The following is a 115,343-nucleotide window of genomic DNA, read 5'->3' on the forward strand; positions in this document are numbered from 1 at the left end:
TCAATAGCCCAGAAAGCAGTCAGAGGTCCGGAATCTTTCCTGGCGGGAGTTTGACTGGCTGATGTCCGGGATTGATATTGACCAGCCAAAAGCCCTCAAAGCAGAATAAAAAGCTCGTGGATCCTGGCAGAAATCCTGCATAGAAAAATCCGGAAATCCCTTGTAAATTCGGCATTTTTCAGGCGTTGTTTTCCTTTAGTAAAGTAAGCGCAAAATATTGCTACGTTACTCATGAATTACGCTTGCACCAAAATGATAGATGCAAGCGTTTTACTCTATTTTAGTTTTGACAGTTCGTTTTCGCAGTCTCGCTCCATGGGGCAAGCTGTTCCAACTGTTCATCTGACATTTTATCGTCTGGCCGCTGTGATAAGAGATATGTCAGATATTTATAGGTATTCAGATCATTCGCTTTTGCCATCTCGACCATTGTATACACAATAGCACTGGAGGCAGCTCCTTTCGGACTGGCACTGAACAGCCAGTTCTTCCGGCCGACAGTGAATGGCCTGATTGCATTCTCGCTAAGATTATTGGACAAACTGCAATGACCGTCTTCCAGATAAGTCATCAGGGTGTCTTTCCGATTTTGGGCATAGTTTACCGCTTTCGCCAAACGGGTTCCTTTGTTTGGGCGCTGTTGATCCAGCCAATTCCAGAATGCCTCCAGTATTGGCTTCTCCTTTTCAAGACGAAATTGTTTTCTCTGCTCCGCAGTGTGATTTTTTGCTTTTGAGTACCGCTCACAATCAAACAGCTTGGAACAGAACTGTACTCCCTGCACTGCCGGAAGGCTGTAATCATACTCTTTCCCTTTCGGTATGGCATCTGTGAAGTAACGTCTCACATGTGCCCAGCAAGAGCAGCGTTTGATGTCCGGCAGATTATTATAACCCTGGTATCCATCCGTCTCCAGATATCCGCTGAACCCCTGTAGGAAAGATGCTGCATGGAACTTTGCCCTTGTCTCTGTGTAATGGTAGAGCAGGATCGGCGGAAGTCCATCTTCTCCACTGCGGAAGAGCCACATCCAGGAATCCGTTTCAGGATTACGCTCCGGCTCATTCAGTACCTGAACCTGGGTTTCATCTGCCATCAGATATTTACGCATCCGTAACTGACGGTGAAAATAATCATAAACATGACGGAGATAATTCTCGGCACAGTAAATGATCCAGTTAGCAAGCGTAGCCCGGCTTAATGGGACACCCAGTTGCTTCCAGTCCTCTTCCTGCCTGTTTAACGGCAGACCATTCTGGTACTTCTGGTGCATTGCCCATCCGACAACGGATTCCGATGCATAACTTTCCGGGATCAATGCTTCCTGAACAGGGGCTTTGACAAATGTCTGATCATCCGGATGTTCCTCTGATATGGCACACTCCGGGCATTTATAGGTTTCACGATAGATATTTACTACTTTTCCCTTGGCAGGGGTAAAACGAAATTCATGGCGGACGAATTCTTTCCCAATACATTCCATCTGCGTTCCGCAGGTTGGACAGTTTCGCTCCTCCTCTGGAAGAGAAAGGATCTCGTCGCAGGAAGGAACATTTTTAAAGAGATCAGCATGTGTCCGTCTTGCTTTTCTCTTATGTTCCGGAACAGTGATGTCATCAGGAAGTTCCTGTTCCCATGTCGGATCTGCTTCCTGCCCGGCTTCATCAAAAAGATTCAACCGGCCATCGATATCTTTCCGTTTTTCACTGGAAGTACCAAAAAGTTTCTTCGTGAGATATTCAATCTGCTGACGAAGGTTTTCTTTTTCCAGCCGGTCTGCTTCCAATGTTTTTTTGTAAAGACTGGATCCGTTCTGTCTGTGTGGAAATCGTCTTATTCAGTTGGTTGATCATGTCCTTGTACGCAAGGATTTTTGAATCTTTTGAATTGCCAGCCATATGTTTTCTGCTCCTTTTTCACTGCTCTTATTATACCATAAAAAGCAATGAAAAAGAAGCAGAAAACCCAGCATTTACAAGGAATTTCAGACATGATACAGGGTGAGAAGCCCCTCCGTTTCTGTTGGTTGGCATAGATGTTTTACGCGATCATTCCGTAGGTTTGAATGCCTTGGGTTGTTCGATTTCAAGCCCGGACATGAGCCAGTCGAATTGCTGCCAGGTCAATTGTTTTACTTCCAGCTGATTTCTGGGCCAGCGAAACCTGCCCTGAACTTCCATACGTTTATACAGCAGCACAAATCCGTCAGATTCCCAGAGCAAAGCTTTGATCCTGTCACAACGTTTTCCACAGAAAAGATACAGGGCACTTCGCCTTGGATCCATATGGAGTTGATCCTCTACAATAGCACACAGCCCGTCAATGGATTTCCGCATATCCGTTCTGCCTGTTACGATATAGATTTCATCGGCGGCTGTGATATCCCCTAACATTCCAGCTCCTTCACAATTCGAAGCGTTTGAGCCAGAAGCTGAGGATCTGTTCCATTTGGTATTGTTAGATGAAAGCTGCCTACAGACAGCTTCATTGACTCTGCTACGGAAAAGTTATTCCTTTCCGTAGCTGCCGGAATTACATTTAATGGCTGTTCATAAGGAATCGGGTCAGTATCATGAAACTCCACTCTGACAACTTCCTGGCTTTCTGGTGCGCGATAGGTGCGTCCAGTTGACGCCGGCAAATCCACACAACCTTTCTGACGCAGTCTTTTTACCCAGTTGTAAAAAGTTCCTGGCTTGATATCATGTTCCACACACCATTGATGATCTGTCAATCCACTTTGACGGCATTCCATGATGAGACGGTATTGTTCTTCGGCAGGTATTCTTTTGCTTTTCATGAGCACACCTCCATAACTTGAATAGAGTAAAATACTCGCACCTATCATTTCTAGCAAGAAAAGATGAAGTAAAATGCTTGCATTCTCTATTGATTATTATGGGATATTTTTTAGGGCAACACAATCCGTCGAATTATTTTGCACTTACAAACTTTCAGGTAGCTTTCCTGGTTCAGTGCATATGTAAATGCTTCCCGTATTTTACCGTTCTTTGGAATCTTAGGTTCATTCTGTTTCAGGTACGCAAAGAAAGCATCCACCAGTGGTTTTACCACAAGCTGACGCTGCATGAGCCTGTCTTCCGTAGAAAAATCAGACAGTTTTCCCTCTTCCCGGTAAATGGCCTGTATCTGTTTCATGATCAGATGCAGGATTGATTCCTTTCGGTGTGCTTTGGGTATCACTTCCAGTGCATCGTTAAACCTGCGCCTGCAGTGAACCCAGCAGCCTGCAATCTTCAGATTTTCACGCTCCTTTTCCAATGTATGATATACCTGGTACCCATCCGTAACACAGATCCCGGTGTAATCCCTCAGGAATTCCCGGGGATGGGATGCATTACGCGTTTTCTGGTATTCATAAAGGATGATCTGACGATCCCGGTACATAAAGCCGGACCGGTACACCCACATGTAACTCTGGCTGCCGGCAGGACGCCCGTCCTTATTTACAAGTACAGGAGTCTCATCTGCCTGTATCACATGATAATCATACAGAAGTTTATGCAGATAATCATACATGGTTCCCAGATATTCTTCCCCAAGACGGATCATCCAGTTCGCCATGTTCTGTCTGGTAATGGCAAGCCCGTACCTTTCGAATTCTTTTTCAAGACGGTAGAGAGGTACCGCATTTACATACTTACCATTTATGACTGCCGCAGCAAGGGACGGGGATACAAGGCTTCCATGAAGCAGATTTCTGGGATGGGGTGCCTTTATCATGTGTTCATCCAGTTTACTGGAATAAACGCCGATATGATGTTCCTCTATCACGACACTGGCCGGAATGAACTGATAACATCGGGAAATGGCATCCGGAAGCTGTTTCCATCCGTTTTCACCAAACTCAGCCGTCAGTTCTTCCTCTTTCAGATAGTGATCAATACGTTTTACTGTCAGCCCTGCTATATCAGCCGCTTTTTTCCCTGGCTGTTTTTTCTTTTTGGGTGCTTTCAATTCCAGGTCATCAGGTTCCGGTGCATCCAGGTCGCAGACTGCCTCTGCTTCATTAAAGAATACGATAGTCCCGTCTACTTCCATGAAACGTATCTGTTCAGAATCCGCCATTTTTTCGCTGGATCTGCCAAAACGGTTCTTCTGGAAAAGGACCATCTGTTCCATCATCAGCTGCATCCTGTCATTTAAGGCCTGCGTTTGCCTGGACAATTCTTCCATCTGTCCCTGCATCCCAAGAAAAAGCTCTATCAGCAGATCCTTATCAAACTTATTCAGTTGTTCTTTTGTGTACTTGATCGTCATAACCGGAACTCCTGTCTTTATACTGATTCCGATTATAACAGAATTTTTGTATTTCCGCCAATCCTTCAGATATGGGCTTTCGTCATAATGACGGTGGATAATACATCTGGAAAGCCGTTGTTTTACAGCTTTTCAGATGTATTATCCACAACAGTTTTTCTATCCACACGATAACAAATGGAATGAGAAAAGACTGTTTGTGGATAACCTTTTTCATCCGGTTGATACACATCATTTTTACAGTTTTGGTACTTTTTTATTTTCGGCATTTTGCACAGGCTACATAATGCGGGGTGTCTCTTTCAGCTCAGAGATCGGATGGCGTGCAACGATCTCCAGTCCCTGCATCAGCATACGGTACTGGTCGTCTGTGATCGCCATTGCCTCATCTGCCGAGCGGGGCCACCGGAATGCACCATTATCGAGTCTCTTGTACATAAGGAGAAAACCATCACCTTCCCAGAGCAGTGCTTTGATCCGGTCACATCTTCTTCCACAGAAAAGAAACAGTGTATTTTTGTCGTAAGGATCAAGCTTAAACTGAAAGCGTACGATCGTTGCCAGTCCATCGATCCCACGACGGAGATCCGTAAATCCCATCGCCAGATACACCTTTTTAAACCCGGAAGCATCTGCATCATTCAGCATGGGTAAAAGCCTTTATGAGATGGCAGAGCATTTCCGGTGAAGTACCGGAAAATATCTCAGCTGACAGTCCCCTGGTATTTTTAATACGGATCATTGGCAGAGTTCCTGCCGAAATGCATGTACCGGATTCTTTTGGAGTATCTGTTTTCTTTGGATCTGGTGCAGGTGCGGGCAGTTCCACAAAAGCAGTGGTTTCTGTGTCCTGCATCTGATCCAGGCATATCTGCCTGACACGCCGGAGACGGTAATAATAGTTGGCTTTTGTAAGATTATTTTGGGTACACCAGGTTTCAACATCCATCCCTTTGGGACGGTTCTGACAATTCCGGATCTGTTCTGCCCATTGTCTGATCCTCACCTGCTGAGCTACAAGGCTGGTTTGCGTAGCCATAATATTCCTCCTCTGAATCATAGTCAGTTAAAAAAGTTAAGTACTAAACTTTTTTGACTATGTTATTTTGTTGAGTATGATTATGGCATAACTTGAAGTGAATAAAAAGGTACTCAGGTTCTACCGTTTACGCATAAATGCTGGATTTCCGAGCTCCATTTTTTTATTCAAACTCGCAAAGTTTGGTTTGATTCTAGTTGTTTTAGCACAGTTATCTATACTGTTTCGTATCGATAATATACATCTTTTCCACTCACTATTATTCGTTTCACACATTTTTAGTACCAATCCAGTACCATTGCTATATTGTCATTATTGTGTGTAGTTCTGGTGGCTTTCAGGTTTGTTTTATACTACTACAAAATGAAATTACATCATTTTAATTAACATATACAAAAATACTCAAGCCTTATTTTCCATTCAGCTTCAAATTTTCTGTAATTTATTATTTTTTTATAATTTACGGTAGGCTTAATATTCAAAATATTATATATGTACGCTTATTCCTCTATCTTTACAATCATATTCAAAGAAAATGGGCATACTTTTATATAAATTATAAACTTTTAATTCTTCACCTGATTGAACGTCAACTAAACCATATGCATTTTTTCTTTTTTTAGCATAATCAATTAATCTCTCAAATTTTCCTTTTCCAATTGTATCTGCAAGAATAAATTTCAAATTTTTAATATCAATTATCCATGCATCAAAATCTGGACATATATGTTCAATATTAGTTTCAATCCCCAAATATTCTTCATACATAACTATTATCTGTAAACATTCATCAACTTTGGAATTTCTCAAGTCTAATACTACATTATTTTTCTTATTTGAGCAATCATAAAATACAGCTGTACCACTCATAACCTTCTGCTTCACTTCTAAACTCTGGGCATATGCTTTTCTAATACATTCCTCACACTTTAATTTTACATTATCAATACTATCATCTAATTCGGGTTTAGGCAACAAATTAGATTTTGCTTCAAAGGATAAAATTTTATTTTGATAAAAAACAACAAAATCTTTTTCTGCATATTGGCGTCCTGTTCTCTTTAAATACACATTTGCATAAACATTATTTTGTCCAAAATATTCTTTTAACAATTCAAAAATCGTATTTTCATGCATCAAACTTTTTATTGTTTTTCCATAATCTATTTTTTTTGAAATATTAGCACTTCTCCATACTATGTCATACATTTTGTACATCCAATAATAATTTCTAGGAAAGAATAGAAATTTCGAAGTTATGAACATAAAACGTTTATCCTTAGACTCAGCAAGTATATCTATTAAATCAGTTTCTTTCTTTTCATTATCTTCTAAATCAAATGCATAATTTTTCATAAAAGTTTTAAAGTTAATTTTCTTTTTACAACATATTTTCTTTACAGTTCTTAGCGGATAAAGAATATATATATTTTCAGAATTAATTATTCTTCTTATATCCTTATCAAATAATAAATTTAGCGAAAGTTTCTCTTTTCTTAAGTTACTTTCAAATTCCTGTAAATATAGCATTAAATCGAGTGATTCTTTAAAATTATTATCATCTAACACTTCCTCACATAAATTAATATTAGATTTAAAAAATTCCAAAAAATCTCTTATCTCTATAGCCGGATAATCAAAGTAGTATGATTTGAAATAATTCATATAAAATTGATTTTCATTATCAAGCATAAAATCTTTTTTGTTTTTATACGGATAATAATAATATACATATTCTAGTTCTGCTATTATTCCAACCAGTTCGTCAATGACACTTTTATAATCATATATAGAGTCTTTTCCTTTTTCTGATATATTTTTGTAATAATACTCTGGCAATGATAATAGAATTTTCAATGAAACATGCTTATCTCTTTGATATTCGGAATAATTTTCTTCCTTACAATTGATATTATAATTGTGAAATATAATAGTCCTATTTATCAAAGCCAGCACATCTTCTGTAGTATATTTATAAAACATTTTTTTCAATTTTAATTCTATTTTATATAAAAGTTCATCATATTTTGTATTATGTATCGCATCTTCTATTTCTTCAATCAATTTTATTTCGTTCATATATTTTCTTCAACTATTCACTCAGAACCATTAGCTTAGCCAATGATCTTAATTTTATGCAGTCTCATCAAGTGGCAAATCTCATAAGACTTTATAGAGATAATTTCATTACAGCCTCTATGTTAAAGTCTTTTTATCCTAAACTACATTTGTCACTTTTTAATTTTATAATACATTAAAACCAGTTATCATTAATTTATTACGCAATTTGTCTTCAAAGCCCTCAATATCTTTTTTATTAATCATAATAACTAAGTTTCTTTTCGCACGAGAACATCCTACATAAAACAATCTATATGCACATAGTGGTCCATATACCGTCCCTTCCTTTAAGCATTCTTTTACGTTAGTAACATTCTTCTTTCCAAAATACTTATCCATTTTAACTTTAAGCAACTGAATGTAATATGGATTTGTTTCATTTTTTTTTGTAAATGCTTGAAGTTCCTCATCTATTATACTAGCAACGGATATATATGTATCAGCTTTTAATTGTGAACACTTCATACCAATTTTATTCTCAATCTGATTAAGCATCTGGCTATAAATATAATAAAAGGCATCGAATTCTGATAATGTAATATCAATATTGCTCCACATTTCAAAAAATTTTGACATATGCACTACTGGATTAGATCTACTATTATCTGCAACAAACACAACTGTATCATGGCTTTCGCCTTTTACCCCATGCTGAGTTGATATCTTAGGATCTGACATATAGTCCGCTAACACTTTCACTTCTTGAACTTTTACATTTTTCACCAATTGATAATCATTTTCTTCAACAACAGCAGAATAAAATTCCTCTCTAATATACTTTTTTTCAACACATAATGATAGGAAATCATCCACTGTTGTTGATAATTCATTATATAATGCTACAATGTCATCTAACTTATCTTTTACAAGATGCTTATCAATATGCTTTCTGATACTAAATTTTTCGCAATTAAAATATGTACCGGCTTTACGAATTATCCTAAACACTTCACCATAAAATTCTTTCGTAAAATAATCAACTATTATATTTACCGTAAACAAAAAGCTCAATAATGCATCATTTTCTCTAATTTCTTCCTTAGTCAAAACATCAACAGCATTATATTTCTTCCCAAAACTATACTTTTCCATTCCAGAATATGCATCATACAATTCTCCAACTCCTATATTATAAAATCTTGACTTATTCGACAAATACAATATTAATGAATCCTTATACTGCTCCATTAATTCAGATACATTTTTTTCTATATCAGTTACAATTCTAACTTCAGGCAAGAAATCCATATTTTCATCTTTATTTTTCTCATATGCTGTCTGCTTATAACATTCATCATTATAAATTTTATTTAAAATACTTACTATTTTAGGAGTCGTACGATAGTTCACCGAAAGATTTATCGATTTGTTGAAAATATTAAAATAAGTTTCAAATTCTCCATTATAATTACGATAAATTTGCTGCATCTTATCCCCTAACAAATACAATTTACTCTTCTTTCCTATCATAGAAGAATAAAATATTTGCAATACATCAGTTGCAGTATCTTGATATTCATCAATAAATATCACCTGATATTTATCAGAAATTTTTTTCTTTATTACTGGAAATCTTTCAACGGCCAATCTTGTAAAAGAAATTAAATCATCATGCCCTAAAGCTCCCCTATACAGAGCATTAAATGGTGCTTGATTATATGAAATCATAGTAATATTAGAACGCACAATTTCAGGTGTCAAACCACCATATTTTTCTATATATCTCATATTACTTTCCGCCCAATTGCCATTCTGTGAAATATTTTCTATACGTTCCACAATCTGATTTTTATATACTTCCCAATATAATTCCAAAATTGATTCATGTGAAAAAAAACTCCCGATAAAATCATTAATAAAACTATGTATCGTTCCAAAATACACCCTATTACTATCTACATCTTTTCCAAGTTCTTCTGCCGCACGATTTGTATAAGTAATGCATAAAACATTATCATTTGGATTTTGCAAAAGGTATTTCCTAACATTCTTCCTTATCCAAGTTGTTTTTCCACTTCCTGCAGGCGCATTTACTAAAAAGAGATTCTCAACTATTGCATCAGCCATAACAACCCTCCATCTATATATTCTGGCATAATATTTTCTACATATCCATTCATAATAACAGAATACATAAAATCTGTCTTATTTCCTGAAGTTGATGCCAAAATGTCCCTAATAGAAACCATATCTTCATCAGAAATTTTTTTGTCATTCTTTTTGTTTGGAATTGAAAAATCTAATTTCGAATCATTTCTCTTCTGGACCCACTCGCTTTTTTTATATAAATCCGTAACACTCATCGAAAAATATTTATTAAGCATAGCTTCTTCTAGTGTCCTCGCATATCCATCATGGTCGGTTTGAAAACATATATATATTAAATTATCCATTATATTTTCTTTTGTATTTTTCCATGCGTAAAGATTTTTTACCAAAGCATTATCAGTTGGATGATTTAAAGAATAAAAATGCTTTATGGTAGCATTAGTTATTGTAGAATCTTCTATATCTGCAACTGTTAATTTTTCTTTTTCGTAATCTATATCTGTAATTATTAATGATTTTATGCCTAATAGCCTAATTAACTTCTCGTAGTTTTTAGCATATGCCCCTCCAACCTGAATAAATGCAACATATTGTTGACTTAATTTTTTATATTTTTCTAATGTCATAGCCTTACGAATAAATAATCTCTCTGTATCTCCTTCATAAAAAATAGCTTTATCAGCAAAAACTATTTCTGAATATCCTATCTCAAAAAACCAATCAAAAAAATTCGCCAATTCCTTATCGGATAGATTTTCTGACTTTTTCAAATCCTTTAATAATGTAGAAAGGTCGTATAATTTGCTTTTAAAATTTCCTGCATGCCTTATAACCCTTAAATGAGAAAGCCCGACAGTACGAACCATTTCATTGGAATGAGTTGTAATTAACCCTTGTAATTTTGTATGATAATAATCCATCAGATACTTAATAAATACTTGTTGCATTTGAGGATGCATATGAGATTCAGGTTCTTCCAAAAAAAACATATTTACTTTTAACGGATCAACTCCTTTTTCATATTCTTTCAATTGCAGGTGAATATATATCATATTACTATATCCCAGTCCCTGCGATGATTCTCCAAGATAATAACCATCCACATTATAGGTAGCTGTTGTTATCCGTTGCAATAATTCACTTATATCATCTTCTGTAACCTGCATATCCAACATTAGTTCTCCAGATTTGCCCCCATTAGTCTGTTCTAATGCATTTATTGTATCTTTAAGAGATTTTAACGAAGTATCCCGGACGGTCTTATCTATCTTCTTTTCCTGAATTGGCTTAAGTAATTCGTCAGGAAGTCTTTCAACTAATTCATTCCACCCATCATCTAGCTTTACCATCCTAATCATTTGCTTACTAAGCATATGTGAATGATCTAATTCATCATCATCTAAAGGCCTACTAGCTTTGATAAAACAAAAATGAAACAATTTTCTAAATTCCTTTATATCGTCAAATCTACATTTATTTTTAAATTCCTTATCGCAAAAATATCCGAAAGTCACCATTGATTTGACATAAATACTTACTATCAACTGTTTCAAATATCTCTCTTTAACCTCTATATTGTTCTCCAGATTTTTATCTGAAGAACTCAATACTTTAATTTTATCCTCTTCTATTTCATCAAATCGCCGTTTTAACTTATCATAATTTTCCGTTATTGCTCTGAGAAATTTTGAACGTGTTACTTCATAATCAAACAAAAAATAAAAATCATGCACTTCTTCATCAAGATCCATAATATAATCAGCAAACATTTTTATATCATCTATATCTGGATCATACGAAACATGAATCTTTACACATGTTGTATTCATTAAATGTGATGGAACTGTATCATCTTCCGGAATAATTAAATTGACAAGTTCTGCATCTATTGTATCAACGCTTTTACCACTTTTAAAGAAATCAGCAAATACAGGATATCCCCAATCAATCCATTCTTGCATATTTTTAGCTGGAATATCCGATACACTATAGTCATTTTTTTCATCAACAAAAACACTCCTAATCAAATTGATAAGCGAAGTTTTACCACTATTATTAGCCCCGGCAAGAATAGTTATTCCTTGATCAAACGCCAATTCCGCTGTATCAAACTGTCTATAATTTTCAATTATTATATTCTCAAGTTTCATCTGTCCACCTCTTTTTCGGTCATTTAACATTACAATTAAATCAAACCTCTACTCTTCAAATTCTATATTATCAAAAATTGTCTCTTCCACAACCTTCACACACTCATCTGTATGTTTCTTTATATCTTCACCCCAGAACCGGATTACAGTCCAGCCCTCAAAGTCCAATTTCTTATTTATCTCATCATCCCGCTCTTTATTGCGGGATATCTTGTTAATCCAGTACTTACTATTGTTACTCTTTTCAAGTCTCTTTTTTAAAGTATCCCAATCTTTTCCATGAAAAAATTCTCCATCACAAAAAATAGCTATCTTATACTTTGTCAGCACGATATCTGGACTTCCCGGAAGTTTTTTATAATTCTTGCGATACCGATATCCTTTGTTCCATAAAGCCTTTCTTAATATAACTTCTATTTTGGTATCCTTCCCATGAATATTTTTCATATTTTTATGCCGCTGCTCTTTTGTTAAATCATCTGCCACAAAATCACCTCAACAATCTGTTTTCCCCAACTTTTCCAGTTCTTTTCTCCTTTGCTTCTTGTCTAGCATTTATACTTATAACTGCTCGCTATAAATACACATCTTTAACAAGCTCCATTATTTTATCTGTCAGCATATCAAGCGACTTTCCATTCGCCATAGGTTTAATATCTGATTTACTTTCAATGCATTTTTTAAGTACTACTTTAAGCACTTTTTCATCCCTCAGCTCCGCTTCTGATAAATCTTTTATAATTTCTTCTATCTCAATAGAGGCATCCGCAATCTGACTGCAACGATTATAAGAATCTCCCATATCCTCTGCCACCATACTTTCATGGTCTTCTTTTTCATATGGATTAAATCCATAAAAAGCATTACTTGCAACGGGGCATATAGCATCATATATAATTTTTGCACCCAATTCTCTTTTTATCTGTTTGGGATATATAAGCCTGCCTCTATCTGATTTCATTTCAAGTTTCTTTTCAGCTAATTTACTAGCAGTCGTGATTCTCGTAAGATATGCCATCATCCTATTTGCAAAGTTTTGACTATCTACTTCATGTCGTCCAATTACTGGAATATATTTGTCCATCTCATTTTCATTTACTATATGATCTGCCAAATATAAAGAATACATTTCTGATGCACAAAGCTTTACAACTGCTACATTCTCTAATTTTTTGTCTCCGATTTGATGCAACATATCCATCTGCACCCATCCATATTCCTTATCTCCAGATTCATCAGGACAAAAAAACATATTCTGCACATATTTGTATCCTTGCTTTGCTATAAAATCATCGTACGCAAGCTGATATAAATATTGCTTTGTAACATCCGCCACCCTAGGCTGTCCTATAACTTTGTATTCTGACGAATTCTTGTAAAAATTAATGTTATAATACTTTGCATCATATATGCCAAAACAATATTCTCCACTATCACCACACTCATAAATACTAATCAGATCTGGTCTTAGTGTATCTGATTTCCCATCACTAATATTATCTGAAGTCTTATGCCATACTGGTCTGTCAATTATTTCTATTAAAGTACTATCTTTACTTTCTTTATAATCATCACAGACTCCAAGTGGCAGCTCTGATAATTTTACATTTAAAACATTTCCAAAATTCTGTGCACATACTTTTTCCCATACTAAGTTAAAGCTGTTTGTACCATATATGCTAAAACTATCAATGTTATTAAAGCTTGCTTTTTGTGCTACATACGCATACATTGCCTTCAACACTAGTTGTTTTCTTGTGTTGTACTGCACATTAAGTTCATTTTGTATCCTATATAAAATATAATCTTCATCACCTAAATCTTCCAGTTGTTCTTCCGACAGCTCTACTGTCACAATATTAAATAACTCTGGCAGATCCGATTCTTCAAGTTCCTTTGAAAATTTAGTCAATACACATGCATGTAAGCGTCTTATAAAATCATATTCATCTGAAGTCCGCTTTTTTGTCTGTAATTCAGTATAATATGGCCTGTTATTTGATATATATGAAAATGTTTCATTGATTGTTCTGTCCCACAGTATTTCTCCTGTACCATTAGTCTCAACAATCTCAACGTCATTAGCATATATTCCATTATCATAATAATCCTGCAGCAAATACAGCATTACTGCCAATAAGTTAAACGATCCTCCATCATCACTTTCATTATACAGTTTTATTACCTGCTCTTTTGAATTATATTTTTCCAAAACACGCATAATCTGCTTCATCTGTGCTATTGGACTACCACAAGAATTAATATATTTAGGATAACACTTTAATACCCGTCCATATACAACAATTACTCCAACAAATGAAAACACATAATATAATTCCCGCTCTCCACTTTCGATATCTGTTACTCTGATATCTTCCTCAACTAAGTCAGAGAGCATACTTTGCCTATCACTTTTTTTTACATTTTTAACAATTCCATACTCTTTTAACTTTCTTATAATCTGCACTGTTTCATCAGCAGTGCATTCAAATATTTTTCTAAGTTCATCTTGAGTATACCGCTTCTGCTCTTTGACATATTTAGAAATCATCCAGTAACATTCCCTTCTCATTCTAATTCACTCAAATATTCTTTCTTGATTTTGTCTCGGATTTCTTTACAGAAAATATCTATGCCTCTTTTATCAAATTCCTCGCAAATCGTTGAATATTGGTTTCTTATATCCTCATCACAGCCTCCAAACAACATATGCCTTCTCTGCTTTGCTGCATCTTCAAATAAGTACATAATAATTTTACTCTTAAAAGTTTCTCTAAACGCATCTTCATTCTCTAAAATGCTTTTAGATACAAAAAATGGTCCCATAAGCTTGTCTTCATTTATCTTATAATCTCTAGAAGCAAGTGTTGTATTTATAGCCTTCCTAAGCTCATTCCAGTCAACTCTGTATGGCACCTGTGCTTTATCACACACTAAATATGTATCTTTAATCTTTTCTTCCTTATGGTTAATACCTATATATTCAAAGTTCCATCTTCTTTTAAATGCTGTATCCATTGGAAATACGCCCTGATCAGCACTATTCATAGTTGACCAGATATACATATTATCTGGTATCTTTATTTCATCATACTGCTCTGGCCTTCCACCAAGTTCTTTTGCCAAATATGCCTTTATATCTTCAGAAGGTTTAACTGGATATTGGCTTGCATTTCTATCGTCGCGATCTAAAAGCTGAAATACCTCTCCAAATACAGCGGCAACATTTGATCTATTAATTTCCTCTATGAGAAGCAGAAATGGTTTTACATCTTCCTTATTCTCCGACTGTCCATTTTCTATTGCTTTTACATATGTCCTCATAAATGGTCCAGGAACATACTCATATGATATTCCATTTTTTGTAGGTACTGGCTTATATGTTCCAACAAAATTAGCATATAAATAATCTGGATGGAATGTAACTCTTTCGTACTCTCCACCTTCTGAAATGAGATCCTTCTGCTCATCATTCAACTTAAAACTTTTTCCTGTTCCTGGTGCTCCAAATACAATTCTATTGTGTGCATATACAGCCCCTGTATCCTTATTTTTCCGTGAACACCCTGTATAATAATCAGGTTCAATATATGGCTTAGATTCCATTTCTTCCTCCTCAGAGCCTTCATTCTCTATGCTCATTTCTTCCTGAATAGAATTTACTGCATCCTCTTTGCTTTCTCCAAATTTTACAGATGTTGGTATCATTACAGTAACTGCTCCAAGCACCCTGTCCATAAACTCTCTGTCAAAAATTTCTTTAAATTTTTCAAGCATTTTTGGGAATTCATCAAGTACTGCACGTATAACAGCAACAGCCTTTATCATATCCAAAGTACTTAATGCCTGTGACGGATCTCTTGATAACTCTGGTCCTATATATGGAGCATCATATGCGTCTCTATAACTTAAAAAATCTTCTCTTTTAAATGGCTTATCAAAAACGCAGTCAACTTCTATATCAAACTTAAAGTACTTTTCTTTACCATTATATCCAAAATCATATGGCTCTTTAATAACATGTGCTACTCCTATAAACCCTGGGACCCAATCCACTTCTGCTTTTCCTGTATCCCCTCCTAATGTAACAAATACAGTTTTTCCTATATTCAATTCCTCTTTCAGCGTATAAACCCCATCCACTGTTATATATTTATTACCATTTAGAATGTTATGTACTGTTTCTGTGAAACCACATTTCATAGATACAAATGTTGGTTCCTCATACTCATATCTATGAATAATCTCCACTACAGCTTTTTCCAATTGATCTGCAGAAGTATCCTTATATAAATCAAATACTTCCTGATATGCTATACCTCGTCTTTTTAAATCTCTACTCTCTCCCCAGCCTTTTCTTCCATTACCAGTAAAATAAGAATCAAAAGTATCCTTTGCATACCTATATGTTGATTTTTTTATTCCGAATCTCTTTTCTAACACTTCCCAATCATGCATCCGCTGCTTATACCTTACATCTGTTTTGGGAAGCATAGCATAATACATGCAGACTAACGCCTGTTTTTGTGAATCATTTAAAATATCAATATTGACCTTCTGCTCCATATTGTTTACTCCTTAATGCCAGAATTAGTATTCCAAAGTATATATGCCATCTTCATACCTTTTAAACAAAACTTTTATTTTACCATATTGTTCTAACATCTGTTTTGTAATATATGTACCATCCGGCACTCCAAGTTTATGCCTTATCCATTCTCCTATTATCGCATTACTTTCTGGAGTTTCTAATGCCTTTCCCTTTGCTTGTGCCTGTCTCATATAAAAAGCATCATATTCCTTTGTTACAACCTTAAACACTGGATACTTTCCATCAGCATTTACATCTGGGAAAAATCCATCTTTATGATCTGCCACATTATATGGAATATACGCCTGGTTTCTATTTCTCTTATAGCCATTTTTACGTATTCCCCAATTTACGCCAGAACCATATCCAGTATCGCTACCATCAGCTTTCAGTAAAGAAACTTCTAATGTATCTACCGGCTCAATAGTCTGATAATTCTCCCAAGATAAATTTTCCAAATTAGTATCCGCAACATCATCTTCCACATTTTTCTTGCTAGAAAATGAAACCTTATCTTTTATCTGCCCATCAAAGCAATTTATCGTATCAGGTAATAGACTGTTGAAATAATGGTTTGCCTCTTTAGGATTACATACATCCATACATTCTCTTCTTGCAAAAAATGCATTCATGGTATAATTAGCTGAACCATTAAAAGCTTCTATTGCCTTTCGCCCCCTGCACCATACATACACCTTCGAATGTACCTGTTTACCTTCCACAATATAATTGCATGATATCTGAGGCATTCCAGATACACTATTCAATCTTTTTATCAATGAACATATCTTGTCATGTTTCTTTTGTGTCAGACCCGTACCTTTTGTCATTCCAAGTATAATGTCCACCTTTATTCCAGACACATATTCTTTATTCCTGCCATCAAATAGTTTTATCAAGTGACTTGATATTCTCTCAACATCGGTAAATGCTGTAACAATTTTCAAATGATTACATGCTTCACCATCTTTTCTGGCTGGTGTAAATAATATTTCTTCTTCAAAATTATCAGTATACATACCTTACTCCTTTATACTTGGTTCTACACTTTCGTAGTCAATTCCCGCAAATGTTCTTAAAATAGCTTCAAAGATGATTTTAGCTCCTTTTGCAGGTACCGCCATACCGATTTGTTTTCTAACAGACTCTTTAGACCCCTCAAAAATATAATTATCCGGAAATGTCTGTAATCTTGCTCTCTCTCTATTAGTCAATGCTCTTGGCTCCGAATAATGATACATATGCGTTCCACCACCGCCTGAACCAGTTACTGTATATGCTGGTTTATCTGGATCTAACCTCTTATAAATTTGACTTATCTTTGCCCCTTTCACTTTAAGCTGCAATTCTTCTGGCAAATCCGCAGTAAACGCATTTTCTCCTGGTTTAATATATTTCAATCGCTTTACAACTATTTCAGATTGCTTTGTTAACTCGTTATTATAAGCTTCTTTTTCGATTGGAGGATTCTCTATTGCATTCTTACAAGTAACATCAACATTTTTATATGGTTTTGGACTAGGTATTTTAAATTCATATGGCAGATCCTCTCTAATACCAACAATTATTACCCTATGTCTTGCCTGCGGCACCCCATATTCCTCAAATTTATATAAATTAGGATATATTCTATATCCAGCATTCTTCAAATCTTCCTGTATCTTCTGAAATGCCTTTCCATCATTAGCACTCTTTAATCCGCCAACATTTTCTGCCAAAAACCACAACGGCTTATATTTCTTTAATACCTTTACTCCATATGTGTATAACGGACCATATACACCATCAAATCCCTTTTGCTCACCTACAACAGAAAAATCATTGCATGGGAATCCAAAAGCCAATGCATCTATATCTCCAAGACTGTCAATATCAAGTTTTCTTACATCACCACAAATAACACTATCGCCATCATCTGGGCAGATATTTCTCGTATATGTATTACATGTGTCTTTATCATAATCATTTGCCCATTTATGAATAATCTTATAATCTGAATCTTCAATCTTCGCTGTCGTTGCTCCCAGTGCCAATCCGCCAGGACCACAAAATAATTCTCCAAGTTTAAATTCTTTTACAATATTCTCCATCAAACTTTATCTCCATTTGCTAATATAAATTCTCTGTTAAATTCAACACCCAATACATCTGCAATATTATCTAAATCTTCTACTGTAAAACTTTCTCTTTTCATTTTCGAATTAAAACTTTGTGGCGATTTTCCCAGCCGCCTTGCCAATTCAGCTTCACTTACACCACATCTCACACACAATACTTTTATTTGTTCTGATATTGTCATGCACCAATCCTCCTGCTTATTATCTATTTTTATATTATAAACATATTTTTTGATGATGTCAAAATAATTTTTAAGCATATATTGTTTATAAATTGCTAGTAAATTAAAATCAAAAACTACTCTCACTAACTTTTCACAAGCAGAAAGCTATTTTAATTTTAACCTTTATTTATTAAATCTTTTTCAACATACATAGGGATTACCATATCTAGTAAATGCTCTTCTTTGGTTAATTCCTTAATAACTTCAAAATATATTTTCTGAAGTTCATATTCAGAAAGTTTAACCATTTGTTCTATATGACATTTTTGAGCATAATCTTTATCTTGTGCATCGTTCAATATCCTAATTGCCTCTAACAATTCTTCTGTAGGTTCTACACTATTTTCCTCAAAATCATCTATTCTCCCATATTTATCATCTGATATACATTGATAATCCATACACTTAACAGCCAAATCAAATAAATCTTTTCTCATTTTTGCAGAAACTATATCCATATATTTTATCGGATGCTTCAATCTGTAGACATTTTCTGCATATTCTCTGACCTCTTTAATAAAAACAGGAAAACTACTTGCTGTTAAAATATAGCGAAATGCTGATTTATATTCACTGTACATACTGTTTGCATCAATGCCCATATTTTCACCAGAAGTTATTCCTTTTATAGCTTTTACGATTCCTTCCTCCAGCCCTAAAAACTCACAAACTTTTTCCATTTCAAACGATTCATAATCTGTTTCACCAATAAGATAACCTACTGATACCCCAAAAAAATCTGCCAAATTTGACATTGTTTCATATGAAGGAAACCCTATAGTTTTTCCATTTTCAATTTTACTTCCTACACGTAGCCATCTGCTTATATTTGCCTGAGTTCCGCCTCCGTATTTTTCCTTATATTCTTTTAAGAAGCTTTTTTGAGTATAATTCTTTTCTTTCATCAATTTATGCAGGCGATTGCACCAGCATTGTGCCTTATTATGCTCTATATTATTCATAATATATTTTATCCTCCTAATTTTATTATTTACATCATTTATATATCATCATTGGTATTTACATTTATAAAGATAAATCTTAAAATATGTCTTGTCAATTCAAAGATTTTTAATCAGGAGGCATCACATGAATGAAAATAATTATATCCAAACAATAGGCGAAAACAGCACCCTACAAGACAGCATCATTGAAAATATGTATCTAAAAGCATTTGCATCCATCTTTGATGCAGAAAATACATCTAAAGAAAAATACATAACGAAAACTATGCTAATTAAATCATCCAATGACATGAGCACCCAGGAAAAGCTAACATCATTGGATAAGAATTACAAATGTCGTAATTATGAACGCTGGCAAAATTTACTATATTTTACCATCATATCATTTAGCGTATTAGGAGTAGCAGTTGCCAGTCCCATTGCTATGAAAAATGTTCGTAAACTTTTCACAACATAATTCAAAATTTGTATTATGTTTCCATTTTACCATATATTATATAGTCATTTGCTAAAACAATACTTTTCTACATGATGTTGAAAAGTGCAAAGTTTAATTCTACCATCCATTTATACAGTTGAATTCTCTTCTGCACAAGTGGAGTTTACTCTTTCATATCATAAATGGTATGCTCATGTTGGCCTTCTGACAGCAGTAGAAGGAGAACTAGTGTGAAAGAAAGTAGAGGACAGCCCAAAAGTGGCTCACTGAAACAAGCTACCTGTAAAGGTAACTTTTAGAAAGTAATATGTAGTAATCAAAAATCAAGAAGCTATTGGTTCGGTTGGAGGCAATAAACCTTCACGAATTAGCAGTTTCTGAGCTTGTTTGATTGCCTTTTGCTTCTGCTTTTCCAGTAAAGCTTCAGGCATATCGATTTTGTAAAGATCGCAGGGATTCCAAGTTTCTCCAGTTGTTAACATCTGGAAGATTGCAGTGAGAATCATTCTTGCGATTGCAATGATAGCTCGTTTCTTACCACGACGTTTTACAAGAGATTCGTATTTCTTTTTGTAGTAAGGGGATTTGTCAGATTTCACGGCTACATGGGCACATTGTACTATAACATTGCAAAATATTCCTTCATTTCTTCCGCAAGGAACTTCGGCAACTTGATCGTCCTGTTGCTCTTAGGTGTTTTCGGAGTTATAATAACATCCTGCCCCTGCAGCCGCTGATACGATTTATTTATTCTAACTGTGTTCTTTTCAAAGTCAAAATCTTCCATTGTAAGAGCAAGCAGTTCACCTAATCTCATTCCCATCCAGTACAGTATTTCAAATGAATAAAATGAAACCGGCTTGTCAATTACCGCTTCTGAAAACTTCTTATATTCTTCAGTTGTCCAGAAAAGCATTTCCTTCTTTTCTTCTCTTCCCATATTTCCAGCCTGTCTTGCCGGATTTGATTTCAGATTTTAAAACCTGCGCGCATGATTGAATATCACACTTAAAATGTTGTGCATTGTCTTCTTGTAAGTCTGGGAATAACTCTTCCCATTCTCGTAACGGAATGCTACCATCTCATTCTGCCACTTGCGTACATCTCCCGGTGTAATCTCATTCATCTTAAGATTCTTAAAATATGGAAGTATCTTTGTATCCACAATGTGTTCTTTTGTAAGCCATGTGTTGAGTTTGACATAATTTTTCACATCCTCTGTATACAACTTCCAGAACTCTCCAAATGTCATATCCAGATTATTCTCCTGCCGTATTTTGTAATTACGCTCATAATCCAACGCTTCCCTTTTTGTTACAAATCCTCTCTTCTTTATCTGTTTATTTTCCCCAGTCCAGTCCTTACAATAGAATTTGACGAACCAGGTGCCTGTCTTACTGTCTTTATAAGCTGGCATATTCATCATCTCCTTCTTTCCATATGCAGAAGCAGATGTCTAAAACCATATAACTTTTGCACCTGCCTCTGTCTCAATTTTCTTACCTGTTGCTTATCCTGCATCACTCATACCATAAATGCGTTCTTCAAAATATTTTCTGCTTACTTTTCCACGGATAACAATGTAACCCTTCTTTTCAAGTTCACTGTTGATCTGTCTCATAAGCTTGTATGCTGCTGATCTTGAAATTCCAAGAATCTGCATCACATCTCCTACTTCTAAAAACTTTTCGGTCATGCCTTTCACCACCTTTCCTTTAAATATTTGTTTTGGCGTTTCTCCATACCAGTTCTGCTGATGTCACAACCAGCCTCCTTACCTAAGATAATCTCCTGTAATACCGCCCGCTCCTGCTCGAGGTACTCGGTCCGCTTGGGGGAGTGTCTACATTCGCTCGATTCCTATGAATGTCATGGCAAATGCCTGTTAGATTTCTGATACCGCTCATTCAGTTGTTTTTCAATACTATATTGATAGATAATTGAATTGATATTATTCTATACCGTATGGTATTGAATTGTCAAGATGTTTTTCTAATGTTCTCGTATAGAAAAACTTCCATTTTCATTTTTTCCGTGTTATACTGTCTTTAACAGTCCATCAGGGACAGATAAACGGAGGTAACTACACTATGACAATTGGTGAAAGAATAAAGAAAATACGGGTATTCCGTAAAATGACAATGGACGAGTTGGGCGGTGCACTTGGATTTGAGGGCAAAAATATGTCTGTCCGCATATCCCAGTATGAAACCGGTGCCCGCATTCCCGGTGAAGATATGATTCTAAAACTTGCTGATGCTTTGCACTGCAACTACAAGGCAATCTCTAATTACAGCCTTGGTGCTGCTGAAGATATCATTGAAACACTTTTCTGGCTTGAAGAAAGTGCCTCATCACTTCCTGCCCGTGGAAAAGGTACAAGATTCCCAGAGTACACAGATCCCGGCAACCTGATTCATCTTACTGCAATGGCTCCGGCAAAACCTTCCGAGGTTGCCAGACCAACTTACAACGAAGATGATTATGAAAGTGCAGGCTCACCTGTCGCATTAACTTTTGAATATGGATTGGTAAATGATTTCCTTTCGGAATGGTGTGAAATGAAAACGAAATTAAATAATGGAGAGATTTCTCCTAATGAATATTTTGAGTGGAAAATAACATGGCCTCAGGCATAAGGAGTTAAAATGAATAAGATTGCAATAAACACATTTGATGTTCGATTATCCTATCTTACTGAAAAAGAAATAGAACAATGGAATTCTCTAAACCAGCTTGCACGAACTCTTTGGTTTGAAAATACAATTAGCGGTCCAGATCTTGAATATTCTCGATTTTCTGTCGAAATATTCAAATTATATCCACATTACTGCACTTGGTCTCATGTGCCTCGTCAAAATGGTGGTTATGTTCTTCAAAACAATAGTCCAGATTCCACATTAACAATCAATGCTGATTTAATGAATGGTTGGTGGAATATTTTTAAAAGATTGACAAATGGAAAACTTACTAGCACAACTCGTTCAGCAAATACCTTTCAACTATACAAAGATTATTACCAACTACCCGATTCGGAGATTGCAAATACATTATCCAAAAACTTTGGGCATAATCAAGGAGTTTGGGATACTTTTTTGAAATATCTAAATCATGTTTACACTATAGGTAATCTTTCTCCTTCTGGTGCAAATCCCGGTGGCGGTTTAGATTTATGGGCGAATAAATTATCAAAATTAAAGCAACAATGGTTTGATCAAAACTCAGAAAATCGACAAGAAATATATAATAACCATAATTCCAATAATACTGTGCTAGCAAAATGGTCATCTCTTTTATGGCAATCATATAATTCATCAGATAATATTCAAAACTGGAAGTCATTTATAGATGACCATTTTCTCAACGAATATGTTGACTCAGATTACAAATTACCACCATTATATTTTGATTTATCTAATGATGATTCAATCATATCATTATTAGATAAACTAACTGAAATAATTACTAAACGAGGAACCGCTATTAGTAATAAGGCAAATAAGTCTATTTCTTTTGATTCTATTGAACACTATTCTATTATTTTTGAATAAAATCGTTTAGTACCAAAATAGTACCACAAGGCAAAAAACAAGCTCGCAAATGCCCATTTTACTAGGCTTTGCGAGCTTTTGAAAATTATTCAAACTCTACAAAGACTAACGCTTTTTGTTTAGGAATTATTCTCTGTAATGTTTCTCGTTCTTTTGATTATTTGATATATCCATATTATCCTGCCTATACGAGCTAATGTTATCATTTTGTTATCGGCATTGATAACACCTACTCGATAACTGTGGATAATAACTATATGTAGCATGTCAAATTATAAGCTATTTTGCTTAGAGATTCAACACAAAACTGAAATTTTACTTTTCCTTATATTCATCTGGTATTGCTATTTGAAATGTTTCACACAACAGCATCACATCATGCACATCATTTTTATCGTGTTCATATCCCAAATGAAGCATTACCTGACTCAATGGTTCAATACAAGAAACAGTTATATCTCCAACTTTTCCAATACCGGAAAAAGTTTTTGATGGAAATATATCTCCCTCATAAACAATTCCGTCATCTGTAAATTCAAAACAATGTAAATCAATGATTCTTTGTTTATCATCTTTCCAGACAGTATGACCATCCGTTGTATAATCAGTATTTACTTCCTCAAATCCATGCTGCTTAATCACATAAATATAATCATGATAATGTTTCAGTTCAACAAACAAATCAATATCATTGTGTATTCTTGATTCTCTTTTAAGAAGTGCATCAACACCCCATCCGCCATCTAAATATACTTTAATTTCGTTTTGCAAAGCATATTTTATAATTTCACATGCATCTTCTGTACGTACCATAATCTATCCTCCAAATTCAAATCTTTGTATGCTTTCCAACTCACTAAAAGCCTGAAATTTGTCAGTCTTTCATCCTTTTTGTTATCAATCACCAATTAGCTGTAATCCATTAGGATTTAGCTGATATATTTTATCGCACACCTCTTCAATATACTTTCTATCGTGAGAAATGCTAATGACAGCCCCCGGAAATTCTCGGAGCATTTTTCTTATTACCGGACCGGACAATGGTGAAAAATTTCTTGTCGGTTCATCCAGAATAAGAACATTTGCACCACTTAAGCTCATCCTCAAGAGAAGCACTTTCGCCTTTTGTCCGCCTGATAACTCCCGAATCGGATGCTCCATTTCATCTGGTGTGTATTTAAGTGAACCAAGGTATGTTCTAATTCTTGTACGCTCTTCTTTATCTCCTGTTTTATCAAGGTAATCAACCGGTGTAACATCCAAATCCAGCAGGTCTTCATAAGTTTGAGGCATATATTCTGCTTTAATGTCATTCCGATTTAGGAGTTCTTCCGCTATCTTTTTTAGAAGAGTCGTTTTTCCTGCCCCGTTGGCTCCTATCATACAGATTTTTTCTGAACCTTTTATTTTTAAATGAATTCCTTCTGCTAAAATTCTTTTGCCATCCGGAGTCACAAGCTTTGAAAGTTCATATTCTATGACCGTTTTTCCTGCGGGAATGTGTGAGTTTTCATCCCCTAATTTGACAAAGATTGCTTCTTCCTGTTCCGGCATCTGAGTCATATTTTCATCTTCTTTTTCAAATCTTCGTTCCATTGCCTTAACCGTATGCATTTTGTCCTTTAAGTTTTTGGCAACAGACGGTGCTTGTCTGGTACAACTTCTTAATGCACCTTGTACACTCTGCATAACTCTTTGATATTTTTCATCGCGAATCTTTTTCTCCCTACGGTCACTCAGTGCCCGCTGTTTTTGGATTTCAAATTTATGAAGCCGTTCTTCCACATAGCGTCTATAGGGAAGCTTTGCCACGGTATATCTCGCCTTTGTTTTTCGTATAATCTGCTCGATATGTATCACCATGTTGGCAGTACGCTCTATCAGCGTTTCATCGTGTGAAATAAAAAGCACAATGTGCTTCCAGTCATTTATGATTTTTTCCAGTAATGTAAGCGTCGCAATGTCGATGTCATTGGAAGGTTCGTCCAACAACAGCACAGAAACATCGCGAATGAAAAGCCTCATAAGTTGTGTCTTGACTTTTTCGCCTCCTGAAAGACTACCCATTGTCTGGTTACTGTAGAAAAAATCATTTTTCATTCCAAATTTTCCCGCAATAACAGACAATTCTTTAGGCGTTTTCTCCCAGAATATTTCCTCTTCAGAAAAATATTCGTATATTGTTTTTTCCTTATCTTCATCGAGCATCTCCTGCGGAAGATAACCAAGACGTTCGTGTCCCATTATCCTTTCCCCATCTGCTTCTATATAGTTTTCTACAAGCGACGGATTGTATATCCACTTCATTAATGTCGATTTCCCATTTCCCTCTTCTCCAATAATAACTGCCTTATCTCCATCATTTAGCACAAGGTTGAAATCATTAAGAATTATTCTCAGGTCTTTTTTATGTGTTAAATTTAATTTTTTTATCTGCAACATTAAAGTTTCTCCTTTTCGAAGTCTGAGCCAATTATTATTTTGAACACACAAAAACGAGTCTTTTTTGCATACGCAAAAATAGACTCGCTAAATAGCCCCTTATTTCTTTTCCAAAAGGAAAACAAAGGAAATGCCTCTTGCGATAATCCAACTTAAGCGTACACAAAACAAACCTATTCTCTACAGGCTCAATAACTATATGTGTCTTACTTAAATCAAATTATCTATTAATCATTTCCTCACCTTACACAAAATGTGCCTTTCTTTCTTCTAATGGCAATACTATCATACTGTATTTTTTGTGTCAATACATTTCACCTTATGGAAGTGCAAATTAAAATTTTCACTTCCTAATTATACATCCAACCATTACGAAATTCAATCTTTCACAACCTCTTTACAACCACAACCACAGCACTCCAGCAAACGCAGGAGCACCATACCGTAAAACGCTTATGTGTAAATCAACTCCGTTCCTACAACTTCCCTCACACAAGCCTGAATATTATTCATTCTTCCAATCCATTCGTAGGGATTATCTTTCTTTAATTGTTCCGTCACATCTTGTCTGTCGGCATATTCCTTTACCAGTCGAAGAAACATATCCTCTGCTTGCTTATCGACTTCTGCAAGATAACTATGCAGCTTTCCGCTTGTCAGCAGGTTCATATATAACACTTTATAGTGTTCCTTTAAATGCCTTGCATGTCGTTTCCCCCATAAACCAATCGGCTCTATTTCTTCTTCGGCTGGTACTGTGATGTTCGGCAATAAATAATCACCCACCTGTCTATAAGTTCCGCCCATTTCTTCAAAAATTGTCTTTGTCATTTTCCTTTTCCTCCTGTGATTTTTGTCTATCGTGATCGTGTATTATCACGCTTGCGACCTTTAACTGTTCTTGCCTGCTCCAACAAATCATCTATCTGTTTGCGACCAAAAACCTTACGGAGCAGGCTGTAATCTTTATTTTCTGCTTTTAGGATTTTGTTTTCTTCGGTCAATCTTTCATTGACTTTCTCCAAACGCTGATTGGTGCGGTATAACTGTGCATTCGCTGTATTCAGCCTATGATAGTTGTCCCACCCCTCAAAGCAGCGGGCAAGCACCGTTTTGACAAGTTGCTTCAATTTCCTTACAACCGGCTCTGCCATTTTGGTTTTATATGCCTTTGCAGTCATAAATTTCTCTGGTTCTGGCAACTGATATTTCGGTGCAGTATCAAGCTCTATTTCAAGATTTGACAGCTCGTCTTTTGCCTTATCATAGTTCAATACTCGTTCCGACAACACATCAAATTCAATCTGTTTCTGCTCGATTTTCGCACCTAATGCCGCCACTTCTTTTTCTCTTTCCTGCTTTTTATAATCCAAAACAGAAAGATGTTTTTCGTGTGTGCCTAAATGTTCCCACTCAATCCCATAACGTTCCATCACCGCCGCAAGCTGTTCTTTTTCGGACTGTATCCATTGCGACCACTCCGTATCGCCACGACTGCCGCCCTTAAAACCTTGCGTTGCAAGAGCCTGCTTTAGTGACACTCTTGTATCAAGTCCACGCTTGCTGCCTGTGGTAAAAGGTACAAAATCTATGTGCAGATGTGGTGTAGCTTCATCCATATGCAGATGAGCCGAGAACACCCGAAGCTGTGGATTTCGCTCCTGAAAACCCTGATAGTATTCATCTAAAATCTGCTTTGCCAGTTCTCCGTTTTCCGTATCGGCGTTCATATTTCCCTTACCGCCCACCTGTAAAATGATTTCGTGGAACGGTTTTTCCTGCTTGGAACTTCGGATTTTTTCATAATAATCTTTTATCTTTCGGTCTGACCTTATCTGCTTGGCATTGTATCTTTCCAATGCTTCATCAAACAATTCGTGATAAACTGTCTTTATATTTTCATTGCAGTAGTCGATATTGAGATGAGTACGAGTTCCGTCTACATTTTCTGCTCGGAACTTTCGGCTATTGTGATTGACCGAGCCTTTACCGACCATTGCACTTATCGTTCTCTGCATTTTTTCATCTCCCATCTGTAAATTTCAACATTCTCAGGTTTTGTTACTTTTGTCAAAAGTAACGCAAAAGCACTTTTGACGGGTACACCCATCAAAAATGCGACCTGTAAACAGGTTTTGCGTTCTCCGAAGGCTCTCCGAGGGGTGAGCGTGTGCCGGTGGCACACACGCCTGCGAACCGACCGAGCCAGCAGGCGAGACCAAAGAGCCGCCTTTGAAAAGGCACTCTCTGCACACTCCCCTAAACTTTATCCGGTGTCAAAGTGTGACGATGGTGACAATGTTTTTCACAGCGTGCTGCTCTCAAAAACATTGACACCTTTGACACCGTTTGTCACGCCGTCTGCTCGGTTTCTTTCCAAAGTGAAACCTTTCTTCCGTCGTGTGTGCGGCTGTTCTGATAACGGATACCGTAATCACGAAACAGCCTGCTTGCGTTGATACTGAGCCTTAAAGAAAGTACATTCGGCTTTATATCCACCGCAAGCCTTTCGCAAAGTTCCGAAGCAGTTCCTTCCCATCTGTCACTTTCCGAAAAGAGCGTATCCGCTATCTTCTCAAGCAGAGGTTCGGGCGGTTCTTTCCACATCTCCGTTTCCGATTTTGCAAAGTTCCACACCAATCGCTCGCTGTCCCTTACAAGATGGATTTTCATATCCTGCTGGTCTCTGCCAGCAACATCAAGTGTGGCATTGTTGGAAGTACGCTTGTCCTTACTGAGAACAAATGCACCGTCTGCCGCACCCATCAGACCATTCGTGCCTGAAATCATATCGAATATATCTTCCGATTTTTGTTTGCGTGTATGATGAACAATAAGCATTGAAACCTTGTAACTGTCTGCCAACGCTTTCAGCCTTGCCACAACATCATAATCACTTGCGTAGCTGTAATCTGCTCCGCCTGCTTCACGCACACGCTTTAAGGTGTCTATGATAATCAAGCCTGTGTCTGGGTGTTCCCTCATAAACCCTCTTATCTGTTCTTCCAGTCCGCCATTGACCGTTTTACATTCCGTTGCGAAATACAGATTGCCTGTCTCCTTTGCACCGAACATCTGAAACAATCGCTTCTGCAAACGTGGGTAATCATCTTCAAGGGCAAAATAAAGCACCGTTGCCTTACGCACCTTATACTCCCAAAGCGGTGTGCCTGTGCTGATATGATAGGCAAGCTGTGCCATCATAAAGCTCTTTCCCACTTTCGGGGAACCTACGAAAAGGTAAGTTCCCCTTTGGAGCAGACCGTCGATAAGTGGTGTCTGAACCTCAAACACCGTATCATACAGCGTTGTCATTGATACTGTTTTCAGATAGGAAGGGTCTAACTGTCTGAGTATTTCCCTTTGCATTTCTTCAAAAGATTGCTCGTACCCCTTGAAATCCGTATCCTGATTGACTATACTATTGTCAGTACATTTGGAAAGTGACTGTTCCGCATCTGTTGCCGCAGATACATTTGGAATAGTCATTTCTTTTTTATTCTCCATTCGCATCCTCTCCTTTCAAACCGCCGAGAATAATGGAAATCAGTTCTATTACACTCAGCAGTTCATCATCCACACCTTTTCCTGCTTCAATCCTTTTCAGTTCCGCAAGGACTGTGGCAAATTCCGTTTTCAACGCCTTATACACTCTCGGATTGCCCTGTACCACCACATCCTGATTTAAGCAACGGCGGTAACAATACTCCTGTTTTGGCAATCCTGATAGAGCTACAGCTCTGTTAATGAGTTCGTTTTCTTCGGGCGATACTCGAAACCCTACTGTGATATTCCTCCAACGATTTTTGTTATCTCTGTTCTTAGCTGACATTTTCAAAATCTCCTTTCCCTAAATCATCTAATTTTTCTGCCATCTCAATCTGCTTTGACGGAAAGAGGTGTGCGTACTGATAAGTAATATCAATACTTTCGTGACCAACTCGGTCAGCAATCGCCACCGCAGAAAAGCCCATATCAATCAAGAGTGAAATGTGGCTGTGACGGAGATCGTGAATGCGGATACGCTTCACGCCTGCCGCCTTTGCCCCTCTGTCCATCTCGTGATGAAGATAGCTTTTCGTCACCGTAAAGATACGGTCTTTCTTCTTCAATCCGTAAAGCATACCGAGATATTCTTTCATTTCCTCACACAGAAACTTCGGCATTTTAATCGTGCGGTTGCTCTTTTTCGTTTTCGGAGAAGTAATCACATCCTGCCCTTTCAAACGCTGATAGGATTTATTGATTGTGACTGTTTCCTTATCAAAGTTGAAATCTGCCGGAGTCAAAGCTAACAGCTCGCCCTCTCGGATACCGCACCAGTAAAGCATTTCAAACGCATAAAAGGAAACAGGCTTGTCCATCATCTCAAAAGAGAATTTCTTGTATTCTTCCTTTGTCCAGAACAGCATTTCCTTGTGTTCCTCACGTCCCATATTTCCCACCTTTGCCGCAGGATTGGAACGCAGTTCATAGTAGCGGACAGCGTGATTGAAAATGGCGGACAACTGATTGTGCAGCGTTTTCAGATACGTCTGTGAATAAGGCTTTTTCTTCTCATCACGATAGGCAAGCATTTCATTCTGCCAAGTAATAATCTCCTTTGTGGAAATCTCGCTGATTTTCAGTTTCCCGAAATACGGAAGTATCTTTGTGCGTATGATATGCTCTTTGGTAAGCCACGTGTTTTCCTTCAAACGGTTCTTCACATCATTGATATAAAGCTCCGTAAAGGCTTCAAAACTCATATCAAGGTCTGAAGAAGTCTGCAATTTGAACATTCTTTCCCATTCCTGTGCTTCTCGTTTGGTAGCAAAGCCACGCTTGCATTTCTGCTTGCGTTCCCCTTTCCAGTTCACATACCTTGCCATCACATACCAAGTACCGTTATCTTCATTCTTAAATACCGGCATTTACATTTCCCCCTTTCCTGCTCCGTAGAGCCTTTCGTAAAAATACTGGCGATTTACACGCCCTGCAATCGTAATAAAGCCCTTTGCTTTCAATTCCTCATTTAATTGTCTGATGAGTTTATATGCATAAGGTTTTGATACGTTTAGTTCCTGAGCCACATCTTCGGCTCGGATAAATCTGTTTTCCATATCCTTTTTCTTCCTTTCTTAAAATAATTTTTTGCTTGCCGCTTTCTCCGTGTTAAAGTTCCAACAGGCACTCCTGCTTGTCGGCAGGCGCTGTGCTGTCCCAATGCACCGCAGTACATCAGGCGCTCGCTCGTATAGGGGTTCCCGAAAAGTCGGAGACTTTTGGGGAAGAGGAGGAGCAGTGCAGCGAATGAGCTTTTGTGCTTGCACACAAGCGAACGATACGGAACTTGCTCCGACGAGGTCTTGGCGGTTTGGCTTTTCGGACGGTCATTCAGTTGTCGCATTAAGCATATTTGTTTAATTCGTAATTTATTTTACTAAACATATTTGCTATTGTCAAGTGGTTGCAAAGAAAATATTAAACATTTTTGTTTCGGTTTTTCTTGACTTCCACTAAACATTTCTGCTATACTTATTTCACTAAATATAAAAGGAGCGTATCATTATGGCTATCAGCGAAAGAATACATTTTTTCAGACTAATGCGTGGTATGACACAAAAGTATCTCGGTACAGCAATCGGTTTTCCAGAAAAGAGTGCTGATGTGCGTTTGGCACAGTACGAAACTGGTACACGCAAACCGAAAGCAGACCTTACAAATGCATTGGCACAGGTGCTTGATGTTTCTCCACAGGCTCTTGATGTTCCTGACATAGACAGCTATATCGGTCTTATGCACACTCTGTTTACCCTTGAAGATATTTACGGTCTTACTGTCAGTGAAGCAGACGGAGAGGTATGCTTAAAGGTCAACAAGGACAAAGGCAGAGAAGCATATGAACTCCTCAAAATGCTGTATGCTTGGAAAGAACAGGCAGACAAGCTATCTTCCGAAGAAATCAACAGAGAAGAATACGATAACTGGCGTTACCATTATCCAGAGTTCGACACCACACAGCGTTGGGCAAAAGTTCCATCACAGGAATTAAGTGACGCTCTCGTGGAAGCATTCAAAGACCACTTGAAAGATAAATAAGCACCTACAGGACCTGCCACTGGCAGCTCCCTACAGATGCTTTGGCAACGACAAAAAAGCCCTTAACTATGGTTATTAACCACAGCTAAGGGCTTAGTTTATAATATGGAATTTGTTCAGAGCCAAGCTCCGAACTTTAGTCTGCAAGCCACCTGTTAATTGTTCCGTTACCCATAAACCACTGGATAACAAGAATAATGGCACTTGCTATGACTGTTATCAATTTGTTATCAAAAGACTAATCGAAATCGCTGAAACCCGCATAAACACTGGCTTTTTTAAGCAACTCGATTTATTCAAACTCGATCGTTGCCGGTGGTTTTCCGGTGCAGTCGTACATGACTCGGTTGATGTGTTTTACTTCGTTTACAATTCTGCTCGTTGTTTTTCCGATGACATCCCACGGAATTTCTGCGCTTTCGGCTGTCATGAAATCGGTGGTGGTGACGGCGCGGAGGGCGATGGCGTAATCGTAGGTTCTTTCATCTCCCATGACTCCGACGGAGCGCATGTTGGTCAAGGCTGCGAAGTACTGGCCGATTTCGTGGGCGATTCCGGCTTTGTCGATTTCTTCGCGCCAGATCGCGTCGGCGTCCTGTACCATTTTGACTTTCTCGGCGGTTACTTCGCCGATGATACGGATGCCAAGTCCCGGGCCCGGGAATGGCTGACGGAATACGAGGTATTCCGGGATGCCGAGCTCAAGGCCGGCTTTTCTTACTTCGTCTTTGAAGAGGTTGCGCAGCGGCTCGATGATTTCTTTGAAATCTACGTAGTCCGGCAGTCCTCCGACGTTATGATGGGATTTGATGACGGTGGATTCTCCGCCGACGCCGCTCTCTACAACGTCTGGGTAGATGGTTCCCTGTACCAGGAAGTCTACAGCACCAATTTTCTTTGCTTCTTCTTCGAAGACGCGGATGAACTCTTCGCCGATGATTTTACGTTTTCTCTCCGGCTCTTCTACGCCTTTTAATTTTGCATAGAAACGCTCCTGTGCGTTAACGCGGATGAAATTCAGGTCGTATGGGCCGTCCGGTCCGAAGACTGCTTCTACTTCATCGCCCTCGTTTTTACGCAGCAGGCCGTGATCTACGAATACGCAGGTCAGCTGGTTTCCGACTGCTTTGGAAAGCATAACAGCTGCTACGGAGGAATCGACTCCGCCGGACAGTGCGCAGAGGACTTTTCCGTCGCCTACTTTTTCGCGGATAGCTTTGATGGATTCTTCTACGAAGGAGTCCATGTGCCAGTCGCCGGCGCAGCGGCAGACATTGTATACAAAGTTGGAAAGCATTTTCTTTCCTTCTTTGGTGTGCAGAACTTCTGGATGAAACTGGGTTGCATAGAGGTTTTTCTCTACGTTTGCAACGGCTGCTACCGGACAGTCATCCGTATGGGCGATGATTTCGAATCCCGGAGCTGCTTTGGAGATGTAGTCGTTGTGGCTCATCCAGCAGATGGTTTTTTCGGATACGTTCTCAAACAGTGCGGAACTGGTATCTACAGTTACCTCAATTTTTCCATATTCTCTGACCGGTGCTACTTCTACTTTTCCGCCGAGCAGATGCATCATCAGCTGTGATCCGTAGCAGATGCCGAGGATCGGGATTCCAAGTTCAAAAATTTCTTTTGTATAAGTCGGGGAATCCGGCAGATATGCGCTGTTCGGGCCGCCGGTGAAGATAATACCTTTCGGCTGAATTTCTTTGATCTTTTCGATGTCTGTTTTGTAAGAATAAATCTCACAGTAAACGTTGCACTCACGTACACGTCTTGCAATTAACTGATTGTACTGACCGCCAAAATCAAGTACGATAACCGTTTCTCTTTTCAAGAACGTTCCCTCCTGTTTTTTCTTCTGTGCATGATGAACTACATGCGTTTTTTGGGTTTGATGCTAATTATAGTAAAGAAACCGTAAAATTTCAACCCCCGAAGTACAGGAATCGTGTTCTTTTCGCTGTACTTCGGAGGTTTTTCTTTTTTTTCGGGTCCTTATTCTCCGATGGTGATGGTGTAGCCTGCCTGGAAGGTTTCCCCGGCTTTCAGGTGCTGTTCGCCGTATTTGTCTTTTAATTCGCCGTCAAAGCCGACGTTGTCGCAGCGGCCGATCCATGGCTCGAGGCACACGAACGGGGCATCTGCTTTTGGCTTGGACCATACGCCGACGCTCGGGAAGCCTTTGCAGGTGAGAGTGACGTACGGTTTTCCATCCACTTCTACGCCGACGCGCTCGACCTGGGTATTGTCGAAGATCAGGGCGTCCTCGTCGAAAAGGGTTCTGGTGTACGGGATTCTGCCGTCCTGAAGTTTCAGTTTTCTCGGATGTGCGGCATCGACGCCTGCTGTTTCCGGGTCGATCAGGACGTATTCGAGTTCGGTCTCGGTGTGGTTTTCCAGGCCTTTGTTGAAGACGATGTCATACTGTTCCGGAATCATGAATGCAGGATGTCCGCCGACGGAGAAGTACATGTCATCATCACCGGTGTTTTCTACGTTCCAGGTTATGGTCAGGGTTCTGCCGGAGAGTTCCTGGGTTACGGTGAAGGCAAAATCGAACGGGTAGACTTTTTGGGTTTCTTCGGTCGATACCAGGCGGTGTACGGTTTTGTTTTCGGTGTTTTCGATGCACTCGAATTCGTTGTCGCGGGCGAAGCCATGCTGACCCATCGGGTATTTGACTCCTTTATGGGTGTAGAAGCCACCGTTTACTTTTCCGACGAACGGGAACAGGACCGGTGCGTGGCGGTTCCAGAAGGCCGGATCGCCGATCCAGACTGCCTCACGGTCTGCCGCTTTGTCATAGATGCTGCTAAGTTCTGCGCCGTGATCGCTGATCTGCACGCGCAGGTTTTCGTTTTCCATGGTTCTCATGTTTTGATATCCCCCTGTGTTATTTTTTATGGTTTATTCTGGATAGACGAGACGGGAATCATCAATTCCGTACAGGACTTCATCCAGGTATTTTTTGCCGAGGTAGTTGGCCATGGAGAGGTTCATGTCCAGGTAGTTTCCGCAGTCTTTCGGAGATGCGCCCGGAACTTCGCCTTTAAAATCGCGGATGAATTCATACATTTCGGTGACGAGCGGGACGATGTCTCTGGAGGTGTAGTCTCCTGCCAGCAGCAGGTAGAAACCGGTGCGGCAGCCCATTGGACCGAAGTATACGGTTTTGTCTTTCCACTGCTCATGGTTACGGAGGAAGGTGGCTCCGAGGTGCTCGATGGTGTGGACTTCAGCGGTGTTCATGACGGGCTCATCGTTTGGGGAGGTCATTCTCAGGTCGAAGGTGGTGATGATGCTGTCACCCACATGATCTTTTCTTGAAACGTAGACGCCTGGTTTAAGTTTGATATGGTCGATCGTAAAGCTTGCAATTTTTTCCATGACTGGTATTTTCCTTTCTTTCTGTCCTTTAATAGCTGCGGAGTTCATCATCGGTATCCGCAGTGTTTTCGATGGATTTGATGATGAGATCATAACTATAGGCATCGCTTACTTTTACAGTGACGCGGTCGCCGACTTTATGACCCAGAATGGCTTTTCCTAATGGCGAGTCGATACTGACGTATCCTTTGAGAGAATTACCACGAACGGTGGTGACAAGTTTGTAGGTTTCTGTCTCATCATCTTCTTCGATGTAAACCTGGACGGTATTGTTGATGCCGACTTCGTCGTCCTTTGAGGTATCTGAAATAACGTGAGCGGTTTTGATCATTTTTTCCAGATAGCGGATGCGGCTTTCGTTGCGGTTTTTGTCCTGTTTGGCAGCTTTGTATTCAAAGTTTTCGCTGAGATCGCCCTGGGCACGGGCTTCTTTTACAGCCTCGAGTTCTTTTGGACGGACAACCAGTTTGCGGTAGTCGATTTCTTCCTGCATTTTTTTAATATCGTTTTCGGTCAGTTTATCATACATGATTTTTCTACCTCTTTTCTTGTGAGGTTATTTTAGCACAGAATACGGTAAATTGGAAGTAGGAAGACAGCCACGGTAGAATCACTTTCTTACGCACCGGAACAGCAAATGTTCCGGTGCTGAATGAACTATAACGGTTCACTCAGCCGTGTTGCTTGGTTTTGAAGGCGGAATTCCTTTGTTGTCGCTGTTATTTGGCATTTTTCCACCTTCGGGATCGCTCATCGTTTTAACAGACCGGGTTCCGGCGGTGGTGATGATGTCCGTGAGGGTGATCTCTTCGTTGTCGGTACCGGCAGCCAGAGTATACGTTGCGCCCAGTTTCATTTCTGGGCAGGTCAAAACGATGCTGGCGTAGGCTTTTTCGGGTGTGACCGTGAAGAGGGCACTTCCATCGCTGTCTGTCAGTGTGATGGCAGTGTCAGCGGACTGGGTTTCCGTACAGTAATAGGTGATAACGGGCTGGGTGGAAGCTTCGTCGAAGCTTTCCGTCATGCCGGCACTGCCGATAGCAGCTAAGGTTCCGCCGGTCACAATTGCACTTCCGTCGTAATCGAGGGCACTGTCACCATCGCTGGTCGGCCCGTACACGATCGTGGTTCCGCCGGTCACGAGAAGACCGCCGTTGGAATCAAGACCATCACCATCGGCAGATACGGTCAGGGTTCCGCCGGTAATTTTAATGTAAAGCTCAGAGTTTCCCCCGCCGCCAGGGCCTCCCTGCATCATCTGTGGAGCATCGCCGTCAGAAGGAGCATCCCCCGGATCGAAGTCCTGCGGCGCATTTCCGCCAGACGGAGCGTTCTCCGGATCGAAGTCCTGCGATGGCTGCATATCGCTGCCGTTTTCTGTATCAGGCGGCATTTGCGGAGGTTCCTTTCCGTCTGCCGCACCGGATATGCTGCTATCATCACCGGAGTTTACGGCAGCACTGCTATCGTTGTTTGCGCTTGCGGCATTGCTGTCATCGTCACCGGAACCGGCAGCATTGGCGCCATCGTCGCTGGCGTTTATGGTAATGTCACCGCCGTTGACCACGACACGTTTTCCTTCCAGGCCTTCGTTGCTTTTTTCAACAAGGATCGTTCCGCCATGAATGACGGTGTCGAGATCCGCATGGAAACCGTCATCACCGGAGTTTACGGTGATGGTTCCGTCATCGACAACAATGCTGCCGGTTGCATGGAAGCCGTCCTGTTCCGCCTCGATCGTAAAAATTCCACCGGCAATATAGATATTTCCAAGCTCTGCGTCATCCGTATTCTTCGCTTTGACCGCACTGTTTGCAGCATCAATGTCAAAGCTTCCGTTCAGAATTTTAATCTGATCTTTGGCTGTGATCCCGTTGTCCGCAGCGGCGATTTTGTAGGTTCCGCCGGTAATCACAAGGTCATCTTTGGATACAATCCCGTGCTTGTAGTCTGCCTCGATGGTCAGACTTCCTGTCCCGTTGCAGACAAGATTTGATTTGGAGAAGATAACGCCGTCTACCGTGTTGTCGTCAATCTGAGTGTACTCGTTTCCACCGCCAAGCGTGTTGCTGCTGTTTTCAGCAAGCGTGATGAAAACTTTGTCCGCTTCGCGAACGTAGATGGCAGCATTCGTCTCACAGTTGATATGGACTCCATCGAGTACGATCTGAACCTTGTCGGAATCGGATGCGTCTACGATAATCTGGCCATCCTCAAGTGTTCCGCTTACGATGTAAACGCCTTCTTCCGTGATGGTAATTGTGCTGCCATCTGCTTTGACTCCGCTGCCGGAGACGGTAGCTGTCGTCTTATTAAGTGTAATTTTTACGGCTTCCGACGCTTTGTAGCTTCCGCTCTTCTCACGGTCTGTGAATTCGGTGTCGATAGTGGATTCGGTCAGTTCCAGGTCAAAATTAATATCGGAAGCACTTTCCATTGCATTTTCCGAATCTGTGCTCTCTGATGTGGTATCCGCGTTGTCGGCAGATGTTTCGCCGGTTGACTCTGTACGGGCAGATTCGGCATTTACAGAGCTGGAAGATGTCACTGCTGTGCCGCATCCGCCGAAGGCCAGCGATGATGCAAGAAGCAGGCTGACGACTGCGCCGGTCTCTTTTTTTCTGTTTTTTTTCTTTCTGTTTCGATTCATTATAATTCCTCCCTTCCGGTCTGCGCACGACTGCACAGGATTTCAAGGTTTCCGTTTCTGCGGCGGAGCTGGTCAATCATGTTTTTCTCTTCGCCTTCCTCGCGGAATACGATGCGATACTCCAGCTTGAAAAGACTTCCCATATTCGTGGTTTTTACCTGTACAAGCTCGCAACGGGTCAGATACCTGGCAAAGATATCGTCAAAAACACTGGTATAATCAAGGGACTCCGGTTCCAAGATTTCCATTGACGAGCATGATCACCATCTGTACGATCACAGGCATCAGAACAAGTGTGACAGCAAAGCTTTTGGTGCATTCGCTTTTGTACCTGTAAACAGCAGCGATCAACAGTCCCAGAATCAGAGACACTGCTGTGCAGGCAAGGAACTGACCAAAGGTGAAGGCGGCGGTTGTTTCTGTAAAAACAGAACTGAATATTGTGTTAAGCATAGCAAATTCCTCCCAGAATTTTTTTATTTTCTTGTCTATTCAGAGCCCCATCTCGATTCCGCTTACGCTACATCGCGATGTTGCTTCTCGCCATATGAAGTTCCAGAAAAACCGCTCATTCATGCAAGCATGATTCGCGATTTTTCTTCTATTTTGCATGGCTCTGAATAGTTACATTTTCTTTTTTTGTGAAGCAGATTATGTTTGAAAAAGGCTTTTCGCAAGCTGTGAGTCCACCCACTGCTTCTTGCTTTTCGCAATGGCCGCAGAGGACTTACCTGATTCAGCTAACGGAATGCTGTTTTTGATACGGTTTGCCGGATATCTGTGAATGGTATGAAAGCTTTTTCTTCTTTTTCTTCTGATGCTTTCTGATTTTCAATCTGATAGGCAAAGCCGTATTTAGAAAATGATGCCGGATAGATTGCAAGATCATCCAGAATTTTGCTGAACCATAGGGGCACAGCACCTGGTGATTTCACCTCCATGAGATACCAGCCTGGTTCTAAAAGCCTGGTTCCTTCCGTTGGACCGTCAAGACACAGATTGTCGGTACGCCATCGGATATTGGTGTCGAAGGTAACACGAAAGTTCCTGTCTTCCGTGCCGAAGCAGGCGATGCGGTCGTAGGCGATGTACATAGCGGGAGCAAGCCCCCGGTAGTAGTTGCGAAACCAGGTGATTTCGTGGAGAATCTGGCTGTCGAAGCCCGGTTCTGATTTTCCCGCAAGATAGGGAACCGCTTCTGATAATATCATGCGCTCGCGGCGTTTGTAGACGATTCCTTCATATTTTTTCTTTAGTTCTACGTATATGGGGCTGGTCTCTTTGGCCGGACCATAACTGCGGAGTCGCAGTTTTTCTTTGTAGACGGGTTTTTCCAGCGAACGGCGGATGAGCTGGTGATCCGGGGTATCGTAATAGAGGCTGCAGATGGTATCAAGGCCGTATTCATCCATCTGCAGATGACCCGGAAGGCTCTTGCGAAGCTTGCGAGCCATGATCGGGGAAAGCATGTATTTTGTTTCATACCGTTGGAAGGTCATGGGAATCTGTTGGCTTTGCATCATAATCGATTGATCCTTTCGTTTGATTTACTTCCGGAAATGTTTTTTACATTTTTAAGTATAATGAGGAAACTTTAAAGGAACCTTAAAGAATGGACGGAAAATGTGAAAGGTTTGTGAAAAGACGGACCTCTGTAATCCGGATCGCTTTTTGAATACCATATAAAAAAAGAAAGAGCCCTTTTCCGGACAAATTCGTTGGAAGCGGATTTGTTCGGAACGGACTCTTGCAGCCGATATGCAACGTCATGAAACATATAAAATAGGAAAAGCGTCAAAAATCATCTTGGCCAGCGCTCTTTTCTGGACATGAGTGGCGCGAATGGTACATGAGGATGCGTCTGGTACCAGTAAGCTGTGGTAGCGACATCATCCTGACGTTCAAAGAGGCCTCCGTGACTGACACCAATCTGCTGCAAGGTTACCTTAAGATCCTTCTCAAAAAGGATGGGATCAAGAAGATGCCAGCGGTAGAAGCTGCGCTGTGGCATCTGATCATCATTGTGGTAATCATTATGAAGGAAGGTATCGTGGGTAGAGTAGTAAGGATATCCAAGATACGGAGTGCAGTACTGATTTTCAACGGTTTGGCCATTTTGCTGTGTTGCAAAGCTCCAGGCACCACCGAAGTAATCTTCTGTTCCGGTTCCGCAGATGGTTGGATAATCCTTGTCTCCATCGATGTAGAATTTCATCTCACCTTCTCCGTACCAGTAGCGTTCGAGGCTGGTAAGTGCAAGATACGTTCCAACGTACTGGCCTTTCCCTTTGATGTTGTCGAGGACAACGTAGTCTTTTGCCTTTTCCGTTATGCGCTGACGACGCCACTGGGCATGGAAATAGGCAGCATCCTCCGGAACCGTTGTCAGGCAATAGTCGATCTGATAAAAGAAGGCCGGAATCGGCTCATCACACTGATTTTCAATGGTAATACGGGCGTTTTTACGGAACGGCATCGGGAAATAGCTGTTGAAACCACGGGTCGGATTGACAGCAATCGGGACTGAGTTTACCTGGTAGGAAACACCGAAGCCGCAGCAGAAGAAATCGCCAAGCGGGCATTCCACGGATGGATCTTCTTCGTCATCCCAGTACATGCGCAGAACAAGATCCCGCAGAACATAACGGTTACGTTCACTGGTACGGTCTGTGACGGTGATCCAGATGTGCTGAATGATGCCTTCTCCCTGGATCTCACCAAGTGTTACGGTCTCTCCTGCTTCTATTTTCGGGATACACGGGGAACCTTTTCTGGACGGACCAAGATCGCTGGATGCCATGCCGCCTTTTCCTTTTTCTCCATTCCGGTTTTCCCAGTTGATGGAACGGGACTGTCCGTTTTTCAGCCGGAAAATATTCTGTAAACCACAATCAAACATCATATATTCCTCCTTTTGTTTTCTTTTGTTTTCTGTTGTTTTTTCTCTCTTGGAAGCTTTTGATTTCTGCTTTTTTGTGTGTCTGCCTTTCCTGCCCTGCCGTCATTTTTCTGTTTTTCCGGAATTTTGTTTCTTTCATCCTTTTGCCGGAAAGACTGCTTTAAAACAGATGCCATCTCGTGTCCGCTCTGCGGTGATTTTTCCCTTATGTGCCTTTACAATTGCAGCTGCCACGGAAAGGCCGATTCCATAGCCGCCGCTTTCCCTGGCCCGCGACGCATCCGCACGGTAGAAGCGGTCAAAGAGGCGGTTGAGATCACCTTCCGGCAGGGTATCGCAGGTATTCTGCACCGAAAATTCTGCTTTTTTGCCGTTTTTTCGCCAGAAAATGTGGATTTTTCCACCCTCCGGAGTGTATTTAACGGCGTTATCCACAAGAAGAGAAACGAGCTGGTGAATTCTTGCGGCATCCCCTTCCATATGGACTTCTTCTGCAATATCGCTCTGCAACGCGATCTGTTTCGTAACCGCAGAGGCTTCAATGGACGTTACGGCATCCATGATGGTTTCTGACGCATTCCATGTTTTCAGCTCCAGTTCTCCGCCACCTTCCTCCATTTTGCAAGCGTCAGAAGCTGTGTTACAAGACTGTTCAGACGCTCAATCTGGTGATGAATGCTCTCCGTCCACTCGCTTAAGACCTCCAGCCCGCTTTTTCCCGGCATCATAATATCCAGGATCATGCCGTCATAGTTTCCGCCCTCTGCCCAGTCCGCAGCATCAATTCCATTATAAACAACATCTACAGAATAATGGTTATGTGTAAACACTGCTTCCAGCGCGTGCGCCATCTCTTTTTCATCTTCTGCCAGCAGCAGTCTCATATCGGTTCTCCTTATTTTGGTAATTTTCAGGATTCTCCGCCGGCGGCGGGTCGCTTCAGCGACATAATTCCCCCTCCGCCGCAGCGCGATCCTGCCCGGAGGGCTTTTTGAATTTACAGAAAAATTCAAAAACATCCGGCCGGCACTTTTGCATGGGTGCTCGCAGCCGGATGTTCGGTTTGCATTCATTTTCTTTTTTTCTCTGCCCGTCTCCGCAGCAGCTCTTTTGCGCCTGCGTACAACAGAAAATATACCGTCAGAATCATGACAACTACAATCCTGTTATCTTTCAGGCTGAAAAAAGAGGTCACATTGACTGCCGCCAGAAACAGCAGCAGTGACACACTGAGATCAATTTTTTCTTTTCTGTCGGCCAGCACCATTCCTGCGGCCGCCAGAACCAGAAGAACGGCAATTCTTGCAATCAGATTTGCCATTTTGACGCCTCCTTACTGTTTCCGGAAAGTAATTTCCCCGGTTTTATCATCCATACCATCGACGATGGCAAGAGATTCCAGATGAATGCCGCGGTCACGCAGCAGTTTTCCTCCGATCTGGAACCCTTTTTCGATGACAACGCCTGCTCCTACGAGCTCTGCACCGGAATCCTGTACCAGGGTTGCCAGTCCTTCCAGCGCTTTTCCGTTTGCCAGGAAATCATCGATCAGGAGAACTTTGTCTCCTTTTCCCAGAAATTCTTTGGAAACAATGATATCATAAACTCTTCCATGGGTGAAAGATTCTACTTTTGTGGTATAAACATCTCCGGCGATATTTTTGGTCTGTGTTTTCTTTGCAAACACAACCGGAACATTAAAAATTTCAGCCACAACACAGGCAATTCCGATTCCAGATGCCTCGATGGTCAGGATTTTCGTGATCTCCTCTCCCGCAAAACGACGCTGAAACTCTTTTCCGATTTCCCGGAACAGATTGACGTCCATCTGATGATTTAAAAAGCTGTCCACCTTCAGGACATTTCCCTCGCGTACTTTTCCGTCTTTGCGGATTCTGTCTTCCAATAACTGCATTTTTTTGAAGCCTCCCGAATTTTTATTATACCCATTGTACTTACTTCTCACTGGAAATGCAAGTCCAAATCCATCAAATTTCGCACTGTCTCAAATTTTATTCATGGCAGCCGCCGGTGTCTCTGCATCAGAGATCCTCTTTCCGGTCCAGATCCTTTAATTCCCACGCGGCTTCGACCCGGAACGGAATTACCGATTCCCAGTGCCGTTTCAGCACCTTTTTTCCGCCGCGGTCGCCGGAAAGTTCTTTTAGTTCTGAAAAATAAGGTTTTGAGAACCACGCCGGATTGCCGCTCTCGCCGCCGCAGAAAACGCAGCCAAGTGGAGCCTTCTGCATCTCCATGGATTCCAGAAAGCGCTCCGCCGTCTCTTCCTTCAGGTACGGCTGATCCGCCACAAAACACGCACAGGCATCGGCATTTTGCTTCTCCGCCGCCTCGATTCCCGCGCGGATTGTATAGGAAATTCCTTTTTCGCTGTCCGGCGAAAACACCGTCTGCAGACGCCCGGCTTTTACCAGCGGCGCAAGCTCCTCCAGAATCCTTTCATACTGCGTCACAACCAGCAGTTCCCAGTTCTCATGCCTTCCGGCAATTTGGGCCAGCCGGTCCAGCAGATGGCGGTACACCGCCTTTCCATCCAGCGGATAGAGCAGCTTATTTTCCCCGAACCGTCTGCTGTTCCCGGCTGCCAGATAAAGTATCGTTACTCGCATTCTTTTTCCGCAATTCCCATTGCAATCTGCTCGCTCGTGATCGGCAGTTCGCGGAACCACAGACCCGTCGCATTGTAGATTGCATGTGCCAGCGCCGGAGCCGGTGTGTTGATGACGATCTCGCCGATCGATTTTGCACCGAACGGACCGGTCGGCTCGTAGCTGCTCCGAAACTCGACGCGCAGCCTGCCCATATCGAGGCGGGTCGGCACTTTATACTGCATAAACGAATTATTGATCATCTGACCCTTGTCCGTGTACTGGATATTTTCAAACAGCGTCATGCCGATGCCCTGCACCAGACCGCCCTCGACCTGTACGCGCGCAAGGTTCGGGTTGATGACGGTTCCGCAGTCGACAACGGCGGCATAATCGAGAATCTTGACCTCGCCGGTCTCTTTATCCAGCTCGATCTCGACCGCACCAGCCATATAAGGCGGCGGCGATACCGGAGAGCAGTTGCTTTCCGTCGCTTCCAGCGCGATGCCGTTATTGCACATGGCCGCTGTTGCGATTTCTTCCATCGTCATGCTGCTTCCGCTCTTTTCATGCACGACGCCGGTACCGGTAAATTCTGTCTCATCTTTCGGCACGTTCATCCGCTCTGCCGCCAGGGCACAGATTCGTTTCCGAAGCGTCATGCAGGCTTTTTCCACCGCTTTTCCGGTAATATACGTCGTACTCGATGCATAGGAACCGGAGTCATACGGGGACGTATCAGTATCTGCGCCGACAACGGTAATGTCATCCACATCACACTCCAGACACTCTGCCGCCATCTGGGACAGAATCGTATCGCAGCCGGTTCCCATATCGGCCGCTGCGATCAGCATCGTATAGCCGCCGTCGTCGTTGACTTTGATCGTTGCCGATCCGACATCGAGATTGGAAATACAGGAGCCCTGCATCGCCATCGCAATGCCGACGCTGCGCACCTTTCCATTTCCCATATCACGGCACGGATATTTCTCATCCCAGCCGATCATCTCTTTCGCACGCTCCACGCACTGGTCAAGCGCACAGCTGTTTGCCGTTTCGCCATAGTAAGCCGGCATGAACTGTCCCTCACGGACCATATTCTGCTCCCGGATCCGGATCGGATCGATGCCAAGACGCGCTGCCATCTCACTGACAGCAGATTCTACGGCAAAGATACCCTGCGTCGCACCGTATCCGCGGTAAGCACCGGCTGACATTACGTTGGAATACACAACATCATACGCAAACCGGTAAGCCTCAAGAGATCCATACATCGGAATCGATTTGTGGCCGGAAAGGCCGACCGTTGTCGGTCCATGCTCGCCGTATGCACCCGTGTTGGAAAGTGTATACAGATCGATCGCACGGATTCTTCCGTCCTTCATCGCACCGAGGCGGATCGTTACTTCCATCTCATGGCGCGGTGTGGATGCTGTCTGGGACTCTTCTCTCGTAAAGATCATTTTCGACGGTTTTCCGGTTTTCCAGGTTACAAACGCCGGGAAAATTTCGGCAACCACCGTCTGCTTCGCTCCGAATCCGCCGCCGATTCTCGGCTTGGAAACACGGATCTTCGATTTCGGAATGCCGAGTGCATTGGACAGAATGCGGCGCGCATGGTAAACGATCTGGGTCGAGCTCAGCACATTCAGCCGTCCGTAGGTATCCATAAAGCAGTATGTCCGGAACGTCTCCATCATCGCCTGCTGGGCTGCGCGTACATGATACGTATGCTCTACGACCTCATCGCACTCTGCGAGCACGGCTTCCACATCTCCGTTGTGATCTTCCGCACTTGCACAGAGATTTCTCTGATTGTCCGCACCGACCGGACAGAGCGATTTCCAGCTTTCCTCCGGATGCACCAGCAGTTCATTATCCTTGGACTGATGAAAATCCAGAATGGCCGGAAGCACTTCGTACTCTACTTTCAGGAGCTTCCGCGCACGGTCCACGCATTTTTCATCTTTTCCGGCAATAATCGCCACCGGATCTCCCACGTAGCGCACATGCTGATCGAGGATCAGACGGTCATACGGGCTTGGTTCCGGGTAGGTCTGTCCTGCCATTGTAAAACGCTGTTTCGGCACATCCTCCCAGGTATAAATCGCCTCAATGCCCGGAACACGCTCTGCTGCCGTCTTTTTCACGGATTTTACGATTGCATTGGCATGCGGACTCCGCAGTACCTTGACAATCAGACAATCCTTCGGCGCCAGATCATCTACATAAACCGGCTTTCCGGTTACCAGCGCGAGGGCATCCTTTTTGATCACCGGCTTATTCACACTGCAGAGCTGATCGGTTCTTCCCGACCAGTCCGGTTCATAGATATGATTTTCTCTGCTCATGACGCACCTCCCTGCTGCTTTTTCCAGGCAAGGAAATTCAAAATTCCCCGAAGCTGTCCTTCATATCCGGAACAGCGGCAGAGATTTCCCGCCAGATATTCTTTAATTTCTTCCTCACTCGGATCCGGATTTTCCCGGAACAGCGCAATCGCATTCATAATCATCCCCGGATTGCAGAACCCGCACTGCTCGGCGCCCTGTCCGGCAATAAAGGAACCAAATTCTTCTGCTTCCTCCTGCAGGCCTTCCAGCGTATCCACCTTACATCCATTCGCCCGCGCCGCAAGCACCGAACACGACAGCACCGGTTTTCCCTCCAGAAAAACCGTACACAGCCCGCAGTTCGACGTCTCACAGCCGCGCTTCACACTGTAGCATCCCTGGCTTCTCACAAAATCGATCAGGAGCATGTCTGCATCAATTTCCGCTTCCGTCTTCTTTCCATTTAAGATCATCGAAATCTTCATCACTGCTCCTCCTTCTTCTGAATTTCTTCCATACATCTGCGCAGCAGCACCCGTCCCAGATGATGACGATACTCTGCACTTCCGCGCATATTACTGCCATACGTAAACTGATCAGAAATCTCCGAAGCCGCCGCCTTCAGCTCCTCCGCAGATGCCTTTCCAGCCGCCAGCTTTTCCGCCAGCTCCGCCGGAAGCTCTACACGTGCCGCCTTCGCCGGTCTTGCCCCAAGCACCGCACATCCTTTTCCGTCTTCCACCCGCACCGCACACGTCAGCACCGGGAAATCCGTTCTGGAATTTCGATGACTCTGATAAACCGTAACACCCTCATGCTTCTTCACAATCAGCCTTACCAGCACATCCCTGTCTCTCTTTGAACAGGCAAACTCCGCCAGCGGCATCCGTCCCGCATGAACCAGCTCCACCTCCGTATCCAGCGCCAGAAACAGCGTCAGCACATCCGAAAATCCAAATCTGCCGAAAATACTGCCTCCCACCGTAGCCAGATTCCGGAACTGCACCCCGACAATACTCCGCACACTCTCCCGTGCCGCACCGTCGGTATAAGCATTCAGCCCCTCATGCTCCTCCATCTGCCGCAGCGTTACCATACATCCAATCGAAAACTCCTCCTCGGACTCTTCAATCTGATCCAGTCCCAGCCCGGACAAATCAATCGCCGTCTGCACCTGCCTCTGCCCCATCTTCGTCCAGAGCATCCCACCCAGGATACAGGCGCTTCTCTTCTGATTCAGCTCATACGCCTCCTCCAGCGACCCCACCCGGACATAATCCTTAATCTTAATCATACTTACCCTATATCCTCCATTTTTACTCAATATAGAAGCCCATATATTTAATATTATACCCGACCTGCTCCCCCCTTTCAACTTTTTTCTATTTTTTTCAAAAAAACCCTTGCATTTTCCCTCCACATCCAGTATAATCATTCAATGTCGGAAGTCATTCTGACACAAAACAAAATACATGGACGGATTCCCGAGTGGCCAAAGGGGACAGACTGTAAATCTGCTGCAAATTGCTTCGATGGTTCGAATCCATCTCCGTCCATATGCCGCAGTGGCGGAACTGGCAGACGCCCGGGACTTAAAATCCCGTGGGTAGTGATACCCGTACCGGTTCGATCCCGGTTTGCGGCACGATTAAGAGCTCTGATTCATACGAATCGGAGCTCTTTTTCCATTTCTATTTTTCAATCTCCCGTCCCCACTACCAGCCTCGCATCTATGCAGTACCACTCCCGATAACGGCAGCAAATCCATCTCCAGTATGCCCGCCGGTGCCTCGATTTCTTTCTCCTCCGAAGAAAATCCCACCGCATCCGTCGCAAACACCTGCGTCAGCTTCGCCACCGAACTCCGGTTAATCCCGGTAAGCCACACCGGAATCTCCACATGCACCCTCTCATTCCGGTTATTAATTATCACAATCACCTGCTCCTCCTGATTAAACCGTCCATAAGAAAGCACATTATAATCATGGTACAAAAATTTCAGCGATCCCATCGCCAGCACCGGAAATCTCCGATGCACCGCAATCATTTCTTTATAGAATCGGATCAGCTCCTGATCCTCCTGTCCCCAGGGATACGTCCTCCGGTTATCCGGATCCGTAAACCCAACCTGGCCGGCCTCATCCCCATAATACAGCGTCGGCGCCCCCGGCCACGTCATCTGAATCACAACCGCCTCGCGCAGCACCGCCTTATTCGTATTCTCCGCAGCCGCATACGGCCCAACATTCGCCACACGCCCCACACGATGATTCGTTCTCGTGAGGAACCGTGAATGATCATGATTATCCAGCTCATTCATCGCCGTATACAGCGAAGGCGCATAAAACGCCGGCATATGATACGTCATCGCCCCGATAAAACTCTCACTGTTTCCGAGAAGCCCCTGGTTAAACTCATCACTGTGCTTCTCCATACCCGTGAGGAACCAGGAAACCGGCTCCATAAACGCATCATAGTTCATCACCGTATCCCACTCGTCGCCCTGCAGCCAGCTCATCGCATCGCCGTAGTGCTCCGCCAGAATAATCGCCTCCGGATTCGCCTCCTTCACAACGCGCCGGAACTTCTTCCAGAACTTGTGGTTAAACTCCGGGCTGTGTCCTAAGTCAGCGGCCACATCCAGCCGCCAGCCGTCCGCATTAAACGGCGGAGAAACCCACTTCGCGCCGATGCGCATAATATCCTCCATCAGCTTCTCCGAACCCTCGTAGTTCAGCTTCGGCAGCGTATCATGGCCCCACCAGCCGTCATAAAACTCATTGTACGGCCAGTTATGCTCATTATAAAACTTAAAAAACGTGTGATACGGACTGTCCTGCGCCACATACGCGCCCGGCTCATAGCCCTTTCCGGCCTCGTAAATCCGCTCGCGGTCCAGCCACTTGTTAAACGAACCACAGTGGTTGAAAACGCCGTCCAGAATCACCTTCATGCCGCGCTTGTGCGCCTCCTCCACCAGGTGGATAAACAGTTCATTGCTCGCCTCCAGGTTCGCCCTGTTCGTCACACGGTCAATATACCGCGTTGCCCGCGTATTGTCCTTGTCGCCCGGCCAGAGCAGATCGCCTTCGTCGGAGACAATCTTTCCGAAATGCGGATCAATATAGTCATAATCCTGAATATCATACTTATGGTTCGACGGCGAAACAAACACCGGATTCAGATAAATGACCTGCACACCGAGATCCTGCAGATAATCCATCTTGTCAATGACGCCCTGCAGATCGCCGCCGTAGAAATTGCGGACATCCATCTGCTCCGGGAAGCGGTTCCAGTCATCCACCTTGTTGACCTGCTCACCGATGTAGCTGTACTCTCCCGTCAGCACATCGTTGGACGGATCTCCGTTGCAGAAGCGGTCCACAAAAATCTGATACATGACAGCGCCCTTCGCCCAGTCCGGCGTATGGAAGCCCGGGATAATGCCGAAAGAGTACATCTCCTGCAGCTCTCTTGTGACACCGAGCTTGTTGTAATAACAGACCACGCGGCCTGCCTGAATCTCAAAAAAATAGCGGATCGGCTCATTTCCGACCGGAATCTCGATCTCGTAATAATCAAAACCGTTCCGGACCAAACCGACCTGCATCTGTGCACGGGTGGAACCGCTGATGAAATAAACCGCATCTACATTATTTTTCAGGGTACGGAACCGGATCTTCACCGTGTCGCCCGGGTTCGGCTCAAACGGAATCTGATACTGCGGGGATTCATCGCTGTAGAGCGCATGCTTGTTGAACATCGCCCGCATCTGTGACATATACTGCTGCATTCTTGTTTTATCCATGAACTAACGCCTCTGTCTTTCTCAATCATTCATTCCTTATATTTTACCCCACACTGCCATGTAATACAACCTTTTTCTGAACACATGTAACGATTGTGTTTATTGGATTTTTATATAGTAAAAGAGCCAGCGGGGTACGCTGGCTCTTTTGGAGAAGGTATTTCTCTTATGGGGTGTAGCAAAAACTATATAATGTATTGGGGGGTTTTTACAGTTATTATAGTACCATACGTCCCTCGAAAAGTCTGCACAAATCGCGATTTTTTTTCATTTGATTCTTATTCAAAATAACGATGAATTTTTCCGGCGTTTCGGATTTTCTGTTTTAATTTGCACAAACGCCCGTAAAATCGCAGAAAAAAACCTGCAAAAAATTTTTTTTGTTTTCTGCAGGTTTTCTATTGCAAATAAAAAGATATCAGATTTCTCCAGAAACTTCCGGTGCTGTTCCTGTCATCTGTGCTTCCTGCTCAAAAATGGCTTCGAATTCAGCACGGCTCAGCTTCTCTTTTTCCATCAGCTGCTTTGCACACTCATGCAGCACATAGGAATGCTCCAGAATAATCTGTTTCGCCTGATCGTGGCATTTCTCGATCATCTGGCGGACTTCCTCGTCGATGGCTGCGGCTACATTCTCGCTGTAGCTCTTCGTATGGCCCCAGTCACGACCGATAAATACCTCGTCCGAGTCGGAATCGTATGCAACAAGACCGAGGTTCTCAGACATACCGTACTTCGTAATCATGGAACGGGCGGTTGCCGTCGCCTGTTTGATATCCTGGGACGCACCCGTTGTGATATCGTCGAAGATCAGCTCCTCTGCCACACGGCCGCCGAGGCATACGGTGATGTACTGCATCATTTTGCCTCTCGTCTGGAACATATCGTCATTCTCCGGCTGCGGCATCGTGTAGCCCGCTGCGCCAGGACCTGTCGGGATAATGGAGATCGTATAGACCGCCTCCATATCCGGCAGCATATGGAACAGGATCGCATGGCCTGTCTCATGGTATGCGGTGATCCGTTTTTCTTTATCCGAAATGACTTTACTGCGCTTCTCCGCACCGATGCCCACTTTGATGAAAGCAGACTTGATATCGGCCTGGCGCACAAATCTTCTGCGGTCCTTTGCCGCCATGATTGCTGCCTCGTTCAGCAGGTTCTCCAGCTCTGCGCCGGTGAAGCCTGCGGTCGTCTGCGCGATCTGTTTCAGATCCACATCCTCGGCCAGCGGTTTGTTCTTTGCATGGACTTTCAGGATTTCCTCACGGCCCATGACATCCGGCGGTCCTACAACCACGCGGCGGTCAAAACGGCCCGGACGGAGAATCGCCGGATCCAGGATATCGACACGGTTCGTCGCTGCCATCACGATGATGCCCTCATTGACGCCGAAACCATCCATCTCAACGAGAAGCTGGTTTAATGTCTGCTCTCTCTCATCGTGGCCGCCGCCCATGCCGGTGCCTCTTCGTCTTGCCACGGCGTCGATCTCATCGATGAAGATGATGCACGGCGCATGTTTTTTTCCTTCCTCAAACAGGTCGCGGACACGGGAAGCGCCGACGCCGACGAACATTTCCACGAAATCGGATCCGGAAATGCTGAAGAACGGCACGCCTGCCTCTCCTGCAACAGCTTTCGCCAGAAGGGTTTTACCGGTTCCAGGAGGGCCCACAAGAAGAACTCCTTTCGGGATTCTCGCACCGACCTGTGTATATTTCTCCGGTGCTTTCAGGAAATCGACCACCTCAACAAGGTCTTCTTTTTCCTCTTTTAAGCCCGCAACATCGCGGAACAGGACTTTTTTGTCTTTGTCGGTGGACATATGGGCGTTGCTTTTTCCAAAATTCATCATTTTGTTTCCGCCGCCTCCACCGCCGCCCATGGAGCGGTTCATCATCGACATGCCGAAAAGAAGGATCATACCGAGCAGCAGGGCCGGCAGGACAGACGTCATGAAAATGCTGTCTCTCTGGACATTCTGTACGGTGTACGTTACATCAGCATCCTCCAGAAGGCTGATAGCTGCGTTTACGTCGGTCACATTGACCGTATAACTGTCACCGCCCTGCTCCCGTACCACAACGGAGCCGGTCGGCACTTCTTTGTTCTGGACAATCTGCGCGGATGTCACTTTGCCGTCTTTTACGGCGGTTTCAAATTTCTGCTGACTTGGGCTGCTGCCTGCGCTGATTTTTCCGGTGATATAGAACATGGCAAGCACGATAATCACCATAAACGCCGCGTAGAGTCCAAATCCACTGCGCTGTCTGTTCATATTTTCTTTTTACTCCTCGTCTTCGTGAAACTCCACTACTCCGATGTATGGAAGATTCCGATATTTCTGTGCGTAATCCAGACCGTAGCCTACGACGAACTCGTCCGGGATATCAAAGCAGGTATAATCTACTTTGACATCGCGCACTCTGCGCTCCGGCTTGTCGAGCAGAGTACACAGGTGTACGGATTTCGGATTTCTCTTTTTCAGGATGTCGATCAGATAGTAAAGCGTTCTTCCGGAATCGATGATATCCTCCACAATCAGAACGTCTTTTCCTTCCAGCGGCTGATCCAGGTCTTTTACAATACGGACAACTCCGCTGGACTTGGTGTCATCGCCGTAACTTGATACGGACATAAAGTCAAGGCTTACCGGCACTGTGATGCGTTTTGCCAGCTCGCACATAAAGAATACGCCGCCTTTTAAAACGCAGATCAGGTGCACTTCCTTTCCTGCGTAATCGCGGTTGATCTGGTCTGCTACTTCTTTAATTCGTCTGTCTACTTCTTCTTCGCTTAATAATACTCTGATTGTCTCTTTCATCTGTTTTCCTCCTTACCAACGCCAATCTGTATCTGCAGAACTGCTTTCGTGTCTTCCCCGACACGGCCGCTCTCTCCTCTGCGATACCCCACGACCCACCAGATCTCCGGTCCGTCGGCGAGCAGCAGAATGGAATCCCGCTCCTCTTTCGGTATCTTGGCATCAATCATATAATCTTTTAGTTTCTTTTTCCCGCCTTTTGCGGTTACTCTCAGATAATCTCCGCTTCTTCTCGTGCGGAGGACAAGACCGTCTTTTATTTTATCACAGTCAAAGCATTTCGTATACTTTTTTTCTTCAATTCTTTCGGGAAAAACCGATGTTTTTTTCACAATCGTGACTGGATTTTCTGCAAATGCGAGACTTTTTTCCTCTTCCCACCCGGCCGGAACCGGAATTGGAACTTCTTCGCCGCTTTTCCTTTTCCGTTCTTCTTTTAAATGCACTCCCTGCTTTTCCAGGCGGAGCGTCTCGTATCCGCGCACGGCGGTGATTCCATACGGCAGGCAGACACTTTTTCCGACCTGCTTTTCAAAAAGTTCCCGCACAGATTCCAGATGCTCCCTGGTAAGATCCTTCCGTTTTCCCGCCAGCTGTTCCAGAACGCGCCGGATCACGTAGCGCTGCAGAAGAGGCGCTTCGCTGCTCACCGCATCACGCAGCACAACCGCATTTTTCTCTGCGGATGCATACCGCTCCATCAGCTGATCCGTCTGCTGCTCCAGATATTCCTCCGTTTCCAGCAGGTCCAGCGATGTCTGTGCCATATGCGCGGCGGCACGCGGATTGACCTCTTCGGTCAGATACGGCAGCACATGGTGGCGGATTCCGTTCCTCGTGTAAGCATCCTCTGCATTCGTGCTGTCCTCACACCAGGAACACTTCCGGCTTTCCAGTTCCTGCCGGATCTCTTTTCGTCCGACGCAGAGAAGCGGACGGATCACATTCCCCCGCACGGGGCGTAAGGAGGCAAGTCCGGCCAGCGACGTTCCCCGTGCCAGGTGATGCAGCATCGTCTCCGCAACGTCATCCTGGTGATGGGCGAGCGCAATTTTCACTGCCCCCTGCTCCTTTGCGCACGCTGCAAAAACTTCCTGCCGCGCCGCGCGTCCCGCCTCCTCCGTCGAGAGATGCTTTTCTTTTGCGATCTTCTCCACGGGACAGGAATAGAGATAGAACGGAACATCATATTCCCGGCACAGATTTTCTGCAAATGCCGCATCCCGCCCGGCTTCCGCGCCGCGCAGGTTATGGTTGACGTGGACAGCCAGCAGCGAAAAGCCAAGCGGCTCCTGCAGTTCCCGCAGCAGATGAAACAGGCAGACGGAATCCGCGCCGCCGGAGAGGCCGAGCAGCACGCGTTCGCCTGCCGTTACCATATGATACTGTTCCATAAAGGCTCTTACTTTCTCTCGCATCCTTCGTTTTTACTCCTATTTTTTCCAGATTCTGGCGACCAGAACCGTCATATCATCCCGTGCGCGGCAGCCGCCGAGGCGCAGCACGCGTTCCAAAAGCTCCCGGGCAAATTCCCGCGGCTCGCTGTTTTTCACTTCGAGAAGAAGCTGCTTCATCTGCTCCGTCCTGTCCCCGGGCAGCGCGTCCAGCACTCCGTCCGTCATCATCACAAGGTAATCACCGTCGTACAGCTTTTTCGTTGTGGTATCAAAATCCGTCTGGGAAACGAGACCTGCGGCAAGACTGGTCGACTCCACAACCTCCACCCACGTATCCCGCCTAAGGAACGTCGGCGATGCACCTCCTTTCAAAAAGCTGCAGACGCCTGTGTAGAGATTAATCGAAGCAACATCAAACGTGGAAAACATCCCTTCCTTTGGCTGCAGCAGAAGCATCGAATTGATCATCCGTGCCGCCATGATCCGCGGGAATCCGGCGCGCAGGAACTGTTCAAACAGCTCCACCACCGTCTCGCTCTCCCTGTTTGCCTCGATCCCAGAACCCATGCCGTCCGACAGGCAGAGGACAAACTGGCCGTTTTCGCAGAGCACACTGTAATTGTCCCCGGAGATACTCTCCTGCTCCTTGGTGATGCGTCCCACACCGTAGAGAACCTGGAATTTCACATCCTCCTGAAACAGCACCGTCTGGTATTCTCCGCTTAAGACCTGTGCCCCGTCGCGTACCGCAACCATCGGGATTCCGCACAGGGAACCGATCAGTTCCGCCGTCTGGCGAAGCGTGATCCGGCAGTGACGGCCCGCTTTGACCGTCATATAGATCTGTAAATGCTCTTTCGGCCGCTCCTGGAGCCAGATTTTCTGGACGAAAGCCCCTTTTTTCTTCATCTGGCGGCAGATTTTTTCCGAGAGCTCGTCCGGCAGACTGTTGAGGCTGTACAGATCACACGCGGCACGGTCCATAATCCCGGCGACTTCACTTAACTGTTCTGCCACCACGCGGCGGCTCTCCGCCACACGCCCCGACCAGAGCGCCGTCTGGCGTTCCTGCTGGTAGCGGTTCCAGAACAGTTCCAGAAAGCGGGAGCCGTTCAGGCAGGAGGCGTTCCATTCGCCTTTTGCACGGCTGATCTCGTCCTCATCCCCGTCGGCGATTGTCTGAAGAAGTTCCTGGCACCGCTCGCGCGTCAGGTTTCCGTACTGCTCCCAGCACCACGACGCCTTCGCACAGCGGCTACAGACTTCCTGCTGTTCTTTTTCCAGAATCTTGTCCACCCGGCCCGTCTCCGGCATCACACTTTTTGACGGCATCTGGTAAAAGCTCTCTGCCAGAACGCGGAACGAATCGGCGTAGTGCTCCATCTGCAGTTTCTGCGGATGATTGTCATAGACGGCCGCTTCCCGGCGGCTTCTTCTGGCTTCCAAAAAAATTTTAGCCATGTCCCCTGCTGACAGCAATGCGCCGATCAGGAACATGGCAATGATCCACTCCGGCATGTTCCGCTCCTCCTCTCTTTGTTCTGGACTTCAAAGGGGACTGCGAAATCATGCCCTTTCTTTATCTGTTTTGTTTATTTCGACTGGGATTCTTTAAATAAAATCTCATTATCCTTTACCATGCCAAGTTTTTCTCTTGCCGTTTTTTCTATGTACTCATCGGTCTGCATGTATTCTTTCAAGGCGGTAATATCATCGGTGCGCTGCTTCTCCTCTTCAATCTGGCTGTCCAGACCGGAAAGACGGGATGCATTTGCATTGACCTTCTGCTGAAGGCTGATTCCCTTTACGGTAAGGACTGCAACCAGGCAACACAGGACTACGGTAATTGAGAACTCTGTTGTACGGCTCTTCTTTCTGACTTTTTTCTTTCGGCCAGAATTCTTTTCTTTCATTCTTTTCTTTACCCTTGCTTTCTATTTTCCAACCGTCTGCAGCCAAACTATCTGTTGTTTTTCGTCCGCAGACTTGTTTCTTTTGTTCTTACATGTGTAGTTACATCTTACCGTTCTTCCCATGAAATTTCAACCTTTTTCTCCGTTTTTTCATACTTTTTACCAGCCATTTTCCTGGAAAAGCGAGGATTCGCCCTGCTTTTTTGATTCCCTTTGCCAGAAGTTCCGGAAGAAAGCGTCCAAACGATGCGTGGTACAACGCAGCGCCCCCAAGGATGCCGCCAAACAGATACCCGCGGAGAATGCCGCTGTTCTCTCCGTAAATCCGTACAAACAGATACAGCGCTGCCGCAATCCAGTAGCAGAGGTCCTCTGCTGATACCGCTGCATGGCTGTGGCGGATCAGTTTCCGCGCTGTCCTGATCAGATCGTACCAGAACCCCAGGACTGCCCCCTGCCAGATGGAACAGGCGAGCAGAATCAGCTCCCGGGTGACATACGCACTCATTTTTACCGGAACAGCCGCGCAAGCGCAGACCCCTTCTTCTGCAGCGGCCCATGTTCCGTATAGACCAGGCTGTCAATGCTGCCTTCGATATCCGCCTCTCCCTTTTCCAGCTCCAGGCGGCCCACATGCAGCTCTTTTCCGCGGATGGTAAGAACACCGCAGACGGTCACGAGCAGAACTTCGTTCTCATCAAAGCTTTTCACATCCTGCACGCCGCCAAGAGAAAGTGTTTTCCGCTGTTCCAGTAAAAGGCGGTGCGCCTGTTCGTTCATCTCTCCCATGCAAAAAACCTCCATACAATGGTCTATACACCCATTATATGAAGGTTTTCTCTTTTTATTCGCTGCACATGAATCCTGCCGCACTTCTTATAAGTAGCGGTAAAGCTCCTGTGCTTCTTCTTTTTTCACGGTTTCCTGCACATTCAGCACTTCTACCCTGACGGATTTACTTCCGAACTGAATTTCCAGTACATCTCCTGCCTTGACCTGTGCGGATGCTTTTGCCGGTCTGTCGTTGACGAGGACACGGCCTGCATCACAGGCTTCATTGGCTACGGTACGCCGCTTGATCAGTCTTGATACTTTTAAAAATTTATCTAAGCGCATAGATTTTTACTTAGTTCATCATGTCCTTTAAAGCTTTTCCTGCTTTGAATTTCGGAGTTTTGGAAGCTTTGATTTCCATGGTCTCGCCAGTCTGCGGATTTCTTCCTTCTCTTGCTGCTCTTTCGGATACTTCGAAGGTACCAAAGCCTACCAGCTGAACTTTCTCACCTTTCTTTAATTCTTCAGATACTACATCGATAAATGCTTTTAAAGCAGCCTCTGCATCTTTTTTGGATAAATTTGTCTGCTCAGCCATAGCTGCAACTAATTCTGTTTTGTTCATGAGTTTTACTCCTCCTGTATCTTACATTTGTTTTTTACATGGTACGCGGGCCCGCTGATACACACGACCTGCCCTGCCGGCTGTTTTTCTTCCGGATGATCAGTCTGTTACGTTGACCGGCTTTTTCGCGTAGCTGTATATATTTATATACTAATGCGTCTCTCTTGTCAAGAAAAAAGTCCCCCATACCAGCGGTTTTATGGCGATTTCTGCCCAAAACAGACTCTTTTCCACCGCACGGTTAAAAGAAGGATCCCTTAACAAACCGCAGCCAGTCTGCCTGCTGCGCATTGAGTGTTTTTAGTTTCTCCGTATTCCGCCCGGATATCCACGATTTTCTGCTTCCGTAGTAGCGGTTTGCCAGTTTCCAGTATTTCCACGGATAGGAAAGATAGAGGCGGAGTGTCTCGATTTCCCCCTCATCGAGCGGCCGTCTGGCGCTGTAGGCGTTTAAAATCCGTTCTGCCGCGCGCTCGCTCCAGCCGTGTTTTTCCAGAATTTTCCGCATAAAATAGCCAAGATCTGCCACCTGGAGATCGAAGTTCCACTTGTCGAAATTGACCGCCGTTTCGCCTCTGCCGTTTTCCAGCAGAATATTGTGCTGGCTGAATTCCCCGTGGCAGACGGCGCCTTCTTCGTCCGCCCGCTGCCGCAGTTTTTCATAGGAAGAAGCTTTCATTTCCGCGGCCGCCCGCTCTCCCTGTTCCAGATACGGACCGGCGCTTGCCAACAGCAGTTTTTCGAACTCATTTTTCTTCTTTTTTGTCTGCAAATACTTTCGGATCTTTCGAATTTCCACATTGTGGCGGATGCACTCCTCCACGATGGATTCCCTCCGGTATTCCATTTTCACCGGCAGATGAGCTGCCGTATGTAGCCGCGCCAGCGCGTCCGAGGCGCGGATAAGATCCTCACTGTTTCCCGTCTCACATTCCCGGCCCGGGTACCAGTTCCGCACAATGTACGTTCCTCCGTCGTCCCCGCGCGTTGCAAGCGCTCCCTCTTCGTTCCGCAGAATCTGATCGCACCGCAGGAGCCCCGACTCCGTGATGCGGCACTGTAGAAGATACCGCTGCTCCAGTTTTTCCGCCGCCGTCCCGAACTCGCTGATCAGCTTATCCCCCTGTTCGGTGTGGCACAATAAAGCGCCCCGCACCCGCATTGTGCCGGAAGCCGTAAGACCGTAATGGGACAGCACACTCAATCCATAATCATACAAGAGCCTGACTCCTTTCCCTGTTGTGATCGTTTTTGGGGTCACGATTCAATGTATGCGTATCCGCCCTGTGCCATGCATACTGGTTTCTGTTTTTTCTTTCATCCCAAAAGCAATGTTGAAAGTGTTTTCTTTTTCTCTTATTTTATTGTTTTTAATTTCACCGCATGGTAAAATATTCCAAACTTGACAGGATGAAAAACACCTGTTATGGGGTTCTCTAAAATCATTTTATTTTAAGGAGGGTTTTTATGATTTTCTTACCACAGCCATCTTCCCTTTCCTACGGAGAGGGCACCTTTACAATTCACTATGACAGCCGCATTTTTCTCGATTCCGAGAGCCCGGCTGAGCTTTTTTCTGCCGCACAGCTTCTGCAGCAGGAGATTGAGACACAGACGGGATTCCGTCCTGCCATCTGCCGCCGTCATCAGCCGGTGGGATCACACCTGATCTATCTGACTGCCTCTCCGGAATTATCCCGTGAGGCTTATACCCTCGCTGTCACACCGGAAAACATCACGATCTGCGGATCTCTGGAAAGCGGCGTTCTCTACGGCGTGCAGACACTCCGTCAGATGATCCGCCAGGCAGGTGCTGTTCTTCCAACCGTCCTGATCTCCGACAAACCGGCCATGGAAAACCGCGGCTTCTACCACGATGCGACCCGCGGACGTGTTCCGACGCTTTCCTATCTGAAACAGCTTGCCGACACCTTGAGCTTCTATAAAATCAATCAGCTTCAGCTCTACATCGAGCACAGCTATCTCTTCGACGATCTGACCGAGATGTGGCGCGACGATACGCCGCTCACTGCAGAGGACATCCTCGAGCTGGACCGCTACTGCAAGGGACTTGGCATTGATCTCGTTCCGTCGCTTGCAAGCTTCGGCCATCTGTACAAGCTGCTCTGCACGAAATCGTATGCACATCTGTGCGAACTGGAAGGCTCTGCTTCGGCTCCGTTCTCCTTCTATGACCGCCAGGCGCACCATACGCTCGATATCACAAACCCGGAGAGCCTCTCCCTTGCCAAACACATTCTTTCCGAATATATGCAGCTCTTCTCCTCGAAGTATTTCAATCTCTGCGCGGATGAAACGTTTGACCTTGGAAAAGGGGCTTCCCGCGCACTCGCCGAGGAAAAGGGAACCACCGTCATCTACACCGAGTTTGTGACAGAGCTTGCCAACTATATCACTGAATCCGGCCGCACGCCGATGTTCTGGAGTGATGTCATCAGCCAGGAGCCGGAAGTTTATCATCTCCTGCCGAAGAACCTGATCTGCCTCCACTGGGATTATGCGTCAAATGTTTCATCGGAGCGTCTGACCCGCCTTGCCAATTCCGGTGCCGAGCATCTGTATGTGTGCCCGGGCGTACAGGGATGGAACCAGCTCATCAACAAGTATCATGAGGCGTATGAAAACATTTCCAGAATGGCGCGCTACGGCCACGAATGCCATGCGATGGGACTTCTGAACACTGACTGGGGCGATTACGGCCACATCAATCACCCGGACTTCTCCCGCATCGGCATGATCTACGGCGCGGCGTTCTCCTGGAATGCAGACATTCTGCCGGAGGAGGAAATCAACCGCCAGATTTCCGTGCTGGAATTTGGTGATGCTTCCGGAAAACTCGTTTCCGTGCTCGATCTTCTCTGCCATCAGGATGCGTATCCGTGGCGCACTGCCGTTATGGTACAGGAAGCACTCGAACTGCATCAGGACAAAGAAGAGGCTGCCGAACTGCTCCGCTCCTGCGCGGAAGGCGATGCGGATGCAGCAAATGCTTCAATCGACGCGCTCTGCGCCGTTCTGTACGAGAAAGCCGGCACCGTCCGCCCGGAGAACCGTCCGATGATCTATGCGTACCTGCTCGCCGCAGACGGCCTGAAAGTGCTGAACCGCCTGCTGCCGTTCCTGCGCGCTTCCCTTCTTTCCGAGGGTACTCTGCCGGAGAAAGAAGACTGTTTTGCACTCGCCGGAGATCTCGAACGGTGGCTGCACAGCTATAAAGAGCTGTGGCGCACCGTCTCCAAGGAGAGCGAACTGTACCGCATTGCCCATGTGTTCTGCTGGTATGCGGATCTGCTGCGTGATCTGAACGCATAAAACCAGCAAAAAACAAAAGAGAGCCGGGGACGGATTGTTCTGTCCCCGGCTCTCTTTTGTTTGCCGTTTTGGCTTTACAGCAGTGTTTTTACGTACTCTGTCAGGTATTCTTTTGTATTCTTCGCCGGATCTTTCATCACTTCTTCCAGCGCCGCGTTCAGGCATTCGCCGATTTTCGGGCCTTTTGGGACACCGAGTTCCATCAGATCTTTGCCGGAAACGGCCAGCATTTTCAACGTAAAGCAGTCGCCGTTATCGAGAATTTCTCTGACGCACTCCCTTACCTTTCCGATCCGTTCCAGGGTTTTCTCCCGCTGGTACAGGCTTTTGGCCATCGTATCGGCTTCCTGCACGATCATCAGTTTTTCGAACAGCTCCGGGCCGAGTTTGTTCAGAATACGGCGGATCACCGGTTTCTCCGGAGCCATGCGGCAGTCATGCCAGCGGATCAATGCTGCGACCTGGCGGATGGTTTCGTTGTCGAATTTCAGACGGCGCAGAATCGCTTTCGCCATTTTCTCCCCCGCCGGTGCGTGGCCTTTAAAATGATCGATGCCGGCCTCATCCGTTGTGCGGCACGCCGGTTTTGCAATGTCGTGGAGCAGCATCGTCCAGCGCAGAATCGGATCTGCCGGAACGTGCTGCAGAGCGGCAATCGTGTGCTCACCAACATTATAACAGTGGTGCGGATTGTTCTGCGGCGTTTTCATCAGTTCATCAAACTCCGGCAGCACAATTTTTGTAATACCCGCCTCATAGACGGCCTCCATGTACTCCGGCCGCTTCGAGATCAGCAGTTTATTCAGTTCCACACGGATCCGCTCGGCGCTGATTTTTTCAAGCGTCGGCGCGAGTGCTATGATGGCATCCAGTGTTGCCGGATCGAGTTTGAAGCCGAGCTGTGCGGAAAAGCGGAGGGCACGCAGGATCCGCAGTGCATCCTCACTGAACCGCTCGGTCGGATTTCCGACACAGCGGATGACTTTGCGCTGTAAATCCCTGATTCCATCGAACAGATCCACAAGCCCCTCTTCGTTGTTGTATGCCATCGCATTGATCGTAAAATCACGGCGGCGCAGATCCTCGGCGAGGCTGGAGGTAAAGACCACTTCTTTCGGATGGCGGCCGTCCTCATACTCTCCGTCGATGCGGTACGTCGTGACCTCGTGCGCGCCGCTTCCGGCCAGAACTGTTACCGTTCCGTGCTCCAGTCCCGTATCCACGGTGCGGTCAAAAATTTCTTTTACCTGCTGTGGGGAAGCAGAGGTTGTAATATCCCAGTCGTCCGGCTCCCGCGCAAGAATCGTATCGCGCACACAGCCTCCGACCGCGTACGCCTCGAAGCCTTTCGCATGTAGGGAATCGATTACCATATTTACGCTTGGCGGCATTTTTATCTTCAAATTTGTTATCTCCTTTTTCTAAATCTGCTTTTCCAGTATAGCAGTTTCCTTTTTTTCCCGCAAGTGTGGTTGCGGTTGTATTTTGGGGATTGCATGTGTATAATAGAGGTTAATAAAATTCGAAAGGGGATTTACATTTTTATGAAACTGGATCGTTACCGAAAATATGTCCGGACCGGCGTTACTGCCTTTCTGGTACTTGCAGCGTCCATGATTTTTTACTACCTGCTCTTCCACCAGACTTCTGTGCGGACCGCCTTTCACAATGTCCTCGACATTCTCTCCCCCCTGATTGCAGCCCTGATTCTCGCCTATGTGATCAGCCCGATCATTAACTTCATAGAACAGCGGATCATCGCCAGACTCTTTGCCCGGCACGGAAAAACACAGTCGGTACGCTGCAAAAAGCTTGTGCGGGCGCTTTTGATTCTTCTGACGTACGTCGCCATGCTTTTCGCGCTGTACGGACTCATTGCGACCCTGATCCCGGAGCTGTTCTCAAGTATCACAAACATTGTCTCCAACTTCTCCAACTACGCAAACAACATTCAGGATTTTGCCACAAAAGTGCTGGCGAATTACCCGGAGATGCAGCAGACGGCAGACCAGTACATCTCCATGTTCTCCGCAAAGCTTTCCAACTGGCTGACCAATGACCTGATGCCGATGCTCCGTACGTTCCTTCTGAACCTCTCCGGACAGCTCGTCAACATGGTTACGTTTTTCAAAAATATTCTGCTTGGCGCGATCGTTGCGATCTACATGCTGTACAACAAGGAAAGCTACATTGCCAAGCTGAAAAAAGCAGTCTACGCGCTGCTCGGTCTGGATCACGGAAATGCCGTGATCCGCGACTGCCAGTATGTGAACCAGGAATTCAGCGGATTCCTCGTTGGAAAAGTCATCGATTCGATCATCATCGGTGCCATCTGCTATCTTGTGACGAGCCTGATCGGCACCCCGTACGCACTGCTGGTCAGCGTAATCATCGGTGTGACGAATATCATTCCGTTTTTCGGCCCGTTCCTCGGCGCCGTTCCGTGTCTTCTGCTGATCCTTCTGATCGACCCTCTGCAGGCACTGTATTTCCTGATTTTCGTCGTTCTCCTGCAGCAGTTTGACGGAAACTTCTTAGGACCGAAAATCCTCGGCGAGACGACCGGCGTGTCCAGCTTCCTTATCATCATCTCGATTCTGATCGGCGGCGGCTTCTGGGGTGTCTTTGGCATGATCATCGCCGTTCCGGTCTGTGCCATTATCTGCACGGTCTGCCGCAACTTCGCCAACCGTCGTCTTGAAAAACATCACCTGCCGGATGACGATGCGTTTTACTTCCACATGGACCACATTGATCCGGAAACGAGACAGGCGATCCCATATCAGAAAAAGAAGATCGACGAGGCCGAAGTCTTCCACTTCCCGGGCTACCGGCTGCGCAAAGCGCTGACAAAGCTGGCCACGGAAGAGTCTCCGGTTGATGCGCCGTATACACCGGCAAAGCCTTCGACCGAAGAGAAAAACTCAGATTCTTCCGATTCCGATCAAAAATAAATCGTATCTTACAAAAATGCCTTCTGTGCAGACTGTTTCCATTCTGCACAGAAGGCATTTTTTTATTTTTGCTTTTTATTTCTCGATTACAACCGTGCTGAGTGTCTCTGCTGGAAGATCGACACGCATGATATGTCCGTTGACACGCAGGAAGCAGCCGGAATCCTCTTTTGTGCGGTTCAGCAGGATCACAACGTAGCTTCCGTCTGGATTGACTGCGGCCGTTACATCCAGGTTTGCTCCGTATTTGCTCCAGCCGATGCGTTTTGCACCCGGAGCAATATATTTGGAAATATGGCCGATATAGTGGTACATGATCGGTTTGCGGTAATGGAAATCATCATCCACAATCAGACCTGAGGTGAATCCCATCGGTACGTGGCGCGGGCCGCCGTCTTTGTCTACGAGGAAGTTCCAGTCGATCCAGCGGTTCATGCCGGCGTTCAGGTTTCCGATCATATCGTGTGCATAATCTGCGGCGTCAAGGTAATCGACGTACTCTGGTGTCTGGAAGTTCACCGGTCCGAAACCACCGCCGCCAAAACCTATTCTGCCCGGCATGTGAAGGGCACAGCACTCGGAAAGCATGAAGGTTTTGTCCGGGTATTTCTGTTTCATCAGCTCAACAGCCTCGAAGTGGTCGCCGGAATACCAATGGAATGCGATACCGGCTACCATGTCCATGGTCTCCTCGTCAAGGACGGTCAGAACGTGCTCGATCATACGCTCTTTGTTGTGATCCCAGATGAAGATGCCGATCTTGTCCGTCAGGCCTGCTTTTTTCATCTCCGGATACAGATAATCTTTCAGGTAGGTTTTGGACTCTTCCGGTGTCCATACGCAGCTGTCCCAGGTGGTAGCCGCTACGGTCTCGTTCTGCAGGCTCAGCATCGTCACCGGGATTCCCTCATCGAGGTATGCCTGCAGATATTTTACGACGTATTTTGCCCAGCTTCCGTAATACTCCGGTTTCAGGCTGCCGCCGTGGTTTCTCTGCGGAATCTCTTCCGGAACCGGCATTCCCATTGCACCGTAAACAGCAGCATCATTCTTTGCGATCTTCGGTGCAGTTTTCCACTGATACGGCGGAGACCACGGGCTCATCAAAACACTGATCGGCTCTGCGGAGATTTCGATGGCTTTTTTCAGCATCGGAAGGACATATTTGCGGTCGCGGTCGATCGAGAAGGTTGCCAGATCCGGGTCTGCGATCGGGTCTGCGACTGCCTGATACTCCTCAAGGGAATAGTCACAGCTGTCGATCGGCACGCGGACAAATCTTGCATGAAGGCCGTCCGGTCCGAAAATATCCTGTAATGCCTGATTCTGTGTTTCCTCATCCATACGGGACAGCAGGTATGCGCTGCTCTCGGTCATGGCGCCGCCGAAGCCCTCGATGGTCTGGAACGCAAAGTCCGGATACAGGTTGATGACGTTCGACTCAATCATTTTTACGCTCTTGGACTCGTCTTCCGGTGCCAGCGCTTTTTCCCAGGTTTTTGCTTCCCCTTTTACATGGTACGTTGTAATCTGTTTTGCTTTCATTTTCCACACTCCATTTTTCACATGTTTTGCGGCATTTACTGAAAATCCGCTGTTTCATGCTTCCACTATACCATGCTCTCTTCTTCTTGTTTAGTGCCTTTTTCGGCAGAAAATTAGGGCATTTCCGCTTTTCTGATTCTTACCCACTGGCCCATCGGGCGGTCTCCTTTTTCCTTTTCATACCGCTTCTGCATTTCCTTCATGCTGCAGCCGTACCGCTCCTTAAACAGACGCGACACCGACTTGTAGTTTTCGCAGCCGTGTTTCGGCAGAAGTTCCATGATCCGCGCCTCGGGATGCTGCAGGTCGCGGCAGATCCGGTCGAGCCGGATTTCATACAGATACTGGTAGACCGTCAGACCGAGGTACCGTTTCAGAAGCTTCGACAGATAATTCGGCGTATAACCAAAGTGCTCCGCGACCTGCGCCACCGTCAGCTTTTTGGCGTAATGCTCCTCAATATACCGCATGACCTCGCGGATCTGCTGTACGGCCTTCTGATTCTGCGGAATGTGTTCTTTTCCGATCCGCACCGCATAGTCCACCAGTAAGCGGTACAGTGCTTCAAGAAGAAGGCTGTCGAATTTTAACTGATACCCTTCTTTCTGCGCACCGTACACCTCGTCCATCTCCCGGAGAACTGCTTTGAATTCTGCGAGTTTTTGTTTTTCCGCCTCACTGGCCGGTCTTTCATCCACAACAAAGTAAAGCTGATCGTAACGCTCCATGTACTGCAGCAGCATCTCGTACGGAACCTGCAGGACGATGGCCTGATTCGGATAGGCTGTCACGGCGTGGATCGTGCCGGAGTTGATGACGAGAAGTTCATCTGCCCCGATCTGCCGCTCGCCGCCGTCACCGAAACGCACTTTCAGACGGCCTTCCAGAAGATAAATGATCTCCAGATCGTTGTGCCAGTGCGGCGGGTTGCTGTAGCCGCCATCGTCGATGCTGTGGAAAAAGCGGATGCCGATATCCCCGTTTGCCGTAATCCATTCGAAATTGCTCTCCATGGTGCCCTCCCGTTTCTTGTCTTTTCGTGTATACAGACGAAGCGCGTCTGAACTTTCTGTTCGTTCAGGCGCGCTCCTTCTATTATCTTTTCTGCTACAGGGACATGGTAATTTCCCGCCCTGTGCGGTGGTATTTCTGAAAAGTGACTCCGGACGCCTTCATCATCCGTTTCGATGCGATCACGGACGGGGTGTCCGCGTACTTGTCGCAGTCGTAGATCACCGTTTTGATTCCCGCCTGGATAATCGCCTTGCAGCACTCGTTGCATGGGAACAATGTCACATACAGCTTTGCTCCCTCGAGGCTTCCGCCGCGGTAATTCAGGATGGCGTTCAGTTCACTGTGCGTTGTGTAAAGATACTTGTTTTCCAGCGGATTTTCACTTGTCTTTCCCCACGGGAACTCGTCGTCCGAGCAGCCTCTCGGGAAACCGTTGTATCCCATGGACAGAATCTTGTTGTCCTCGCTCACAATGCAGGCTCCCACCTGTGTGTGCGGATCCTTCGAGCGCATACCGGCAAGCTGGGCAACTGCCATGAAATATTCATCCCAGGAAATATAATCCTCTCGTTTATCGCTCATACCCATTTCCCCTGTGTTTTCTTAACGTACTTTGCTTCCGCTCTTATTTCGTACCGAAGATACGGTCTCCGGCATCGCCGAGGCCTGGTACAATGTAGCCGTGCTCGTTCAGATGGTCATCCAGTGCTCCGACGAAAACATCGACATCCGGGTGAACCTCATGCATTTTCTCGATTCCTTCCGGAGATGCGATGATGCACATGAAGTGGATCTTCTTTGCGCCTTTTTCTTTCAGCATGGTGATGGCTGCCGTTGCAGAACCGCCGGTTGCCAGCATCGGGTCGGTTACAAATACTTCACGGCTTGCGATGTCTGACGGAAGTTTGCAGTAATACTCAACCGGTGCCAGGGTTTCCGGATCACGGTACAGACCGATGTGTCCGATTTTTGCTGCCGGAATCATAGCCAGCATACCTTCTACCATACCAAGACCGGCACGGAGGATCGGCACAACTGCCATTTTCTTTCCTTCGAGCTCTTTTACGGTTGTTTTGCAGATCGGGGTTTCAATTTCAACGTCTGTGAGCGGCAGCTCTCTGGTTGCCTCGTAGCACATCAACATTGCAATCTCGCTGATCATCTCGCGGAACTCCTTGGAGCTTGTGTCTTTCTTTCTGATAATACCGATTTTGTGCTGGATCAGCGGGTGATCCATGATGACTGTTCTTGCCATTTTCCCTTCTCCTTTGTTTTGTTCAAAATTTATTCATTTTCGCCTTCATGCTCAATCAAGTGAATACGGCGTTCGTGACGCTCTTCTCCGGAAAATGGAGTGTTCAGGAAGGTTTCTACGATTTTGATTGCAAGGCCAGGGCCTACAACACGTCCTCCCATCGCCAGTACGTTGGCATCGTTGTGCAGGCGGGTTGCCTCTGCGCAGAAGCAGTCGGTGCAGAGTGCTGCACGGATTCCTTCCATTTTGTTTGCCGTGATAGAAATGCCGATTCCGGTTCCGCAGATCAGGATTCCCTTATCACACGTTCCGTTCTGGATCGCATGGCCTACTTTTCTGGCGTAAACCGGATAATCAACTGCCTCGTTGCTGTAGCATCCGAAGTCCTGATATTCCAGTCCCTGTTTGTCCAGATATGCTTTTACCTCCTGCATCAGCTCATATCCGCCGTGGTCGCATCCTAAAGCTATCATTGTTCTTCCTCCTCTTTCAGCCGCGCAAGAACACCTTCAATCAGGAATTCCAGCGCTTCATAACATTTTCCGTATTCGGTAAGCGGTTCCCCGTAAAGGGCGGGGATGTCTCCTGCCAGCCGCAGAAATCCGGCGATCGTCTGCAGATGGGGCGCATCCGGGAAGTCCTCACGGATCTTTTCCCTCTGACTGTCCTCCATCACAAGAAGCAGCGTGTCGTCGTTGATGTCCTCCGCGGTAAGCGGTGTGGTGGTGTGGTCTTTGGCCGAAAGCCCGTTGCGCGCAAGCACTGCCTCTACCTTCTGGTTGACCGGCTGCGGAAACAGAACGACAAGCCCGCGGGAACCAATTTCCATCGGCCACGGAAGCTCTTTGCTCTGCAGAATCGCCTTCGCCATCGGTGCGCGCGCGGTATCGTCCGCGTCCACAAATAAAATCCTGCTGTAATGTTTCACTGTTATACCTCTGCTACTTTGTGGCCTGCGGCTTTTAACAGGCGGTTCATGATCGCCTGCCCCATACGCGGGGTGTCGAAAGCCTCGGAATAAATCACTTCCACGCCGTCCTCATCGAAGTCGCGCAGAATCGCAAACAGGTGATGCGCGATCGTCTCATCTTCGGCGCGCAGCCCGATGCTCTTGATATCTCCTGTGGTGTACTGCTCCCGCGTCTCATCGGTGCAGATTACGCCCACTTTCTTTCCTGCCTTTTCCTGTTCTGCGGCAAGGCGGTTGATTTCCGGAATCACCCGTTCCATCTCGCCCTGGATAATCGTAAGGTCTGCCTTCGGCGCATAATGTTTGTAGCGCATGCCCGGTGCCTTCGGACGCACATGGCTGTCCTCCGCAAGGATTCCCGGATCGACACGCACGGTTCCAAGCACTTTTTCCAGCATCTCTTTGTTGTAATAGCCCGGGCGGAGAATCGTCGGAATCTCCTCTGTAAAATCGACGATGGTGGATTCGAGGCCGATCTCGGCGTCTCCTCCGTCGATGATACAGTCAATTTTGTCCCCAAGGTCCTCGATCACATGCTCGGCTTTCGTCGGGCTCGGCCGGCCTGATGTATTGGCGCTCGGCGCTGCGATGAAGCCGCCTCCGGCTAAGATCAGTGCGTTTGCCACTTTGTTGCTCGGGTAGCGCACGGCTACGGAGGTAAGGCCTCCCGTCGTCTCGAGCGGAACGGCATTTGTTTTCTCAAAAATCATCGTCAGCGGTCCCGGCCAGCATGCAGCTGCCAGTTTGCGTGCACTCTCCGGCACGTTTGCCGCTACGGTTTCGAGGTCCTCCATTCTTCCGATGTGGACGATCAGCGGGTTGTCCGACGGACGGCCCTTTGCCGCATAAATTTTCTCGGAAGCTTTGGCATCCAGCGCATTTCCGCCAAGACCATATACGGTCTCGGTCGGGAATGCCGCCAGACCGCCGTTTTTCAGAATCTCTCCTGCTTTTTCGATCGCGCTCTGATCTATGTTATCTTCTGTCATCCTGGCAATCCATGCCCTCATATGTTTCTTCCTTCTTTCCATCTGTTCCAGCGCACAGTGTTTCCATCTGCGCACACTGTTTTGATTATACCATTTTCCGGCGCAGTTGAAAACCCTTGATTTAAAGAAGCTCTTTTAACTGAGCCGTGCGGTACGCCTCGATCAGTTCCTTTAATTCACGGATGCGCTGCCGGATCTGCCGTCCCTGATCCGTATCGCCGACTAACTGGCGCTTCATGTTGTACCGCACCGCCACCTGGCGGGAGACAATATCCTTCTCCTCCTGGATTGCTTTTTCCGTCGATTCAAACGGCTCGTGCGCGGTGAGGCTGAGGCCGTATGAGTTGTAAATCAGCGTGTAACCCGCGATGCCGGTTTCTTTGTGGTACGCCCTGCAGAAGCCGCCGTCGATGATCAGCACCTTGCCGCCGCATTTGACCGGGCTTTCACCGGCACTCTGGTGTACCGGGACGTGGCCGTTGATAATATGTACATTTTCACCGGCAAGCCCGAACTCCTGTAAGATCCGGTCCGCCGTCTCCTCTTTCTCGATCAGGCGGTAATACGCGTTTTTCACCTCGGTCCAGGTCTCTTTTTCTGCGAGGAAATACCGCTCAAACGTCGTCATCTTGTCGCGGCCGTACAGCGGGGAATTCGGCGCGGTCCACAGATACCACAGCGTATTGCGGCCCTGCTCCCGTTTTTTCGGATCGCGGCTTACAAATGCGCGGCGCACGTTGTGCTCGAGGATATCGTACAGTGCTTTTCCCTTGTATTTCTTTCCGTCGACCTGCACCTCTTTTAAGGTGCCGTCCTCATTCATCGGCATGCAGCCGTGGTACAGCAGATTTCCATTGTAGACGCGGTAGAGGCTTCCTTTTTTGAGCAGGAAATCGACGTGCGCCTGCAGTTTTTCGCTGTTTCGGAAGGCGAAGATCAGCTTATCGAGCACTTCTGCCTCTTTTTCTGTCAGCTCGTCCGGATGCGCCGGGTCGATCGTCGGAAAGCTCTTGTCGCGCAGAGCATACGTTTTCTCCCCCATCGTCACCGTTCCGTTCTGGTAATCGATCTTTTCCAGCAGACGGCGGTTTTCCATGCCGTACTCCGGGTTCTCACGGATCAGACGGTTCTCGAGCTTTAACTGCATTACGGTGATGGCCTTGTGCATGCGGCGCTCCAGCATCTGCTGGGAATTTCCGCTGTCCTCGCCGCCTTTTGCGGCAAAGCATTCGCACGGATCATCGCCGTACGTCTCGAGAGCAAAGGTGGCAAGCGGAAGCATATTGATGCCGTAGCCGTCCTCCAGCACATCGAGATTGCCGTAGTGGAGGCAGATGCGGATCGTGCTGGCCACGCACGCCGGCTGGCCGGTCGCAGCGCCCATCCAGAGCACATCGTGGTTGCCCCACTGGATATCGAGGGAATGGTAATTCATCAGGCAGTCCATGATTTTATACGGCTCCGGACCGCGGTCAAAGATGTCGCCGATGATGTGGAGATGATCAACAACGAGCCGCTGAATCAGCTCTGCCACGGCAATGATGAAGTTCTCGGCGCTTCCGATTTCGAGGATAGTCTGGATGATCGCCTCGTAGTATGCTTCTTTGTCGAGCACCTCCGGCTTTTCGGTGATCAGCTCCTCGATGATATAGCCATAATCCGCCGGCAGGGCTTTCCGCACTTTGGCACGGGTGTATTTGGAAGAAACGATTTTGCAGACGTCGATCAGGCGGTACAGCATGACCTTGTACCAGTCATCGATGTCCTCCTGCTGCTTTTTCTCCATCTCCAGGCGCTCTCTCGGGTAATAGATAAGGGTTGCAAGCGCACGTTTTTCCGAAATGCCGAGCGTGTGGCCGAAGACATCGTCAATCTTCTTTCGCACGGCACCGGAACCGTTGCGGAGTACATGAGAAAAGGCTTCGTATTCGCCATGAATATCCGAAAGGAAATGCTCCGTGCCTTTGGGAAGGTTGATAACGGACTGCAGATTGATGATTTCGGTCGCTGCTTTTTCGATGGTCGGGTACAATTCTGCGAGATATTCCAGATAATTTTTTTCGTTTTCCATGAGGACCTCCTGCCTGGGTTGTTTTTTCTTATTTTATAACGAACTCCCCTTCGACACAACCCTTTTTCTTCTTTCGATACATCGGGTGCGTCCCCTCGTGGAAAATATAATAGCTCACATAATCTGTGAGAAAAATTCCCACTGCCGAGAGCAGATACCAGATCCCGAAAAACCACGGGCAGATCAGCCCATCGCAGAAGGAAAACGGCAGCGCACTGTAGTCCCACATACGGTAATGCAGCACCTGCAGGGAAAACATTCCCGAATACAGTTCAATGGCCGTAATCAGGACGGCGGATACCATCATCTGAAACGCCAGCGGAAAGCGGCGCAGCCCGGCGTCTTCCAGCATTCCGATTCCTGCAAGGGACAGTCCTCCGGCAATACCCATCAGGCGGAAGCTGTAACCCCGGTAGGTGACTTCGATGGCAATATAAATGCAGTAGCCCAAAAGAAAAAACAGCAGATACTTCTTCGCTTTCATTCGTTTTTCTCCCATTCTAATTGAGAATCTTTTCTCTTATTCCCAGTATCTCTGTCTTTTCTCTTTTTATCCGCTTGCATTTTTTCTTTTCCATGTTACAATACTTTCATGTTTCGAAAGAAGTTTCGAATAGAAAGGACAGAAAAAAGAATGGCATTTAACCCACTGAAGTTAATGGAATTAAAAAATCTGAGAGACCGTTTCGCCCAAAACCACCCGAAGTTCGTAAAATTCATGGGCGATCTCGCATCCTCGCAGATCGAGGAGGGAACGATTCTCGAAGTCACGGTGAAAAAACCGGACGGCCGAACGATGGTTTCCAATATCAAGGTGACTGCTTCGGATCTTGAAATGCTGCAGGCAATCAAACAGATGTAACATATTTTTCGTGGCAAAAAGCCGCTTTCGACGAGCGGCAGGCTTTTGGACACACGATATTCCTCGAGATACTGCGTCACCGTCTTTCCCGTCATTTTCCGGAAGCGGCGGCAGCAGACCTCGCGGGACAGATGCACTTGCTCACCAAGCTTTTCGAGCGAAATCACGGATTCTTACCATTACTCCGATGCATTCCTGACGATCGAAGCGCCGTTCTACTTCCTGCTCGGCCTTCTCGCCGTCTACCGCACCTCGATTCAGAGTATGCAGAACGGACGCGCACCGTTTGCCGCATGCATGGTCGAGCTTGTGATGCGTCTTGCTGCTACCGTCTGGCTGTCACGCTTCTTAGGCTACACTGCCGTCTGCATCGCAAGCCCGCTTGCCTGGTTCGGTGCAATTGCACTGCTAATTCCAGTCTACTATCGGATGATGATGAAGCCTGTAAAAACAGTGTAATCAAAATTGGTCCACCGGATATTGATATGCCTGGCAACGCAAAACCCGGAATCCTTTCGCTCCTCTTCTGAGGTCTTGAAAAGATTCCGGGTTTTTTATTTTGCTGTTTTCTCTTCCCAGATTGTCTCCAGATTTTTTCCATCAATCCAGATACAGCGGTACACCCGCTTCATCTGCTCATCCAGTTCCGCTTCCCGGTCCGTCTTTACAATCACATGGCCGATCCGGTCAGTTCCATCTGCCATGGCAGAAACTTCATGCCCCTCCGGATAATCCAGGACAAGCTCCAGCCCTTCCTGACGCAGACGTTCGACCTGATCCCGGTCGATTTGTGTGATGGTTCCGCTTACCGGACTCAGCAGCAGTTTTGCCATGCACGGGCAGCTTTCCGTCTGCTGAAAATCCGTTTCTTCCCCGAGGGCGCTTTTGATCATCTGCTCATAAAAATCAAATCCGTAATACGTTGAAATCAGTTCCGGAATGCAGGTTGCTCCGGTTCTTCCGCCCATTTCAATGATCCAGACCTTCTCTCCGTCCACAAAGACATCCGCATTGACGGAGCACTGATCGGCACCGGATGCGGTGACGGCCAGCTGCATCTGGCGGGCAATTTCTTCCCGCAGTGCCCCGCTGCATCCATACGGAAATGCGTGGCCGACCGGAACGGTCGTGTGTGCACCGCGGTATACAAATTTCGTGTGCGGTGCCAGAAAGACCAGTTTGTGGTTCTGCACAAATCCATCCACGCCGATCTCCGTTCCGCGGAGGAATTTTTCAACCAGCACATAATCTCTTGCCGAACCGTTTCTCGCATTTTCATACGCTTCTTCGATCTGTCCGGAATGCTCCACCACGGTAATTCCGCGGCTTCCTGAACTGTCCACCCGTTTTACGACAACCGGGTATCCAAGCTGTTCTGCGGCTTTTTGTGCCTCCTCTGCACTTCTTACCCGCATCCCGTCTGCCGCGGAAACGCCGCCCTGCCGGAATGCGTCTTTCATCTTTGCCTTATCGGTCAGAATTTCCGCCGCCTCATACGGAATGCCGGACAGATGCATCTTTTCACAGACATAGCCGATTGTGCTGACGGCCACATCGGTTCCCGATGTACAGATTCCGTCGATCTGTTCTTTTTCCGCCGCCGCAAGAATCGCTTCTTTATCCCGCGTATTCAGTTCATAAATTTTATCTGCAAGTGCAAACCCCGGATAATCGCCGGGAATACTCACTACGATCGTGTAAAGACCCATTCTGCGTGCAGTCCGGATCAGCGGCACCTGGTAAATACCGGCACCTAAAATCATGATTTTTTTCACTTTTTTTCTTCCTCATCAGATACGTTAATGGTTTCCCGCACAATATACTGCGGCGTGCGGTTCAGAATCAGAATCATCTTTCCGAGGTATTCTCCGATGATGCCGAGCACCATCAGAATCAATCCGGAAAAAACAACGATGGCGCAGATCGTCGAAGACCAGCCAACCATCACGGTCGGATTGATGAGCTTTCGGATGGCAATCATGATGGCTGCCAGAAAACCGCCGGCTGCAGAAACTCCGCCGAGAACGGACGATATGCGAAGCGGAATTACAGAATAGTTCCAGTAGGCAAGCCACAATTTGATCAGTTTCTTTAACGTATAGTTGGAAGTTCCCACTGCACGTTTGAAATGCTCCACCTCTACATTTCCGATTTTGTGTGTCGTGCGGTAGAAAATGCCGTCAATATAGGGATTGAAGCTGTCGTATTTTACCACCTCGTCCTTGATCTGGCGGGTAATCATCCAGAAATTGCTGGAAACGATGTCTTTTGGCCGTCCGAGAAGAATCCGGGAGGAAACTTCGTTCAGTTTGCTGGTGACATTTTTCAGGAACGAATTTTTTCGTTTCGGATAGCAGCCGTAAACCAGATCGTATCCTTCTTCCATCTTGTGGATCAGTTTGCTGATCTGGGACGGATGTGTCTGCATGTCATCGTCCATGCCGAGAATAAAGTCTCCTTCGGTGTAGTGGAGTGCTGCCATCAGCGCATTGTGCTGACCGAAATTGCGCAGCAGGTTGATGCCCTTGACATTCTGATACTGCTCACCGAGCTTCTTGATCTCCCCATACGTATTGTCTTTCGGGGAACCGTCGTTCACCAGGACAAATTCGCAGTCATATCCGTCCATTTTCTTGAATTCTTCCATCACCATCTCTACAACTTTCCGGATCGTTGCCTCGGAATTGTAGCATGGGATGACTATTGAAATCAGTTTCATTTTTTTCCTCCATCGGTATCGTTCAGAATGCAGTCATAGAACAGCGGCGTGCCTCCGGTATGGATAAAAAGCACATCGCAGTCCTGTAACTGATGTTCTTCTATGTACTGCTTCATTCCCCAGAATGCCTTTCCGGTGTACGTCGGATCCAGCGGAAGGCCGTTCCGGCAGAACTCTTCCCGGATCACCTGTAAAATCCGCTCATCGTACTGGCCGTATCCGCCCTGGCGGTATCCCATTTCCAGATGAAGTTCACTCTCCCATCCTTCCGGCAGCACGAGATGATTCTTCGCAAAATAATCGGAAATGCCGCTCTCCATAATGCGGGTGGCGCGGTCGTACTCGCGGGATGAAATCGAAAGGCCGATGATCTGCTCCGTTCCCTGCTCGAGCAGTTTTCCGCTTACCAGGCCGCACTGGGTCGAGCCGGTTCCGGATGCCGCAAAGATATGAGAAAAAGAAATGTTCTGTTCTTTCTCCCACGCAAGAATCTCGCGGTAGCCGTCCACGTAGGCCTGTACCGGTGTGCCTTCATTGCCCGTTCCGAATTTATCCCCGAAAATATAATATGGGTGATATCCCTCTTCTGTCAAACGGTTCATCGTCTGCTCGACGGTCTGTGCAATCTCTGTTTTTCTGCACGGAATGACTTCGGCTCCGAGCCATTTCATCAGACGGCTGTTGTTGGTTTCGATCGGTTGTTCCTCGTTTTCTTCGGAAGAACAGATCATATAGCATGGAATTTTCTCGGCACAGCACAGATTGGCCAGCACGCGGCAGAGGTTGGATCTGCTGTTTCCGTAGATGATCATGCAGTCTTTGTTTTTCTCCTGCATATCCTGGAAAAAAGCACGTCCGATGCGGACTTTGTTTCCGCCTAAGGAAAACGGAAGAAGATCCTCCCGCTTGCAGTACAGGCGGACGCCTCTGTCGTTTGGAAATTCCAGTTTCTGAATTGGTGTCTGTATCATTGTTTCTCCTCTTTTATTCTTGTTTCAACTCACAGTCGGTATTTTCACGGAGTCTGACATGCCGAAAATAGTTCGACTGTGACTTGCCTCATGTCAGTGGAGGATACCGATTTTTCTCCGCCCGCCACTGCCGTTATGTTTCTTTTAATAATTCATCCCACCGCTTTAGAAGCTGGGGACTTCTTGTCTACTGGTGTTAAATTCCGGCATGTACCGGAAGCTTTTCCCTATTATAGACTATTTTTCTCTGCGTGGCAAGCCATGCCGGAAACAGGAAAAGTCCGCCGGTTTTTGTTTTCACATCTGCCGACGGGCTTTGGGGATTTTTTACGTATTCTGTTTTTTCGTCCGGGATCTGTTCAGGCTTCCTGCGGTGCGGCAAGATTGGCCACAATCTGCGCCACCTGGGCTATCTCCGGGATTTTTGTGTACTCGGCGCAGCTGTGTACCTGATTCATCGAGGTTGCGATGACAAGCCCTTCGATGCCGTGCTGTGCAAAGACGTTGTTGTCGCTGCCGCCGAAAGTTTTTTCGAATGCAGCGGTCAGGCCTTCTTCTGCAACGGCGCTCTCGTAATGCCTTGCGGCATCGCTTGTCAGCGGCGTCTCATACGCATGGATATTCAGTTTTTCTTCCCAGACCAGCTTCGCACCAATCTTCCCTGCTTCCTGCTGGAAGATTCTGTGATATGTTTCCAGAAGCTCCATGGCCGTCTCGTGGTTCAGGCTTCGAATTTCGCCTTCGATCACGCAGCTTTCCGAAACGATGTTGGTACCGGAGCCGCCGCCGATTTTTCCGATGTTGGCAGTGGTGCTTTCATCCACGTGGCCCTGCGGAAGCTGTGCGATTGCGCGGGCGGCCGCCTGGATGCTGTTGATGCCGTCCTCCGGGTGGAAACCGGCGTGGGCGGCTTTTCCCTGGATTTTCACCGCGAAGGAAACGAGTGTCGGTGCCGCGTAGGCGGCTGCACCGATCGCGCCGCTTAAATCCAGAACGTATGCTTCTTTTGCCTGCACCTGGCTGTAGTCGAAGGCATTTGCGCCTTTGCAGTACAGCTCCTCACCAGTCGAGATCAGAATTTCGATCGGGCGGTGCGGTGTTTTGGTCTCGATGAGGTGGCGGACAGCTTCATAGATGGCTGTCACACCGGCGAGGTCGTCGGCGCCAAGAACTGTCGTGCCGTCGCTCGTTACGGTTCCATCCTCATGGGAGACGGCTTTTTTTCCTTTTGCAGGCTCAACAGTGTCCATGTGGGCCGCAAAGAGAACCGGGGCTCCTGCAAGGCTGCCCGGAATGCGCGCGAACAGATTGCCCGCATTGGAGCCGGTCTGCTCCTGCGTATGATCTTCTGTAAGCGTAACCCCGATTTCGGCGAATTTTATTTTTAAGGTGTCCGCCATCTCGCGCTCCTCTAAGGACGGCGAATCGATAGATACCAGCTCCGCAAAAAAATCAGCAATTCTTTTCTCATCTATCATAATCTTTTCTCCTACTCTTTGGCTGTGTCCGCAATTTAAATAACATACTCAGGCTGCGCCATAATATGCATCTTGCTGAAGAACTCCCGTGTTCTCTGATTCTGCGGATGCTCGAATACTTCTTTCGGTGTTCCGTCTTCTACTACGTGTCCTTTATCAAGGAAGATCACACGGTTCGACACATGGCGGATAAAGTTCATCTCATGGGAAACCAGAAGCATTGTATATCCCTGTGCCGCAACTTTTTTAATAACATCCAGAACCTCTCCAACCAGCTCTGGGTCAAGGGCTGAGGTCGGCTCGTCCAGCAGCAGAATCTGCGGTTTCATGGCGAGGGCTCTTGCGAGCGCCACCCTCTGCTGCTGTCCGCCGGACATATGTTTCGGATAATGGTTTGCCCATTTCTCCATGCCGACCAGTTTCAGTTCTTCTAATGCAATGGCTCTGGCCTCGTCTTTTTTCATCTTCTTGACAACAATCAGGCCTTCCATCACATTTTCCAGTGCGGTTTTCTTCTCAAACAGATTGAACCGCTGGAACACCATTCCTGTGTTCTGTCTTAAATACAGAAGCTCTTTCGGTTTCCGCTCGGAAAGGCCGATCACCTTGTCCCCGATCGTCACCGTTCCCTTCTCCGGTGTCTCAAGGCGGTTGACGCAGCGCAGAAGCGTTGATTTTCCGGTTCCGGAAGGACCGATGATTCCCACAACATCGCCCTGTCTGATCTCGAGGCTGATGTCGTCGAGCACCACATTGTCGTTATATTTTTTTGATAAATGATCAATTTTTATCATTTTTCTTACCCTCCCCGTTTGCGGACGCCAGCTCTACCTGGTCCGGAATCCGGATTTTATTTTCAATTACGCGGATAATCTGCTCGATCACCAGCGTTACCAGCCAGTAAATGATGGCCAGTGAAACGTAAACTTCAAAGTAGCGATACGTTCTTCCTCCAATAATCTGGCCCTGTGCGGTAATCTCGACAACGGCGCAGGTAAAAGCAAGAGACGTTCCTTTGATGATACTGATAAAAGAGTTTCCAAGGGTCGGAAGCGCAACCTCAAAGGCCTCCGGCAGAATGATGCGGCGCAGTGTCTGCGGATACGTCATGCCGAGTGCATGTGCTGCTTCGATCTGGCCCGGGTCAACGGACTGCAGGGCCGAACGGATAATCTCAGCCATAAAGCCCGACTGGTTCAGTCCCAGAGCGATCATCGCATAGACGAAACCGGAAATATTGGCAACCGCCAGATTCGTTCCGAACTGCTGGTTGATTGCCTTGAACATCATGGGAATACCAAAGAACGCAACGTACAGCTGTACGATGACCGGCGTACCACGGAGCAGTGAAATCAGAAGATTCGTAATCTGCGTCAGTACTCTGATTTTTTTCATTTTGATGATCGCCATCACAAGTCCCAGTCCCAGTCCGATCAGCATAGAAACCACGGCCAGTTCCAGCGTGATCGGCAGCTTTGTCAGCAATTCTGGTATGGATGAAAATACCAGTGAAACGTCAAATAATTTTCCCATGATTTTTGTCCTCTCTTACACATATTTTTCTACCAGTACACAGGTAAAGCCAAGATTTTTCTTCGGCTTTTTCGGCTCTTCGTCTTTCTTCGGTGCATGGTGGTCGTATACCGACAGGTCAGCGTCCGGATTCAGTTTGTAGCCTAATTTCTCATAAAAGCCTGCGGCGCGGTCCTGGCTCGTGATGACGATGTGATCGACACCGTATTCTTTCAGCCATTTCTCAGCGGCTTCGATCAGCACGCTACCGTATCCGCTTTTCTGTTTTTCTCTGACAACACAGACACGCTCGATTTTTCCTGTCTTTTCCGCCGGAAATGCGATGCGGCAGCCGGCTACCGGCTTGTGATCTTCTGTCAGCAGAATCGCCTGCAGATCATCTTTGCTCTCGTCCTGTCCGAATTCCAGTTCAATCGGAATGTTCTGTCCCAAACAGAAAGCATCAGTTCTGACGTAATCATATGCTTTGTATTTCCACTCTTCGCTTCCCTTTTCTACCCGGTAAATTTCTGCCATGTTTTTCGCTCCTTTTAGAATCGGGAAACGGATGTTCTCGATCCGCTTCCCGTCTGTTTTGTAATCTCTTCTGTTTTTATTTCAAAAACGATATTCTAGTTTGGTGTCTCATCAAAGTATTTCTCGTCTGGGCTGGTGTCCACGCCGAGATACTCGGTTGTGATCTTGGAAAGAGTTCCGTCTTCTTTCATCTCTTTTAAGGCTTTGTCAACATCCTCGCGGAGTGCTGCGCCCTCTTCGTTCTTTCCAAACAGGAAGTAGGTATTGTTCTGCGGGAACAGGAAATCTTCGGTCTCCTCGTCGATCTCGTTTGCTTCCAGCTGACCTTCCAGTCCGAACTGCGGAAGCAGGTTGTCGATGATCGGTCCGTCGTCGATTGCCACATCAGCGGTTCCATCTACGATATGCTGGTAGCGGACCTGGAAGTTTGCATTGGAATATACGATATTGATCTGGTGATCCGGGTTGTCTGTATTCCATTTTTCCAGTGCATTTGCGGTAAGGCTTCCTGCACTCAGCTCAATTTTGTATCCGCGGTCTGCCAGATCGGTAAGAGAAGTCAGCGGCTCATCGCCGGTTCTCTGAATGTATTCGTTGAAGCTGGTTTTATATGGTAAAGAGAAGTAGTAGGATTCTGCTCTCTCATCGGTATATCCATAGTTGTTGACTGCGATGTCGTACTGACCGCTCAGCACACCCTGCAGTGCATCTGCCTGCTCAATTTTCAGTTCATACTGCGGAAGGCGGTTGAACACTTCTTTTACGATATCGATATCGACACCGGTCAGCTCGTTGTCATCATTTACGTAAAAGTACGGTGCCAGTGTGCCGCTTGTTACAGCTTTAATCACTTTTTTCTCACCGGAATCCGATGCGGAGCTGCCTTCTGCGGAAGATGATGCTGCGGAACCGCTGCTGCTTCCTGCATTTGCTAATGCATTGCTTCCGCATCCTGCAAAGCTTGCTGCCAAAAGGCCCGCCGCTGCCAATACTGCCCAGAATTTCTTTGTCTTTTTCATAATAAAATCCTCCTCATTTTCTCGTTCTTTTCAGTTCCGGCCGCACCCCGGCTGCCTGAGAGTGTTCCACCAGAGCGCTCCGGATTCTTCTGTCTTATCTCTTTATAAAAGTCCTTTCAGCGGATTAATCGATGCATCCACGGAAAGTACGCCGTTCTTCGGGTTTCTGTCTTCCCATTTCGGGCTGTTCCAGATGGTTTTTGAGATTTCTCCTGCGTAATCCTCGTAGGTCTCTCCCTCCGGATGGCGAAGGAATACTTCATCCGGTGTTTTGCTGAGTGTTCTTCTCGATCCATCGTCTGCCATCAGCTTCTCGAAATCTACTTTTGCAAGGATTCGTTCGTTGTATCCGCGGAAGAGAACCTCGCCTAATTTCTTTCCAGGTCTCGAAAGTGCCAGCACCTGCGGATCGCTTCCGTGACGGAAGGCCGGGATCGCATACAGCTCTTTTAAGTAGCCCCAGATATTTTTGTAATCACGAATCGGTTTCTTCACCGGTCCTACGTTGTGGAAGTAGCTGACATCCCAACGGATCAGAGTGACGTAAGCGCGGACATCGCTGTCGGTGATGTAGTCGCCGAACAGGAAACGGTTCGTCTCCAGCCGTTTGTCCAGCTTATCGAGGGATTCATAGAAATCTTCGTATGCCTCATCGTATGCTTCCGGTGACTGGCAGAATGCCATGCGGTAATGGCCGTTGTTGATATGCGGGAAGAGCCAGTCGTTAAACTCATCGATCTCTTTCCGGAATTTTTTCGGGTACAGGTCCGGCGCATCTTTTGGCTGGAATGGACGGAACTGCACTTCGAGGTAGTTCGTCAGGCGGTGATAATCGTTGTTCACAGCCTTTTTCTCTTTGACATCCACCAGGGTCGGTGTCGTTGCTCTTCCTTTGAAGTCCGGGTTTGCTCTTTTATAGAACTCACTTAAGAAGTAAGCGCCTGTCGCCGGATCCTTGAAATCCAGATACTGTCCGAATGCATGTCCGTAACGGTTTGTCTCGCCGGATGGAGAAACTCTCGTCTCCGAGATCACATCCTGCAGTCCTAAAAGCTCCCGCACGATGATCGGACGGTTGGACCAGTTGCATCCGGTTGCCCAGTAGATCCCGAAGCGGTTTGCTTCTGCTTTCAGGCCGCCTTCTTTATCGCCGAATGGCTGGATAAATGCATTTGGCTGACGGATGAAAGCGCCGCGCTCATCGATCTCTACAAGGGTTTCATTTGGTCTTGGGTCTACTCCGACTTCTGCTGCAAACTGTTCTGCCAGTGCATCTGTGTATTTGATTTCTTCGGTTTCTTTATTTTCAACTGGGGTGAAGCTGCATCCGCATCCGCTCATGTTTTTGTCCTCCGTTTTCTATGTCTGTTTATTATCTATTCTTATGTTGTTCATTCGCATTTCTTTTAAAAAAGGTTAAAAAAATAGCAGGCATTCGTTCCGGCCTGCCCGCACATGCAATTTCTGCTATGCTTTTTCTGCCTGCGAATGTTTCTTATTTTTCTTTATTCTGATTGGAGCTGCAGCAACAGCAACAACACATCTCCATCATTCTGTTCTCCTGCATTCGTCTGTTGTCTGTTTTTTTCATTTGCTGTTCTCCTTTCCTACTAAGTCGATATGTTTAATGTGTTTCTCGATTACATGGCATATTATAATGCATATTTTTTCTATGTGCAACCCCTAAAACGCCTTTTGGTAATTGTTATTTCGATGAATCGATTATAGGTTTTTCCTATTGGTTAGTCATACCAGAAAGATATTACTTATCACACCTGTAGGCTGATTTTGCTTTTTCCCGGCCAACCGCCGCAACTTTTGCAATGTGCTCAACAATTCTTGCCATGGCTTTTTTCTTAAGAAACGATACAATAAAAAGCAAAGAACACCACTTGCAAAATACAATGTACTCTCGGAATCTTTCTGTGCTTGTTTTTGTGAGATGATTTTCCGCCAGCCGCAAAGGCAAGTGCAGAAAGATTCCGAGAGTACATTACAAAATAAAGGAGAGTTTTTCTTATGGAAATGACATTTCGCTGGTATGGTTCCAAATTTGATACCGTTACCTTAGAGCAGATCCGCCAGATTCCGGGCGTAACCGGAGTCATCACAACCCTGTACGACACTACCCCGGGCGAGGTGTGGACACGCGAAGCGATTCACGCGTTAAAAGAAGAGGTTGAGGCCTCTGGACTTCACATCTCCGGCATCGAGAGCGTCAACATCCACGACGCCATCAAAATCGGCAGCCCGGACCGTGAGCAGTACATCGATAATTATATTGAAACGTTAAAGCACCTCGGCGAGGAAGACATTCACCTTGTCTGCTATAACTTCATGCCGGTCTTCGACTGGACCAGAACAGAACTCGCACGCGTCCGTCCGGACGGCTCGACCGTACTTGCCTACAAACAGTCCGCCGTAGACGCACTTGTTCCGGAAAAAATGTTTGAATCTATCGCAGGTGATGCAAACGGCGCAATTCTTCCTGGCTGGGAGCCGGAGCGCATGGCAAAAGTGAAAGAGCTCTTTGACGCTTACCGCGATGTGGATGATGAGAAACTGTTTGCCAACCTCAAATACTTCCTCGAACGCATCATGCCGGTCTGCAACGAGTACGACATCAAAATGGCCATTCACCCGGACGACCCGGCATGGAGTGTCTTCGGTCTTCCGAGAATCATCATTAATAAAGAAAACATTCTGCGCATGATGAAGATGGTCGATGACCCGCACAACGGCGTGACCTTCTGCTCGGGTTCCTACGGAACAAACCTGGAGAACGATCTGCCGGATATGATCCGTTCCTTAAAGGGCCGCATCCACTTCGCTCACGTCCGCAATCTGAAATTCCACAGCCAGCAGGATTTCGAGGAGGCCGCACACCTTTCCTCTGACGGCAGCTTCGATATATATGAGATCATGAAAGCGCTGTACGACATCGGCTTTGACGGCCCGATCCGCCCGGACCACGGACGTATGATCTGGGGCGAGAAGGCAATGCCGGGCTATGGACTGTATGACCGCGCACTCGGCGCGACTTATTTAAACGGACTCTGGGAAGCTATTGACAAGAGTCACAAACGTGGAATTTAAAGGAGGTTTTTACTGATGTCTCTTAACTTAACAGCTGCCGGACTGGCAGATCAAAAAGCGTGGGAAGCCGCAGGCTATGCGCTTCCATCCTATGACCGCGAAGCAATGATCACCCGCACGAAAGAATCTCCGTGCTGGGTGCATTTCGGAGCCGGAAATATTTTCCGTGCCTTCCAGGCAAATACAGCACAGGAACTGCTGAACAACGGTACCTTTGACCGCGGTGTCATCGTTGCGGAGGGCTTCGATACAGAAATCATCCGTGATATGTACCAGCCGCACGATAATTTAAGCATTCTGGTGACCTTAAAAGCCGATGGTTCTGTCGAGAAAACCGTTGTTGGAAGCATCGCAGAATCGCTGGCTGCCGATACGGCGGATTCTCCGGATTTTGCCCGGTTAAAAGAAATCTTTACCAAGGATTCCCTGCAGATGGCGACGTTTACGATCACCGAAAAGGGATATTCCCTGAAAAACGGTGCGGGCGAACTGCTGCCGTCTGTTGCTGCCGATTTTGCTGCCGGACCTTCTTCCGTTACCAGCTATATGGGAAAAGTTGCTTCTCTTTTATATGAAAGATTTCTTGCAGGCGAAAAACCGTTTGCGATGGTCAGCACCGACAACTGCTCCCACAATGGCGAAAAACTTTCCCTTGCCCTGACAGCCTACGCTTCTGCATGGGAAGAAAACAAGCTGGTACAGCCAGGCTTCCTCTCCTATCTGCAGAACCCGGAAAAAGTCAGCTTCCCGTGGACCATGATCGACAAGATCACCCCGCGGCCGGATGGTTCCATCGAAAAGATACTCGAGGAGAACGGCCTCGCTGATGCACAGTCGATCGTCACCTCCCGCCACACCTACGTTGCTCCGTTCGTCAATGCAGAGGAATGCCAGTACCTCGTAGTCGAAGATCATTTCCCGAACGGACGGCCGCCGATGGAAAAGAGCGGATGGATCTTTACCGACCGGGAAACTGTCAACAAAACAGAGCGCATGAAGGTCTGCACCTGCCTGAACCCGCTGCACACCGCACTCGCTGTGTTCGGCTGCCTGCTGGACTATGAACTAATCAGTGAGGAGATGAAAAATCCGGTACTGAAAAAGCTCGTGGAGCGCATCGGATATATCGAAGGACTTCCGGTTGTCACCGATCCTGGTATTCTCTCTCCGAAGCAGTTTATCGATGAAGTGCTGAACATCCGCATCCCGAATCCGTTTATGCCGGATACGCCGCAGCGAATTGCAACCGATACGTCACAGAAGCTGTCGATCCGGTTCGGTGAGACGATCAAATCGTATCTTGCTTCTCCGGAGCTGTCACTCTCGGATCTTCAGGCAATTCCGGCTGTATTTGCGGGATGGCTGCGGTATCTGATGGGCGTGGATGACAACGGCGATGCATTTGATCTGAGCCCGGATCCGCTGCTTGCCACGGTCCGCCCGTATGTGCAGGATCTGAAACTCGGCGCACCGGCTGACCGCGAGACCCTTTCCAAAACTCTGGCTCCGCTGCTCTCCGATGCTTCGATTTTCGGTGTGGATCTGATTTTCGCCGGACTTTCTGACCGTGTACTGGATGCTTTTGTCTCGATGCTTCAGGGACCTGGCGCTGTGGCAGATACGCTTGCTGCTCTGACCGCTCAATTCTAAAGGGGAGGTATTTCCATATGAAACCTTTTATGGACGCTGACTTTCTGCTGCAGACCGATACGGCGAAAACACTGTACCACGAGGCGGCTGAAAAAATGCCCATTTTTGACTATCACAACCATCTGAATCCACAGGAGATTCTCGAAGACCGCCAGATGGAGAATCTGACACGCGTCTGGCTCGGCGGGGATCATTATAAATGGCGTGCCATGCGTGCGATGGGCTTTTCGGAGGATCTGATCACTGGAAACGCCGATGATTACGACAAATATCTGGCGTTTGCCGAGACGATTGAGAACGCGATCGGCAATCCTTTATACCACTGGACACATCTGGAGCTGCAGCGGTACTTCGGCATCACGACACCGCTCTCCCGCGCAACAGCGAAGGAGATCTGGGATGAGGCGAATGCAAAACTGCAGACGAAGGAGTTTACCGTGCGCAATCTGATTCTGAACCAGCATGTGTCGCATCTGTGCACCACCGACGATCCTGCAGATGATCTGCACTGCCATCTGGCATTACAAAAGGAATACTTTGCCTGCCGCGTTCTGCCGTCCTTCCGCCCGGACCGCGCCGTTCATCTCGAAAAGCCGGATTTCCCGGAATACGTGGAAAAGCTTGCCGCTGCCGCCGGCAGGACGATTGCATCCGCAGAGGATATGGTGCATGCCCTCTCCTGCCGCCTCGACTTCTTCCTCTCCGCCGGCTGCGTTGTCAGCGACCACAGCCTTGAGGACTGCTTCTATGTGCCATGCACGGCTGCTGAGGCGAATGATGTATTTGAAAATCGCATGAACGGCGGTGCTCTCACTGAAAAAGAGCTCGGCATGTACAAGGGCTTCCTTCTGACGAACCTCGGACGGCTGTATCATAAGCACAATATCGCCATGCAGCTTCATATCAAAGCACTCCGTAACAACTCGAAGCGGATGTTCCGTGCGCTCGGTGCCGATACCGGCTTTGACAGCATGAACGATTTCGCCTTTGCCCCGATGCTCGGCGCTTTCTTAAACGATATGGACGAGGACGACGCACTGCCGAAAACTGTGCTCTACTCTCTGAACCCGAGCGACAACCCGATGCTTGCAAGCATGGCTGGAAACTTTGCTGCGCCTGGCATCCGCTCGAAAGTGCAGTTCGGTACCGCATGGTGGTTCAACGATCACAAATACGGCATGGAATCCCAGCTTGCGACGCTTTCCAGCATCGGCATGCTCTCCACCTTCATCGGCATGCTGACCGACTCCCGCAGCTTCCTCTCCTTCCCGCGCCACGAATATTTCCGCCGGATTCTCTGCAATCAAATCGGAAACTGGGTGGAAAACGGGGAGTACCCGGCGAACCTGGAGTTTCTGAAAGAGATGGTGGAAAATATCAGCTACAACAATGCGGTTTCGTATTTCCTGTGATTTTCGCATGTCTTATTGACAATTATTCCCACATACCGTACAATAAAAGGGATTACTGATCAACGAAAGGATTACAGAAACATGGACGACTCAGGCAGTATGCCTCGACGATGCTTTATTTTCATCATTTGATAAACGGAGACATAATCTATCTTTGATTCCGCCAGATTCAAGATAGGTTATGTCTTTTTGTACATTTTTTGCATCGTGTCCCGGTTTCCTAAGAAAGGAAAAACAAATGAACAGCGACATTGTGTCACTCATCATCATTCTTATCTGCGTCATGCTCTCAGCCTACTTTTCGGCGACGGAGACTTCTTTCACCTCGCTGAACCGCATCCGCATGAAAAATATGGCAGAAAAAGGCGACAAGCGGGCGGAACTGGTGTTAAAGCTGCTGGAGAACTTTGACAAGCTGCTCTCCACGATTCTCGTCGGCAACAACATCGTCAACATCGGACTCAGCTCCCTTGCCACGGTGCTTTTTATCAAGATTCTCGGCGGCGACTCCGGTGCGACGGTTTCCACGATCGTAACCACTATCGTGGTCCTGATCTTCGGCGAAGTTTCCCCGAAAAGCATTGCAAAAGAATCCCCGGAGACGATCGCCAAATTTTCCGCACCGTTTCTCCACATTCTGATGATCGTGCTGACCCCGGTGACGTTTTTCTTTTCCCAGTGGAAGAAGCTGCTCTCCCGCATCTTCAAATCCTCGGAAAACCACGGCATCACCGATGAGGAACTGATGACCATCGTCGAGGAGGCGACCCAGGAGGGCGACATCGACGATCAGGAAGGCGATCTGATTCAGAATGCAATCGGCTTCATGGAGATGGAGGCCGCAGAGATCTTTACTCCGCGTGTCAACGTCATCGGCATTCCGCTCGATGCGACGAAATCCGAGATCGCTAAGACTTTCTCCGACACCGGATTTTCCCGGCTGCCGGTGTATGATGATGATATCGACCACATTGTGGGAATTGTGTATCAGAAGGATTTCCACAACCACATTTACCACACCAACAAACCGCTAAGCAGCATCATCCGCCCGGCGCTCTTTGTAACCGAGAATACGAAGGTCGGCCCGCTGCTGAAAAAAATGCAGGCGAAGAAATCGCATATTGCCATTATCATTGATGAATTCGGCGGCACCGACGGTATCATCACCATGGAAGATATCCTCGAAGAGCTCGTCGGCGAAATCTGGGATGAGCATGATGCGGTTGTACAGGAAATCCAGAAAGTTTCCGAAAACGAATACCTCGTGACCGGAACGGCAAGCATCGACAAGGTGTATGAAGAGCTCGATATTGACAAAGAATTTGACGTCTTTACGGTCAGCGGATGGATCATGGGGATCCTCGAGCGCGTGCCAAAGGAAGGCGATCATTTCGTCTCGGATGGCCTCGACGTAACCGTACTGAAAATGGCAGACCGGAGAGTCGACAAGGTACGGATCGTGCGGCTGCCGAAGGATGAAAATGAACAGTAAGTAATTTACAAACAAAAACGGATCGAAAATCTGGTTTTAAGTTCAGATTTTCGATCCGTTTTTCTTGTCCTATTGTATTTTCTTCTCCACCCGGTACTTCTTCGGCGATATTCCGTAGCGCTCTTTAAAAATCCGATGAAAATAACTCATGTTCTCATACCCGACCCGCTCGCCGATGTCTGCCACGGAAAGTCCTGTCGTTTCCAGCAGATACGCGGCCTGGGTGAGGCGTTTGTTCTGGACAAGTTCAGTGTAGTTTTTCCCGGTCAGGCGGCGAATCATGCGGCTTAAGGTGTAAAAATCGTAGTACAGTTCCTCCGCCAGTTCCGAAAGACTGCCCTCCCGGTAATGTTCCTCGATATAGCGGTATACGCCGAGCAGCATCTCCTGTTCAAAATACTGCTCTCCCACCTGCACGCGTTCGGTGTAGTTCATGAGCTGCAGGAATAAAAGGCCCATCGTAATCTGATTGATGCTCCGCTTATTGCTCTGGTGATGTAAGAGCGTCCAGACGAGATTTTCGATCAGATTCTGCACCGGAAGGACATCCGCAATTCTGTAATGCAGATAACAGAGCGGTACCTCCCCGCTTTTCAGACAGCCGACGATAAAATCCTTTAACTGATTCTCCTCTGCCCCGATCATTCGCAGCGTCTGGTCAAAAAACTCCGGCAGAATCAGAAAGTTGACCGCGATATCGTCACGCCCTGCCGGTTCAATTTCCTGCACTGCATTCTGATTCAGAATCAGCAGCTCACCCGTTTTCAGCTCGATCCGGTCCCCGTTGATGGTGTGCACGGTGCTTCCCTGGCACATGTAGATCATCTCGACATAATTGTGGCTGTGCGCCGGAAAACGAATAAACCGCGTGTGCGGCCGAATATCAATCAATTTTCCCCGCTCCAGCAGCTTTCCCGCATCCATCACAAACTTCTGCCCGCTCGAATACCGCTCCTTTTCCACTTCCGTCTTGCCGTCCAGAATTGCCTGTTCCTCCTCCGTAATCCGGGACAGGTCTGCTATAATTTCCTGTTTCACGATTATTCCTCACATTTTTCACGTTTTTTCTGCTTTTTATTATATTCCACTCTAGTGCAAATAAGCAATGTACTTTTTCTTCTCACTTTCTGATAAATATTCCTTTCCTACGCATCAAAACAGCAAGTGCTGCACTGCCAAGTGAAACGTAACGAAGATTCTCTCTTTACAATTTCACTTTCTTAAAGTATACTTTAAGAAGTTATTCTACTATTCAAACTCTATCGTTCAAGGAGGTTTTTCCATGGAACAGCAGACCTACACCATTCGTGAAATGTCCGAGCGTTTTGGACTTCCGGCCTCTACGCTTCGTTATTATGAGGAGATCGGACTTTTGACGGATGTCATTCATACCGAAAGTAAGAAACGAATTTACACCCAGCAGCACATTGACTGCATGACCGCAATTCTCTGCTTCAAACGCACCGGGCTTCCGATTGCGGGGATTCAGGAGTTTTTCCGGCTTGAGAACGATATCCCGGGAAATATTGACCAGATGGTTGCCATTCTCAAGGAACATGAGCAGAATACACGCGAGAAAATCGAGCGCATGGAATCTGATCTCGAGCATATTCAGCAGAAAGTACGGTATTACAGCGCGGTTCGCGATGCGATTAAAAATGGGGATGAAATGCCGTCGTGGGATTCCTGCGGCTGTGAGGAGAAGGCGCAGTAGATATCTCTCCAGGCTTTTCCGCCGCAGACACACACAAGTTTCAAAAGAGCAGGTAAGAAAAGGGACCAACATCCACTTTTCTTACCTGCTCTTCTTATTTTTTCTATCACCTTTTCCCTTCATACCCGGAATTTTTTCTGCATTTCCCGCATAAAATCTTTTCCGCGGAAAAAAAACAGCCCGATCAGATACAGCACACTAAGGCCCACGCAGATCACGGACGGCCAGGTAATGCGGACAGTTCCCGTCAGCCACAAAATCGCCGGAACGATTCCTGCTGCTCCGGACTGCATCAGATAAAAAAGATATTCACTGACCTCCATTTTGTACGCTCTTGCCAGAATCTGCATCGTCGCGCCATTCAGAAGAACGGCGAGCGGAATTGCGAAATCGACAGACCAGCCGATCCAGCCCGTCGCATAATCCCACAGAATCGCACCGATCATAATAAAGATCAATTGCCACATACTGTTTTTGAGTGGATTTTTCCGTTTCTGATATCCCACCCGGATCAGAAGCCAGGCGCAGAACACACCCGCTGTCGCATAACCTGCCCACCACATCTGCGGCGTTGCAAGGAAATTCATCATCCAGCAGAGTACGACAGCCGCGATGCAGGTGAAAGAAAAAATTTTCAATCCCAGTTTGGCCGTCCCGTGCGGCTGTTCTTTCTGTCCCGGAAAATCATTTTCCTCCTGTTCACAGGCGATGCCCTCTTTCTGCAGCAGATGCATCAGGTTCCGTTCAATATTGGAATCAGCGATTTTAGATGTGATTCCAAGCACCATGCTGTCACCGTAGGAACAGGAACACATCTGTACTTTGTCGGTGCTGGTGAAAAATCCGAACCGCTCAATATATGTTTCATACTCCGGTGGCATCTGAATCCGGCCGATATTGGAATAGACGGTCGTAATGCTTCGTCCGCCGAGCGTCGTGCCCGCCATCAGCGCCAGATTTTTGATTTCCAGCGGCACGGCGCGCAGCACCGGATTCCGCTCAATCCGCACCAGATCGTTCATACGTGTGGAAATCTCCTGCTTCAGCGCCTCTTTCTGCATCGCGGCTCCCGTGATCTGCAGGGCATCCTCAAACGATGCCTCCGGCCCAAGATCACAGGCAATCTCGATCCAGCTCCAGAAATTCGTCATCGATGCGGATGGGAAAAAGTTGCGGAGATTGGCTGGAACCATCAGAGAAACCGGCTTTTTCAGCCTGCTTTTCGGGATTTCTTCATATACCGCATATACCAGCGCCGCCGCAAGGTACGCCGTCACCGACACGCCATGTGCTTTTGCGCACTTATGAACTGCTTCCGCGGAAAGCAGAATCTCAGTAATTTCCATCTCCTCCTGCTCCAGATACTCGCCTTTGATCTGGTATGCCGGGCGGCTTTTTTCTTTTTCATTTTTCTTTCCGGTGTAATACTGGGAAAAGCTGTCCTCCTCGAAATCTGTCTCTGTCAGCATGTCTTCGCTGACCTTTGAAAAGATTTCCTCGGGATGACACAAGATCAGATAATTGCTCACCAGTTCTTTCAGAAACAGCATCGCACCGGTGCCGTCTGTCAGGGCATGGAATACTTCGAAATTGATTCGGGTTTTATAGTAAGAAACCTGGAAAAGAAGCGTTTTGTGGTCGGGTACGTAAATCTCACTGCACGGCGGACGCTTTTCCTCTTCTACTTTTGCTGGCAGATCGCGCTGCTCCAGATAAAACCAGAAAAGACCTTTCCGCAGTACCATGGAAAACACCGGGTAATGCTCCATTGTCTGCTCCAGCGCTTTCTGCAGCAGATCCGCCTGGATGTCCTCTTTCAGCTGGCAGTAAAACCGGAAGACTCTCGTATCCTTTTTTCCGGTGGCCGCCGGAAATGCCTGTGCCGCGTTGTCCAGCTTTCTCCAGCGCGAAGAATGTTCTTTCTTCATTTTCTATGCCTCCTTACGCCTTCCCGTGTGTCAATTGTTTCTTCACTGCTGCTATGTTTTCCAGTTCTTCGTCTGCATTTTTCTGCTGTTTTTCTTTCCTTAAAAATGCATTCATATACTGAAAACTTTCCTGCACATATAGGTGTTCAATGCCAAGCGCAAAATAGCCGTGCAATGCGCCCTTGATCCGATGATGTTCAACCAGATTGCCAGCCCTTTTCAGCTTTTTCGCATAATCCTCGCCCTCATCGCGCAGCGGATCGTACTGCGCCGTCAGTACCAGCGTGTCCGGCAGTCCCTGCAGATTTTCTGCCAGCACCGGTGCAAAGTACGGATTTTTGCGGTCTTCTTCGGTCCGCTGATACAGAATTACATAATCTTCCATTTTGACACTGGTCAGAAGGTATCCGGTTCCATTGGTTTTCACGGATTTGTACGGTGATTTCTCTGTGTAACAGGAATTCACCGCCGGATAAATCAAAATCTGTTTCCCCGGCAGCAGTTCTTTTTTGTCCCTCGCCATCAGGCAGACCGCAGCCGCAAGATTTCCTCCTGCGCTGTCGCCCATGATCGTGACATTTTCCGGCGTTACCTCCGGCAGAATCTCCCCGCGCAGCATTGCCTGGGCGGCGGCGTAGCAGTCTTCTAAGCCTGTCGGGAAACGATGCTCCGGTGCAAGACGGTATTCTACCGATACAACAATCTGCCCCGTCGACTGCGCCATGCGTGCGCAGACACGGTCGTATGTCTCCACACTCTCGGTTGTCCAGCCGCCGCCATGGAAGAACAGAATCGCTTCTTTTGCACCATGCTCCTCCATTTTTTCATCCGGGAAGAACAGCCGAATCGGAACCTTGTAGTCCCCATTATATATTTCCATATCCAATTTTCGCAGAAAAATACGGATCGGATCCAGCTTCTTGATATCGGCAAGCCGACGGGCGGATTCTACTTCAATTCCGCCGTAGGACAATACATTTAAAATGGCTTTGACTGCTTTTTTCATTCACTCTCTCCTCTGTTGCTATTTTTCTGCTTCTGTTTTTCGTCTAGTTGCAATGTACTGCTTCAAAAATTCATACATCTGCTCATCGGTCGGTGGGCAGCCTTTCAGATTGTATTTAAACCCTGAAGTACAACTTCCCACACCAAGCGCCCCGCTCTTTCCCCGGTATCCCTGCCCGATGCAGATTTTTTCGTGGAGTTCCTGCAGCAGTCCTTCCTCCCTCAGCCGGTCGAGCGCCGGGATCAGATAGCCGTAGCAGGCACTGCAGGACTCAACTTCCTCTACGGCATCCTGCAGTTCCACGATCTTCCGTTTTTCCGGAATCACTCTTTTTTCACCAATTTCGCCAATTTGGCGGATTGAAAGCCGTGTGAGATCAGCGCTGCCCACGCCCAACTCTTCTGCCATTTTGACATACGGGACATCTTCTGGCTTATAATGCAGTTCCGCGCAGACATATGCATCAATCAACACCGGATCTAACCCAGCGAAAAGGCGATTCATAATAAACGGATTACCGCCATCCTCAAAGTCAAGGTCTCCGCAGATATTATCCACCAAAATAAAATCCTGATGAATCCCCAGCCCCAGATGCGCAATTGGCCGATGAAGTCCCATGGCATGAAAATGACGTTTTTCTTTATTCGGCAAGAGACCTTTCATGTTTTTCAGTGCGCAGGTAATTTTAGTCTGGCAATGGCCTTTCATGACTGGGACATTGATCATAAAATCCACCTTTTTCGCACATTCGCAAATCTGAAGTTCCATATCACCACACTGCACCGGCATGCTTTTTTCCTTCTGCGCATCGATAAGCGGAACGCCATACTGTTCCGAAAGCATACGGTATCCACAGACCTCAAACGATTCCTCCGTCTTATCTCCCACCCAGGAGCCTTCCATGATTTGAAGGTTAGTAAATCCGTTTTCCTGAAGATATTCGATGATCCCCGCAACCACCTCCGGATGTGTCGTCCCTCCAAACTCCGCCGGGACAGGTGCTACCAGATTTGGCTTAATACCGATGAGACTGACCTTCGAAGGAATGAGCGTAGCTAAGGCACATTCGTTCAAAAGCTGTTTTGTCATTTCTTTATATTCCATTCCCTGTATCTGGATAATTTCGTTTTTATTCATTTAGTATTGCGGCCCCTTTATTCTGATTTGATTTTTTCTGACATTCGATATTCTTTAGTATATAATAGTTACTGCTTTCTTTCAACTCATCCAAAAACAAAATCATTTCCTGTGAACTGTAACCATTCCCGTCAGCTCCAGCTTCATAGAAAATTAAGCACTGTATGCTTGTAAGATTTCCAATCGCATTGTATAATAAATGGAAAACGGTACACAGAAAAAGTACCTCATCAGAAAGGAACTGTCATGAGTTTTGAAGATGATTTAAAGGATGTCGGCGACAGTATTGGAAAGCTTGTGGATAACGCTGTAAATTCTCAGGATTTTCAGGAATTAAACCAGAAGATTTCAGACACCATCAACCAGTTTGTCTACCCAAACCGGAAGGGACCATTCCGTGCAAATGGCACACAGGAGCCGTCCCGCGGCTATTCCGCAGATACTTCCTACAGCAGCCAGCATTCTTCCCATAATAATACAACGCAGCAGACCGGACCGCATCACTATTCCTACGGGCCGGGAGGCACGATGCCGGGTAAGAGCGCGAACCCGGTTCCCAAACCTTCCCATACCTGGCAGACCCCGCAGAATACGGAATGGAACAGCCGCATACAGGAACGTCGTGTACTGCGCGAGCGTTTTATGCCATCCACCGATCTTGCACTTGTCGGCGGATTTCAGACGGCCGCCGGCTGGGGTGTCACCGGACTGTTCGGCTGCTGCACAGCGCTTAGTCTGTATTCCTTATTTGCAGGTCCAGACAACAGCGCGCTGATTCCTTCTCTTATTTTTGCCGCATTTACCATCGGCGGCGGCATTCTTCTGAAAAAGGGAAGTAAAAACCGGCGTCTGGTCCGCCATTTCCGCCAGATCTGTACGCTGATCGGCACAAAGGAATATATTTCCACGAAAGAACTCTGCGACAGTATGCACTGTGAGAAAGGTGAGCTTCTGACCGATATTACGACCATGATTGATAAATCCATGCTGCGCCAGGGCCACCTCGACGAGAATGGTACCTGTCTGATGGTGACAAATGACTGCTACGACCAGTACCGCGCAATGCTCGCCAGCCAGAGGGAACAGCAGATTGCTGAGCAGAAAGCACGTGAACAGCTGGAGGCCTCCGGTGTAACGCCGGAATACCAGCAGATGCTGGAAGAATGTGAATCTTATATTCAGAAGATCCATCAGTGCAACCTGGATCTGCCGGGTGAAGTCATCACAGCCAAGCTGAGCCGTCTCGAAACGGTTGTTACCCGGATTCTCGAGGAGGCAAAAAAGCGCCCAAAAGAAGCCGCCGCCCTGCGGAAATTTATGGATTACTATATGCCGACAACCTGGAAGCTGCTCGACGCTTACCGTTCCTTTGAGAACGAACCAATTCAAAGCGACAATATCCTCCGAACCAAGAAGGAAATCGAGGACACACTGGATACCATCAATGCCGCATTCGAAAAGCTGCTTGACGATCTGTTCCAGACAACGGCATGGGATATTTCTTCTGATATCTCTGTTCTGCAGACGATGCTGGCGCAGGAGGGACTGACAAATCAGGCAGGTCCGTCAAAGCAGGATATTGAGCCGCTTCACATGTAACTATTCAAAGCTATACAATTGAAATCAAATCACCGGTTACGTTTCCGTACCGAAGAAAAGGAGAATAGAAAACATGAATGATTTTGTAAAGGACACCACTGAAATTCCAAGCTTAAGTTTCGGCACTCCAGAGCCGGAACCGGAACTTCCGGTACAGCAGCCGGAAGAAAAGAAAGAGGTCATGGATGATTCTGTTCTGTCCGACGAACAGAAAGCCATGGTGGATGCCTTTGTTTCCCAGATTGATCTTGCCAATACAAACGGCATTCTGCAGTACGGTGCCGGTGCACAGAAGAAAATGGCAGACTTTTCCGAGAAAACGCTGGAGAACGTCAGAAGCAAAGATCTCGGGGAAATCGGCGATCTGCTCACCTCTGTTGTGACAGAGCTGAAAACGTTTGACGCAGAAGAAGAAAAGGGACCATTCTCTTTCTTTAAGAAAAGCACGAACAAAATCAATGCAATGAAAGCGAAGTATGACAAGGCAGAGGTGAATGTCAATAAAATCTGTGACGTGCTCGACGGCCACCAGCGGCAGCTTCTGAAAGACATTGCCATTCTGGATCAGATGTATGCACAGAACCTGAATTATTTTAAAGAGCTGACCATGTACATTCTCGCTGGAAAGAAAAAGCTGGAGCTGGTACGTTCCACAGAACTCCGTGATCTGCAGAATAAAGCGCAGATGACCGGAAAGGCCGAAGACGCACAGGCTGCCAAGGATCTCGAAGATCTCTGCAACCGATTTGAGAAGAAACTGTATGATCTGGAACTGACCCGTATGGTTTCGATCCAGACAGCGCCGCAGATCCGCATGATTCAGAACAGCGATTCTGTAATGGCCGAAAAGATCCAATCCACACTCGTCAACACCATTCCGCTTTGGAAAAACCAGATGATCATTGCACTCGGCGTTCATCACTCGACTGAGGCTGCCAAAGCACAGCGCCAGGTTTCGGATATGACAAATGAGCTTCTGAAAAAGAATGCGGAGAATCTGAAGATGGCAACAATCGAGACTGCAAAAGAATCTGAGCGCGGTATCGTCGATATGGAAACCTTAAAACAGACGAACCAGAGCCTGATCTCTACCCTCGATGAAGTGATGAAGATTCAGGAGGACGGCCGCCAGAAACGTGCCGCCGCTGAAGTTGAGCTGGTACAGCTCGAAAATGATATTAAGAAAAAAATGCTGGAGCTTTCTGCAGGCGGACAGCACTGATACTTTTTGTATCCTATATGAAAAAAAAACGGAGAAGCCGCTTTTTCTGTGGTTTCTCCGTTTTTTACGTCCTGTCTTACCCTTATCTCGGGCGTTCTGCCTTTTCATTCTTTCTTCGGTATTCCGTGAAATAAAATTCAATATCAAAGCAGGTCTGCTCATCGCCCTCTTCTACCATCTCCCAATCCAGTGATTCGTCAAGATCCTCAAAGAAGGTATCCGCCTGATACGTCATGTCAATTCGTGTGACGTATGCCGTATCACAGTATGGGAGAAGCTGACGGTAAATTTCTCCGCCGCCCGCAACATAAATATCGTCGTCCTCATACGGCTTTAACACTTCCATCAGCTCTTTGATACTGTGGACAACGGTTGCGCCGCGGACAGTCCATTCCGAATCACGGCTTAAGATAATATTCGTTCTGCCTTTTAAGGGCTGCCCTGCCGGGAGTGTAGCAAGTGTCTTTCTTCCCATCACGACAACGTGTCCCATCGTAGTTTCACGGAAGAATCGCAGATCAGACGGAATACTTACCAGCAGCCGTCCCTGATATCCCAGACCCCATTTGCGGTCCGCACTTAAAATTGCTTTCATTTTGTTTCCTCTTTCTGTGTTATTTTCTCATCCATACTGCCGGAACGGAACCCTTCCAGATCCATCGTCAGGTAAGAAAAGCCGAGCTTTTTCAGATATGCAATCATTTCTTCTCTCTTCTCAAGCACTTCCCCCATACGCTCCGGTGAGATTTCAAGACGCACCACATCGCCATGTACACGCAGGCGGAGATTCTCTTCCGCACCGAACAGCGTATGAAGCCATGCTTCGCCGTCCGCAATCCGATCCAGAACGTCATAGTTAATTTCTGCCCCGTAGGGAAGGCGTGTCGCCATACATGGAGTGGATGGACGGTGTGCTACGGAAACGCCGTACTTTGCAGCAAGTGCTTTTACCTCTGTTTTTGTCACATGACACGCTGCAAGCGGGCTGATGACACCATATTCTCTCAGCGCTTTTCGCCCCGGCCGGTAGACATGAAGGTCATCCTCATTTGTTCCGTCGAGTACCTGGGTGACACCGTGATCGCGGGCAAATTCCAGAAGTTTCCCAAATAGATAGTGCTTACAGAGATAGCAGCGGTTTTCCGGATTGTAACGGATTGCCTCCTGCTCCAGCTCATCAACAAAAAGGACCTCATGAACAGCGCCAACCTCCTTTGCTACTCTTGTCGCTGTCTCCAGGTCGCAGGGCGGATGCAGCCGTGTCTGAAAGGTTACTGCATAAACCTTTGTTCCATATTTTGCAGATGCATCCATGACAAGCTTCAGCAGCAGACTGCTGTCCACACCGCCGGAGAATGCCAGACAGAGATCCTGTTTTGCAATCTCGTCAAGTTGGGTAAGCAATGCCTTTTCCTTATTCTGCATATCTGTTTTCTGTTCTGTCCGGTTCTTTTTCTTTTCCTGTAATTCCATCGTATCTGTCTTCCTTTCCTGTAAAATGGCCGATGTCTTCTTATCAGAAAATCCATCGGCGGCACTGCTGCCCCGATGGATTTTCTCATACAGGTATTCCTGTTCTATTTTTTATCGATATGTCGGATCGCTTCCGAAAGCACCGCCTGTCCAGGTATAACGGGTCGGGTTTGTCAGCGGATAATCCAGATTGTCGCCAATGCGGACCGTTGTTCCGCTGCTGACGTTATCATAAATCCATTTTGCATCGATTGCAGTCAGTCTGACACAACCATGTGACATCGGTGATCCCAGGGAATTGAAGTCTACGGCAGAGATCATATTCAGATCCGGTGTGCTGCTTGCTACGCCATGGAAGTAAACAGCGTCATAAATCTGTGATACATATGGTGCCCAGCACACATAATCTTCACCTCTCATTTGCTTCTTTTTCAACTGCCAGCCGATTTTATATGTTCCTGCTGCAGTGTAACTGATTGGATTTCCTACGGAGCAGATCATTGATTTGATCGGGGTATCGTAAGAACCGGTTGCACTGTTATAGCCGTAAATGGTGACACGTCCGCGGGTTCTGTCTACTGTGATGTATTTGGATGACGGATTGAAGATGCTTGTCACATCCTCCATCAAAGAACCGTCTGCTTTGCGGTAACGGCGGTATTTTCCGATGTACTCCCATCCTTCCGTGATTCTGCGTCCGGAAGCATCGAATTTGTACTGTTTTCCATTGATCGTAGCGGTGCAGTTCTGATATCTTCCGCCCCAGCTGCGGAAATAATACTGAGAACCGTTCAGTGTCAGCCACTGATCATGGTACATGCCGCCCCAGCTCTTGAAGTAGTACCAGTTCTTATCATGAAGAATCCACTCGTCATGTGCCATGCCGCCCCAGCTCTTCATGTAATAATAGTTACCGTCATGGTAAACCCAGCCGGTCAGCATTTTTCCATCTTTATCCAGATAATAATAATTTTTATCATAGAGGAACCAGCCTTTTTGCGTCCGTTTGGTTCCATCTGCATTAAACCAGTACCAGGTATCGCCGGACTTGCCCCATTCGTTTTTATACATACCACCCCAGCTCTTGAAGTAGTATTTTCCATCGAGCCATTCATTGGCAAGCATGGTTCCATCGGATTTCAGATAATACTTATTTCCTTTGTAGGTCAGCCAGCCGCTGGTATATTTCTTTCCATTTCCGTCAAAATAATACCATACATTGTTGACTTTTGCCCATGCGTTTTTGTAGGCCGCACCCCAGCTGCGGAAGTAATAGGTGTTATCCAGCCACTCATTAAAAGCCATTTTTCCATCGGCTTTCAGATAATAGCTGTTTCCATTGTAATCCAGCCAGGAATTCGTCAGCAGTTTTCCGCCGTCTGCAGTTGCCCAGTACCAGATTGTCTGCGTGCTGGTTTTAATTTTTTTCCATCCTGTTGTCGTCGAAACGGCTCCGTCAGCACCAACGTAATAATAATTTCCATTATAGCTTCCAACATCGTTGACACACATGCCGCCCCAGCTCTTGAAGAGATACATGGTTCCGTTCACATTCAGCGCGTTGTCTTCCATATGACCGTCTTCATGGAGATAATATTTATTTCCATCGTAATTGAACCAGCCTGTCCGTACGCCGCCCCAGCTGCAGAAGCTGTACCATTTTCCATCAATCTGTGCCCAGCCGGATTTATTTTTCTGATTACCGGTTTCCATCTCGAAACTTCCATCTTTCAAATTTCCGTTTGCATCAAAGGAAGCTGGTTTCATATAGTAGATTGCTGTATCTACCTTTTGCCATCCTGAAAGAAGTTCCCCTGTTTCCGCATCCACTAAGTACCAGTTAGAGCCAACCGTCAACCAGCTTACCGTACGATCTCCCTGCTGATACGCATTGTGATTTCCAAGAGATACAGTGCTGTCTTCTGCATTCAGATAATAGGTATGCGTTACATTGTTTTCATCAACAACAGTCTGGAAACCTGCCTCTTTTACGCGGGTTCCATCATTGCCAAACAGATATGTTACATCTCCTACTTTCTGAGTTGTGCTCCAGACTGCATAGCCTTCTTCATCGGCATAGTAATCATCCACACTGCCATCCTCAAATTTGATGGTAACAAGTTCATTTTTTTTCAGTTCCGGTGCAAATACTTTTCCTTCACAAATACCCTGCTGTCTCGAACCAAGTTCATCTTTTGCAGGATCTTCCCCTTCTGTCTCAAAGTAGTAGATTCCGGTTTTTCCATCTTCATCCGTCAGCTCTACTTCACCGGTCAGCATATAGCCATTTTCGTCAAACGCATAATCGACGCCGTCGATTTCTATTGGTCCGGTAGCAGCTACCACCTTATTATTCTCATCCAGAACTCCGTACTGAAACTGTTTCTTTCCATCTTTTTCAACGCTGTTCCAGCCTTCCTTCAGATTACTTACTTCCGGAGCCGGAGTTGCGCTCGGCGTCGGTGTCTCGGAAGGGGTCTCAGTTGGTGTTACGGTTGGTGTTGCGGTCGGTGCCTCGGTTGGAGCCGGAGTCTCACTCGGTGTAACCTCTGGGGTCTCAGTTGGCGCCGGAGTCGTTTCTTCGTCTTCGGCCTGAGCTACAGTATCACTTTCCGAATTTACCGGTAATGGACTGGTTTCTGTAGAAGCTGCATATGCACCGGCTGGTGTAACACTTACCATGACGCCAAGTACGGTTGCGGCCAGAAACTTTCTTTTCATTCTTATTCATCCTCCCATTTTTTTACTCTTATACAATTTATAGCTTACTACATTTTTCCATCTATTTCAAGTTATCCGCCGGTAAAATACCTTACAAATTTCTTATGGTTTTTTCCGGTTTTTCGGGCAGAAAAAACCTCCCGGCTCCGGTTTTCTTGCCGGATACAGGAGGTTTTTCATTTGTTTCTTTTTTATTCGTTTACGGTAGTAGATCCGTAGATTTCTGTCTGAAGTCTGGAAATGGTTGCCGAGAAATCCGGAACAAGCATCTCACCCTTGCTGGAGTACAGATCATCGTATGGTACACGGCTCTGTACAATCTCATAGGAGAGGATCGTCGGCAGCTCGCCGATCAGCGTCATCAGTGTAGACTGGTCGATGTTATGGGTGACACTCGGAAGAATGGTATCTGCCAGCGCGCTCAGTTCTGTTACGCTGGAAGATTTCATCTCCTGCATCATTTTGCTTAATACCTCTCTCTGGCGCTCGGTTCTCTGATAATCCGAGTTTCCGACGTAACGAATTCGTGCATATGCAACCGCCTGATAACCGTCCACGTGCTGATCGCCGCTTGACGTATACTGATGTGCGGATGCATCTGCATTGCGAAGCTTGCACATTTCGTTGATATAGTTGTTTGCCACACGTACCTCATCATCACTCGGGGAAAGCTCGATTCCGCCGACGGCATCAATGATATCGATCATGGAATCAAAGTCAACGCTTGCGTAGTTATCAATCGGCAGCTTGTAGTTGTCTTCAATGGTACGGACAACCAGCGGACCGCCGCCATATGCGCAGGCTGCATTCAGTTTTTTCACACCGACATCCGGGATATTTGCATACAGGTCACGCATAAAGGATGTCATGTGGATCTGTTTTGTATCTTTATTGATGGACATCAGAATCATGGAATCGGAGTTTCCATACCACGTTTTGTCACGACGGTCAACACCGATCAGCAGAATGTTGTACACGTTATTGTTGTTTGGAAGTTCAATGTCCTGTGTCTCATTTAAAATCTCAGACTGCAGGGCATCCGTCTCCTCATCAGTCAACCCGGTACTTTCGGTCTCAACCTCTGTGGATTTATTGATCGTGATTTTATCGTCGCTTACGTAGTTACTCTTGCTGTAATAGTGATTGATTACAGCATAGACACCGACGAGCACAACCAGTACAACTACGAGAAGGATGGTGAGCACATTAACCCAGCCGAATTTCTTCTTTTTCTTTCCTGAGGAATGGCGTCTTTCCGGGATTTCATCCTCGTCATCATATTCTTTTCTCATAACGACCTCTTTCATTTTCTTATTTTCCGGTATTTTCCAGCCGGATATCGTTTATAATATAGTCAAAAAACGGACTGCTGTCAAGTGTGCAGTCCGTTTTGATTGATTTCCGTTTGCAGTTCTTTTCCTACCGCTGCATTTTCTCCCACTGGTTCAGTGCAGCCTCAATGACTTTGTCCATATCGTAATACTTGTATTCTCCAAGTCTTCCGCCAAAGATAACCTTCTCTTCTTTTTCCGCAAGTGCGGCATATTTCTGATAAAGTTCCTGGTTTCTGGCATCATTCACCGGGTAGTACGGCTCCATCCCCTCTTTCCAGTCGGTGGAATACTCTCTGGAAATGACGGTCTTTTTCTGGGTTCCGAATTCGAAATGCTTGTGTTCGATCACACGCGTATACGGTGTCTCCCGATCGGTGTAGTTTACTACAGCCACGCCCTGATAATTGTCGGTATCCAGCACTTCTGTTTCAAAGCGCACCGTACGGTATTCCAGCTTGCCAAGTGCATAATCGTAAAACGCATCAATCGCTCCGGTGTAAATCACCGTCTCACCCATCGCCAGGTACTTTTCTTTATCTTCCAGAAAATCAACACCTGTCTGTACATCCGCTTTTTCAAAAAGCCGCTCTGTCAGAACGTTATAGCCGCCAATTGGAATTCCCTGATAAAGGTCATTGAAATAGTTGTTGTCATACGTAAAGCGCACCGGAAGCCGTTTGATGATAAAGCTCGGCAGCTCACTGCAGTCTCTTCCCCACTGCTTTTCTGTATAACCCTTAACCAGCTTTTCATAAATATCTTTTCCAACCAGTTTGATCGCCTGCTCTTCCAGATTTTTCGGCTCTCCCGGAACAGCTTTTCTCTGCTCTTCGATGATTGTTTTCGCCTCTTCCGGTGTGCGGATTCCCCACATTTTACTGAAGGTATTCATATTGAACGGCATATTATAAATTTCGCCTTTGTAGTTGGCAATCGGCGAGTTTGTATAACGGTTGAATTCTGCCAGCGAATTGACAAACTGCCACACCTCTTTATTCGAAGTATGGAAAATATGCGCTCCATACTTGTGTACATGAATTCCCTCGATTTCTTCGCAGTAAATATTTCCGCCTGTATGATCTCTTCGTTCCAGTACAAGACAGCTTTTCCCTGCCTGACCGGCAAGATAAGCAATCACTCCGGAATACAGACCGGCGCCAACCAGAACATAATCATATTTCTTCATTGTTCTTTCTCCTTACAGTTCTTCCCCAAGTCCCGTCCGGATGGAATTGACAAGGAACTGCAGAGCTTCCTCCTCGTCTTCTCCCTCGCAGAACAGCTCAATTTCGTCTCCGCATTTGACGCATGCGCCAAGGACGCTTAAGACGCTCTTTGCATTTGCTGTATTTCCATCTCCGTAGTGGAATGTAATAGATGATTTAAACTGCATCGCCTGTTTGCACAGGGTTCCGGCCGGGCGAAGATGAAGGCCGGTTGGATTTTTCACGGTCACTTTTCCGCTTACCATTGGTTTCCCTCCTAATTTGTTCCTGTCGTTTTATTTGCTACTGCTTTTTCTTTGATATGAATCGTTGTCTTGACACTGTCTACGAGCTCATAGCCATCCGGCAGTGTGATTTTTACCGGTACCTCGTAATCCCCGACACCCATTCCATTCAGATCTATGGATGCGTTGATCTGGGAAGTATCTAATTTGGCCAGATTTTTGTCCGATGCTTTAATGCGGATTGCAAGCTGTGTCTGATCATACAGAACGGTATAAGTGGACTGAAGATTGCCCGTCTCGATCTGATCGACATCAAGTTCAAATTCCCTGCTCTCATTCGGCATAACCGTTACGTGAACGGTAACGGATGCAGACGAACTGGAGGATACTTTCAGATCTGTCACATCGGCGAGAACATCGCTTAAGTCAACCGTCGTCTCCACATCGGAGCGCTGTCCTGCAACGGAGGTATAGTCTTCCGGAATTTCAATCGTATTGCCTTCATCCGCCAGCTTTGCAAGTGCCTCCTCGGATCCGGCAACGGTGATTTCCTCCGGTGTGGTATAGATATTTTTAATCTGATAGCCGTCTGCCGGAGTTCCGCTGTACAGTGCACTCAGCTTAATACCGGATACACGGCGCCACAGTTCAATATCCACATCCACCTGCGGGGAGCCGCTGTCGAAATTCAAAAATTCCATCTGGGATTCCGGCATCTCATCCTGGTTTTTATCAATAATCATCAGATCCGCCGTGACGGTTCCGGAATTCCGCATATTGGTTACATCTACTTTTGCCACCACACTGCTGATCTTATTGATCAGGGACGTCGGGCCGGAAATGGTGATGCTCTCCGGATCGGAAGTCATCGTTCCCACTTCGTAATCTTTTGCCGGTTTCGTATTTCCTGCGTCAATTGTGATCGGGAATTTTTCGCTGTCCACATCCTCGATTTCCACAGGGATCGTTGCTGTCACTGTGCTCAGTTTTTCCTGTTTTACCATGGAGCACGCTGCCTTGATCGGCACATAAACCGGGTTTGTATCCATCGTCACAATCTGGGTCAGATCGGCCGTGACGGTGATATCCGATGCCTTCAGCCGGCTGACAACCGAGTTGTTGTCCGTGACAGTAACCGTGACCGTCTGGTATTCCTCCGCAATCTGGTATGTTTTCTTTCCGGCTGCAATATAGGCTTCATTGGTCACCTGCACGGGGACATCAAAGCGCTCTTTCACAATCGGGTCATTCACACTGACCACAACGTACCAGATTACAATGGCAATCAGGATAGAAAGAATTTTTAAAGGGAGATTGTTCAGAAGCTTTTTCAGAATTTTCTTTTTCATTTCTTCTCTCCCTCCACTTTCTGACGCATTCCGTGGATATGCCATCCTTTCTTCTCTTCCGGTTTTTTCGCGAGCTTCTGGATTTTGTGAAGCTGCTCCCGAAGGTCGCTCGGTGTTACTGCCGTGTGGAGTTCTCCGCCGGAAGCATACGACACATTTCCGGTTTCCTCGGAGACAATAATCGTAAAGGAATCCGTCACCTCACTGATGCCGACACCTGCACGGTGGCGTGTTCCAAGATTCTTGTTCAGATCCATGTTGTCGGACAGCGGCAGGTAACATGTTGCTGCCGTGACACGGTTGTTCCGTACAATCACGGCTCCGTCGTGCAGCGGCGTATTGTGTTCGAAAATATTGATCAGCAGCTGGCTGGTCAGAACGCCGTCAATCGGGATTCCGGTCTTTTCATATTCCTCCAGGGTGATGGTCTTTTCGATGACGATCAGCGCTCCGGTCTTTACTTCTCCCATTTCAAAACTGGCCCTTACCAGTTCATTGATGGTTTTGTCACTGAACCGTTCATTTTCCTCCTGGCCGCTCGCAAAAGAAATGGCAGACAGCGGATTCTTTTCTCCAATCTGCTCGACCACTCTTCGAAGCTCCGGCTGAAAGATAATTACAACCGCTGTGATCGCCGCCCCGCCGATGTTTCCGAACAGCCACAGAATCGTCTGCATTTTCAGCACGTTTGCAATGATGACAAAGACACCAATCAGAAAAATACCTTTCATCAGCGTATAGGCCTTTGTATTCTGCAGCCAGCGGATCAGGTGATAGACGAAAAATGCAATGAGCAGAATCTGCACAATATCAATCAGTTCAATTTGTTTTGGCAGCCCGTAGTCTGCCGTTCTTGTGACAATCCAGTTCCACACGCCACGCACACTGTCACTTCCTTTCTTTTCCCCCGGCCGGTTTTCTTCTGATTTTCAAAATTCTTTTAAAGATCCTTTAAGGTGTCCTCCAGCATGCTCTTATAATCCACATCCTGATAATCGCCCTCGTCCAGCGGCGGAATTTCTTCTTCCTGAATTTCTTCTGTTTCGTTTATTTCTTCTGTTTCGTTTATTTCTTCTATTTCTTCTTTTTCCTCGATCTCATCAAGATCCCTGCTGTTCCCGGATTCTTCTGTATGTCCAAGATTTGCCAGAGCATCGAGTTCCTCGTCTGTCAGATCCGGTTCTTTTTTCTTTTCATTCCGAATATAAGTCACACAGCGCTGTGCCTTTGTCACATTGAATTTTGGAACGGCTTTTACGTAGTAATAATAATCGTCGTCATCATATTCCAGGTATTCTGTCCGGGTGTAGTCTGCACCGAACAGGAAAAACTCCAGAACAAATCCAACCAGACAGCCGGCCGCCGCCCCGATCAGAACCATCGGGAGTGCAATCTGTACATCCAGTGCCAGGCTTCCGGCAATCATAATAACCGCATAGGCAACCGAACCTGCCACAATGGAAATCTGCCATGCATAGTCCGCACTGCTGTGGCGGATTGCATTGACAAGAAGTACGGTCAGTGCGCAGGCGATCAGAACCAGCAGCATTTCCTCATTGCGGAAGAGGCCGTTGAAAAATTCCTGTACGACTGCCGTGATCTCCGGTGCTTCCGCCGCATGAAGCAGCGGCTCCATTTTTCCGTGAATCATGTCGCACATATAGTAGACAACGACACCGCAGGCTGCTGAAAATGCAGAGAGCGGCGTGCCGGCAAGACCATAGGCAACCGGAACGGCAGATGGCACGTGAAGCCAGAATGCGAGCGGTGTCAAAAGGAGTGCCGGCGCATCCTTCGGCACAAAGCGAAGATATAGAAACCAGAGCACCAGCAGAACCAGCGCCGCAAGACCCGCGATTACCATGTGAAGTGCAAAGCAGTGGCCGATGATCACCAGCATTGCAAGGAAAACCATTCCATTCAATGGCAGGATAGCGCAGATCAGTGACAGAATCAATACCACATACATGCTGTCCAGCATCTTCAGATAGCCGAGATTGGAATTAATACCACGAAATACAGCAAGAGCGAGCAGAAATTTCACAATCGGAAGTACGATTCCGCTGCAGGAGCCGTAAAACTCTTTTAATTTTTCTTTCAGTTCAATCAATACTGTCATGTTTCCTTCCTCCTGCGCCCGGATTTCTTCCCGCTTTTTTCCTGTTCCTCATACATGTTCTGCAGGTCATCCAGCTCTTTTCCATACCATTTCAGCTTTTTCTGTGCTCCCTGGTAACGGATTGTGCTGATCACATACACGGCAATGGAATAGACTGCCAGAAAACACAGATAGGACGCGATCAGACACCCTGCTGCAAACTGCAGGTCGATTGTGTCTATCTCGTCCACCAACCATTCAATATGATATAAGACTGCAACCGCAAGTACCAGAATGTATCCGATGGAAGCCAGAAAAAAATTTTTCAGAAGCTCTTTTCCGATGTAATCACTCCGAAAATAGCGGCCGATTCGTAAGGCATTTTTTTCTTCTTTTTTTTCAAAAAAAGCCAGTTTTGTCATCTGACGAATCCTTTTTTCGTCCAACATGCCTCTTGGTCTCCTCTTCCCGTTCTAAATTATGTTTATTTTACCATATGTTTCCGATATTGGAAAGCTATTCTCAAAATATTCACACACTATTTTACAATTGCCGCACAAACAAAATCCACCTGTTCTGCTCCATTCACTTTCAACAGTGACGCAATGGCATCAACCGTGCTTCCCGTTGTGTAAATGTCATCTACCAGAAGAATCCGGCAGTATTTCATCTGTCCCGGCTTTGCCAATGCAAAAGCTCCCTCCAGGTTTTTCCGCCGCTCGGCGGGACTAAGCTCTTTCTGGCGTTTTGTTTTTTTCACACGGCGGATCAGGCGGGCATTCATGGGAAGTTCCATTTCTTCTGCCAGCTTTTCTGCAAATACCTCCGCCTGATTGTAGCCGCGCTGCCGCTGTCTCGCCGGATGAAGCGGCACCGGAACGAGCACCTCCGGATTTCTTCTCTGGATCTGCTTTCCCACATAGAAAAACGCCGCGTGAGCATAAAATCCAGCGTATTCCTGCCGTTCATGATATTTGAACCGCATCAGGGAAGCCTCAAGTTCCCCGTGGTAACCGTACGGCGCAAAACCGCGGTCGAAGCTGTGCCTCGTTCTGCTGCAGTCCCGGCAGAACTCTTCCTCACTGCCCACGGGTTTCCCGCATTTTTTGCACCGCGCACCCAGAATCGGATGGATCTTTTCCACACAATTCCGGCATAGATACAGTTCCTCACGTGACAGCAGTCCATCACAGATGGGACATCGTCTCGGATAAACTGCGTTTAAAAGCCAGTTTCCTGTTTTATTTTTTTCTTTCATGTAACCTGCGCTTTCCCTTATCCACTCTGCCGGATGCAGCCGCATCCATGCCCCGGAAAAACGTGTTTACGCGTTTTCTTCCTGCATTTCCCAGATTCTTCTGGCGAGCGTTGTATACCGGTTCGCCTCGATATGATTTCCGATCATTGCCTGGAATGTCACATCACTTCCGACGATGGTGACGCACTTTCTGGCTCTCGTCACGGCCGTATACAAAAGATTCCGCGTCATCAGCATGCGCGGGCCGCCGAGCAGCGGAATCACAACCGCCGGGTACTCGCTTCCCTGCGCTTTATGTATCGTTGTGGCGTAGGCGAGCTCCAGCTCGTCCGCCTGTTTGAACGTATAGTCTGCGAATTTTCCTTCCTCAAACTCCACAGTGATCACCTCGGTATACGGGTTGATGCTCCGGATCATGCCGAGGTCTCCGTTGAATACACCCATACCGCGCTCCGCCACGATTCCGTTGATGCCGCGGATTTCCCACTCCATCTGGTAATTGTTGCGGATCTGCATGACCTTGTCGCCCTCGCGGAGGATATTACCTCCATTTTCCCGCTCGGCTTTGTCCGGTGCGGGCGGGTTCAGGTATTTCTGCAGAATCTGATTCAGATTTTCCACGCCGAGTGCACCTTTCCGCATCGGAGTCAGAATCTGGATATCCTGCGGGCGGGCATCCACATAACGCGGCAGTTTCTGGGACACCAGCGTCACCAGCACTTTCCAGATCACGTTGACATCGTACCGTTTCAAAAAGAAGAAATCTTTGCTCTTATTGTCCAGTATAACCTCTTCCCCATTATGGATCTTATGTGCATTGACAACAATATCGCTCTGGGATGCCTGCCGGAAAATGTGCGTCAGGCAGACAATCGGAAAGCATTCCGAACGGATCAGATCCCGGAGGACACTGCCCGGGCCGACACTTGGAAGCTGGTTCTGGTCTCCCACCAGGATCAGCCTTGTTCCCGGCACAATCGCGGAAAGAAGGGCATGCATCAGGTGGATATCAACCATCGACATCTCATCAATGATGATGACATCCGCGTCGAGCGGATTATCTGCGTTCCGCTCAAAATGCACATTTGCCGAGGAGTCATCCACATTTCCCGTCAGTTCCAGAAGACGATGGATCGTGCATGCCTCACAGCCAGTTGCCTCTGTCATTCGTTTCGCCGCTCTTCCGGTCGGCGCTGCCAGGAAAATGTCGAGGCCTTCTGCCTCAAAATAATGGATCATCGCATTGATGGTCGTCGTTTTTCCGGTTCCGGGACCTCCGGTCAGGATCATAAGACCGCTGTATGCCGCCTCAACGACTGCCGTCTTCTGCATCTCATCCAGCTCGATCTGATATTTTTTCTCGATCTTTCCGATCCGCTTTTCGATTGCCTCACGGTCTTCCTCGCATGTAATATTCAGCTCATGCAGCATGCGCGCCGTACTCAGTTCCAGATAATAATACTGGCTGGCGTACACAATCCGCAGCGGCTCATCCCCTTCCCGTTCGGCCGGGAGCTCGCGGATGACCGCTTTTTTGTCGATTGCCATATCCTGCAGAGATTTCTGCATCCGCTCCGGTTCTACGCCGAGAAGTTCCTGCCCTCTCCGAAGCAGCACCGGTTCCGGCAGATAGACATGGCCTTCTGCCGTCGCCTGATTCAGCACATACGAAAGACCGCTCTTGATGCGGAATTCGCTGTCCACGGCAATCCCGATTTTTCCGGCAATCTCATCCGCCGTCCGAAATCCCACGCCTGCGATATCTTCCGCCATTTTATACGGGTTTTCCTTTAAAATCCGGTACACATTGTCCCCGTACTGCTGATAAATCTTTGCACCGAGATTCAGTGCAATGCCATATCCCGAGAGGAAAATCATCGCATTCTGCATTTCGGCTTTTTCTGCCACCTGCTGTGCAATTTCACGCGCTTTCCGCTCGCTGATTCCCTTTACCTCCGCGAGGCGCTCCGGCTCTTCCTCGATGATCCGAAGCGTATCGTCACCGAAGCGGCGCACAATTCTTGCCGCCAGCGCCGCACCGACTCCTTTGATCGCACCGGAACCGAGATACCGCTCCAATGCAACAGAATCCTGTGGAACTTTCGTCTCATAGGATTCAATGCGGAACTGCTTTCCATAGGCAGCATGTTCAATATAATCTCCGGAAGCCTCGATCAGCTCGCCCTCTCCGATCATCGGAAGCGTGCCGACGCATGTCAGCTCGCGCCCCTTCATGCTCAGATTCAGGACGGTATAGCCGTTCTCCTCATTTCGGAAAATAATGTGTTCTACGTAGCCTTCTACTTTTTCTTTTTCACTCATCTTTTATCAAAACTGGCTTTCAAATTCATTCATCACTTCGCGGTACTGGCCGGTTCCAAGGGCAACGACGCTCGCCGGATTTTCTGCTGTCACGGTATTGATGCCGGTCCGCTCCTGGATCAGCTCGTCCATTCCGGCAAGGAGACTGCCGCCTCCGGTCAGGATAATGCCGCGGTCGGAAACATCGGATGCCAGTTCCGGCGGCGTTTTTTCCAGCACGGCACAGATCGCGTCCGCAATCTGGTTTGTCGTCTGGACAAGGGCACCTCGGATTTCGTCGGAGGAAACCGTAATCGTCGCCGGAAGTCCGGTGATGACGTTTCTTCCCTTGATCTCCATCGTTTTCTCCTCGGCCCGCGGATAAGCGGAACCAATCCGGATTTTCACTGCCTCTGCGGTCTGTTCTCCGATAAATACGTTGTATGTTTTCCGTACATAGCGAATGATATCCTGGTCAAATGTCTCACTGGAAATCTTGACCGAATTGGAAACAACGGTTCCCGCAAGCGAGATCACAGCGATATCCGTCGTGCCTCCGCCGATGTCCACGATCATATTTCCGCATGGTTTCGTAATGTCAATTCCGGATCCGATTGCCGCTGCCACCGGCTCCGGCACGATCAGCACTTCCCGGGCTCCCGCCTGGTACGTTGCCTCCTCCACAGCCTTCCGCTCTACTTCCGTCACACCGGACGGCACACAGATGCTGATTCTCGGTTTCCGGAATGCTCTTCTTCCCATTGCCTTCTGGATAAAGTAGCGCAGCATGCGCTCGGTGATCAGAAAGTCCGTGATCACGCCCTGCCGCATGGGCCGGACCGCCATAATATTGCCCGGTGTCCGTCCAATCATCTGACGCGCTTCTTCTCCAATTGCCCGTACTTTATCTGCATCTTTATCATACGCAACTACGGACGGCTCCTTTAATACAATGCCTTTTCCCTTGGCATAGACCAGGATGCTGGACGTCCCCAGATCAATTCCGATATCGGTCGTTGCAGCCATAGTAATCCCCTTTCCTGTTCTCTTTTATTTTTCTTTATTTTAATCTGTCTGAAATTTGTATAGAATAAGTTCGGGTTCAAAACACCCGAAACACAAAAGGATCGAATGTGTTCTGAACCCAACCCGCTTCTTATTATATACAATCCCTTTTAAAATGGAAAGGATTTTTTAGAGATATTTTTCGACATATTTTCCGGTGTAGGATACCGGGCTCTTGGCCACTTCCTCCGGCGTTCCGCACGCAATCACGGTTCCGCCGCCGTCTCCGCCCTCCGGTCCGATATCAATAATATAGTCCGCCGTCTTGATGACATCCAGATTGTGTTCGATAACAACGACGGTATTTCCGCCCTCGGACAGGCGGTGCAGAATCTCCACCAGTTTGTGGACATCCGCAAAATGAAGTCCCGTCGTCGGCTCGTCGAGAATGTAGATCGTTTTTCCCGTGCCGCGGCGGCTCAGCTCTGCTGCGAGCTTGATACGCTGCGCTTCTCCGCCGGACAGCGTGGTGGACGGCTGGCCGAGGCGGATGTAGGAAAGGCCGACATCGTACAGGGTCTGTAATTTCCGGAAAATCGACGGTACCGGCCTGAAGAATTCCAGTGCCTCCTCGACCGTCATATTCAGCACATCGTAGATGCTCTTTCCTTTGTATTTGACTTCCAGTGTCTCACGGTTGTACCGTTTTCCATGGCAGACCTCACACGGCACATAGACATCCGGCAGGAAGTGCATTTCGATCTTCAGGATACCGTCGCCGCCGCAGGCCTCGCATCGGCCGCCCTTCACATTAAAACTGAATCTTCCCTTCTTGTAGCCGCGCGCCTTGGCATCCTGCGTTGCCGCAAACAGGTCGCGGATCTGATCGAACAGACCTGTGTACGTTGCCGGATTGGAACGCGGTGTTCTTCCGATCGGGGACTGGTCGATGTCGATGACCTTATCGAGCTGTTCCATACCGATGATGTCTTTGTGTGCACCCGGAATCGTCCGCGCACGGTTCAGATCTCTTGCCAGCCGTTTGTACAGAATTTCATTGACAAGGGAACTCTTTCCCGATCCGGAGACTCCGGTCACGCAGGTCATGACACCAAGCGGGAAATTCACGTTGATATTTTTCAGATTGTGCTCTTTTGCTCCGACTACCTTCAGCCAGCCCGTCGGCTTTCTGCGCTCGGACGGAACCGGAATTTTCAGCTCTCCGCTTAAGTATTTTCCGGTGATGGAATTCGGATTTTTCATCAGATCTTCCGCTGTTCCGATCGCCACCAGCTCTCCGCCGTGCTCACCGGCTCCCGGGCCGATATCGACAACGCAGTCAGCGGCGCGCATCGTATCCTCGTCGTGCTCCACGACGATCAGGCTGTTTCCGAGGTCACGCAGATGTTTCAGCGTCGCGAGAAGTTTGTCGTTGTCTCTCTGGTGAAGACCGATGCTCGGCTCGTCGAGAATATAGGCGACACCGACAAGGCCGGAGCCGATCTGCGTTGCCAGACGGATTCTCTGCGCCTCACCGCCGGACAGCGATGCCGTTCCGCGCGCCAGGGTCAGATAGTTTAATCCGACATCCGCAAGGAAGCTCACACGCGCACGGATCTCTTTTAAAATCTGCTTTCCGATCAGCAGCTGCTGTTCGGAGAGTTCGAGGTTCTGCATAAACTTCTGCAGATTGTCGATGGAAAGGGATGTTACTTCAAAAATATTTTTATCTCCGACCGTCACACCAAGCGACGTCGGTTTCAGACGCTGGCCATGGCACGCCTGGCACGGGGTCACACGCATGAAGGTTTCGTATTCCTGTTTTGTAGAATCCGATCCGGTCTCACGGTAGCGGCGCTCTACATTTTTGATCAGCCCCTCAAAAGCCACATCGTACACACCGACGCCGCGCTGACCGCGGTAATGCACCTTGACGGATTTTCCGTTCGTTCCGTAAATCAGGATATCGTGGATTTTTTTCGGATATTCACAGAACGGAGTGGAAAGGGAAAAATCGTACTCCTCTGCGAGCGCATCGAGAACGGCTCTCGTATAGCTCGATTTGTCCGTGCAGGACTGCCAGCCGAGCACGGTGATGGCTCCGTCTGCGATGGATACGGTCTTGTCCGGAATCATCAGATCCTCGTCGAACTCCATCTTGTAGCCAAGGCCGGCACAGCTCGGGCAGGCGCCGAACGGGTTGTTGAAGGAAAAGCTTCTCGGCTCAATCTCCTCCATGCTGATGCCGCAGTCCGGGCAGGAAAAGCTCTGGCTGAAGTTGAGCTGATTTCCGTCCATCGTGTCGACCACCAGAAGGCCGTCCGCCAGATCCAGTACATTCTCGACGGAATCCGTCAGACGTTTCTCAATGTCCGGTTTGACTACAAGACGGTCCACAATAATGGAAATGTTGTGTTTCAGGTTCTTATCCAGCGTAATCTCCTCGGACAGCTCATACTGGCTGCCGTCGATCATCACGCGGACATAGCCGCTGCGTTTTGCCTGTTCGAGCACCTTTTCGTGTCTTCCCTTGCGGCCGCGCACAACCGGCGCGAGAAGCTGGATTTTCGTCCGCTCCGGGAGTGCCATGATCTGATCGACCATCTGGTCCACCGACTGGCGGCTGATGACTTTTCCGCACTTCGGGCAGTGCGGAATACCGATTCTCGCGTACAGAAGACGGAAGTAATCGTAAATCTCCGTCACGGTTCCGACGGTGGAACGCGGGTTCCGGTTCGTCGATTTCTGATCGATCGAAATAGCAGGCGGCAGGCCTTCGATGCTGTCCACATTCGGTTTTTCCATCTGTCCTAAGAACTGGCGCGCGTAGGAGGAAAGGCTCTCCATGTACCGCCGCTGGCCCTCCGCATAGATCGTGTCAAACGCAAGCGAACTCTTTCCTGAACCGCTGAGGCCCGTAAATACAACAAACTGGTTTCTGGGGATATCGACATTCAGTGCTTTCAGGTTGTTCTCCCTGGCTCCCCGTATTCTGATAAACTCTTTTTTCTCTGCCATAACTGTTCCTCTTATTAATTGGAATCCCTGTCCGGACAGGGACAGGAATCTTGTCTCGTTTTCTCCCATTATAGCACACCGCCGTGCGTTGTGCAAACATTTGTTCTATTTCTTTATCATCTTTTTACAGCAGAAAATCTGCCAGAATCACATTGCTGACGGAAATCCCATCGCGTGTCAGAGCCAGGCGCCCGCTGTGTTCCTGTAAAAGATGCATCGCTTCGTATTTCTTCAGAACCCCGCCGTATACGGCATGGATCTCCTTTCCAAACTTCTCCTCAAACTCCGCCGTCGAGATCCCTTGTGTCATTCGAAGGCCGAGAAACATAAATTCTTCCATGGCATCCTGCCGGGAAAGAATTTCCTCATCCTCACGGATCTTTTCCAGTGCTCCGCACGCTTTCAGATACAAAGATCGATCTGCCGTGTTCGTCCACCGGCGGTTTCCAAATAACGATGCCGCGGAAGGCCCGAACCCCAGATAATCCGTCCTTTTCCAGTAGCCGATATTGTGGCGGCATGCGAAGCCCGGCTTTGCATAATTGGAAATCTCATACTGGAAAAAGCCGTATTCTG

The 115,343-nt window shown here is 46.6% G+C and carries 105 protein-coding genes, 2 tRNA genes and 4 pseudogenes (2 of these 111 only partly in view); 18 read left to right on the plus strand and 93 right to left on the minus strand.

What is annotated here, in order from left to right; genetic code table 11:
- Positions 1-7, plus strand: the final stretch of a protein-coding gene (gene tnpB, locus DWY63_RS04215) for an IS66 family insertion sequence element accessory protein TnpB (RefSeq protein WP_117801430.1). It extends 233 nt beyond the left edge of the window; 7 of the gene's 240 nt are visible here — the last part of the coding sequence; its start codon lies off the left edge, out of view; its stop codon occupies positions 5-7.
- 273 nt (positions 8-280) lie between these two features.
- On the opposite strand, the pseudogene tnpC (DWY63_RS04220) reads toward tnpB (DWY63_RS04215), so the two are convergent.
- The 16 genes and pseudogenes from tnpC (DWY63_RS04220) to DWY63_RS04295 all read right to left on the minus strand — a co-directional run bounded on the left by tnpC (DWY63_RS04220) (position 281) and on the right by DWY63_RS04295 (position 19,534).
- Positions 281-1,898: pseudogene (tnpC, locus tag DWY63_RS04220) on the minus strand (IS66 family transposase).
- A 150-nt stretch (positions 1,899-2,048) separates the two neighbouring features.
- The gene (tnpB, locus tag DWY63_RS04225) at positions 2,049-2,393 is read right to left on the minus strand and encodes an IS66 family insertion sequence element accessory protein TnpB (RefSeq protein WP_009246070.1); all 345 of its coding nucleotides are present in this window, start codon (positions 2,391-2,393) and stop codon (positions 2,049-2,051) included.
- Positions 2,387-2,800 (minus strand): IS66 family insertion sequence element accessory protein TnpA, encoded by a 414-nt coding sequence (gene tnpA / locus DWY63_RS04230; protein ID WP_199607180.1) that lies wholly within the window; start codon positions 2,798-2,800, stop codon positions 2,387-2,389. Before tnpA ends, tnpB (DWY63_RS04225) begins: the two co-directional genes overlap by 7 nt.
- A gap of 149 nt (positions 2,801-2,949) precedes the next feature.
- Positions 2,950-4,281: pseudogene (gene tnpC / locus DWY63_RS04235) on the minus strand (IS66 family transposase); the annotation flags it as partial.
- Between the two features lie 279 nt (positions 4,282-4,560).
- Positions 4,561-4,929, minus strand: coding sequence for an IS66 family insertion sequence element accessory protein TnpB (tnpB, locus tag DWY63_RS04240; RefSeq protein WP_009243734.1), 369 nt, complete (start codon positions 4,927-4,929; stop codon positions 4,561-4,563).
- Positions 4,919-5,320 (minus strand): hypothetical protein, encoded by a 402-nt coding sequence (locus DWY63_RS04245; protein WP_009243735.1) that lies wholly within the window; start codon positions 5,318-5,320, stop codon positions 4,919-4,921. The genes tnpB (DWY63_RS04240) and DWY63_RS04245 overlap by 11 nt, the downstream gene beginning before the upstream one ends.
- A gap of 486 nt (positions 5,321-5,806) precedes the next feature.
- Positions 5,807-7,399 (minus strand): hypothetical protein, encoded by a 1,593-nt coding sequence (locus DWY63_RS04250; protein ID WP_117801431.1) that lies wholly within the window; start codon positions 7,397-7,399, stop codon positions 5,807-5,809.
- A gap of 165 nt (positions 7,400-7,564) precedes the next feature.
- Positions 7,565-9,508, minus strand: coding sequence for a UvrD-helicase domain-containing protein (locus tag DWY63_RS04255; protein WP_117801432.1), 1,944 nt, complete (start codon positions 9,506-9,508; stop codon positions 7,565-7,567).
- Entirely contained in the window at positions 9,493-11,640 is a 2,148-nt protein-coding gene (locus tag DWY63_RS04260; protein WP_158568319.1) for an AAA family ATPase, read from the minus strand. Before DWY63_RS04260 ends, DWY63_RS04255 begins: the two co-directional genes overlap by 16 nt.
- A gap of 48 nt (positions 11,641-11,688) precedes the next feature.
- Complete coding sequence (locus DWY63_RS04265; protein WP_117801434.1) at positions 11,689-12,126, minus strand: very short patch repair endonuclease; 438 nt, start codon at positions 12,124-12,126, stop codon at positions 11,689-11,691.
- 88 nt (positions 12,127-12,214) lie between these two features.
- Positions 12,215-14,191, minus strand: a complete 1,977-nt coding sequence (locus tag DWY63_RS04270; RefSeq protein WP_117801435.1) for an LlaJI family restriction endonuclease — start codon at positions 14,189-14,191, stop codon at positions 12,215-12,217.
- Positions 14,192-14,208: 17 nt separating this feature from the next.
- Complete coding sequence (locus DWY63_RS04275) at positions 14,209-16,206, minus strand: AAA family ATPase (RefSeq protein WP_117801436.1); 1,998 nt, start codon at positions 16,204-16,206, stop codon at positions 14,209-14,211.
- Between the two features lie 24 nt (positions 16,207-16,230).
- Positions 16,231-17,250: a restriction endonuclease PLD domain-containing protein gene (locus tag DWY63_RS04280; protein WP_117801437.1), complete on the minus strand. Its 1,020-nt coding sequence runs from the start codon at positions 17,248-17,250 to the stop codon at positions 16,231-16,233.
- Between the two features lie 3 nt (positions 17,251-17,253).
- The gene (locus DWY63_RS04285; RefSeq protein WP_117801438.1) at positions 17,254-18,321 is read right to left on the minus strand and encodes a DNA cytosine methyltransferase; all 1,068 of its coding nucleotides are present in this window, start codon (positions 18,319-18,321) and stop codon (positions 17,254-17,256) included.
- The gene (locus DWY63_RS04290) at positions 18,321-18,530 is read right to left on the minus strand and encodes a helix-turn-helix domain-containing protein (RefSeq protein WP_117801439.1); all 210 of its coding nucleotides are present in this window, start codon (positions 18,528-18,530) and stop codon (positions 18,321-18,323) included. Before DWY63_RS04290 ends, DWY63_RS04285 begins: the two co-directional genes overlap by 1 nt.
- Before the next feature lie 158 nt (positions 18,531-18,688).
- Positions 18,689-19,534 (minus strand): helix-turn-helix domain-containing protein, encoded by an 846-nt coding sequence (locus DWY63_RS04295; protein ID WP_117801440.1) that lies wholly within the window; start codon positions 19,532-19,534, stop codon positions 18,689-18,691.
- Positions 19,535-19,661: 127 nt separating this feature from the next.
- Between DWY63_RS04295 and DWY63_RS04300 the strand changes: the two genes are divergently transcribed.
- Positions 19,662-19,994: a hypothetical protein gene (locus DWY63_RS04300; RefSeq protein WP_117801441.1), complete on the plus strand. Its 333-nt coding sequence runs from the start codon at positions 19,662-19,664 to the stop codon at positions 19,992-19,994.
- 305 nt (positions 19,995-20,299) lie between these two features.
- Here the strand turns inward: DWY63_RS04300 and DWY63_RS04305 are convergent.
- The 3 genes and pseudogenes from DWY63_RS04305 to DWY63_RS04315 form a co-directional block, all read right to left on the minus strand.
- Positions 20,300-20,599, minus strand: a pseudogene (locus DWY63_RS04305) (IS110 family transposase); the annotation flags it as partial.
- Positions 20,599-21,393 (minus strand): annotated as a pseudogene (locus tag DWY63_RS18835) (Arm DNA-binding domain-containing protein); the annotation flags it as partial. The pseudogenes DWY63_RS18835 and DWY63_RS04305, both read right to left, overlap by 1 nt.
- Before the next feature lie 93 nt (positions 21,394-21,486).
- A complete protein-coding gene (locus DWY63_RS04315; RefSeq protein WP_117801443.1) occupies positions 21,487-21,672 on the minus strand; it encodes an AlpA family phage regulatory protein in 186 nt (61 codons plus the stop codon).
- 394 nt (positions 21,673-22,066) lie between these two features.
- Here DWY63_RS04315 and DWY63_RS04320 point away from each other — a divergent pair, with 394 nt between their 5' ends.
- Positions 22,067-22,615, plus strand: coding sequence for a helix-turn-helix domain-containing protein (locus DWY63_RS04320; RefSeq protein ID WP_117801444.1), 549 nt, complete (start codon positions 22,067-22,069; stop codon positions 22,613-22,615).
- Between the two features lie 9 nt (positions 22,616-22,624).
- Positions 22,625-23,527 (plus strand): hypothetical protein, encoded by a 903-nt coding sequence (locus DWY63_RS04325; RefSeq protein ID WP_117801445.1) that lies wholly within the window; start codon positions 22,625-22,627, stop codon positions 23,525-23,527.
- 315 nt (positions 23,528-23,842) lie between these two features.
- Here DWY63_RS04325 and DWY63_RS04330 read toward each other — a convergent pair whose 3' ends face one another.
- The 8 genes from DWY63_RS04330 to DWY63_RS04365 form a co-directional block, all read right to left on the minus strand.
- A complete protein-coding gene (locus DWY63_RS04330) occupies positions 23,843-24,340 on the minus strand; it encodes a nucleotidyltransferase domain-containing protein (RefSeq protein ID WP_009247521.1) in 498 nt (165 codons plus the stop codon).
- An 84-nt stretch (positions 24,341-24,424) separates the two neighbouring features.
- Positions 24,425-25,969: an ATP-binding cassette domain-containing protein gene (locus tag DWY63_RS04335; protein ID WP_009247522.1), complete on the minus strand. Its 1,545-nt coding sequence runs from the start codon at positions 25,967-25,969 to the stop codon at positions 24,425-24,427.
- A gap of 453 nt (positions 25,970-26,422) precedes the next feature.
- Positions 26,423-26,800, minus strand: coding sequence for a TnpV protein (locus DWY63_RS04340; RefSeq protein WP_009247523.1), 378 nt, complete (start codon positions 26,798-26,800; stop codon positions 26,423-26,425).
- Positions 26,801-26,826: 26 nt separating this feature from the next.
- A complete protein-coding gene (locus DWY63_RS04345) occupies positions 26,827-27,966 on the minus strand; it encodes a plasmid recombination protein (RefSeq protein WP_019190307.1) in 1,140 nt (379 codons plus the stop codon).
- A gap of 355 nt (positions 27,967-28,321) precedes the next feature.
- Positions 28,322-29,476 (minus strand): AAA family ATPase, encoded by a 1,155-nt coding sequence (locus tag DWY63_RS04350; protein WP_009247525.1) that lies wholly within the window; start codon positions 29,474-29,476, stop codon positions 28,322-28,324.
- Positions 29,466-29,801: a plasmid mobilization protein gene (locus DWY63_RS04355; protein ID WP_009247526.1), complete on the minus strand. Its 336-nt coding sequence runs from the start codon at positions 29,799-29,801 to the stop codon at positions 29,466-29,468. The genes DWY63_RS04350 and DWY63_RS04355 overlap by 11 nt, the downstream gene beginning before the upstream one ends.
- A complete protein-coding gene (locus DWY63_RS04360; protein ID WP_009247527.1) occupies positions 29,791-30,882 on the minus strand; it encodes a site-specific integrase in 1,092 nt (363 codons plus the stop codon). The genes DWY63_RS04355 and DWY63_RS04360 overlap by 11 nt, the downstream gene beginning before the upstream one ends.
- On the minus strand, positions 30,883-31,071 hold the full coding sequence (locus tag DWY63_RS04365) for a transcriptional regulator (RefSeq protein ID WP_009247528.1): 189 nt from the start codon (positions 31,069-31,071) through the stop codon (positions 30,883-30,885).
- A gap of 448 nt (positions 31,072-31,519) precedes the next feature.
- On the opposite strand from DWY63_RS04365, the gene DWY63_RS04370 reads away from it, so the two are divergent.
- Positions 31,520-32,050, plus strand: coding sequence for a helix-turn-helix domain-containing protein (locus tag DWY63_RS04370; RefSeq protein ID WP_009247529.1), 531 nt, complete (start codon positions 31,520-31,522; stop codon positions 32,048-32,050).
- Between the two features lie 292 nt (positions 32,051-32,342).
- Here the strand turns inward: DWY63_RS04370 and guaA are convergent, their stop codons facing one another.
- The 17 genes from guaA to DWY63_RS04450 form a co-directional block, all read right to left on the minus strand.
- Positions 32,343-33,887 (minus strand): glutamine-hydrolyzing GMP synthase, encoded by a 1,545-nt coding sequence (gene guaA / locus DWY63_RS04375; RefSeq protein ID WP_117801446.1) that lies wholly within the window; start codon positions 33,885-33,887, stop codon positions 32,343-32,345.
- Positions 33,888-34,048: 161 nt separating this feature from the next.
- Positions 34,049-34,927 (minus strand): aldose 1-epimerase family protein, encoded by an 879-nt coding sequence (locus DWY63_RS04380; RefSeq protein ID WP_117801447.1) that lies wholly within the window; start codon positions 34,925-34,927, stop codon positions 34,049-34,051.
- Positions 34,928-34,960: 33 nt separating this feature from the next.
- Positions 34,961-35,440, minus strand: a complete 480-nt coding sequence (locus tag DWY63_RS04385; protein ID WP_055218723.1) for an S-ribosylhomocysteine lyase — start codon at positions 35,438-35,440, stop codon at positions 34,961-34,963.
- Positions 35,441-35,468: 28 nt separating this feature from the next.
- A complete protein-coding gene (locus DWY63_RS04390) occupies positions 35,469-35,969 on the minus strand; it encodes a GreA/GreB family elongation factor (RefSeq protein WP_022462124.1) in 501 nt (166 codons plus the stop codon).
- A 138-nt stretch (positions 35,970-36,107) separates the two neighbouring features.
- Complete coding sequence (locus tag DWY63_RS04395) at positions 36,108-38,090, minus strand: carbohydrate-binding domain-containing protein (protein WP_117801448.1); 1,983 nt, start codon at positions 38,088-38,090, stop codon at positions 36,108-36,110.
- Positions 38,090-38,338, minus strand: a complete 249-nt coding sequence (locus DWY63_RS19045) for a hypothetical protein (protein WP_330415415.1) — start codon at positions 38,336-38,338, stop codon at positions 38,090-38,092. The genes DWY63_RS04395 and DWY63_RS19045 overlap by 1 nt, the downstream gene beginning before the upstream one ends.
- Positions 38,310-38,543: a hypothetical protein gene (locus DWY63_RS19050; protein WP_055227237.1), complete on the minus strand. Its 234-nt coding sequence runs from the start codon at positions 38,541-38,543 to the stop codon at positions 38,310-38,312. Before DWY63_RS19050 ends, DWY63_RS19045 begins: the two co-directional genes overlap by 29 nt.
- 287 nt (positions 38,544-38,830) lie before the next feature.
- A complete protein-coding gene (locus tag DWY63_RS04405) occupies positions 38,831-39,613 on the minus strand; it encodes a polyphosphate polymerase domain-containing protein (protein WP_117801449.1) in 783 nt (260 codons plus the stop codon).
- A gap of 278 nt (positions 39,614-39,891) precedes the next feature.
- Positions 39,892-40,989, minus strand: a complete 1,098-nt coding sequence (locus tag DWY63_RS04410) for a glycoside hydrolase family 172 protein (protein ID WP_117801450.1) — start codon at positions 40,987-40,989, stop codon at positions 39,892-39,894.
- 135 nt (positions 40,990-41,124) lie between these two features.
- A complete protein-coding gene (locus DWY63_RS04415; protein ID WP_117801451.1) occupies positions 41,125-41,607 on the minus strand; it encodes a sensor histidine kinase in 483 nt (160 codons plus the stop codon).
- The gene (locus tag DWY63_RS18685) at positions 41,577-41,873 is read right to left on the minus strand and encodes a response regulator (protein ID WP_117801531.1); all 297 of its coding nucleotides are present in this window, start codon (positions 41,871-41,873) and stop codon (positions 41,577-41,579) included. The genes DWY63_RS04415 and DWY63_RS18685 overlap by 31 nt, the downstream gene beginning before the upstream one ends.
- 185 nt (positions 41,874-42,058) lie before the next feature.
- Entirely contained in the window at positions 42,059-42,310 is a 252-nt protein-coding gene (locus tag DWY63_RS04425) for a hypothetical protein (RefSeq protein WP_022462118.1), read from the minus strand.
- A gap of 12 nt (positions 42,311-42,322) precedes the next feature.
- On the minus strand, positions 42,323-42,904 hold the full coding sequence (locus DWY63_RS04430) for a xanthine phosphoribosyltransferase (protein WP_055218716.1): 582 nt from the start codon (positions 42,902-42,904) through the stop codon (positions 42,323-42,325).
- 127 nt (positions 42,905-43,031) lie between these two features.
- Positions 43,032-43,619, minus strand: a complete 588-nt coding sequence (locus tag DWY63_RS04435) for a nucleotidyltransferase family protein (protein WP_117801452.1) — start codon at positions 43,617-43,619, stop codon at positions 43,032-43,034.
- Positions 43,610-45,949: a xanthine dehydrogenase family protein molybdopterin-binding subunit gene (locus tag DWY63_RS04440; protein WP_117801453.1), complete on the minus strand. Its 2,340-nt coding sequence runs from the start codon at positions 45,947-45,949 to the stop codon at positions 43,610-43,612. The genes DWY63_RS04435 and DWY63_RS04440 overlap by 10 nt, the downstream gene beginning before the upstream one ends.
- A complete protein-coding gene (locus DWY63_RS04445; RefSeq protein WP_022462114.1) occupies positions 45,946-46,416 on the minus strand; it encodes a (2Fe-2S)-binding protein in 471 nt (156 codons plus the stop codon). Before DWY63_RS04445 ends, DWY63_RS04440 begins: the two co-directional genes overlap by 4 nt.
- Positions 46,416-47,225, minus strand: coding sequence for an FAD binding domain-containing protein (locus tag DWY63_RS04450; RefSeq protein WP_022462113.1), 810 nt, complete (start codon positions 47,223-47,225; stop codon positions 46,416-46,418). The genes DWY63_RS04445 and DWY63_RS04450 overlap by 1 nt, the downstream gene beginning before the upstream one ends.
- Before the next feature lie 180 nt (positions 47,226-47,405).
- Between DWY63_RS04450 and DWY63_RS04455 the strand changes: the two genes are divergently transcribed.
- Positions 47,406-47,487: transfer RNA gene (locus tag DWY63_RS04455), tRNA-Tyr, on the plus strand.
- Between the two features lie 3 nt (positions 47,488-47,490).
- Positions 47,491-47,576 (plus strand) — tRNA-Leu (locus DWY63_RS04460).
- 3 nt (positions 47,577-47,579) lie between these two features.
- Here the strand turns inward: DWY63_RS04460 and DWY63_RS04465 are convergent.
- From DWY63_RS04465 to DWY63_RS04515, 11 genes are all read right to left on the minus strand, one after another.
- Entirely contained in the window at positions 47,580-49,739 is a 2,160-nt protein-coding gene (locus DWY63_RS04465) for a glycoside hydrolase family 13 protein (RefSeq protein ID WP_117801454.1), read from the minus strand.
- 418 nt (positions 49,740-50,157) lie between these two features.
- On the minus strand, positions 50,158-52,020 hold the full coding sequence (ftsH, locus tag DWY63_RS04470) for an ATP-dependent zinc metalloprotease FtsH (protein ID WP_117801455.1): 1,863 nt from the start codon (positions 52,018-52,020) through the stop codon (positions 50,158-50,160).
- Positions 52,021-52,029: 9 nt separating this feature from the next.
- Positions 52,030-52,566 (minus strand): hypoxanthine phosphoribosyltransferase, encoded by a 537-nt coding sequence (gene hpt / locus DWY63_RS04475; protein WP_117801456.1) that lies wholly within the window; start codon positions 52,564-52,566, stop codon positions 52,030-52,032.
- Positions 52,563-53,984, minus strand: coding sequence for a tRNA lysidine(34) synthetase TilS (gene tilS, locus DWY63_RS04480; RefSeq protein ID WP_117801457.1), 1,422 nt, complete (start codon positions 53,982-53,984; stop codon positions 52,563-52,565). Before tilS ends, hpt begins: the two co-directional genes overlap by 4 nt.
- A gap of 15 nt (positions 53,985-53,999) precedes the next feature.
- Positions 54,000-55,481: a SpoIIE family protein phosphatase gene (locus tag DWY63_RS04485; protein ID WP_117801458.1), complete on the minus strand. Its 1,482-nt coding sequence runs from the start codon at positions 55,479-55,481 to the stop codon at positions 54,000-54,002.
- Between the two features lie 74 nt (positions 55,482-55,555).
- Positions 55,556-55,876 carry an FtsB family cell division protein gene (locus DWY63_RS04490; protein WP_117801459.1) on the minus strand — a complete coding sequence of 107 codons (321 nt, stop codon included), beginning with the start codon at positions 55,874-55,876 and terminating at the stop codon, positions 55,556-55,558.
- A 100-nt stretch (positions 55,877-55,976) separates the two neighbouring features.
- Positions 55,977-56,384, minus strand: a complete 408-nt coding sequence (gene yabQ / locus DWY63_RS04495) for a spore cortex biosynthesis protein YabQ (RefSeq protein ID WP_117801460.1) — start codon at positions 56,382-56,384, stop codon at positions 55,977-55,979.
- 2 nt (positions 56,385-56,386) lie between these two features.
- Positions 56,387-56,665: a sporulation protein YabP gene (gene yabP / locus DWY63_RS04500; RefSeq protein WP_330410109.1), complete on the minus strand. Its 279-nt coding sequence runs from the start codon at positions 56,663-56,665 to the stop codon at positions 56,387-56,389.
- 87 nt (positions 56,666-56,752) lie between these two features.
- Complete coding sequence (locus DWY63_RS04505) at positions 56,753-56,992, minus strand: RNA-binding S4 domain-containing protein (protein ID WP_022462104.1); 240 nt, start codon at positions 56,990-56,992, stop codon at positions 56,753-56,755.
- Positions 56,993-57,002: 10 nt separating this feature from the next.
- The gene (locus DWY63_RS04510; protein ID WP_022462103.1) at positions 57,003-57,275 is read right to left on the minus strand and encodes an HU family DNA-binding protein; all 273 of its coding nucleotides are present in this window, start codon (positions 57,273-57,275) and stop codon (positions 57,003-57,005) included.
- Positions 57,276-57,516: 241 nt separating this feature from the next.
- Positions 57,517-58,494, minus strand: coding sequence for a phosphotransferase (locus DWY63_RS04515; RefSeq protein WP_117509466.1), 978 nt, complete (start codon positions 58,492-58,494; stop codon positions 57,517-57,519).
- A gap of 248 nt (positions 58,495-58,742) precedes the next feature.
- Here DWY63_RS04515 and DWY63_RS04520 point away from each other — a divergent pair, with 248 nt between their 5' ends.
- Positions 58,743-60,608: a beta-N-acetylhexosaminidase gene (locus DWY63_RS04520; RefSeq protein ID WP_055218699.1), complete on the plus strand. Its 1,866-nt coding sequence runs from the start codon at positions 58,743-58,745 to the stop codon at positions 60,606-60,608.
- Positions 60,609-60,682: 74 nt separating this feature from the next.
- Here the strand turns inward: DWY63_RS04520 and DWY63_RS04525 are convergent, their stop codons facing one another.
- Positions 60,683-62,011, minus strand: coding sequence for a CCA tRNA nucleotidyltransferase (locus DWY63_RS04525; protein ID WP_117801461.1), 1,329 nt, complete (start codon positions 62,009-62,011; stop codon positions 60,683-60,685).
- 141 nt (positions 62,012-62,152) lie between these two features.
- Here DWY63_RS04525 and DWY63_RS04530 point away from each other — a divergent pair, with 141 nt between their 5' ends.
- The gene (locus DWY63_RS04530; protein ID WP_158568320.1) at positions 62,153-63,562 is read left to right on the plus strand and encodes an AI-2E family transporter; all 1,410 of its coding nucleotides are present in this window, start codon (positions 62,153-62,155) and stop codon (positions 63,560-63,562) included.
- Between the two features lie 75 nt (positions 63,563-63,637).
- On the opposite strand, the gene DWY63_RS04535 is transcribed toward DWY63_RS04530, so the two are convergent.
- The 9 genes from DWY63_RS04535 to DWY63_RS04575 all read right to left on the minus strand — a co-directional run bounded on the left by DWY63_RS04535 (position 63,638) and on the right by DWY63_RS04575 (position 71,890).
- Positions 63,638-65,107: a glycoside hydrolase family 30 protein gene (locus DWY63_RS04535; protein WP_117801463.1), complete on the minus strand. Its 1,470-nt coding sequence runs from the start codon at positions 65,105-65,107 to the stop codon at positions 63,638-63,640.
- A 113-nt stretch (positions 65,108-65,220) separates the two neighbouring features.
- The gene (locus DWY63_RS04540; protein ID WP_117801464.1) at positions 65,221-66,120 is read right to left on the minus strand and encodes an AraC family transcriptional regulator; all 900 of its coding nucleotides are present in this window, start codon (positions 66,118-66,120) and stop codon (positions 65,221-65,223) included.
- A gap of 94 nt (positions 66,121-66,214) precedes the next feature.
- Positions 66,215-66,703: a deoxycytidylate deaminase gene (locus DWY63_RS04545; RefSeq protein WP_022462096.1), complete on the minus strand. Its 489-nt coding sequence runs from the start codon at positions 66,701-66,703 to the stop codon at positions 66,215-66,217.
- Between the two features lie 43 nt (positions 66,704-66,746).
- Positions 66,747-67,376, minus strand: coding sequence for a uracil phosphoribosyltransferase (gene upp / locus DWY63_RS04550; RefSeq protein WP_022462095.1), 630 nt, complete (start codon positions 67,374-67,376; stop codon positions 66,747-66,749).
- 29 nt (positions 67,377-67,405) lie between these two features.
- The gene (gene rpiB, locus DWY63_RS04555; RefSeq protein ID WP_055218692.1) at positions 67,406-67,849 is read right to left on the minus strand and encodes a ribose 5-phosphate isomerase B; all 444 of its coding nucleotides are present in this window, start codon (positions 67,847-67,849) and stop codon (positions 67,406-67,408) included.
- Positions 67,846-68,304: an arsenate reductase/protein-tyrosine-phosphatase family protein gene (locus DWY63_RS04560; RefSeq protein ID WP_055218690.1), complete on the minus strand. Its 459-nt coding sequence runs from the start codon at positions 68,302-68,304 to the stop codon at positions 67,846-67,848. Before DWY63_RS04560 ends, rpiB begins: the two co-directional genes overlap by 4 nt.
- Positions 68,305-68,306: 2 nt before the next feature.
- The gene (locus DWY63_RS04565) at positions 68,307-69,356 is read right to left on the minus strand and encodes an L-threonylcarbamoyladenylate synthase (protein ID WP_022462093.1); all 1,050 of its coding nucleotides are present in this window, start codon (positions 69,354-69,356) and stop codon (positions 68,307-68,309) included.
- Between the two features lie 100 nt (positions 69,357-69,456).
- Positions 69,457-71,406 carry a fructose-1,6-bisphosphatase gene (locus DWY63_RS04570; protein ID WP_117801465.1) on the minus strand — a complete coding sequence of 650 codons (1,950 nt, stop codon included), beginning with the start codon at positions 71,404-71,406 and terminating at the stop codon, positions 69,457-69,459.
- Positions 71,407-71,434: 28 nt separating this feature from the next.
- The gene (locus DWY63_RS04575; RefSeq protein ID WP_158565816.1) at positions 71,435-71,890 is read right to left on the minus strand and encodes a putative ABC transporter permease; all 456 of its coding nucleotides are present in this window, start codon (positions 71,888-71,890) and stop codon (positions 71,435-71,437) included.
- A 150-nt stretch (positions 71,891-72,040) separates the two neighbouring features.
- On the opposite strand from DWY63_RS04575, the gene DWY63_RS04580 reads away from it, so the two are divergent.
- Together DWY63_RS04580 and DWY63_RS04585 are read left to right on the plus strand one after the other, a co-directional pair.
- Entirely contained in the window at positions 72,041-72,268 is a 228-nt protein-coding gene (locus DWY63_RS04580; RefSeq protein ID WP_117801467.1) for a hypothetical protein, read from the plus strand.
- A 45-nt stretch (positions 72,269-72,313) separates the two neighbouring features.
- Positions 72,314-72,727, plus strand: coding sequence for a hypothetical protein (locus tag DWY63_RS04585; RefSeq protein ID WP_243001836.1), 414 nt, complete (start codon positions 72,314-72,316; stop codon positions 72,725-72,727).
- Between the two features lie 95 nt (positions 72,728-72,822).
- Here the strand turns inward: DWY63_RS04585 and DWY63_RS04590 are convergent, their stop codons facing one another.
- The 9 genes from DWY63_RS04590 to DWY63_RS04635 all read right to left on the minus strand — a co-directional run bounded on the left by DWY63_RS04590 (position 72,823) and on the right by DWY63_RS04635 (position 81,845).
- The gene (locus DWY63_RS04590) at positions 72,823-74,043 is read right to left on the minus strand and encodes an ATP-binding protein (RefSeq protein WP_117509475.1); all 1,221 of its coding nucleotides are present in this window, start codon (positions 74,041-74,043) and stop codon (positions 72,823-72,825) included.
- Complete coding sequence (locus DWY63_RS04595) at positions 74,040-74,987, minus strand: glycosyltransferase family 2 protein (RefSeq protein WP_117509476.1); 948 nt, start codon at positions 74,985-74,987, stop codon at positions 74,040-74,042. The genes DWY63_RS04590 and DWY63_RS04595 overlap by 4 nt, the downstream gene beginning before the upstream one ends.
- Positions 74,984-75,958, minus strand: a complete 975-nt coding sequence (locus DWY63_RS04600) for a 1-aminocyclopropane-1-carboxylate deaminase/D-cysteine desulfhydrase (RefSeq protein ID WP_117761088.1) — start codon at positions 75,956-75,958, stop codon at positions 74,984-74,986. The genes DWY63_RS04595 and DWY63_RS04600 overlap by 4 nt, the downstream gene beginning before the upstream one ends.
- A 359-nt stretch (positions 75,959-76,317) precedes the next feature.
- Positions 76,318-77,436 carry a M20/M25/M40 family metallo-hydrolase gene (locus tag DWY63_RS04610; protein ID WP_243001837.1) on the minus strand — a complete coding sequence of 373 codons (1,119 nt, stop codon included), beginning with the start codon at positions 77,434-77,436 and terminating at the stop codon, positions 76,318-76,320.
- 35 nt (positions 77,437-77,471) lie between these two features.
- On the minus strand, positions 77,472-78,230 hold the full coding sequence (locus DWY63_RS04615) for an amino acid ABC transporter ATP-binding protein (RefSeq protein WP_117801468.1): 759 nt from the start codon (positions 78,228-78,230) through the stop codon (positions 77,472-77,474).
- The gene (locus DWY63_RS04620) at positions 78,217-78,969 is read right to left on the minus strand and encodes an amino acid ABC transporter permease (protein ID WP_022462083.1); all 753 of its coding nucleotides are present in this window, start codon (positions 78,967-78,969) and stop codon (positions 78,217-78,219) included. The genes DWY63_RS04615 and DWY63_RS04620 overlap by 14 nt, the downstream gene beginning before the upstream one ends.
- Before the next feature lie 15 nt (positions 78,970-78,984).
- Positions 78,985-79,485, minus strand: coding sequence for a GNAT family N-acetyltransferase (locus tag DWY63_RS04625; protein WP_117801469.1), 501 nt, complete (start codon positions 79,483-79,485; stop codon positions 78,985-78,987).
- Between the two features lie 95 nt (positions 79,486-79,580).
- Positions 79,581-80,504, minus strand: a complete 924-nt coding sequence (locus tag DWY63_RS04630) for a transporter substrate-binding domain-containing protein (RefSeq protein WP_117801470.1) — start codon at positions 80,502-80,504, stop codon at positions 79,581-79,583.
- Between the two features lie 102 nt (positions 80,505-80,606).
- Positions 80,607-81,845, minus strand: a complete 1,239-nt coding sequence (locus DWY63_RS04635) for a glutathione S-transferase C-terminal domain-containing protein (RefSeq protein WP_117801471.1) — start codon at positions 81,843-81,845, stop codon at positions 80,607-80,609.
- 678 nt (positions 81,846-82,523) lie between these two features.
- Here DWY63_RS04635 and uxuA point away from each other — a divergent pair.
- The 4 genes from uxuA to DWY63_RS04655 all read left to right on the plus strand — a co-directional run bounded on the left by uxuA (position 82,524) and on the right by DWY63_RS04655 (position 88,154).
- Positions 82,524-83,600 carry a mannonate dehydratase gene (uxuA, locus tag DWY63_RS04640; RefSeq protein ID WP_117801472.1) on the plus strand — a complete coding sequence of 359 codons (1,077 nt, stop codon included), beginning with the start codon at positions 82,524-82,526 and terminating at the stop codon, positions 83,598-83,600.
- 15 nt (positions 83,601-83,615) lie between these two features.
- The gene (locus tag DWY63_RS04645; RefSeq protein WP_117801473.1) at positions 83,616-85,250 is read left to right on the plus strand and encodes a mannitol dehydrogenase family protein; all 1,635 of its coding nucleotides are present in this window, start codon (positions 83,616-83,618) and stop codon (positions 85,248-85,250) included.
- A 17-nt stretch (positions 85,251-85,267) separates the two neighbouring features.
- Positions 85,268-86,662 (plus strand): glucuronate isomerase, encoded by a 1,395-nt coding sequence (uxaC, locus tag DWY63_RS04650; protein WP_117801474.1) that lies wholly within the window; start codon positions 85,268-85,270, stop codon positions 86,660-86,662.
- Between the two features lie 238 nt (positions 86,663-86,900).
- Entirely contained in the window at positions 86,901-88,154 is a 1,254-nt protein-coding gene (locus tag DWY63_RS04655) for an HlyC/CorC family transporter (RefSeq protein WP_117761072.1), read from the plus strand.
- A gap of 69 nt (positions 88,155-88,223) precedes the next feature.
- On the opposite strand, the gene DWY63_RS04660 is transcribed toward DWY63_RS04655, so the two are convergent.
- Entirely contained in the window at positions 88,224-89,192 is a 969-nt protein-coding gene (locus DWY63_RS04660) for an AraC family transcriptional regulator (RefSeq protein WP_117801475.1), read from the minus strand.
- Positions 89,193-89,436: 244 nt separating this feature from the next.
- Here DWY63_RS04660 and DWY63_RS04665 point away from each other — a divergent pair, with 244 nt between their 5' ends.
- A complete protein-coding gene (locus DWY63_RS04665; protein WP_055227315.1) occupies positions 89,437-89,868 on the plus strand; it encodes a MerR family transcriptional regulator in 432 nt (143 codons plus the stop codon).
- A gap of 119 nt (positions 89,869-89,987) precedes the next feature.
- On the opposite strand, the gene DWY63_RS04670 is transcribed toward DWY63_RS04665, so the two are convergent.
- The 3 genes from DWY63_RS04670 to DWY63_RS04680 are packed head-to-tail and all read right to left on the minus strand — an operon-like array spanning position 89,988 to position 93,939.
- On the minus strand, positions 89,988-91,796 hold the full coding sequence (locus DWY63_RS04670; RefSeq protein ID WP_117801476.1) for a DUF6320 domain-containing protein: 1,809 nt from the start codon (positions 91,794-91,796) through the stop codon (positions 89,988-89,990).
- Positions 91,797-91,809: 13 nt separating this feature from the next.
- Positions 91,810-92,802 (minus strand): alpha/beta hydrolase, encoded by a 993-nt coding sequence (locus DWY63_RS04675; RefSeq protein ID WP_117761068.1) that lies wholly within the window; start codon positions 92,800-92,802, stop codon positions 91,810-91,812.
- 18 nt (positions 92,803-92,820) lie between these two features.
- Complete coding sequence (locus DWY63_RS04680) at positions 92,821-93,939, minus strand: DUF362 domain-containing protein (protein ID WP_055218644.1); 1,119 nt, start codon at positions 93,937-93,939, stop codon at positions 92,821-92,823.
- A 246-nt stretch (positions 93,940-94,185) separates the two neighbouring features.
- On the opposite strand from DWY63_RS04680, the gene DWY63_RS04685 reads away from it, so the two are divergent.
- Together DWY63_RS04685 and DWY63_RS04690 are read left to right on the plus strand one after the other, a co-directional pair.
- Entirely contained in the window at positions 94,186-95,538 is a 1,353-nt protein-coding gene (locus DWY63_RS04685; RefSeq protein ID WP_055218643.1) for a 5-bromo-4-chloroindolyl phosphate hydrolysis family protein, read from the plus strand.
- Between the two features lie 73 nt (positions 95,539-95,611).
- Positions 95,612-96,760 (plus strand): toxic anion resistance protein, encoded by a 1,149-nt coding sequence (locus DWY63_RS04690; protein ID WP_117801477.1) that lies wholly within the window; start codon positions 95,612-95,614, stop codon positions 96,758-96,760.
- An 82-nt stretch (positions 96,761-96,842) separates the two neighbouring features.
- On the opposite strand, the gene DWY63_RS04695 is transcribed toward DWY63_RS04690, so the two are convergent.
- The 15 genes from DWY63_RS04695 to hemW form a co-directional block, all read right to left on the minus strand.
- On the minus strand, positions 96,843-97,355 hold the full coding sequence (locus DWY63_RS04695) for a dihydrofolate reductase (RefSeq protein ID WP_117801478.1): 513 nt from the start codon (positions 97,353-97,355) through the stop codon (positions 96,843-96,845).
- Positions 97,352-98,233: an ATP-dependent sacrificial sulfur transferase LarE gene (gene larE / locus DWY63_RS04700; protein WP_330410110.1), complete on the minus strand. Its 882-nt coding sequence runs from the start codon at positions 98,231-98,233 to the stop codon at positions 97,352-97,354. Before larE ends, DWY63_RS04695 begins: the two co-directional genes overlap by 4 nt.
- Before the next feature lie 111 nt (positions 98,234-98,344).
- On the minus strand, positions 98,345-100,954 hold the full coding sequence (locus DWY63_RS04705; RefSeq protein WP_117801479.1) for a L,D-transpeptidase family protein: 2,610 nt from the start codon (positions 100,952-100,954) through the stop codon (positions 98,345-98,347).
- Between the two features lie 191 nt (positions 100,955-101,145).
- Entirely contained in the window at positions 101,146-102,246 is a 1,101-nt protein-coding gene (locus tag DWY63_RS04710; protein WP_158568321.1) for an LCP family protein, read from the minus strand.
- 127 nt (positions 102,247-102,373) lie between these two features.
- Positions 102,374-103,474 (minus strand): UDP-galactopyranose mutase, encoded by a 1,101-nt coding sequence (glf, locus tag DWY63_RS04715; protein WP_117801481.1) that lies wholly within the window; start codon positions 103,472-103,474, stop codon positions 102,374-102,376.
- A gap of 12 nt (positions 103,475-103,486) precedes the next feature.
- Positions 103,487-103,759: an HPr family phosphocarrier protein gene (locus DWY63_RS04720; protein ID WP_022462230.1), complete on the minus strand. Its 273-nt coding sequence runs from the start codon at positions 103,757-103,759 to the stop codon at positions 103,487-103,489.
- 11 nt (positions 103,760-103,770) lie between these two features.
- Entirely contained in the window at positions 103,771-105,087 is a 1,317-nt protein-coding gene (locus tag DWY63_RS04725; RefSeq protein WP_158554979.1) for a CdaR family protein, read from the minus strand.
- Positions 105,084-105,971, minus strand: coding sequence for a diadenylate cyclase CdaA (gene cdaA / locus DWY63_RS04730; protein ID WP_330415419.1), 888 nt, complete (start codon positions 105,969-105,971; stop codon positions 105,084-105,086). Before cdaA ends, DWY63_RS04725 begins: the two co-directional genes overlap by 4 nt.
- A gap of 56 nt (positions 105,972-106,027) precedes the next feature.
- A complete protein-coding gene (locus tag DWY63_RS04735; protein WP_117761052.1) occupies positions 106,028-107,206 on the minus strand; it encodes a hypothetical protein in 1,179 nt (392 codons plus the stop codon).
- Complete coding sequence (locus tag DWY63_RS04740; protein WP_022462226.1) at positions 107,203-107,634, minus strand: hypothetical protein; 432 nt, start codon at positions 107,632-107,634, stop codon at positions 107,203-107,205. Before DWY63_RS04740 ends, DWY63_RS04735 begins: the two co-directional genes overlap by 4 nt.
- Before the next feature lie 89 nt (positions 107,635-107,723).
- The gene (locus DWY63_RS04745) at positions 107,724-108,443 is read right to left on the minus strand and encodes a ComF family protein (RefSeq protein WP_158568322.1); all 720 of its coding nucleotides are present in this window, start codon (positions 108,441-108,443) and stop codon (positions 107,724-107,726) included.
- 66 nt (positions 108,444-108,509) lie between these two features.
- On the minus strand, positions 108,510-110,765 hold the full coding sequence (gene recD2, locus DWY63_RS04750; RefSeq protein ID WP_117509504.1) for an SF1B family DNA helicase RecD2: 2,256 nt from the start codon (positions 110,763-110,765) through the stop codon (positions 108,510-108,512).
- A gap of 6 nt (positions 110,766-110,771) precedes the next feature.
- Positions 110,772-111,770 carry a rod shape-determining protein gene (locus DWY63_RS04755; RefSeq protein WP_117509505.1) on the minus strand — a complete coding sequence of 333 codons (999 nt, stop codon included), beginning with the start codon at positions 111,768-111,770 and terminating at the stop codon, positions 110,772-110,774.
- Positions 111,771-111,938: 168 nt separating this feature from the next.
- On the minus strand, positions 111,939-114,767 hold the full coding sequence (gene uvrA / locus DWY63_RS04760) for an excinuclease ABC subunit UvrA (protein ID WP_055218624.1): 2,829 nt from the start codon (positions 114,765-114,767) through the stop codon (positions 111,939-111,941).
- Positions 114,768-114,891: 124 nt separating this feature from the next.
- Positions 114,892-115,343, minus strand: partial view of a radical SAM family heme chaperone HemW gene (gene hemW, locus DWY63_RS04765; RefSeq protein WP_117801483.1) — the 3' end only. Its footprint extends 682 nt past the window's final position; 452 of the gene's 1,134 nt are visible here — the last part of the coding sequence; the start codon falls outside the window, past its right edge; its stop codon occupies positions 114,892-114,894.

Origin of the sequence: Blautia sp. AF26-2 (genome assembly GCF_003460955.1) — a bacterium.
Lineage (GTDB): Bacteria > Bacillota > Clostridia > Lachnospirales > Lachnospiraceae > Fusicatenibacter > Fusicatenibacter saccharivorans.

Coding starts and splice junctions, on each gene's coding strand:
- DWY63_RS04380 (WP_117801447.1), bottom strand. CDS start 34,927: ATGAGAACCATGGAAAACGAAAACCTGCGCGTGCAGATCAGCGATCAC.
- DWY63_RS04255 (WP_117801432.1), bottom strand. CDS start 9,508: ATGGCTGATGCAATAGTTGAGAATCTCTTTTTAGTAAATGCGCCTGCA.
- DWY63_RS04285 (WP_117801438.1), bottom strand. CDS start 18,321: ATGGAGAATATTGTAAAAGAATTTAAACTTGGAGAATTATTTTGTGGT.
- DWY63_RS04440 (WP_117801453.1), bottom strand. CDS start 45,949: ATGAGCAGAGAAAATCATATCTATGAACCGGACTGGTCGGGAAGAACC.
- DWY63_RS04565 (WP_022462093.1), bottom strand. CDS start 69,356: ATGAGGGCATGGATTGCCAGGATGACAGAAGATAACATAGATCAGAGC.
- DWY63_RS04615 (WP_117801468.1), bottom strand. CDS start 78,230: ATGATAAAAATTGATCATTTATCAAAAAAATATAACGACAATGTGGTG.
- uvrA (WP_055218624.1), bottom strand. CDS start 114,767: ATGGCAGAGAAAAAAGAGTTTATCAGAATACGGGGAGCCAGGGAGAAC.
- DWY63_RS04625 (WP_117801469.1), bottom strand. CDS start 79,485: ATGGCAGAAATTTACCGGGTAGAAAAGGGAAGCGAAGAGTGGAAATAC.
- DWY63_RS04685 (WP_055218643.1), top strand. CDS start 94,186: ATGAGTTTTGAAGATGATTTAAAGGATGTCGGCGACAGTATTGGAAAG.
- DWY63_RS04635 (WP_117801471.1), bottom strand. CDS start 81,845: ATGAGCGGATGCGGATGCAGCTTCACCCCAGTTGAAAATAAAGAAACC.
- DWY63_RS04705 (WP_117801479.1), bottom strand. CDS start 100,954: ATGAAAAGAAAGTTTCTGGCCGCAACCGTACTTGGCGTCATGGTAAGT.
- DWY63_RS04510 (WP_022462103.1), bottom strand. CDS start 57,275: ATGAACAAAACAGAATTAGTTGCAGCTATGGCTGAGCAGACAAATTTA.
- DWY63_RS18685 (WP_117801531.1), bottom strand. CDS start 41,873: ATGAGACTGCTGCTGGCAGAAGATGAAAAAGAGATGGCGCACGCGCTG.
- DWY63_RS04415 (WP_117801451.1), bottom strand. CDS start 41,607: ATGGAGGAAGGTGGCGGAGAACTGGAGCTGAAAACATGGAATGCGTCA.
- tnpA (WP_199607180.1), bottom strand. CDS start 2,800: ATGAAAAGCAAAAGAATACCTGCCGAAGAACAATACCGTCTCATCATG.
- uxaC (WP_117801474.1), top strand. CDS start 85,268: ATGAAACCTTTTATGGACGCTGACTTTCTGCTGCAGACCGATACGGCG.
- DWY63_RS04485 (WP_117801458.1), bottom strand. CDS start 55,481: ATGCCGGAGTGGATCATTGCCATGTTCCTGATCGGCGCATTGCTGTCA.
- DWY63_RS04435 (WP_117801452.1), bottom strand. CDS start 43,619: ATGCGAGTAACGATACTTTATCTGGCAGCCGGGAACAGCAGACGGTTC.
- DWY63_RS04580 (WP_117801467.1), top strand. CDS start 72,041: ATGGCATTTAACCCACTGAAGTTAATGGAATTAAAAAATCTGAGAGAC.
- DWY63_RS04610 (WP_243001837.1), bottom strand. CDS start 77,436: ATGATAGATGAGAAAAGAATTGCTGATTTTTTTGCGGAGCTGGTATCT.
- DWY63_RS04385 (WP_055218723.1), bottom strand. CDS start 35,440: ATGGAAAAAATTGCAAGCTTTACGATCGACCATATCAAACTTAAACCA.
- DWY63_RS04670 (WP_117801476.1), bottom strand. CDS start 91,796: ATGAAGAAAGAACATTCTTCGCGCTGGAGAAAGCTGGACAACGCGGCA.
- DWY63_RS04430 (WP_055218716.1), bottom strand. CDS start 42,904: ATGCAGTTATTGGAAGACAGAATCCGCAAAGACGGAAAAGTACGCGAG.
- DWY63_RS04395 (WP_117801448.1), bottom strand. CDS start 38,090: ATGAATCGAAACAGAAAGAAAAAAAACAGAAAAAAAGAGACCGGCGCA.
- DWY63_RS04320 (WP_117801444.1), top strand. CDS start 22,067: ATGACAATTGGTGAAAGAATAAAGAAAATACGGGTATTCCGTAAAATG.
- DWY63_RS04680 (WP_055218644.1), bottom strand. CDS start 93,939: ATGAATAAAAACGAAATTATCCAGATACAGGGAATGGAATATAAAGAA.
- DWY63_RS04620 (WP_022462083.1), bottom strand. CDS start 78,969: ATGGGAAAATTATTTGACGTTTCACTGGTATTTTCATCCATACCAGAA.
- DWY63_RS04295 (WP_117801440.1), bottom strand. CDS start 19,534: ATGAATAATATAGAGCATAATAAGGCACAATGCTGGTGCAATCGCCTG.
- DWY63_RS04445 (WP_022462114.1), bottom strand. CDS start 46,416: ATGAAGATTTCGATGATCTTAAATGGAAAGAAGACGGAAGCGGAAATT.
- DWY63_RS04535 (WP_117801463.1), bottom strand. CDS start 65,107: ATGAAAGCAAAACAGATTACAACGTACCATGTAAAAGGGGAAGCAAAA.
- DWY63_RS04695 (WP_117801478.1), bottom strand. CDS start 97,355: ATGAAAGCAATTTTAAGTGCGGACCGCAAATGGGGTCTGGGATATCAG.
- larE (WP_330410110.1), bottom strand. CDS start 98,233: ATGGAATTACAGGAAAAGAAAAAGAACCGGACAGAACAGAAAACAGAT.
- DWY63_RS04540 (WP_117801464.1), bottom strand. CDS start 66,120: ATGGAGAGCAATTTCGAATGGATTACGGCAAACGGGGATATCGGCATC.
- DWY63_RS04315 (WP_117801443.1), bottom strand. CDS start 21,672: ATGACCGAAAAGTTTTTAGAAGTAGGAGATGTGATGCAGATTCTTGGA.
- DWY63_RS04355 (WP_009247526.1), bottom strand. CDS start 29,801: ATGTCAGCTAAGAACAGAGATAACAAAAATCGTTGGAGGAATATCACA.
- DWY63_RS04465 (WP_117801454.1), bottom strand. CDS start 49,739: ATGGATAAAACAAGAATGCAGCAGTATATGTCACAGATGCGGGCGATG.
- tnpB (WP_009246070.1), bottom strand. CDS start 2,393: ATGTTAGGGGATATCACAGCCGCCGATGAAATCTATATCGTAACAGGC.
- DWY63_RS04745 (WP_158568322.1), bottom strand. CDS start 108,443: ATGAAAGAAAAAAATAAAACAGGAAACTGGCTTTTAAACGCAGTTTAT.
- DWY63_RS04630 (WP_117801470.1), bottom strand. CDS start 80,504: ATGAAAAAGACAAAGAAATTCTGGGCAGTATTGGCAGCGGCGGGCCTT.
- DWY63_RS04665 (WP_055227315.1), top strand. CDS start 89,437: ATGGAACAGCAGACCTACACCATTCGTGAAATGTCCGAGCGTTTTGGA.
- DWY63_RS19050 (WP_055227237.1), bottom strand. CDS start 38,543: ATGCTTAACACAATATTCAGTTCTGTTTTTACAGAAACAACCGCCGCC.
- yabP (WP_330410109.1), bottom strand. CDS start 56,665: ATGGGAGAGATGAACGAACAGGCGCACCGCCTTTTACTGGAACAGCGG.
- DWY63_RS04755 (WP_117509505.1), bottom strand. CDS start 111,770: ATGGCTGCAACGACCGATATCGGAATTGATCTGGGGACGTCCAGCATC.
- yabQ (WP_117801460.1), bottom strand. CDS start 56,384: ATGAGTGCGTATGTCACCCGGGAGCTGATTCTGCTCGCCTGTTCCATC.
- DWY63_RS04345 (WP_019190307.1), bottom strand. CDS start 27,966: ATGGTCGGTAAAGGCTCGGTCAATCACAATAGCCGAAAGTTCCGAGCA.
- DWY63_RS04325 (WP_117801445.1), top strand. CDS start 22,625: ATGAATAAGATTGCAATAAACACATTTGATGTTCGATTATCCTATCTT.
- DWY63_RS04490 (WP_117801459.1), bottom strand. CDS start 55,876: ATGAAAGAAAAGAATTCTGGCCGAAAGAAAAAAGTCAGAAAGAAGAGC.
- DWY63_RS04390 (WP_022462124.1), bottom strand. CDS start 35,969: ATGTATGATAAACTGACCGAAAACGATATTAAAAAAATGCAGGAAGAA.
- DWY63_RS04330 (WP_009247521.1), bottom strand. CDS start 24,340: ATGGTACGTACAGAAGATGCATGTGAAATTATAAAATATGCTTTGCAA.
- DWY63_RS04280 (WP_117801437.1), bottom strand. CDS start 17,250: ATGTATACTGATAATTTTGAAGAAGAAATATTATTTACACCAGCCAGA.
- DWY63_RS04725 (WP_158554979.1), bottom strand. CDS start 105,087: ATGAAAAAGAAAATTCTGAAAAAGCTTCTGAACAATCTCCCTTTAAAA.
- DWY63_RS04425 (WP_022462118.1), bottom strand. CDS start 42,310: ATGGCAAATCTGATTGCAAGAATTGCCGTTCTTCTGGTTCTGGCGGCC.
- DWY63_RS04410 (WP_117801450.1), bottom strand. CDS start 40,989: ATGTTTGATTGTGGTTTACAGAATATTTTCCGGCTGAAAAACGGACAG.
- DWY63_RS04600 (WP_117761088.1), bottom strand. CDS start 75,958: ATGATACAGACACCAATTCAGAAACTGGAATTTCCAAACGACAGAGGC.
- DWY63_RS04570 (WP_117801465.1), bottom strand. CDS start 71,406: ATGGAAAACGAAAAAAATTATCTGGAATATCTCGCAGAATTGTACCCG.
- DWY63_RS04505 (WP_022462104.1), bottom strand. CDS start 56,992: ATGCGCTTAGATAAATTTTTAAAAGTATCAAGACTGATCAAGCGGCGT.
- DWY63_RS04720 (WP_022462230.1), bottom strand. CDS start 103,759: ATGGTAAGCGGAAAAGTGACCGTGAAAAATCCAACCGGCCTTCATCTT.
- DWY63_RS04300 (WP_117801441.1), top strand. CDS start 19,662: ATGAATGAAAATAATTATATCCAAACAATAGGCGAAAACAGCACCCTA.
- rpiB (WP_055218692.1), bottom strand. CDS start 67,849: ATGATAGCTTTAGGATGCGACCACGGCGGATATGAGCTGATGCAGGAG.
- DWY63_RS04645 (WP_117801473.1), top strand. CDS start 83,616: ATGTCTCTTAACTTAACAGCTGCCGGACTGGCAGATCAAAAAGCGTGG.
- upp (WP_022462095.1), bottom strand. CDS start 67,376: ATGGCAAGAACAGTCATCATGGATCACCCGCTGATCCAGCACAAAATC.
- DWY63_RS04270 (WP_117801435.1), bottom strand. CDS start 14,191: ATGATTTCTAAATATGTCAAAGAGCAGAAGCGGTATACTCAAGATGAA.
- DWY63_RS19045 (WP_330415415.1), bottom strand. CDS start 38,338: ATGGAAATCTTGGAACCGGAGTCCCTTGATTATACCAGTGTTTTTGAC.
- DWY63_RS04245 (WP_009243735.1), bottom strand. CDS start 5,320: ATGGCTACGCAAACCAGCCTTGTAGCTCAGCAGGTGAGGATCAGACAA.
- DWY63_RS04290 (WP_117801439.1), bottom strand. CDS start 18,530: ATGACAATATCAGAACAAATAAAAGTATTGTGTGTGAGATGTGGTGTA.
- DWY63_RS04450 (WP_022462113.1), bottom strand. CDS start 47,225: ATGATTAAGATTAAGGATTATGTCCGGGTGGGGTCGCTGGAGGAGGCG.
- uxuA (WP_117801472.1), top strand. CDS start 82,524: ATGGAAATGACATTTCGCTGGTATGGTTCCAAATTTGATACCGTTACC.
- DWY63_RS04710 (WP_158568321.1), bottom strand. CDS start 102,246: ATGAGAAAAGAATATGATGACGAGGATGAAATCCCGGAAAGACGCCAT.
- DWY63_RS04655 (WP_117761072.1), top strand. CDS start 86,901: ATGAACAGCGACATTGTGTCACTCATCATCATTCTTATCTGCGTCATG.
- DWY63_RS04675 (WP_117761068.1), bottom strand. CDS start 92,802: ATGAAAAAAGCAGTCAAAGCCATTTTAAATGTATTGTCCTACGGCGGA.
- DWY63_RS04360 (WP_009247527.1), bottom strand. CDS start 30,882: ATGCCGGTATTTAAGAATGAAGATAACGGTACTTGGTATGTGATGGCA.
- DWY63_RS04545 (WP_022462096.1), bottom strand. CDS start 66,703: ATGAGCGATAAACGAGAGGATTATATTTCCTGGGATGAATATTTCATG.
- DWY63_RS04350 (WP_009247525.1), bottom strand. CDS start 29,476: ATGGAGAATAAAAAAGAAATGACTATTCCAAATGTATCTGCGGCAACA.
- DWY63_RS04530 (WP_158568320.1), top strand. CDS start 62,153: ATGAAACTGGATCGTTACCGAAAATATGTCCGGACCGGCGTTACTGCC.
- DWY63_RS04740 (WP_022462226.1), bottom strand. CDS start 107,634: ATGTTGGACGAAAAAAGGATTCGTCAGATGACAAAACTGGCTTTTTTT.
- DWY63_RS04250 (WP_117801431.1), bottom strand. CDS start 7,399: ATGAACGAAATAAAATTGATTGAAGAAATAGAAGATGCGATACATAAT.
- DWY63_RS04520 (WP_055218699.1), top strand. CDS start 58,743: ATGATTTTCTTACCACAGCCATCTTCCCTTTCCTACGGAGAGGGCACC.
- tnpB (WP_009243734.1), bottom strand. CDS start 4,929: ATGCTGAATGATGCAGATGCTTCCGGGTTTAAAAAGGTGTATCTGGCG.
- glf (WP_117801481.1), bottom strand. CDS start 103,474: ATGAAGAAATATGATTATGTTCTGGTTGGCGCCGGTCTGTATTCCGGA.
- DWY63_RS04260 (WP_158568319.1), bottom strand. CDS start 11,640: ATGAAACTTGAGAATATAATAATTGAAAATTATAGACAGTTTGATACA.
- DWY63_RS04690 (WP_117801477.1), top strand. CDS start 95,612: ATGAATGATTTTGTAAAGGACACCACTGAAATTCCAAGCTTAAGTTTC.
- ftsH (WP_117801455.1), bottom strand. CDS start 52,020: ATGAACAGACAGCGCAGTGGATTTGGACTCTACGCGGCGTTTATGGTG.
- tilS (WP_117801457.1), bottom strand. CDS start 53,984: ATGCGAGAGAAAGTAAGAGCCTTTATGGAACAGTATCATATGGTAACG.
- DWY63_RS04365 (WP_009247528.1), bottom strand. CDS start 31,071: ATGGAAAACAGATTTATCCGAGCCGAAGATGTGGCTCAGGAACTAAAC.
- DWY63_RS04405 (WP_117801449.1), bottom strand. CDS start 39,613: ATGATGCAAAGCCAACAGATTCCCATGACCTTCCAACGGTATGAAACA.
- DWY63_RS04735 (WP_117761052.1), bottom strand. CDS start 107,206: ATGACAGTATTGATTGAACTGAAAGAAAAATTAAAAGAGTTTTACGGC.
- DWY63_RS04575 (WP_158565816.1), bottom strand. CDS start 71,890: ATGAAAGCGAAGAAGTATCTGCTGTTTTTTCTTTTGGGCTACTGCATT.
- recD2 (WP_117509504.1), bottom strand. CDS start 110,765: ATGAGTGAAAAAGAAAAAGTAGAAGGCTACGTAGAACACATTATTTTC.
- DWY63_RS04275 (WP_117801436.1), bottom strand. CDS start 16,206: ATGGAGCAGAAGGTCAATATTGATATTTTAAATGATTCACAAAAACAG.
- hpt (WP_117801456.1), bottom strand. CDS start 52,566: ATGAAAGAGACAATCAGAGTATTATTAAGCGAAGAAGAAGTAGACAGA.
- DWY63_RS04340 (WP_009247523.1), bottom strand. CDS start 26,800: ATGACAAAGACAATTTTTGAAGAAATGGGCGGAACTTATAGACAGGTG.
- DWY63_RS04370 (WP_009247529.1), top strand. CDS start 31,520: ATGGCTATCAGCGAAAGAATACATTTTTTCAGACTAATGCGTGGTATG.
- DWY63_RS04595 (WP_117509476.1), bottom strand. CDS start 74,987: ATGAAACTGATTTCAATAGTCATCCCATGCTACAATTCCGAGGCAACG.
- DWY63_RS04335 (WP_009247522.1), bottom strand. CDS start 25,969: ATGTTGCAGATAAAAAAATTAAATTTAACACATAAAAAAGACCTGAGA.